Here is a 111,638-nt window from a genome sequence, read left to right on the forward strand (position 1 = left end):
GAACGACGTCGTCACGGCCCACCCCAACTCGCGCTAGCGTTTCATGACGAAGTGTCACAAACCTCGGCATCCATCGTCAAGCTGATGACGACACCATGTCATTAAAACCCTCCTCTCATCTCACGTACCCACGAAAGGCCAAGTCAAGAGGTCACCTCGCCGCCGCGCCCGAGAGCGATCAGGGCAAGGTTGCGCAGAGACGGGGAACCGGGGGTGAAATAGCCGCTGTGGCCGCCGGAGCCCGTCTCGAAGACATGCGCGGCGTACGCGCCGTCCATGGCGTCGGCGCCGAAGCCCAGCGGGCCCAGCCTGATCTTGGGCACGAACCGGATCCAGTCGTTGTCCGCGAGCCCCGTCCAGACGCGGACCTGCGGGGGGATTCGGGCGCCCGCCAAACCTGGGCTGCCGAAGACCGCCATGTCGGTGATCCGTAAGCCGGGCAGGGCCTTGGCGCAGACGACCGAGCCGTAGCTGTGGCACAGGAGAGACACCGGCGCGGGGGTGCGTCCGCGCAGTTCGGTGACCATGCGGCGCAGTTCGGCCGCTCCTGAGACGGCCGCCGCGTCGGTGAGCACGGCCAGGCTGACCGTGGGCGGGGCGTCGTAGCCGAGCCACGCCACCACCGCCAGCCGCTCTCGCGGGGCGAGCCTGGCCGCCTCGGCCAGCAACGCTCGCGCCGCGCCGCCGGGGCGTTCGGTGCCGACGTCGAACGTCTCCCGCGTCGTGTCGGCGCCCGGCACGACGACCGCCACCCGGTCGGCGGTGGCCAGGTCGCCATAGACCTTCACCAACCGCTCGGCGGGCCGACCCGGCAGGGCCAAGAACGCGCCGAGGGTGAGGATCGCTGCCAGGGCGAGGTTTCTGACCATGCCGGAGACGTTACGAAGAGGGTGCCGTCGTCGGCGTCACCGCAGGGTTTGAACTTCCGCGTCGTACCAAGGGTTGACGCCGGATGGGAGCGTCAACCTCCTGCTCGGCGTGCTGCCCGAGCTGGCTCAAGCCGCCGCCCGGCGGCACGATGGTGTTGTTCACCGGCAGCCTGGTGGAGGATCGCGGCATCTCGGACAAGGCCAGACGGCTCGCCGAGACCGTCGAAGACGACCTGGAGGAGTTCGCCGAGCGGATGCTGGGGGCGTTCGGGGTTCGCGAGGACGACGTCGTGCGGCGCGTCTTCCAACGTTCGGCGTGGTGACAGGCGGCCTAACGGTCGGCGTGGTGACAGGCGGCGTAGTGGTCGCCGACCGCCTCCAGCGCGGGTTCGACCTCGGCGCACCGCTCGGTCGCCTTCCAGCAGCGGGTGTGGAAGCGGCATCCGGGCGGCGGCGCGACGGGGCTCGGCGGGTCGCCCGCCAGCATGATCCGCGACCGGCCGCGCAGGTGCGGCTTCGGCACGGGCGCGGCCGACAACAACGCCATCGTGTACGGGTGCGCCGGCGCCCCGTACACCCCGGCCGCGGGCCCGACCTCGGCCAGCCGCCCGAGGTACATCACGCCGACCCGGTGCGACACGTGCCGCACCACGGCCAGGTCGTGGGCGATGAACACCAGCGCCACCCCGAGCGTGCGCTGCAGTTCGGCGAAGAGGTTGACCACCTGGGCCTGCACGGACATGTCCAGCGCCGACACCGGCTCGTCGCACACGATCACGTCGGGCTCGGTGGCCAGGGCGCGGGCGATGCCGATCCGCTGCCGCTGCCCGCCGGAGAACTCGTGCGGGAACCGGTTCATCCGGTCGGGGGACAGGCCCACCAGCTCCAGCAGCTCGCCTACCCGCTCCCGCATGGCGCGCGCGCCGGTGCACAGCCGGTGCACCCGCAGCGGCTCGGCGACGATGTCGTGCACGGTCATGCGCGGGTTCAGGGAGGTCAGCGGGTCCTGGAAGACCATCTGGACACGCCGCCTGATGTCGCGCGGCACGCCGCCGCGGGCGAAGAAGGGCCGGCCGCGGAAGGTGACCTCGCCCTGGTCGGGGCGTTCGAGGCCGACGAGCATGCGGGCCAGCGTGGACTTGCCGCAGCCCGACTCGCCGACGATGCCCAGGGTCTGGCCGGCGTGCAGTTCCAGGTCCACGCCCGCGACGGCGCGCACGGCCCCGCCCCTGGACAACATCCCGCCTCGGTAGGTCTTGTGCAGCCCCTCGGCGCGCAACACGGGCTGGTCAGACACGGGCGGCATCGAGCATCTCCTCAAAGTGGTGGCAGGCGGCGTAGCGGCCGGTGCCGGTCGGCAGCAGCGTCAGCGCCGGGCGTGTGGTCGAGCACACCTCGCTCGCCCGCGCGCAGCGCGGCGCGAAGGAGCACCCGGGCGGCACGGTCGCGGGGCTCGGCGGCGCCCCGGGGATGGCGCGCAGCGACTCGGCCGGGCTGTCCAGGTCGGGGATCGCGGCCAGCAGCGCGTCGGTGTAGGGGTGGGCGGGCAGGTCGTACAGCTCGCCGACCTCGCCGCTCTCCACGATCCGCCCGGCGTACATCACCGCCACCCGGTCGCTGACCTCGGCCGCCACCCCCAGGTCGTGGGTGATCAGCAGCACGGCGGTGCCCAGCTCACGCCGCAGCCGGTCGATGAGCGCCAGGATCTGCGCCTGTACGGTCACGTCCAGCGCGGTCGTCGGCTCGTCGGCGATGATCAGGTCGGGTTCGAGCGCCACGGCCATGGCCACGAGGATGCGCTGGCGCATCCCGCCGGAGAACTGGTGCGGATAGTCGTTGACGCGCCTGGCGGCGGCCGGGATGCCCACCAGGTCCAGCAGCTCGACCGCGCGGGCCCTGGCCTGCTTGCGCGAAGCGCCCCTGTGCACCCGGAACAGCTCGCCGACCTGGTCGCCGACGCTGAGCACCGGGTTGAGCGCCGACAGGGCGTCCTGGAAGACGAGCGTCATCGCGCTGCCGCGCAGCGCCCGGCGCTCCTCGGCGGACATCGCCGTCAGGTCACGGCCGCCGAGCCGGGCCGCCGCCGAGCGCACCCGGACGTTCGGGCCGTCGAGCAACCCCATGACGGCCTTGGCGGTGACGGATTTGCCCGATCCCGACTCGCCCAGCAGCGCCAACGTCTGGCCGCGTTCGATGGTCAGGTCCACGCCGCGCACTGCCGGGATCTCGCGTCCATGGGCGGTGAAGGTGACGTGGAGATCGCGGATGTCCAGGACGGGTGCCTCGCTCACCGCACCCCCTCCTCAGAAGTGACGAAACTTGGCGTTAACTCAGCTCAAGTTGCCGAAAAACAACTCCACTATTGCCTCTCACGCCCGATCCTGGCAAGCTTCCACGAAATCGGATGAAGGGGATTGCAAGTGCTGGAAGCCGCGAAGAGCTACAAGGGGTACCGTTCCTACGAGTACCTGGAAGCAGGCGTCGACTACCGCGAGTTCGACCTGGCGCCCGAGCTCGGCCGGGTTCCGGCGTACCAGGGGCCGGAACTCACCACCGAGCAGACCGAGCGCGTGCGCCGCCTGCTCACCGACAGCCTGGTCGTCTCGCTGCACGACCACCCGTCGATCTTCCCCGACGACATCGGCCAGACCGTCGACTACAACCGCACCGCCCGCCACCACACCGGCTACGCCGGCCTGGCCCGCTCCGGCATGACGGTCGTCTTCGACAACCTCATGGACGGCACCTGCTGCATCACCAGCCAGGCGGGCTGGAAGTGGAACGACGTGATCGCCGACATCGGCATGCGCCTGTCGGACCTGGCACACCAGGACTTCCTCATCAAGGTCGAGCGCCTGGCCGACGTGCGCCAGGCGCACGCGAGCGGCCGCATCGGACTGGTGCTCGCCCTGGAGGCGGCCACGATGATCGAGAACGAGGTCGACAGGATCGACATGCTGTACGGCTTCGGCGTCCGCCAGATGGGCATCGCCTACAGCGAGGCCAACACCCTGGGCAGCGGCCTGAAGGAGCGCGGCGACGGCGGCCTGACCCTGTTCGGCGAGAAGGCCGTACGCCGCATGAACAAACTCGGCATCGCCATCGACGTCTCCCACTCGGGCGACCAGACCTCACTCGACACGATCCGCCACTCCACCAAGCCGATCCTCATCACCCACGCGGGCGCCCGCTCGGTCTGGCCGACGAACCGGATGAAGCCCGACTCCGTCATCAAGGCGGCGGCCGAGCGCGGCGGCGTGATCGGCCTGGAGGCGGCCCCGCACACCACGCTCTCGCCCGACCACCCCCGCCACAGCCTGGAGTCGGTCATGGACCACTTCACCTACTGCGTGGACCTGGTCGGCATCGACCACGTCGCCTTCGGGCCCGACACGCTGTTCGGCGACCACGTGGGGCTGCACGACACCTTCGCCGAGCACCTGTCGCTCAACGAGGCGCACGCCGGCACCTCCTACGAGAAGGTCGCCTACGTGGACGGCCTGGAGAACCCGGCCGAGTGCTTCTGGAACATCATCGCCTGGCTCGTCGCCCACGACTACTCCGACGACGAGATCACCAAGGTCGTCGGCGGCAACGTCATGCGCGTGCTGGAAGAGGTCTGGTTCTGATGAGAGGTGTCATCCTGCTCACCGCGCTGGCCATCGCGACGGCGGCCTGCGCCCCGAGCGTGCCGGGCCAGTCGTCCTCCCAGAGCGCCGCGCCGGCCACCGCCGACCGCCTGACCATCGGCACGACCGCCGACGTGGTCAACTACAACCCGCTGGTCGGCAACAGCCGAACCGACTCGTGGGTCACCAACCTCATGTACCCGCACCTGACCCAGATGGACGAGGCCGGCAAGCGCGTCCCGTACCTGGCCACCGAGTGGTCCTACTCCGACGACGGCAAGTCCGCCACGGTGAAGCTGCGCGACGACATGAAGTGGTCCGACGGCAAGCCGGTCACCGCCGAGGACGTGGTGTTCTCGGTGACGACGGTGCAGAAGGAGAAGTTCGGCGTGGTCGCCGGGCTCATCACCGCCCTGGACAAGGCCGAGGCCGTCTCGCCGACCGAGGTCGAATTCTCCCTCAAGCGCCCCGACGGCACGTTCCTGGACAACGTCGGCTTCTGGCTGCCGGTCGTGCCCAAGCACGTCTTCGAGAAGGCGCCCAGCGTGCAGAAGTTCGCCAACGACGCCAACTGGGTGAGCGCGGGGCCGTTCAAACTCACCAAGGTCGAGCGCGGCCAGCGCTACATCATGCAGCGCGTGGACGACTTCGGCCCCGGCCGGCCGACCGTCAAGGAGATCGTCTTCCGGGTCTTCCCCGACGTGAACACCGAGGTCCTCGCGCTGCGCAACGGCGAGATCGACCTGATCGGCAACGTGCTGCCGCCCGCCACCGCGGCCGAGCTCAAGAGCGACCCGAAGGTCAAGCTGCAGCAGATCCCGTCGCTGGGCTGGGCGCACCTGCAGTACAACACCAAGCGCAAGCCGCTGGACGACGTCCGCGTCAGGAAGGCGCTCGCGCACGCCGTCGACTACGAGGCCATCAGGAACATCGCGCTCAAGGGCTACGCCAAGTCCACCAACTCCAGCGTGCTCACCCCCTCGCTGCCCGACTACGTCGACCCGTCCTCGCAGGAGTACGCCTTCGACCCGGAGCAGTCCAAGAAGCTGCTGGCCGAGGCCGGGGTGAGCAACCTCGGCCTGAGCATGATCTACGACCAGGCCGACCCGAACATCGCCCGCTGGGCCCCCATGGTCCGCGACTCGGCGAAGAAGGCCGGGATCACGATCACGCTGCAGGGCCTGGAGCGCAACACGTACGTGGACAAGTCGCTCAAACGTGACTTCGACATCTACGCCGGATCGTGGGCCGTCATGGACAACCCGCCCGCCAACCTCGGGCTGGCCTTCAAGACCGGCGGGTTCATCAACTACGCCCAGGTCACCGACTCCAAGCTGGACGACCTGATCGACCAGGCGCAGCGGGCGCTCAGCCCCGCCGAGGCCAAGCCGCCCATCCAGGAGGCCGCGCGGATCATCCACGACCAGGTCTACGACAACGTCCTGTACGTGGAGACGTTCAACATCGCGCACTCCACGAAGTGGACCGGGTTCAAGCCGATGCCCAGCGAACTGCTGTCCATCCTGAACCCGCTCTCCCTCGCCTCGGCCAAGCCGGCGGGCTGATCGCCATGCGGTTCATCGGCCTGCGGCTGGCCCGCGGAGTGCTCACCCTGTGGTTCGCGGTCACGGTCACCTTCTTCCTGGTCCGCCTGCTGCCCGGCGACCCCGTGATGGCCGTGGCCGACCCGAACATGACCGAGGAGCTGCGCCAGAAGCTCCTGGCCGACTTCGGCCTGGACCAGCCGCTCGGCGCGCAGTACGTCGACTACCTCGGCCAGCTCCTGCACGGCAACCTCGGCATGTCGTTCCGCCAGTCGATCCCCGTCACGACCGTGCTGATGGAGCGGCTGCCGTGGACGCTGATCCTGACGATCTCGGCCATGGTGGTGACGATCGCGCTGGGCATCCCGCTCGGCGTGCTCGCCGCCACCAAGGCCAAGGGGTGGCTGGACCGCCTGATCCAGATCACCGGCGTCACCGCGCAGTCGCTGTTCGTGCCGAGCGTCGGGATCTTCCTCATGTACGTCCTGGGCGTCTGGCTCGGCTGGTTCCCCATCGGCGGCGCGGTCGACCTCGACGCCACCGGCTTCGCCGCCACGCTCAGCATGCTGCACCACCTGGCGCTGCCGTGCCTGTCGCTGGTCCTCATCCAGCTCGGCGGCTACGTCCTGACCATGCGCACCACGCTCATCGACGCGCTCGGCGAGGACTACGTCGCGCTGGCCAAGGCCAAGGGCGTCCGGCCCGGGCGGGTCGTGTGGAAGCACGCCCTGCGCAACGCGCTGCTGCCGACCACCACCATCGCCGGGCTCCAGCTCGGCACCCTGGTCGGCGGCGCGGTACTGACCGAGACGATCTACGCCTACCCGGGCATCGGCCGCGCCATCTACGAGGCCGTCGGCCAGCTCGACTTCCCCGTCCTGCAGGGCGCGTTCGTGCTGCTCGCGGCGGCCGTCGTGGCCGCCAACCTGATCACGGACGTGGCCTACGGAATCCTCGACCCCAGGGTGCGCACCTCATGATCGCGGACGCCATCGAGCTCACGCCCAGGCAGCGGACCTGGAGCGCCTTCCGCCGCAACCCGCTCGGCCTGGCCAGCGGTGCCCTGCTGGCCCTGCTGGCGCTCGTCGCGCTCTTGGCGCCGCTGATCGCGCCCTTCCCCGAGGGGTACGGCACGGACACCTCCCAGCCGCCCTCGTCCGCCCACTGGTTCGGCACCGACGACATCGGGCAGGACGTGTTCGCCCAGGTCGTGTGGGGCACCCGGGTCAGCATGGCGGTCGGCGTCAGCGCCTCCGTGCTGGCCATCGTGATCGGCCTGCTCATCGGCGTCAGCGCCGCCTACTTCCGCCGCCTCGACACGCCGCTCGGCGTGCTGGTCGACCTGTCGCTGTCGTTGCCCGTGCTGCCGCTGATGATTCTGGTGGCGGCGCTGGCCGGGCCGAGCGTGCGCACGCTGGCCGTGGTCATCGCGCTGTTCAGCTGGCCCGAGGTGGCCCGCGTGGTCCGCTCGCAGGCGCTGGCGATCGTGCCCATGCCGTTCGTGTCGGCGGCCAAGGTCGTCGGCGGCTCGTCGTTGTGGATCGTGCGCAAGCACCTGCTGCCCGGCGTCATCCCCGTCGTCGGCGTGTCGGTCGTGCTGACCACCTCCCGCGCCGTGCTCGCCGAGGCGGGGCTGTCCTTCCTCGGCCTGGGCGACCCCAGCAGCTGGTCATGGGGGACGATCCTGCACAAGGCACAGCAGTCCGGCTCGCTGGCCTCCGCCTGGTGGACCACGCTCTTCCCGTCGCTGGCCATCCTGCTGCTCGTCCTGTCGACGACGCTGCTCTCCGTGGCCTACAACGACGCCCGTAACCACAGGAGCGACTCGTGATGTTCAGCCAGCGGCTTCCCGACGCCTTCTACGCCGGCGCACTCGACCGCGTACGCGCGCGGATGGCCGAGGAGGAGCTGTCGGCGCTGCTCCTCGACGACCCGCTCGACGTCGCCTACCTCACCGGATTCCACCACTTCCCGAACGAGCGTCCGGTCGCCTGCTGGCTGCCGCTCGACGACGACCCCGTCCTGCTCGTGCCGGACCTCGAACGCGAATACGCCCAGGACCAGCGGGCCCGTGCCGAGATCGTGGCCTATCCCGAGTTCCCCGGCCGCCGCTCGCCGTTCGCGGTGCTGGCCGAGCGCGTACGCCGGCCCGCGACCGCCGCGTACGCCCCCTCCACCAGCGTCGCCCGCGCCCGGGCCCTGGCCGAGGCGTTCCCCGGCACCCGCTGGAGCGCCTCCGAGGCCGTCGGCCGCGTCCGGCTGCGCAAGACGCCCGAGGAGATCACGCTGCACGAGGAGGCCGCGCGCATCGCCGACGCCATGCTGGAAGCCGGCGTCGAGCTGGTCAGGGCGGCCCTCGAAACCGGCGGCGAGCTGCCCGCAGAGACGGAGCTGGCCTCCCACGTCATCGCCCACGGCGCCCGCCTCATGTACGCCAAACACCGGGACGTCGTCGTGGTCCCCATGCTCACCGGCGGCCTCGTCTACGGCGGAGCCAACTCGGCCCAGCCGCACCGGCTGCCCGGCGGTGACCGGCTGCGGGCGGGGGAGACGTTCATGCTCTCGCTCGGCTGCGCCGTCGGGGGCCGGTTCGTCGAAAGCGAGCGCACGTTCGTCATCGGCGAGCCCACCACGCGGCAGGCCCGCTACTACGAGAGCGTCCGCGAGGCCCAAGAGGTCGGCACCGAGGCCCTGGTCGCGGGCCTGACCTGCGAGGAGGTCAACCGCCGCTGCCTGGCGGTGATCGAGGAGGCCGGGCTGGGCGCGCACATCCGCCACCGGCAGGGGCACGGCATCGGGCTCGGCTTCCACGAGCCGCCGTGGCTGTCCGACGGCGACGCCACCGAACTGGCCCCCGGCATGATCCTGTCCAGCGAGCCGGGCGTGTACGTGCCGGGGCACGCCGGCTACCGCATCTCCGACACCGTCCTGGTCACCGAGTCGGGGCCGCGCCGGCTGACGGCCTACCCGCGCGAACTCACCGACGTCATCATCTGAAAGGCACACACGTGTTCGTCGACATCAACGGCAACCCGCTGAACGTCGAGATCCTCGGCGACGGCGAGGAGACGATCATCGCCCACCACGGCGCCCCGGGGCTCGGCTCGCTCGCCGAACCCAAGGCCGGCTTCGGCCGGCTCGCCGACGCGTACCGGGTCGTCGTCTTCGACGCCAGAGGATCGGGCAGGAGCGGACAGAACGGGCCGTTCACGCACGAGCAGTGGGTCGCCGACGTCGAGGGCCTGCGCGAATGGCTCGGCGCCGAGCGCATCGTGATCGCCGGCGGCTCGTACGGCGGCTTCATCGCCATGGAGTACGCCGCCCGCCACCCCGCCCGCGTCAGCGCCGTCGTGCTGCGCGACACCTCGGCCGACAACGCCAACCAGGAACTGGCCACCCGCAACGCCGCCGCCTCGTCCCGGGTGCGGATCGACCCGGCCAAGCTGGAGCGCATCATGTCCGGCACCGTCCGCGACGACGCCGACCTGAAGGACTGCTGGCGGGAGATCCTGCCGCTCTACGACCACGACTACGACCCGGCCAAGGTCGAGCAGCGCGTGGCAGCCACCCCGTACCACTACCGCACCCACAACCACGCCTTCGCCGTGAACCAGCCCAACTACGACATCAAGCACCTGCTGCCCGGCATCACGGCCCCGGTCCTGGTGACCGTCGGAAGGCACGATTGGATCACGCCCGTCGAGTGCAGCCAGACCATCGCCCGCCTCATCCCCCGGGCGGAGCTGCGCGTTTTCGAGAAGTCCGGCCACTCGCCGCAGGTCGAGGAGGCCGAGCTGTGGGAGGCGACCGTCCGCGACTTCCTCGGCAAGGTGCGCGAGCGGCGCTGAACACGCGATGATGCCCCCGATGGAAGATCTCGACGACCTCGACAGGAAGATCCTCGCCGCGCTCCACGTGAACGGCAGGGCGAGCTGGACCGACATCGCCCAGTTGCTCGGCATCTCCACCACCACCGTGGCGCGGCGGGCCCAGCACCTGTTCGCCGCCGGCCTGGCCCGGGTGGCGGTGCTGCCGCACCTGGAGCACGACGGGCCCGTGCACGTGTTCATCGTCCGGCTGGCCTGCGCGCCCGGCAGCCAGCTCAAGGTCGCCGGGCTGCTGGCCAAGAACCCCGACATCCGCTACGTCTCCATCGTCACCGGCGGCTACGACATCGTCTTCGAGCTGGTCGCGCCCAAGGACCGCGACCTGTACTCGATTCTGGTGGAGTTCGTGCACGCCATCCCCGGCACCCAGCAGAGCGTCGCCGACCTGGTGCTGCACACCTACAAGACCAGCTACGACTGGAGCGTTCCGGTGGTGGGGGAGCAGGCGGTGCCGTTCGCGCTGAAGCCGCCCCTGCACACCTGCGAGCGCGCGCACCTCGACGACGTCGACCGCGCGGTGCTGGCCGCGATGCGCGAGGACGGGCGGGCCGGCTTCCAGTCGGTCGGCAACCGGCTGGGCATCAGCGAGAGCACGGCCAGGCGGCGCTTCGAGGCCATGGTGGAGCGCGGCTGCGCCACCGTGGCCACCTTCATCCCGGCCGCCGCGCTCGGCTACGAGGCCGAGTTGCTGTTCTGGCTGTCGGTCGAGCCCAGCATGCAGGACGGCGTCGCCGAACGGCTGGCGGGCGAGCGCGGCGTCCGGATGATCGCCTCCCTGCTGGGCCAGACGTCGCTGATCTGCGAGGTGATCGTGCCGACCACGGCCGACATCCACCACTTCACCTCACGAACGCTGGCCTCCGTGCCCGGCGTCCAGTCGTGGACGGCGGGCGTGCAGGTACTGACGGTCAAACGCGGCTTCCTCATGGTGCCGTGGGCGGAGAGCAGGATCGCCGAAGCGCTGGCCGGTCAACGCGTGTAACGGTGTTTGGCCCCCGGCGGGAAGTATTCGGGGTCGCCGGCCTCCCGCAGCCTGACGACCGGGGCCTGCTGGGCGGCCGGCACATAGTTGGCGAACTCGCTGTTCAGCCGCAGGAGCTGGGCCAGAACCGACGCGCCGACCGCCGAGGCCGTCTCGTCGGAGGGCTTCTCGCCCGGCATCAGCTCCACCGTCACCGTCAGCTGCCGGTCGCGCCGCTCGTCCTCGGCCACCTCCAGCACGAACTTGCCCGTCACCGCGCCGCTCACCTCCGGCTGCTCCAGGCCGACCGCGATGTTCTCCGGGTAGACGTTGGCCCCGTAGTAGGACACGGTGAAGTGGCTGCGCCCGAACACATAGACGAACGGCCGCTCCGGTCCCCGCGACTCGGGCTCGAAGCCGTGCTCGCGCACGAGGGCCAGCATGCGCTCGTAAGGGATCACGCCGCCCTCGTCGGCGATGTGGTAGCGGACCAGCGGGACGCCGTTGTCGCCCGAGAACAGCAGCGTGCCCTCGTGCTCCTCGAAGAAACGCACCCCTGGGTCGTACTGCAGCAGGCTCGGCAGCCGCGACTCTCCGAACAGCGCCCTGGCCGTGTCCGGGTGGGCCGACAGGAACCGGCGGATCTCGACCGACAGCGGAGTCTCGTTGCCCAGGACGCCCGCGTCGGCGGTGCCGTACAGGGAGGCGATGCCCCTGACCGGGTCGGCGATCCCGGCCCGCCGCGCCACCAGGGCCCGCCACTCCTCGCTGAACACCTCACCCGCCGTGACCAGCTTGACGTCCCAGTCGGCCCAGGGCAGGTCCTCGGTGTCGATGACGTTCTTCAGGAACGGCGGATAACCCAGCAGCACCACCTGGTCGAAGTACGGGGCCAGCTCAGGCAGCACGCGCCTGATCTCGCGCCGGTCGGTGCCCGGGGCCACCACCGTGATCGGGTAGCCGCGCTCGGCCAGGTGGCGGCAGCAGTTGACGGTGAACAGCCCGCCCACCCAGGTGCCGAGGGCGAAGCAGACGACGGCCAGGGTGCGCCGCTCGCGGGCGGCGAAGGAGTCGCGGAAGACCTCCTCGAAGCGGGCGGCGATGACGCGTTCGTCATCGGCCGAACGCGGCCAGAACGACGGCGTCCCTGTGGAGCCGGAGGAGACCGCGATCATGTCGCCGATCACGCCGTCGCGGCACAGGTCGGGGAGGGGGTGACGGCGGGTGTAGGTGTCCTTGGACGTCATCGGCACCCGCCCGAAATCCTTCAACGTCCTGATTTCAGCTGGATCGAGGTGATTTTCCGCCAGAAACGCCCTGTAGGCGGGCACGGTCGCCGCCACCTGATGAAAGAGCTCAACGGGTTCCACCAGCCGACTGTACGGCGATCACCCGCCGAACGCACCCGCTCGGACCCCGGAATCACCATGGGCTCTCAACGCCCAGGGCCACCAGGAGGGCGGAGACCTTCTCGTCCAGTTCGTGGCCCACCGCTGTGATGGCTGGGTCGTGGAAACTGGCGAAGAGCGTGCTGGGCTGGTCGATGACGAAGACGGCCTGGCCGGACACGTCGGCCTGGATGACCACGCGGAGAGGGGCGTAGAGCATCACCGACGGGTCGTGGCGGTACATGCGTTCGGCGATGACATGATTGCCCATCAGGTAGACCACGCACTCCCCGGTGGCTCCGGATGCGGCCATGAACGGTGATATGTCCAGGCTCTGGTAGCGCAGGAACTCGTGTGGCGCCTCCTGGCTCATGAGCCGGACCACGGCGTCCCAGGTGTCGAGCTTGAAGAAGCGGGCCGGGTCGACGGCGGGGACCATGTGCTCGAAGTTGCGGACCGCCTCGTCGTACGGCCGGTAGAGAGGGACGGTGCTCCGTCGGGCCGTGTATGTGCTGGTCGCCGCAGTGTTCGTCATGGTTGTGAGCGTTCCCTGACACGTCCGAGTCGCACCTGGTCGGCCTGCCCTGTTGGATCTGACCCGCCGCCTTGTCGGGTTCCGACGCGACACCCCCGCGCCTGACATTCTTCTGGTTTCCGGCATAGTTCCGTGCCCCCCGCTCGTCCTTGGTGGGTGACATCAAGAGGAGGACGGGTGGATCCAGGCTTTGAGGCGGCTCTGCGGCAGTTCGTCATCGACAGGTCGGGCGCGCTGTTCCGCACCGCTTACCTGCTGACCGGCGACAGGCACGCCGCCGAGGACCTCGTCCAGTCGGCCCTGGCGAAGACGGCCGCGCGGTGGCGCGGCCTGCGCGACCCCGAGGCCATCGAGGGATATGTCCGCCGCACCATGTACCACGAACAGGTGAGCTGGTGGCGCCGCCGGTCGCGGGTCGTGGAGGTGAGCACACAGGAGCGGCTCGACCGGGCCGACGACGGGCACGCCGAGGCGGCGGACCTGCGCGTGACCATGCGGGCGGCGCTGTCCCGGCTGACGCCCCGGCAGCGGACCATGCTCGTCCTGCGCTACTTCGAGGACAAGTCGGAGACCGAGATCGCGCGCCTGCTGGGCGTGCGGGTGGGCTCGGTCCGCAGCCAGATCTACCGATCGCTGGAGCGGCTGAAGACGTCCGCCCCCGAACTGAGCACTGTGAGGGAGTTCCGTTGAACGTTGAGAACCTGCTGCGTGAGACCCTCGCCGACATGGCGGACGAGCAGGTGCCGCCGCCCCCGGCCCGCTTCCTCGCGCACCGTCCTGCCAGCCGGAGGGGCACCGCCCTGGCGGCCGCGGTCACCGTCGTCGCCCTGGCGATGGGCGGCACGATCGCCGTCAAAACCCTCTCGCCCGAGGCGGGCCGGCCGCAGGCACCCGTGGCCGCGCGTCCCGAGCCGCAGCGGATGCACCAGGTGACCACCGATGGGGGATGGCGGGTCACCCGCCTGTTCGACAGCCTCTCCCGGGTGACCGGCCAGCCTGCGGACTCGTTCGCGCGGGCCGCCGAGGACGGCCGGGCACTGGGCCTGCCTCCGTACGCCAAGGGCAGGCTGGAGGGCTTCGCCTATCCCGGCACGTACAGGTTCGCCGACTCCGCCACCCCCGCCGAGATCCTGACCGGGATGGTGGCCCGCTTCCGTGAGACGGCGGACGAGCTCGGCCTGGCCTCCCGACGCGCCCCCAGGGACGTCGTCATCATCGCCAGCCTCGTCCAGGCCGAGTCGCCCACCGAGGCCGACATGCCGAAGGTGGCCCGCGTCATCCACAACCGCCTGGCCCGCGGCTTGCAGCTGAAACTCGACAGCCCCCTTCTCTACGGCCTCGGCAGGAACGGTGGCTCCATCACGTCTGAGGACACCATGCGGCGTTCGCCGTACAACACCTACCGCCATCGCGGCCTGCCTCCGGGGCCCATCTCCAACCCCGGTGAGGCCGCGCTCAAGGCCGCCCTCCACCCGGCCGAGGGCTCCTGGCTCTATTTCGTGCTCACCGACCAGAAGACCGGCACCTTGGGGTTCGCCACGTCCGACAAGGAGTACTCCGAGCTCATCAGGCGCGTGGCACGGACGCGGTTGTCCGGTTAGGGCGTCGCACTCACCCTCCCGGGCGCACCAGCCCCGTCTCGTACGCGAAGACGATCGCTTGGGCCCGGTCGCGCAACCTCAGCTTCATCAGCACCCGCCCGACATGTGTCTTGACCGTCTGCTCGGCCACGAACAGCTTCTCCGCGATCTCCTGGTTGGACAGCGCCTGGGCGACCAGCAGGAACACCTCCATCTCCCGCTCGGTCAGCTCGCCCAGGTCGTTCGGCCGCCGGTGGCCGGGCGAGCGGCCCCCGGGCAGCCGGGTGAACTCGGCGATCAGCCGCTTGGTGACGGTCGGGGCGAGCAGCGCCTCCCCGGCCGCGACCACCCGCACCGCCTCGGCGAGTTGCGTGGCGGAGGCGTCCTTGAGCAGGAACCCGCTGGCCCCCGCCCGCAACGCCGCGTAGACGTAGTCGTCGAGGTCGAACGTCGTCAGGATGAGCACCTTCGGCGCCGCCGCCCCGCCGCGGGACACCAGCTCCCCGGTCGCCTCCAGGCCGTTCATGACCGGCATGCGCACGTCCATGAGCACCACGTCGGGCCTCAGTTCCGCGGCCCGCTCGATCGCCTGCCGCCCGTCGGCCGCCTCGCCCACGACCTCGATGTCGGGCTGGGCGCTCAGGAACACCGTGAACCCCGTGCGCACCATCCCCTGGTCGTCGGCGATCAGAACTCGGATCATGACACACTCTCCTGGTCGGGGATGGGCAGCGTCGCGCGGATCTCGAAGCCCCCGTCGGAGCTCGGGCCGGCTTCCAGCGCGCCGCCGAGCAGTGCCGCCCGCTCACGCATCCCCACCAGCCCCTGACCGGCCCCCCGCGTCTCGGTGGCTCCGTTCGCCGGTCCGCCGGTCGGCGCGGTGCCGGGGCCGTTGGCGACCCACACCCTGATCGTGTCGCTGTCGCGTGAAATGTCCACCGCGACGGTCGCGCCGGGGGCGTGCCGCATCGCGTTGCTCAGCGACTCCTGCACGATCCGGTACGCCGACAGTCCCACGGCCGGAGGCAGCCCGTCGAGCTCGCCCGCCCGCCTGACCAGCACGGCCAGCCCGGCGGCGCGGGCGTTGGCGACCAGCTCGTCGATCCTGTCGAACCCGGGCTGCGGCGCGGTGTCGGTCCTGCCGTCCTGGTCGCGCAGCACGCCCAGAACGTTGCGCAGCTCCGCGATGGCCTCAAGCGACAGCCCGCGGATCTCCGCCAGCCCCGCCTCGAGCTGCGCCGGATCACCCGCCGCCTTCAACGGCACCGCCTCGGCCTGGATCGCGATCACCGACATGTGGTGCGCCACCACGTCGTGCAGCTCCCTGGCGATCCTGGCCCGCTCCGCCAGCGCCGCCTGCGCGCCCTCGGCCTCCCGCGTCCGCCGTTCCTCCCGGGCCAGCTTGGCCGTGGCGGTGCGGCGTGTCCGGACGTTGTAGCCGAACAGGACGACCACCGACACGATGACCGAGACGAGCGCCATCGAATTGGGGTGGACGATCCAGGCGGTCAGGACCGTGATGATCCAGACCGCCAGCGTGATCCGCCGATCGCAGCGGACGGCGACGGAGTACAGGACCAGCAGGTACATGACTACGACGGGAACGAGGTACGGGGGGCCGTTGCCACTGCGGCCGACCGTCACGGCCACCCAGATGGTGACCGGAGCCAGCACAGCCGCCACCCGCCATGCGGCCAGTGGCCACCGGTCGCGCAGCGCCACCGGCAGGCCCGCGGCCAGGGCGGTGAGATAGGCGAAACCCTCCCCGATCTGCCGGCTGCCCGCTTCGGCGTTCCAGTCGAGCACCATGCTCAGCGTCGTGCCGAACAACACATACGCCAGGATCAGCTCGGCGATCTGGACCAGGTTGATCGTCCCAAGCCACGGCAGCGCCACCGGTATCGACAGGCGCCGGGACGCGGGCGGCGTGTCAGCGTCCCCCTGGAACAACGCCAACTGGAACGGCCGGACGACGAGCGCCCCCACTTCCCGCATCCGCCCAAACCCACCACGGAGCCGGCCCCCCACTTCAGGGACGCTGACACGCCGGTGCGGGGCCGCATCGTCGGGCTTGTCCGACTGTGGTCCTGCGGTTTCGGCGGGCCCCGGCTCGCCGGGTGAGGCCGGGAGGGTCAAAAGGGGTGTGGTCTGGACCAAGAGGACGTCGGCGGGGGACTCGGGCGGGCTGGGGCGGCGTCCGGAGATCCGGCGGCCGAACCGGCGGATGCGCTGGACGGAGATCACCTGCTCAACCTTACGTTCGCCCGCCCACCCCGGCGTCACCCCAGGGTTTGATTCCCCATCACCTCCAGGTATCGCTTACATCATTACGATCGCCCTGAGCGAACATCGGCAAGCTTGGGAACAATGCCGGGCTCCGATGAATTGAGTCGGTATAACTCAACCCTTTGGAGTTCGCATGAGTGAGAGCTTGATCCTCCCGGTCCTGCCGCTGGACGACGAGGTCGTCCTGCCGGGCATGGTGGTTCCGCTGGACCTGTCCGACTCCGAGGTGCGTGCCGCCATCGAGGCCGCCCGTGCATCTGGTGGCAACAAGCCGCAGGTCCTCCTCGTTCCCCGGATCGACGGCCGTTACGGCGCGATCGGCGTCCAGGCCGTTGTCGAGCAGGTCGGGAGGCTGCCGGGCGGCGAGCCGGCCGCCGTGGTGCGCGGCGTCGACCGCGTCCGCGTGGGCACGGGCACGACCGGCCCCGGCGCCGCACTGTGGGTCGAGGCCGACACGATCGACGCCGTCCCCGCCGGTGAGCGCGCCCAGGAACTGGCCAAGGAGTACAAGGCCCTGGCCACCACGATCCTGCAGAAGCGCGGCGCCTGGCAGGTGGTCGACCAGGTCAGCCAGATCGACGACCCGTCGGTGCTGGCCGACAGCTCCGGCTACACCCCCTGGCTGACCACGGTGCAGAAGGTCGAGCTGCTGGAGGCGGCCGACCCCGCCGACCGGCTGGCCAAGCTGATCGAATGGTCCCGTGAGCACCTCGCCGAGCTCGACGTCGCCGAGACGATCCGCAAGGACGTGCAGGAGGGCATGGACAAGCAGCAGCGGGAGTTCCTGCTGCGCCAGCAGCTCGCCGCCGTCCGCAAGGAGCTCAAGGAACTCAACGGCGACACCGAGACGGAGGAAGAGGACTACCAGGCCCGCGTGGAGGCCGCCGACCTGCCCGAGAAGGTGCGCGAGGCCGCGCTCAAGGAGGTCGGCAAGCTGGAGCGCACCCCCGACCAGTCTCCCGAGACCGGCTGGATCCGCACCTGGCTCGACACGGTGCTCGACATCCCCTGGAACACCCGCACCGAGGACAACTACGACATCACCGGCGCGCGGGCCGTGCTCGACGCCGACCACACGGGCCTGAGCGACGTCAAGGACCGCATCATCGAGCACCTGGCCGTGCGCAAGCGCCGCCAGGACAAGGGCCTCGGCGTGGTGGGGGGCCGCCGCAGCGGCGCCGTGCTCGCCCTGGCGGGCCCTCCCGGAGTCGGCAAGACCTCGCTGGGCGAGTCCGTGGCGCGCGCGATGGGCCGCAAGTTCGTCCGCGTGGCGCTCGGCGGCGTCCGTGACGAGGCCGAGATCCGGGGTCACCGGCGCACGTACGTCGGCGCGCTGCCCGGCCGTGTCGTCCGCGCCATCCGCGAGGCCGGATCCATGAACCCGGTCGTCCTGCTCGACGAGATCGACAAGGTCGGCGCCGACTACCGAGGCGACCCCACGGCCGCCCTGCTGGAGGTGCTCGACCCGGCCCAGAACCACACGTTCCGCGACCACTACCTCGAGGTCGAGCTGGACCTGTCCGACGTGCTGTTCCTGGCCACGGCCAACGTCCTGGAGTCGATCCCCGGGCCGCTGCTCGACCGGATGGAGATCGTCACCCTCGACGGCTACACCGAGGACGAGAAGGTCGCCATCGCCCGCGACCACCTGCTGCCCAGGCAGCTTGAGCTGGCCGGGCTGACGGCCGAGGAGGTCGCGGTCGAGGACGACGCGCTGCGCAAGCTGGCCGCCGAGTACACCCGCGAGGCCGGCGTCCGCTCGCTGGAGCGGGCGGTCGCCCGGATCCTGCGCAAGGTGGCGGCCAAGGGCGAGCTGCCCGTCACGGTCGGCGAGGCCGGTCTGACCGACTACATCGGACGGCCGAGGTTCGTGCCGGAGTCGTCGCTGCCCGAGACCGCCCAGCGCACCTCGGTGCCGGGCGTGGCCACGGGCCTGGCGGTCACCGGGGCGGGGGGCGACGTGCTGTACGTGGAGGCGTCGCTGGCCGACCCGGAGACCGGCGAGACGGGGCTCACGCTGACCGGCCAGCTCGGCGAGGTGATGAAGGAGTCGGGCCGGATCGCCCTGTCCTACCTGCGCTCGCACGGCGCGGAGCTGGAGCTGCCGGTCACCGCGCTGAAGGACCGCTCGGTGCACGTCCACTTCCCCGCGGGCGCCGTGCCCAAGGACGGCCCCTCGGCCGGTGTGACGCTGACCACCGCGCTGGCCTCGCTCCTGTCCGGCCGCCTGGTCCGCAGCGACGTGGCCATGACCGGCGAGATCTCCCTGACCGGGCGGGTCCTGCCGATCGGCGGCGTCAAGCAGAAGCTGCTGGCCGCGCACCGCGCGGGCATCACCACCGTCCTCATCCCGGCCCGCAACGAGCCCGACCTGGACGACGTGCCCGAGGAGGTCAGGAACGAGCTGACCATCCACCCGGTCAGCGACGTGCGCGAGGTCCTCGACATCGCGCTGACCCCGGCCCAGGTCGCCTCCACGGTCGCCGCCTGACCACCGGACCACCCCGCCGCGACCCGGCGGGGCGGTCCCATTCCGTGACACAGATCACGAAACAGACCGGGAATAGGGGGATTCACACCACCGTTAGCAACGGCGTGAACGAGGCATACGCAAACGATTCGAGCGCCCCCACCGGCGCCGCGTGTTGTCGTATGGGGCGAATGCCGATCTGAGCCAGAAGTCCGCCCGTCCCCCTCGAAGGCCGTCATGATCGCACCTGGTTTCGTGCTGCGCAGGCTGTGTCACCTGCCCTTCCACCCCGGCACCCGCTAAGGCCCCCCGCTCCGCTGTCGTGATGTACGTTCGCGCGGCCCGGCGCCGGGCCGCTCTCAGCCGTGGGGACATTCCATGATCCAGGCATCAGGCCTGCGCAAACAGTACGGCCGCACCGTCGCGCTGGACGGCGTCGACCTGCATGTGCGCGAAGGCGAGATCTTCGGCGTGCTCGGCCAGAGCGGCGCCGGCAAGAGCACGCTCCTGCGCTGCGTCAACCTGCTCGAACGCCCCACCGAGGGCACCGTCACCGTCGCCGGGCAGGACCTGACCGCGCTGCGCAGCGCCGAACTGAACCGCGCCAGGCAGCGCATCGGCATGATCCACCAGCACTTCGCGCTGCTGTCCTCGCGCACGGTCGCGGGCAACGTCGCCTTCCCGCTGGAGGTCATGGGCGTGGCCAAGGCCGAGCGCGAACGCCGCGTCGGCGAACTGCTCGAACTGGTCGGGCTCGAAGGCCGGGGCAAGGACCGGCCGAACCAGCTCTCCGGCGGCCAGAAGCAGCGCGTCGGCATCGCCAGGGCGCTGGCGGGCTCACCGTCCGTCCTGCTGTCCGACGAGGCCACCTCGGCGCTCGACCCGGCCACCACCCAGTCGATCCTGGCGCTGCTCAAGCGGCTCAACACCGAGCTCGGCCTGACGATCCTGCTCATCACCCACGAGATGAACGTCGTCAAGAGCGTCTGCGACTCCGTCGCCATCATGGCCGAGGGGCGCATCGAGGAGTCCGGGACCATCGCCGACCTCATCAGGACCCCCGGCTCCCGCCTCACCAGGGAGATCTTCCCGCTGCCCGAGCCTGCCCCGGCGGGCTCGGTGACGCTGACGTTCACCGGCGACCCCCGGCAGCCGGTGGTCTCGGAGGTGGTCCGCAAGTTCGACGTGGACCTGAGCATCCTGGGCGGCTCCATCGAGGACCTCGCGGGCGGCTCCGTCGGCCGTCTGCGGGTCGCCCTGACCGGCGCCGACACCGGGGCGGCCCTGGCGTACCTGCGTGACACCGGCCTGATCGTGGAGGTGCCCAAGTGACCTGGGAAGAGATGGTGCCGCTGCTGTGGCCGGCGACGCTGGAGACCGCGCAGATGGTCGGCTGGTCGACGCTGTTCACCGCGCTGCTCGGGCTGCCGCTCGGCGTGGCGCTCGTGGTGTTCGACCGGGGCGGGCTGCTGCCGATCCCGGCGCTGAAGTCGGCGCTCGGGTTCGTGGTCAACATCGGGCGGTCGTTGCCGTTCATCGTGCTGATGATCGCGATCATCCCGTTCACCCGGCTCGTCGTCGGAACCACCATCGGGACCGCCGCGTTCGTGGTGCCGCTCACCGCCGGCGCGGTGCCGTTCTTCGCCCGGCTGGTCGAGACCGCGCTCAGGGAGGTCGGCGCGGACGTCGTGCAGGCCGCCCAGGCCATGGGCGCGAGCCGGGCCGCCATCGTCCGCAAGGTCCTGCTGCCCGAGGCCCTGCCCGGCCTGGTCGCGGGGCTGACCGTCACCGTCGTCGCGCTCATCGGCTACTCCGCCATGGCCGGCACGCTCGGCGGGGGCGGCCTGGGCGACCTGGCCGTCCGGTACGGCTACCAGCGGTTCGAGACGCTGCTGATGATCGTGACGGTCGTGCTGCTCATCGTCATCGTGCAACTCCTGCAGAGCCTGGGCGACTGGGTCGCTCGGCGCCTATCGCATAAGTAAGGAAAAATCATGAAAATCAGCCGCATTGTGGGTGCTGCCGCGCTGGCTCTGTCGCTCGCCGCATGTGGAATGTCGCAGTCCGCGACCGATACGGCCGAGTCCGCCGACTCCGTGCTGAAGGTGGGCGTCAGCCCCGTGCCGCACGGCGAGATCCTCGACTTCGTCAAGCAGAACCTGGCCCCGGCCGCCGGGCTCAAGCTGGAGGTCGTGGAGTTCACCGACTACGTGCAGCCCAACACGCAGCTCGACGAGGGCCGCCTGGGCGCGAACTATTTCCAGCACAAGCCCTACCTCGACGACTTCAACTCCTCCAAGGGCACGAAGTTGTCGTTCGTCACACCGGTCCACCTGGAGCCGCTGGGCCTGTACTCCAAGAAGATCACCGCTGCTTCCGCGCTGGCCTCCGGCGCCACCGTGGCCGTGCCCAACGACGCCACCAATCTCGGCCGCGCGCTCAAGCTGCTCGCCGACAACGGCCTGATCACCCTCAAGGACGGCGTGGGCACCGCCGCCACCGAACGCGACGTGACCCAGAACCCGAAGAACCTGCAGTTCAAGCCGCTCGAAGCGGCGCAGCTGCCGCGTTCGCTGGAGGACGTCGACGCCGCGGTGATCAACGGAAACTACGCCATCGAGGCCGGGCTCAAGCCCGCCTCGCAGGCGCTGGTGCTGGAGAAGACCGAGGGCAACCCGTACGTCAACGGCCTCGTCGTCCAGGCAGGCCACGAGAAGGACGCGAACATCGTCACCCTGGGCAAACTCCTGCAGGACCAGAAGGTCAAGGACTTCATCAAGCAGAAGTACCAGGGGTCGGTCATCCCCGGCGAATGACATGATCGGCCGGCACGCTGGCGTGCCGGCCGATCACCCGAATACTGTTCTAATATGCATCCGGGAGCCATCGCAGCAGTCACCCCCGACAAGCCCGCTGTGATCATGGCGGGCTCCGGACAGGTCGTCACCTACCGTGAGCTGGACGAGGAGTCGAACCGGCTGGCCCATCTCTTCCGCGCCGCCGGGCTGCGGCCGGGCGACCACGTGGCCTTCATGCTGGCCAACCACCCCCACTTCCTGACCGTGGCCTGGGCCGCCTACCGCTCCGGCCTGTACTTCACGCCGATCAGTTCGCGGCTGCAGACCGACGAACTTGCCTACATCGTCGCCAACTGCGGCGCCCGGGTCTTCCTGGCCAGCGCGGACCTGGCCGGCGTCGCCACCTCGATCACCGAAGCCACGCCCGGCGTCGAACTGCGGCTCATGCTGGGCGGCACGGCCGAAGGCTTCGTCTCCTACGAGGAGGCGGTCGCCGGCCACCCGGTCACCCCCGTCGAGGACGAGTGCCAGGGCCTGGACATGCTCTACTCCTCCGGCACCACCGGCCGCCCCAAGGGCGTCAAGCTGCCCGCGGCGCACGGGCCGCTGGAGGAGCCCGGCACGCTGTTCAGGCTCGTCCAGGCGCTGTTCGCGCCGTCGGCGGACAGCGTCTACCTCTCGCCCGCGCCCCTGTACCACGCCGCGCCGCTGCGCTACAGCCTGACCTTCCAGCAGATGGGGGCCACGGTGGTGGTGATGGAGCGCTTCGACCCGGAGACGTACCTGGAGGCGGTGGAGCGGTACCGGGTGACCCACTCGCAGCTCGTGCCGACGATGTTCATCAAACTTCTCAAACTCCCCGAGAAGACCCGGACGGCCTACGACCTGTCCTCGCTCACCTGCGCGATCCACGCCGCCGCCCCCTGCCCCGTCCCCGTCAAGGAGCAGATGATCGACTGGTGGGGCCCGATCATCCACGAGTACTACGCCGGCACCGAGGGCAACGGCTTCCTCTACGTCAACTCCCAGGACTGGCTCCTGCACAAGGGCACGGTCGGCCGCTCGCTGCTCGGCATCGTGCACATCTGCGACGAGGACGGCAACGACGTCCCGACGGGCGAGCACGGCACGATCTACTTCGAGAACGGCGGCCGTTTCGAGTACCACGGCGACCCCGGCAAGACCCGCTCGGCCCAGGACCCCAAAGGCCGGGGCTGGACCACGCTCGGCGACATCGGCCGTCTCGACGCCGACGGCTTCCTCTACCTCACCGACCGCCGCTCATACATGATCATCTCGGGTGGGGTGAACATCTACCCGCAGGAGGCCGAGAACGTGCTGTCGGTGCATCCGAAGGTGGCCGACGTGGCGGTGTTCGGGGTGCCGGACGAGGAGATGGGCGAGCAGGTCAAGGCCGTGGTCGAGCCGGTGTCCATGGCCGAGGCGGGGCCGGAGCTGGAGGCGGAGCTGATCGCGTACTGCCGCGAGCGCCTGGCCCACTACAAGTGCCCGAAATCGGTGGACTTCCGCGCGGGGCTGCCGCGCCACCCCACGGGCAAGCTCTACAAACGCCTGCTCAAGGAAGAATACTGGCCGACTGACGGCTGACTTTCGCCGCCGGCGTCTGCGCCGCATAGGCGGGTGTGTCGAGCGGGCGGATGAGCTCAAGAACGTCTGGCGGAAGCTACCCCTCCTGGCTGAGAAGAGCGCGCAAGCAGGGGAAGTAAGCGAGGAATCAGCACTTCGGCAGCTGCGGGCGAGGCGTCCCGCGAGGGTTACGGGGGTCGACGTGCCGATGGAGTTCCTCGTGCTCGCCGAGGCCGGGCGAAGCAATCCACGTGTCCGCTTTTGGACACGTCAACTCTGCATTTCTTGCCAACCTCGGAAGCCTTTGGAACGTCCCAACCCTCACCCTGCTCAAAGTCCAACAGAGAGGCTCCGATGACGCAGCCATACGGGCAAGACCCATACCGGCAGCAGCCACCCTCACAGCCCTACCCACCCCAGCACGGTTACGGCTACCAACCGTCCCAGCCCCCACAGCGGAAAAAGAGCAGCGCGCCGCTGATCCTCATCATCATCGGTGTCGTAGTGCTCGTACTCTTCGGTGGCTGCGCCGTGGTCGTTGTCGCGCTCGGCAGCAGCAGCGGCGGCGGCAGGTCCACCACGGCGGCCATCGATGACAACCAGGCCGAGCAGAAGCCAGTCGAAGAGCCAGCCGAGGCGCCAGTCGAAGAGCCGGCCAAGCAGACGAAGCAGGCCATCGGATCGAAGGTGCGCGACGGGAAGCTCGAGTTCACCGTCACCAAGATGGAAAGGCAGGCGCGGGTCGGTAACGACCTTCTTGGTACGGAGGCCCAGGGCGTGTTCCTGCTCGTGCACGTCACGGTCGAGAACATCGGCGACGAAGCCCAAGCCTTCACCAGCGCGGCGCAGAAGCTGCACGCGGACGGGAAAGAGTACGAGGCCGACTCGGGCGCCGCTATCTACCTGAAGAACTCCAAGAGCCTCTACGAGAAGATCAACCCCGGCAACAGCGTCCAAGGCGTGGTGCTCTTCGACATCCCCAAGGACCTGAAACCGGAAACGATCGAGCTGCACGACTCAATCTTCAGCGACGGCGTGAGGGTTAGCCTGTCATGATCGAAATGTGGTGCGAGCGCGACCTGCCAGTCCTTCCGGCAATCGTAATAGTCAAGGACGAACGTCCAGGTCAGACCTCGTAACCGGGATCATCGGCAGCGTGGTGACAGGTGCCGAACGCGATGAAGACGGCCCCGTCCCGCCTGTGATGGGGCCGTCTTGTGCGCGAGCTGCTTGAAGCGCCCCGTGCGAACGCTGGACATATAGTCCGATGTGGACAGCGCCAGGGACACGTCAGCCCCTCACCCCGGAGCCCTTTGATCGGCCTTACGTGCCGTGCCGCGCGACCCTGAACTCCTCGAGCACCGCGCGCCCAACACCCCCTCAGGAGTCGCCGACCGGCCCGTTGTAGACCAGCTTCGTCGACTCTGCGGGCACGACGATGTCGGCCACCTCCACCACGCGCTCCCCAGCGAAGTAGGATCGCTCGGCCACCATCACGATCGACCCGGCGCCTATGCCGAGTTGCTGCGCCTCCTCCCGGGTGGCAGTCCGAGCCCACACCTCCTCATCCCAGGCATCCACGTCGACGCCGACGACGGCCATGCGGTGGGTGACGCCCTTACCGGCGTGCGGGCCGCCCTCGGGGAACGCGATCGACGTCCCCTTGGTCAGCGAGAGCGGCTCCCAGCTGGTTGACAGCATCCACGGCTGTTCGTCATCGGCCGACGTGAACACGTACGCCGTCCGCATGACGTCATGCTGGTCGCCATCCGGAACGGCCAGGCCGAGCCGTTCCCGCACCTCCGGCGGTGCCTGCATCGTGTCCGACCGGTACGCCCAGGTGCCGTGACGGCCCTGCTCCTCCATTTGCTGAGCGAACGGACTCCCGGCCTGGCGTTCACGAAACCAGGAACGAACGAGGCTGCGGCGTTGGGGTCGCTGCCGGACGAACATGCCAGCGCCCGGCCGGGATACGAGCATGCCCTCTCGTACGAGCACCTCGGTCGCCTGGCGTACGACGCCCTCAGCTGCCCGGTACTCGTCGGCCAGCTCGTGACGGGCCGGTAGGCGCACGCCGGGAGCGAGGTCGCCGCGAACAATTTTCGCCCGCAGATCGGCAGCAATACGGGCGTACGACGGTTGATCCACGGGATACAGCTTGACGTGCCGGATATCCAGCCTGCAAGCTGGTCATCCGGCACGTTAGCCGGATATCCAGATTACTTTGGTGGTGACCCTGCACCGTGCCGACTTGGACCCAGGACTACCTCGCCTACCCCGGCAGCATCGACACCGCAGTCGCGTACGCGGACGCGATCGTCGGCGCACACATCCCCGGGCGCACGGACGACGCCCGCAAGGTCATGGCCGAGCTTTTCGCCGTCGCCCTCGCGCGGAGCGGCCCACTCAGCAGCCTGAACCTCACCACGATCTTCACGACAACCGGGCCGAAGATCGCGCTGCGGTTCGAGCTGTGCTTCCCCAACGACGTTGCGGGCGCGGATGCCGAGCTGGCCCACAAGACCCTGTCTGCGCTATCGGACACGTACGGTGAGCAACGTGATCGACAGGGCGGCCGGATGATCTACGCCGAACTGTGGGGTTGCGTTGAAGGGGATTCGCGCCATCGTCAAGGCCAAGATCATAGAAAGCAGTGATCATAGAAAGCAGTTCGGCTCTTGCCCCCGTTTGCTCCGCTGTACCGGCGACGGTTTCGATGGATGGGGCTGTTGGGCAGTGCCGTCACTGTGGCAACACGATCGTGTGCCTGCACATCCCGGGACTGGCTATCTGGGTGACGCCACTCGGCGAGCCGCCGCCGAGAAGGGGTGTGACGGTGTCGATCGAATGCCCTGCCCGGCCCATCGCAGGTGATAAGGGTTCGTTCCTGCGCCACGATCCGTCTCAGTGAAGCTTCCCGGCTCTCGCGTTGAGACCCACACCAACCTCCGCAGCCGGGATCCCCACCAGACCCCTTGGGACCGGGTCTGGTGAAGGGGGTCTCTGCTCGGCCGCCTGGGCGGAGACCCCCATCCACAGCAGCCGTTCCCCGGAGGGAGAGGAGCGCCACGAACCCCATCGTCGCCACTCCCTGGCTCCAGCGCCCCTGGGGCTTCGGCTGTCGTCCGGAGGAAGAAAGCCCTACCAGTCGAGTTCTTCTTCGTCTTCGACGGACTGTTCCGCATCGAACTGGAGCATGCCTGCACCGTTGAACGCACCCCTCGGCAGGCGTTCACCGTCCCAGCGGGAATGCTGTACCGGCCCGTCTTCCCGGTTCGCAGCGCCGTCCTGATAATCGAAAAGGCCGGTGTCAGCGAGGTTGCGTCGGACGGCAATCTGGGTGCTCAGCGCCGAGCACGCGCGTCTTGATTGGCAAGAGAGCAAGGCGCACTGATCGCGGGTGCCAGCAGCACCTCCAACCATGCCTACCCGATGGGCAGGACTGGATCCATCGGTCGGATGAGGGGGCTTCTCCGATCGCAGTCCCCGACCGGGTGCCTCGCGCGACCACACGTTAACGGAGCGACGGGGGCAGTTTCACCGGTTGTAAGCGATCATGTATCTCCGGCTGTGGTGAATGACCAGGTATAGGGCGTCATAACATTGCCCGAGCGGTCCTTGGCGCCGCTCACCTCGACTTGGTATACCGTCGAGGCGGCGAGTGGTGAGGTCGGCGTGAAGGTCCATTCGGCGTTGTCGCCCGCCGTTGTTCCCTGCACGGTCGCGTTTGATGAGTCCTTGACCGTGATTTGGACGTCGGACGCCCCCTCGTCGAAGCCAATCCTGACCGCGGTGTCCACCGGCACGTTGGTCTCGTCCTCGGCGGGGTCGCTGCCTTCCACCGTGGGCGGGTCGGTATCAGGGCCACCCGTGGTGAACGACCATCTATGCGGGCCGGGCATCACCTGGCCGGCCACATCCTGGGCGCCAATGGCTGTCACGCTGTAGTGGGTGTAGGCAGTCAGCGGCCTTTCCGGCAGGAATTGCGTTATCTTCTCATTCTCCTGCCTGGACACCCCGGCGACCGGCTCCCCACCGGGGCCCTCCAGTGCCATCTCGGCTCCGATGACTCGCTTGCTGAATACCACCCAAATCTCGGTGTTGGGCGGTACACCCCTCGCGTCCTCGTCCGGACCTGCAGCGACCACGGTCGGCGGATCGGTGCTCTCGTACTCTTTGAGCCAGTTGCCTGACTCTGGAGGCGTGTCGTCGTGCAGGTCGGTGGTGGAGACGCTGGATTTGGTGTTGAGCGCCTTCAACTCCTGCAGCAGCTGTTCCTCGGTGATGTCCTGCGGAGGGAGCATCTCCGGATAGCCGCGGGAGCGTTCGGGATCGTTCATGAACGCTTCCCACTCTTCGGCCGTCTGCGGCTCGGGTTCACCTTCGTAGTAGAAGCGCATCACCTCAGGCTTGGGCGCGGGCGTGTATTGGACCATGAGGGTGGGTGGGTGGCGGTAGCCCGGGTAGAGCTCGCCGCTGTTTTCGCTGGAGTAGTACTGCCGCCAGTTGATCGCCGCGGTCTCGGTGACGGCTCGCAGCACCACCCCGTGGTTGGGCACGTCCTGCTCGATCCAGGCGCGGGCCATGCCGGTGACCCGGTGCACCAGCTGCTCCTCCTTGGCGCACCAGCTGGCAGGGTCGGCCTCATAGTTGTAGCCGGCCTTGTTCCCTCCCTCCATGCTGCTGGAGACCGAGGGCTGGCTGGACCAGCTCAAGCTGCTCGTACTCCATGAAGAAGTGACGCGTGCGGCCGCGATGCCCGACCCGAGGTTTTCGCCGCACAGTTGGCCGTTGGGGCCGCCGGACTTGTAGTTCCACACCCACAGGTCCGCGTCGACGACGGTGGCGCCCTCGAGTGCCGGGTCCTCGGTGTTGAACTTCAGGTACACGCGGGCGATGTCGGCGCTGGTGGAGGTGGTGCCAGCGCGCAGCCAGCCAGCCGCAGCGTTGTTGGTGCCGGGGCTGTTCTTGCTCACCCAGGCATCGGTGGGTGTTCCGCCGCCAAACCAATCGTCGGCGGCGGCAATCGTCACCGGATAGGTCACCGCCGGGTCGGCCAGGAACTTCTCATCTGGGGTGAACACCAGCTTCGATGTCGTGCCGGAGGTCTCCACGCTCGCGGTGACCGGGGAGCTCTTGCCCTCCTCGGGGGAGGCTTCCATCTTGGCGTCCATCGCGGTCAGCACGATCGGCGCCGCGGCTGCCCTGCCCTTGGCGTCCTTGAGCTGCGGCAACCCTTGGGACGTCTTACCGAACGTGGTGCCTTCGGGCAGGGTGAGCGGCAGCCGTATGGTCACCGGGCCGGTCGGCCGTTGTCGGAAGACCACTTGGGAGATGAACCCGTCGGCCTGGGCCTGCACCACCAGGTCCGCGCCCAGTGCGACGGCGTTGGGATAGGTGACCGTGCTGCCGGAGATCTTCGGCTCCGGCAGCGCCTGGGTCACGTTCAGCCCGCTCTTGCCCTGCTTGCCGTCCGCCGACACCAACTGCTTGGTTCCGCGTCCGCCGAAGGTCAGCGGGGTCTTGACCCGCGTGGCCTGCAGTTTGCCGTCACGGGTGACGATGCGGGTGTCGATGGGCTCCCAGGCACCGCTGGCTGGGTTCTTGAGCTGGACGGGCCGGGTATACAGCTCGGCCCGCATGTTCTTGCCGTCCGGGTTAGCCCAGACCTTCATGGTCTCGGTGAACTGGGAAGGAACTTCAACGGGTTTGCCGGACTTGCTCGCCTTCTCCCAAGCGGTTTTGAGGGTCGGCTGCGAAGTAGCGGTCGGCGGTGATGTCGGTGTGGACGAGGGGGTGGGGGATGGCGCTGGGCCCTGGGCGATCGCGGGCGCGCTCACGAGCGAGAGCGGCAGCAGTAGTGCTGCGAGCAGGGCAGCGCGGTGGCGCGTCCGGGCGGATAAGCCGGACGCTGGTCGACGTGTGTTCACTCACAACCTTTCGGACAGAGGAGACAAAACGGGTTGATCGTCACATAAGAAACAAATAAAAGTAAAGATCATTTTCGTAGCGGGAAAGCTGCTGAGCGTAATGGGGCGTTCCATTAGGTGATGGAATTTCGTCCCTATCGAACGCACCGTCCCGGCACCTGCTGCCCGAAATCCGACTATTTCGCCGCCCTGCCTTCGGTTTCGGCCACCGGCTACCTGGTCGGCATCGTGGAATGGGCCTGTAGGCGTGATCTGGATGGGCACCTGGAAGAGGGTGAGCAGGCCCTGGGCGTGCATGCCGCCCTCAGTCACCAGGCCCCCACGCCCTCGGGCAGCACCCTGACCGTCTACGCCGAGCTCAGCGCCGTCGACGGCACACAGCTCATCTTCACCGTCCACGCCCACGACGACGCGGCCACTGTCTGCCAGGGAGCCCCACCACCGCACAGTCATCAACGCCGAGCGCTTCGCCGCACGACTCCGCACCCGAACCACTGCATCCCATCCCCCAAAGCTGGCTAATCCAGCTCAATCGCCCCTTCCGGACCGCCAGCGTAGGGAGACCGTGGCGTGCTTCTCCTTCTCGATCGAGGGATGGGCTCAAAACCGGTTAAAGTGGAGAACACCGATTGTGTGGCCCATCACCCGCATGCACGCCGCGACACGTTCCGTGTGGCTGCATGCCGGTGAATACGCCCTTCGGCCAGCGCCGATAAGCCGTCCGTGAAGCCTCTCATGAGCTTCTGATCAGCGGCTTAACCAGGTCTTACGTCGGTTTTGGCACCCTTGAACCATAGGGATTCGAGGGAGATGGACAGATGAACGCGAACGAGCCTCACGAGCAGCGCGCCGGTGGGTGGAGCCAGTTCGGCGACACCCCGCCTGCCGCCGGGGGCTTCCCCCGTCGGGAAACGCATCCCATGCCTCAGCCGCCCCCGCCTCCCGCACCGCCGAAGCAACCGGGGTTCTTCGCCGGGCGCAAGGTCATCGCCGGCCTCGCCCTGGCCGCCACGGCCGTCGGCGGCGGGATCGTGGGGGCCGCCGTCGCCACGTCGTTCCAGCCTGAGCCGGTTGCCAGTTCGGGCACGCCGAGCCCCGTCTTCAAGTCGGCCTCCAACCAGCTCACCGTCGCCGAGGTCGCGGCCAAGGTGCAGCCGACCGTCGTGATGGTCCAGGGGCAGACCGGTGAGGGCTCCGGCGTGGTGCTGTCGGAGGACGGGCTCATCCTCACCAACAACCACGTGGTCGTGGGCGCAGGCCAGGGCGGCGGCCAGATGACCGTCAAGTTCAGCGACGGCAAGACTGCCAAGGCCACCGTCGTCGGCACCGACCCGGCCACCGACCTCGCCGTCATCAGGGCGGAGGGCACCTCAGGGCTGACCGCGGCCACGCTCGGCGACAGCGACCTGCTCAAGGTCGGCGACCCCGTGCTCGCCATCGGAAGCCCGCTCGGCCTCGACGGATCCGTCACGGCCGGGATCGTCAGCGCGCTCGACCGCACGCTCACCGTCGGTGGCGAGCAGCGCCAGCAGGTTCCGCCGGGCTGGCCCCAGCCCGGGCAGGGCCAGGGCGGTGACGTCACGACGATCGGCGGCGCCATTCAGACCGACGCCGCCATCAACCCGGGCAACTCCGGTGGTGCGCTGGTGAACGCCGCGGGCGAGCTCGTCGGCATCAACACCGCGATCGCCTCCGACGCGGCGGGCGGCGGAGTCGGCTTCGCCATCCCGGTCAACACCGCCAAGCAGGTCTCCGAGCAGCTCATCGACAGCGGCAAGGTCAACCACGCCTTCCTCGGCGTGAGCGTCACGAACGCGACCGGCGACGTGCCCGGCGCCCTGGTCCGTGAGATCACGGCTGGAAGCCCGGCGGAGAAGGCGGGACTGCGTCAGGGCGACCTGATCACCAAGCTCGGTGACAAGACGGTTGACGGAGGAGATACTGTAGTTGGGCAGGTCAGAGGTTTCAAACCGGGCCAACAGGTCAAGATCACATATATGAGGGACGGTAAGACCAACGAGGTCACCGTGACCCTCATCGAAAAAGGATAACAGACCCCCTCCTGGACGGGTGTGCCGTCGAGATCGCTGCGGACTCGGCGGCACACCCCCCATTTGTCAGGAGAAACGCCGCCCCTCGTCACGGCGGTAGGCCCAGGCGGCCGCGACCGCCGCCACGACCGTCCAGCAGGCCAGCGCCACCAGCGCCACCGGGTCAGGGGAGTGGCCGGCGGTGACCGCCCAGAGCAGTTCGGCGGCGCCCCTGGCGGGCGTGTAAGGCGAGACGACCTCGATGAAGCCGGGCATGATCTGCGGCGGCAGCAGCAGCCCGCCCAGGATCGCCATCGGGAAGAACAGCACCTGAGACACCGCGATCGCGGCCTTCGAGCTCAGCATCAGCCCGATGAACAGCGCCATCAGCATGAACGGGATCCCGCCCACCATCAGCACGCCCAGCCCCAGCAGCAACTGGAGCGGCGTGATCGTCGCCTCGGTCAGCAGCGCCGCGACCACCAGCACGGGGATGACCGAGGTGAGCATGGTCGCGAGCGTCACCAGGATCCGCCCGGTGAAACGGGGGAGCGGGCCGGCGGGGAGCGTGCGCAGGTAGGGGTTCCACGGCTGCTCGCGGTCGAGTGCCACGGTGATGCTGAGCCCGATCAGCGCGCTCGACATGGCGCCGAAGAACGTCAGCGACCCGGTGCTCATCGTGGCGATCACGGGGTCGTCCCCCGAGAACGGCACCACGAACGCCAGCATCGTGACGGCCGGGATCAACGCGCTGGCCACGATGCTGATCGGCACCCTGAGCTGCTCGATCATCAGGTAGCGGGCGTGGGCCATGACCAGGCTAGACATGCGCGGACTCCTTCGAGGTCAGGGCCAGGAAGGCCTCCTCCAGCGTGCTCGGCCTGATCTCCAGACCGGAGAAGGGCGTGCCGCTGCGCACCAGCTCGACGACCAGCCGGTCGGGGTCGGTGGTCACCAGGTCGACGCGGCCGTCCCTACGTTCGGAGGTCACCACGCCGGGCAACTCGGGCAGGGAATCGGCGATGAGGGAGACCCGCCGCACGCCCACGACGTCGCGTATCGCGCGTACCGTGTCGTCGGCCAGCACCCGGCCCTGCCCCACCACGACCGCCCGCTCGGCCAGCGCCTCGATCTCCTCCAGGTAGTGGCTGGTCAGCAGCACGGTGCCGCCGCCCTCATGGAAGGACCTGACGCCGTCCCACAGCGCGCGCCTGGCCTCGACGTCCAGGCCGGTCGTGGGCTCGTCGAGGAAGACCACGCGCGGATTGCCGGCGAATGCCAGCGCCACCGCCAGCCGCCGCCTCTGCCCGCCGGACAGACCGCCGACCTGTCGCTTGACCAGGTCGCTCAGCCCGAACCTGGCCAGCAGTTCGCCCTTGTCGGCCCTGTCGGGGAAGTGCGCGGAGACGAAGTCGACGATCTCGCCGACCCGTAACGTCTCGGGCAGCCCCGTCTCCTGCGGGGTCACGCCGATGCCGCGCCGGACGGCCGGATCCGTGGGCGAGCCGCCGAGCAGCTCGATCGTGCCGGACGTCGGGCGGCGCAGCCCCACGAACAGATTGATCAGGGTGGACTTGCCCGCCCCGTTCGGGCCGAGCAGGCCAACCAGCTCGCCCGCCCGGATGTCGAGCGAGATGCGATCGAGGGCCAGGACGTCGCCATAGCGGCGGCTGGCCTCCATCGCTCTGGCCAGAACCGTCATTGAACTCCTCCAGCGTTGTCGAGCAGGGCGCGAATGGCCTTGGTGTAGTCGTCGAAGGCCAGCCGCCCGCGTTTGGTGAGCGCCACGAACGTGACGGGCGTGCGGCCCTTGTGGGTCTTGTTGATCCGGACGTATCCGGCGTCCTCGAGCTTGGTCAGGTGCACCGACAGGTTGCCCGCCGTCATGCCGAGCAGGTCCTTCAGCGGCCCGAACGCCATCTCGTCGCCGTCGCCGAGCACGTTGAGCGCGGCCACCACGCGCAGCCTGGCCTGCGCGTGGATCACCGGATCGAGATCGGGCGGCGCCTTGTCCGCGCTCACGCGCCGCGCCTGAGCCACAGGCCCGCCGCGACGAAGCCGCCGCCCAGCAGCGTCGCGGTCAGCAGCGCGTGCCAGCCGGGGCCGAGCAGCACGCCCAGCGCGTTCACGGCCGCCGCCCAGGCGCCGGTGAAGAACATCGGCCAGTTCAGCCAGATCGCGCCGCCGGCCATGTGCAGCACCGCCACCACCAGCAGGGACACGCCCGCCCACATCAGCCCGCTCTCGTCGGGAGGCAGGATCGTGCTCAGCCTGACGCAGATGACGGCCATCACCAGCATCCCGGCGAACCACGCGTAGCCAAACATCGCGCCCCTGGCCGAGGTGTCGCCCCGGATCAGCCGGTTCATCCGCACGATCCCGAAAGCTGCCAGCGCCCCCGCGACGAGTTGGCAGCTCATGAGCACGGCCAGCGCCTGCATCTGGGAGATCGGCGCGTACGGCCGGCCATCAAGGCCGTAGTGCAGGAAGAACGCGGTGAAGCCGAGGAACCAGGAGACACCCCACGGCACGTACAGCAGGAGCGGGTCGCCCTTGAGCGATTTCACGGTCGCGACGCTCTGCTCCTCGATGACGCGCAGCATCTCCTCGGGGCTCGCCGCACGATCGTCGTCTCGCATCGCAAACTCCTCGCAATCTCAAACTGGTTTGTATTTTAAACCTGATTGCGAAGCCAACTCAAATTGGTACCCCGGGTTCGCGCTTACCTCCTGGTCAGGACCTCGGACTCCCACAGGTCGCGGTAGTAGCCGGGCACGGCGACGAGCTCGTCGTGGCGCCCCCGCTGCGCGATCCTGCCCTCCTCCAGCACGATGACCTCGTCCACCAGCTCAAGCCCCTTGAGCCGGTGGGTCACCAGGAGGGTCGTGCGGTCCCTGGTCACGTCGAGCAGGTCGGCCATCAGCCGGTCGGCGGTCTCCTCGTCCAGTGCCTCGGCGGGCTCGTCGAGCAGCAGCACCGGCGGGTCGTACAGCAGCGCCCTGGCCAGGGCCAGCCGCTGGAGCTGCCCGCCGGAGACGGTCCTGCCGTCCTCGCCCAGCTCGGCGTCCCAGCCGGTCCGCCCGACCCAGTCCTCCAGGCGCGCGTCGCGGACGGCGCGGGCCAGCTCCTCCTCACCGGCCTCCGGGCCTGCCAGGCGGAGGTTGTCGCGCAGGGTGGTGCGGAAGATGTAGGGGTCCTGGGTGAGGCCCGTCATCAGGGTCCGTACGTCGTCGCCGTCCAGGTCGCGAAGATCGACGCCGTTGATCCGGATATTTCCGGACTCCGGCTCGACCAGTCGCATCAGCGCGGCCAGCAACGTGCTCTTGCCCGCACCGCTCGGGCCGACGATCGCGACCCGCCTGCCGGGGGCGAGCCGCAGCGACACCCCGTCCAGCGCCGCAGCCCCGGCCGTGTGGCACACCACCAGATCGTCGATCTCGACGGTCAGCGGCGCCTCGGGGCGCGGCGCGGGCGCGGCCGGCTCGGCGACCGCAGGACCGGCCGAACGCACCTCGCGCAGCCGCCTGATCGCGGCCATGATGCCCGCCATGCGCTCACCCGCCGCCGCCAGCGGCAACACCGGCTCGAACGCCACCAGGGACGTCAGCGCGAGCACCGCCGTGCCCACCGAACCGACCCCCGACCCCTGGGCCAGCAGGACGACCGCCGCCACCGTCAACCCCTGCACCAGCGTGCCCCCGGCCAAGGCGGCGGCATGCACGCGGGCCTGGCGGCGTTCGAGCGCGGCCAGGGACTCATCGGCCGCCAGCGCCTTGGCCAGGGCCTCCCGGTCGGCTCCGTACGCGGCCAGGTCGGCCGAGCCGTGCACCAGATCGGCCACCCGGCCCGCCAGCGCCGCCCGCGCCGGGGCGATCCTGGCCGACCAGCGTCGGGCCGCGGCGGCCGTACCGGCGGGCAGCGCCACCCCGGCCAGCACCAGCCCGGCCACCAGCACCAGCGCCGCCACCGGCAGCACGGCCAGCCCCACCACGACGGCCGCCAGTCCGGCCAAAGCCGCGGCGGCGGCCGGCAGGAGGCAGCGGACGAGCAGGTCCTGCACGGCCTCGGTGTCGTCCACCATGCGGCTGAGCAGGTCGGCGCCGCCGTGACGGGGCGGCTGGGGCGGGATGAGGGCCCGGTAGAGGCGTTCGCGGGTGTCGGCCTGGGCGCGCAGCGCCACGTCATGGCCGGTCAGCCGCTCCGCATAACGGAAGACGCCCTTGCCGGTGGCGAACGCCCTGGTGGCCACGATCGCCAGGCTCAGCGCGGCCAGCGAGGGCTGCTCGGCGGCCCTGGTGATGAGCCAGGCCGCCGCGGCGATCAGGCCGAGCCCGGCCAGGTCGGCCGCCGCCCCGGCCAGCACCGCCCAGACCAGGCGGGGTCCCATGGGCCGCTTCACCGCTCGCTCCCTTCCTGCCGCCCCACCACGACCTCCCGGCCCCCTGGATCTGACGCGGGAGCGCTGGGGCGGAGGGTGTCGGAGATGACGCGGCCCTCGTGGATGCGGATGATGCGGCCGGCCAGGTCGATCATGGCGGGCCGATGGGCGACGATGACGGCGGTGCGGCCGTGGGCCAGGTCGGCGGTGCCGGATACCACGGCGGCCTCGCTGCGTCCGTCCAGGCGGGCCGTGGGCTCGTCCAGCAGCAGGACCGAGGCGGACGGGCGGCAGAAGGCGCGGGCCAGGGCGATGCGCTGGCGCTGACCGGCGGACAGGTTGGTCCCGCGCTCACCCAGCACCGTGTCGTACCCCTGGGGGAGACCCGCCACGAAGTCGGCGTGGGCCGCCGAGGCCGCCTGCCTGACCTCTTCCGGAGAGGCGCCGGGCGCTCCGAGCCGGATGTTGTCGGCCACGGACGCGGCGAACAGGTGCGGCCGCTGTGCCACGAACGCCAGCCGGGCCCGCCAGCTCCCGAGGTCCATCTCGCGCAGGTCGGCGCCGTCCACGAGGACGCGGCCCTCGGAGGGTTCGACGAAGCCGAGGATGAGGTGGAGCAGCGTGCTCTTGCCGCCGCCGCTCTCGCCGACCAGGGCCACCCGTTCGCCCGGCCCGATGGTGAGTGAGACGTTCTCCAGCGCCGCCACCTCCCGGCCCGGGTAGCGGACGGTGACGTTCTCCAGCCTGATCTCCGGCGCTCCCGCCGACGAACCGGCGGCTGATGCGACACCGGCCCCCGCAGCGGCCCCCGCGGCCGTCCCGGCAGGAGGCGCGGTGGCCGACGTCGTGTCCTGGCGTGCCCGATCGTCGGTGGCGCCGTCCAGGACGGTGAAGGCGGCGTCGGCGGCGGCGACGCCCTCCATCGAGGCGTGGAAGCGCGTCCCCATGGCCCGCAGCGGCAGGTACGCCTCCGGCGCCAGCAGCAGCACCAGCAGCGCGGTCGTCAGATCCAGCGAGCCCCCGAGCAGCCGCAGCCCGATGGGCACCGCCACCAGCGCCAGCGACAACGACGCGCACAACTCCAGCACCAGCGACGACAGGAACGCCACCCGCAACGTCCGCATCGTGGCGCCGCGGTGCGCGTCGGCGACCTGGCGGATGACGTTCGCCTGGTAGCGGGCCCGTCCGAACGCCCGCAGCGTCGGCAGCCCGCGCACCACGTCCAGGAAGTGGCCCCCGAGCCGCGACAAAGCCAGGAACTGGCGTTCGGTGACGACCTTGGTCGTCATGCCGACCAGCGCGCCGAAGATGGGGATCAGCGGCAGCGTGACCAGGACGATGACCGCGCTGGCCAGGTCGGCGGCGAACAGCCGGACGAGCACCGCGACGGGCACCACCGCGGCCACCGCGATCGACGGCAGGTAGCCGGTCAGGTAGGCGTCGAGCCGGTCCAGGCCGCGCCCGGCGAGCGTGACCAGCTCGCCGGAGCGGTGCTCGGTGAGCCGTCCTGGGCCGAGCTCGCGCAGCCGTTCCAGCAGCCGGTGCCGCAGCGCCGACTTCACCCCGGTGGCGGTGCGCCCAGCGAAGACGCCCTGCGTCCAGGCCAGCAGCGCCCGGACGAACACCACCGCCACCAGCCCCGCCAGGGCGACGGCGGTGAAGCGGCCGGACAGCACCCCGGCCAGCAGCTCGGCCTGAACGAGCACGAGCAGCCCCGCCAGCACGGCCGCCGCCATGGTGACGGCCAGATGGCGGCGAACCGACCGCTCGGCCCGCATGAGCCGTAGGAGATCCTTATGCACGTGCCCTCAGAAGAACGACGGGAGCCGGAAGGCGTCCTTCCCCGGACGGAAAGTGCGCCATACCCATATTTGCGCGCCAAGCATGATGGGTGCGACGGGCAGGACGATGACACTGAGCACATTCAGCGCGGCGGGGGAGGCGGTGTGCTCCAGCAGGTAGGGCATCGCGGCCCCCAGCAGCCCCAGGGGTGGCACGGCGGCCATGAACGCCGACAGCAGCAGCGCCCACCCCGACCGCTCGGCCCCGAACTCGCCGGGCGCCCGCCAGGCCAGGAACGTCCACCCGTGGAAGGCGAACAGCAGGGTCACGGCCACGCCGAGCAGCACGCCGACGGGGTTCACGGGTGAGGATCCTGTGGCGGTCGCGTACAGGGCCATGCCCCAGCCGAACGAGAGCCCCAGAGACCCGAACGCGATCATCGCGTCCCAGAACCCGCGCCAGCCGCGCCCGTCGAGCCTGCGCCTGAACCACAGCCCCGCGTCCCGCAGCACCCAGCTCAGCAGCATGGCCACCACCAGCGGATACAGCTCGAACAGCACCTCGCCTTCGAGCATCGGGTACACCCCGAACAGCGTTCCTGCGACGGCCACCAGCCACACCTCGTTGGCCAGCACGTATGGCGCCATGGCCGCCACCATGCGGTCGCGGCCCTCCCGCGTCCTGCCGACCACCGGCAGCAGCAGCCCCACACCCAGATCGAACCCCTCAAGGGCGAAATATCCGGTCAGCAGCGCCGCGAAGATGACGAACCAGATCAGTTCCATGTGTCACGACTCCTAGTAGCTCAGCGCGGGCGAGCGCGTCTGCGCGTCGGAGGCCCCGAGCGCCAGGTCGCTCGGCCCGCGCCGGATCACCTTGGCGATGAGGACGTAGTCGACGACGGCCAGCAGCCCGAGCACGGCGACGAACCCGATCAGCGAGGACGTGATCATGCCCGAGGTCAGCCCGGGGGACATGGCGTCGGCCACGGTGAGCTGCTTGTAGATCATCCACGGTTGCCGTCCGATCTCGCGGACCATCCAGCCCATGATCGACAGGATGAACGGCAGCGGCGTCATGGCGATCAGCAGCGGATGCGTCCAGCGCAGGCGCCACAGCACCCCGACCATCGGCAACATCACGAGCAGCACGACCAGGCCGAGGAGCTGGCCGATCTCGATCATGATCGCCAGCGGGAGCGCCAAGCCGAGGTTCCCATCGAACTTGCCGGTGTCGATGACGCCGAACTGCGCGTACCCGAAGCCCATCGTGACGAAGATCCCGATGGCCGCCACGATCACGCCCATGCGCATCGACCGGGTGAAGAACTCGACCTCGGTCGTACGGCGCCGCAGCTGGTACGCGCTGGCGCCCACCAGCACCATGCCCCCGGTGAACAGCCCCGCCCCGATCACGTGCGGGAAGGCGAAGATCAGCGACTTGTTCGTGAGCAGGGCGCCGAAATCGACCAGCTCCAGGCGGCCGTTCCTGGCGACGTGGCCGACCGGGTTCTGCAGGAAGGAGTTGGCGACCATGATGAAGAACGCGCTCGCGTACGCCGTCAGCGTCACCAGCCAGATGCAGGCCAGATGCGCCCACTTGGGCAGCCGCCCCCAGCCGAAGATCCACAGCCCCAGGAATGTGGATTCCAGGAAGAAGGCCACCAGTGTCTCCATGGCCAGCGGCGCGCCGAACACGTCCCCGGCGTAATGGGACAACCCACTCCACGACAGCCCGAACTGGAACTCCATCACCAGCCCGGTGACGATGCCCAGCGCGTAGTTGATGACGTAGATCTGCCCCCAGAACCGGGTCATCCGCTCGTGCAGCGGGTTCCCTGTGCGGGTCCAGCGGGTGTGCATGATCGCCACAAGCGGCGCCAGCCCGAGCGTGAGCACGACGAACAGGAAATGCAGGCTGCTCGTCACCGCGAACTGCGTGCGCGCCAGTTCGAGAACATCCATCACGACTCCGTTGTTGGACTACCTATATATAGCCAGCCTACATGTAGGCTGGCTACACGCGATGCGGGTGTCTAGGATCTAGGCATGAATCCAGACGCGCTGCGCGGGCACATGGACGCGCTGCTGCTCTCGGTGCTCGAAGCGGGGCCGCTGCACGGCTACGCGATCATCGAGGCGCTGCAGCAGCGCAGCGGAGGCGCGCTGAGCGTGCCGACCGGCACCGTCTACCCGGCCCTGCGCAGGCTGGAGCGCATCGGCTTCCTGTCCAGCGAGTGGGTGACCGTGGGCGGTCGCAAACGCCGCACCTACCGGCTGACGGATTCGGGCAGGAAACAACTCGAAGGCGAGCGCTCGGCCTGGCGCGAGTTCGCCAGCGTGATCGGCAGCGTGCTGAGCACGGAGGCCACCAAGGCCGACTGACCCCCTCCGCGGCCCCGTCCTGGAGCCTGATCAGGCGCGTACGGCGGTTTCGGGGACGGACGCCCTGGTGGCACGCAGGCAGCCGACCGCGCAGTAGATCTGCATCCCCCACATGGCCGAGGTCACCAGGTTGGCCAGCAGGGCAGGCAGCCAGGTCAGCGTGTTGGGGTTGTCGACGCCGTAGGCGAGCAGCATCCCCAGCCCGACGGTGATCGGCAGCGTGGTCCAGACGAGCACCCCGAGGGACCTGGTCACCAGCCGGGGCCGGCGGATCCACCGGGCGCCCCGGCTCAGCGCGAACAGCATGAGCCCGCCGTACAGCGCCGTGCCGAGCTGGACGATGTCGAGCAGCCGGGAGACGGGGGAGAACCACGCCGGCTGGTGGATCCAGACGTCGTCGTCGGCCGGATACATGCGCCACAAGACCGACCACATGGCCACCGTGATCGGCAGGCTGACGAGCATCAGCACACCCAGCCGCCGCCCCGAGGAGGCGGTCAGCTCGGTCTGGTAGCCGGGCGCGATCTCGCTGACCCGTCCGAACGAGGCGACCGCCGTCCGCTCCGCCTCCATCCGGTCCAGCCCCTCGGCCTCCAGCGCGTCGGCGGTGTCGGTGAGGCTGTCGCGCGCTTCGACGACCATGTCGCGCTTGGGCCGATGGGGGCCGGCCAAGGTGCGGTCGAGCTCGGTGACGTAGTCGTCGATCAGCATGGCCCAAGTTTACGAGCGCCGATCTGCCGATTCATCAGGGAAGTCCCCGATGTGGAAGAGGGGGTTTTGCGTAGGAAAAAACCTACGTATAGTGGCTGACATGCTGATTTCCAAGATCATCGCCGTAACTGTGCCCGTCGCCGACCAGGAGCGCGCGCTGGCCTTCTACACCGGCGTGCTCGACTTCGAGGTACGCACCGACAACCCGTTCCCCATGGGCCGCTGGCTCACCGTCGCCCCCAAGGGCGCCGAGACCACGCTGCTGCTGGCCTCCTGGTTCCCCGGCATGGCGCCGATCGGCGGCATGGTGGTGGCCGCGCCCGACCTCGACGCGCTGGCCGCCCGCCTGCGCGGGCACGAGGTCGCCTTCCAAGGGCCGAGCGACGAACCGTGGGGCCGGCAACTGCTGTTCCAGGACCCGTTCGGCAACGGGTACGTGGTCAGCCAGGCATGACGGCCGACCACGTGTTCGCGGCGCTGGCCAGCCCGGCCAGGCGCGAACTGCTGCGGCTGCTGCGCGAGGAGGGCGCACAGCCCGCCGGACAACTGGCCGAACGGTTCGACATGAGCCGACCCAGCGTCTCGGAGCATCTCAAAGTGCTCAGGGACGCGGGGCTGGTGGCCGAGACCCGCAGGGGCAGAGAACGCCACTACCGGCTGGACGCCACGCCGCTCCTGGAGATCCGCGACTGGCTCACGCCGTACGAACGGTTCTGGCGGGAACGCCTCGCCGACCTGACGACCCTGCTCGACGAGATGGAAGACGACGACGATGCCCCACGATGAAGACCCGCGCGCGATCAGGATCGACCAGTTCATCGCGCACCCGCCCGCGAAGGTGTGGCGGGCGCTCACCGAACCCGACCTGGTCGCCCGCTGGCTCATGCCCAACGACTTCAAACCCGAGATCGGACACCGCTTCACCTTCACCACCACCCCCAAGAAGGCCGTCGGTTTCGACGGGATCGTCTACTGCGAGGTGCTGGAGGTGGAGCGGGAGAAACTGCTGAAGATCAGTTGGACTGACCGCAAGCGGGCCGACTGGACGGTCACCTGGCGCCTGGAGCCCGAAGGCAAGGGCACCAGGCTCTTCCTCGACCACGAAGGCTTCGACCCGGACGACGAGGTGCAACAGCTCTCGCGGCGGATCATGGGCGGTGGCTGGCCCTCCATCTTCACCGCCATCGGCACCCTCGTCGCCGAACTCTGAAATCCCCGCCCCGTCCGGCTCGGCCCCCGCCCCCCGTACGACGAGGGGTGCCGGGCAGGGGTTAGCGGTCGGGGTGGGAGGTGGCCGTCCACAACATCGCAGCCGCACTGACCGCCGCCAGCGCGGCGAACCAACTGGCCGCCCGGTTCATCCGCAGCCCGTACCCGAACAGCAGCCAGCACAGCGTCAGCCACCACCGGTGCCCGGCTCTGCGGCGCATCTCCATGGCCGCGATCGCGAAGTCGGCGGAGGTGGCCCGGTCGCTGGGGCGGAGTCCCGCGTACAGGGTGGCCAGCCGGTCGGGCGTGGCGGCCGGGTCGCCGGGCCCGGTCCAGCCGTACTCGTCGGCCAGCGCGCTGCGGCGGGAGAACCACCGCAAGGGCCAGCGCAGGCTCATCCGCACGCCGCGCGGCGTCAGCGCGAACGTGCAGTCCTTCACCCGCACCCCCGAGGGATGGACGAGCCCGGCGAACCGGCACGTCGACAGGTCGAGGCCATGCAGCGTCAGATTGGCGGCCTCGACCCGCCGCAACGAGGTCAGCGCGGAGGCGCCCCGCCCGCTCACGGTGGCGGGGCCGCGCAGCACTGCGCCCTCCAGGTCGGCCTGCGAGTCGGTGAGCCGCAGGGTGGTCGTGCCGGCCACCTCGACTCCGCGCAGGTCCACGCCGCACCGGGCGACCGCCACGTCGAGCAGTCCGTCGGCGCGCGCCCTGGCCGCCGACAGGCGTCCGGTGGCCGACAGGTAGGCGTCGGCGACGAAGTGGGCGGCCTCGAACCCGGCGTGCCCGGTGACCTTGCGAAAGGAGAGCGTACGGCCGAAGCGCGCCCCCCTGAAGGCGGCCCCGTCGCCGATGCGGGCGCCGTCGAAGGTCGCGTAGCCGTCGAACCTGGCCCGCTCGCACGACAGCCCGTGCCCGAAGACGGCCTGGCTGAACAGCGCGTCGCGGGACATCACCGCCCGATCCAGCGAGACGTGCCCGCGTACGGTGACGCCGTGCAGGGACAGTTCGCGGACGAACCGGGCTCCGGCCAGTGACACGTTGCCCTCGAAGCGGGCGCCGAAGAAGGAGGCCAGCCGGTCGAACCTGGCGTCGTCGAGCGAGACGTCGCCCGCGAACGTCACGCCCGACAGCCTGACGTCGCCGGTGAACCTGACCCGGTCCAGCCGGGCCCGGCCGGGTTTGCCGTCCATGGCCTGCAGCACCCTGGACAGCAGGTCGCTGCTCACGGTCGTGCCCCGCAGGTCGAGCAGGCGGCCGGGGGCGAGGTGGTCGAGCGCCTCGGGGAGTTGTTCGGGTGACAGGTGTGCCAGGCAGAAGCCGGACGGCCGGCTTGCGATTCCGGTGCAGGCAGCCGAATACGCGCAGGTGACCCAGTCCATGCACTGGTCATACCCGCCGGGGCCCGTGTCAAGGTTCGATGTTTTAATGTTCTATCCACTTTTAAGCGGAAATATGCGGGCAAAATTGCCACCGCGAGTCCCTTTAAGAGCTGCCAAGGTTGGCTATCGGGCAGCCGGTTACCGGTCGGGCGACCGAGTACAAGGGAAGGCAAGTGAACTGGACACGCTGGCCGAGGAGTTGGCCAAGCAGCTGCAGGAGGTCCAGGCCGAGCGGGAGGAGCTGCTGATCGCCGAGCAGGACCGGGCCGCGGCGGAGGCCGCCGCGGCCGTCGCCCTGACTCCCGCCTGGGTGGCAGGGCGGGCGGTCCTGCTGATCCCGCACCGCAGGATGACCAAGCTCGCCGACCGCGGCTGGCTGCGCAAGCGAGGCGACGGGCGGTTCACCGCACGCTCCTGGTAGCAGCGGCATAGAACCTGGAACGCTTCAGATGCCACCCACCGTGTGGTGCCTGCTCAGATCTGGTTCGTGCCACCGTCGACGTAGATGTTCGCGCCGACGACGTAGCTGCTCTGTTCCGAGGCCAGGAAGGCCACGACTGCGGCGGCCTCCTCAGGCTGACCCATGCGGCCCTTGGCCACGGTCGCGGCGACATTCTCCTTGACGGCCCGGGCGGTCTCCTCGTCGCCGAAAGTGGCGGTGCCCCCGGGAGTCTCGATCCATGCCGGCGAGACCACGTTGACCCGGATGCCACGGTCCTTGAGCTCGTTGGACCACGTCCGCGCGAAGGACCGGACGGCCGCCTTCGACGCCGCGTACGCGCCGAACGCCTCTACTCCACGGTCGCCGGCCGTCGAACCGACCAGGACGATCGAGGCTCCGTCGTTGAGCAGCGGCAGCGCCTTCTGCACGGTGAACAGCGTGCCTCGGACGTTGACCGCGAAGGTCTGGTCGAAGTGCTCCTCGGTGGTCTGTTCCAGCGTCACGAACGCACCGACCGCCGCGTTCGCCACGAGCACGTCCAAACCCTTGCCTCGCGCCTGGACCGCCTCGTAGAGCCGGTCCAGGTCCTCCGGCTTCGAGATGTCGCCGACGACCGCGGTGGCCCGGTCTTCTCCGATGGTCTTGACGGCGGCCTCCAGTTCGGACGCGCGTCGGCCGGTGACGAACACGTACGCGCCCTCGTCCGCCAGCCGTACGGCGGTGGCCAGACCGATACCGGTGCTGCCTCCGGTGACCACCGACGTCTTGCCTTCCAGCTGTCCCATGTGGGTGTCTCCATCACTCTCTCGATATCGATCTGTTCGACATCGATACTGCGGGAGATCGGGGATACTATCCATGATGCAGAGTCCGGCATTCTTTACGTATCGTCCAGGAGGTGTCGTCGGTGCTCGGATTTCGGGATCCAGTGGCTGACGCGATCGGCCTGCTCCGGCCCCGCACGGTGGTCGGGCCCAGTCTCCGGGCCGCGGGAGAGTGGGCTTTGCGCTTCGACACGTTCTTGCACGTGCGGGTCGGGGGCCTCGTGCGCGGCACGTGCTGGTTGATCCTCGAAGGGCACGAGCCGGTGCTCCTGCAGGAGGGTGACACCTTCATGCTGGGCAACCCACCGCCTTACGTGCTGGCCAGCACGCTCGACGCAAGCCCGCGCCCTGCGGAGCCGGTGTGGGCGGGTGCCGAAGACGGGTTCGTGCGGATCGGCCCGGAGTCCGAGGAGGACCTCTACCTCTGTGTCGGGCACATCGCGTTCGACGACAGGAACGCGGCCCTCCTGACCGATCTTCTGCCGCCGCTCGTGATCGTCCGCGTGGCCGATCCTCATGGCAGGCGGCTCGCGCAGTTGATCGATCTCCTGGCCACCGAGGTCGGGGTCGCCGCCGCAGGCGGCCCGCTGGTGCAGAACCACCTCGCACAGATCCTGCTCGTGCACATGCTGCGTGCTCACGCCGGTCAGACGGACCGGCCCACCGGCTGGCTGGGCGCCCTGAACGAGGACGGCATCGGTGCCGCCCTGCGTGCCGTGCACGCGGACGTGGCCCACTCCTGGAGCCTCAAGGAGCTCGCCGAGATCAGCCACATGTCGCGTTCCGCGTTCGCCCAGGCCTTCAAGAGCCACGTCGGGGTCCCGCCGTTGGAGTACCTGATCCAATGGCGCATGAGCCTCGCGCGCGACGCCCTCGCCCGCGACACTCTGTCGATCTCCGAGCTCGCACGGGCCACGGGCTACCTGTCCGAGAGCGCGTTCAGCACCGCGTTCCGCCGCGTGGTCGGCTCATCGCCCGCACAGTTCCGGAACCAGGCACGGCAGCCACCGCGCTCGGCCGCGAACGGAAGCTGAAGGAGGCGTCCTGTTCTCAGCTGCGCCGCTCACGCTGGCGACGAAGAGACTCACGCTCACGCCCGTACCGGTATCGACGCGACCAGGGGGCATTCCATGAATCAGCGGTTGCCGGCCACCTCCTCCACCGCAAGCCGGCACTGAGCCGCCCCATCCGCGCACGCCCAGAATTTCCCGCGAGCCCGTCCGCCCGCTCCGGTTCGATTCTCGCTACCAGGCCGCATGTAATCGCGACTGCGGACGTAATCAAAATACGCGCATACCTCATCTATGGTCGCACCCTTGGGGAACCCTCTTAGACATTCAAGAATCTCGTCCCGCCTGCTCTTACCCATTCCGGCCCTCTTTCCTATACGGCTATCTCAAGAGGATGCCGCCGCGTCCTGCCAGCGCATCCACGAACCACCGAGGTCCCAGCCATCACGCAAGGTGTGGGGGGCAGTGATGGCTGGGACCCCACCCCGGCGAGTCCGACAGGCGGCAGCAGGACATCAGCCAGAGCCATCCCCAGACGCCTCCCGGACCTCACTCCGGGCAGCCATTGGCCACACGTCTGGAGGCTCTTATAAGCGCCTCGAATTTACGGCTGCGGCTCATCATCAGGCCACGGTGGTCTCCAGCGAACCCGCACACGCGCCCACGAACTTGGACCTTTGGCGATAATCTCGTCTTTTCGCCGGTGCCACTCCGGATGAGAGTTCAGGTAATTGTCGATCACCTCTCGCCCCTTCGGGCTACTCTGCGCCGCATCCCACGACCCGTACCAGAGCCAGAGGCAATCGAACACGTAATCCGGTGACGGCAAATTCCCCCGTGGCCGACCCACTATCAACGAGACCGGCTCTCCGCTTACGCCGCCCGCCGTCACTGGGACCCCGTTGGAACGACCCCGTGAATGGCCAGGTACCGATCCCGGTAAAGCCGTTCGATCCGCCGCGCCGCCGTCTCCACCGCCGTAGCCGTGCATGAGGTGTACCGCCACTTTCCGGGAACGCTCGTATCGTCCAGACACCAGCGGAAGCGCCAACCCTCCGTCGAGTACTCACACCAGATCGCCAACCGCACCGACCAGATCCCCACCAGCGCTATCCCCTCGCACGCTGAGATCTGGGACTGGATACCGAGACGACGCAGCTGGTCCGCCATTTGATGGGCCAGACGTTCCGCCGGGCACGATGCGCTTGCAGCCGCCGTCTTTGCAGGCCGCCGATGCCACAGAAGCTCTGCATCATGCGGTCCCTCTTGCCTCCCCACAGGGCTGACGTGCGTCATATCAGGATTTTTGACGCGGTTTGAACACCTCTCGCAGGGATTCCCCGTTGCCGGATTGGCTCTATCCTGTGCCATAGGTCAGGACCTCGATTCCTGATCCAGGGAGCCGTACGGCGTGCTAGCGCCTGCGGCTCCCGCTCTTTGGGATTGCCTACGCGCCGACCGTCTCGAATTCCAGACTCCCTATCCATCTCATGGCGGGTATCTCACCTTGAGATGTAGTCTTGTGGCGCCCACTCTCGCCAGGAGCCCGTCATGCCAAAGTTGCTGCTCACTCCGATCGAGATTCCGCTCCGTGCCTGGCGTCAACCAGAGGTCCGCGAAGCTCTCAGCCGTCGCGATATTCGCGCTCTGCTGCTTCTTGCCAGCCAGTACGGCGCCACTCAATCACGCCTTTCCGCTGCTACCGGTATGCTCCAAGGCCGAGTCAGCGAGATTATGCGCGGAACCCGACAAGTAACCGCCTTTGACGTATTTGAACGCGTAGCGGAAGGTCTGGCTATGCCAGACGAGGCGCGAATCTTGTTCGGCTTGGCGCCCCGTCACCCCACAGGGCTAGACCATCTCGGACCAGTAGGGCGCGCGGAGATACATCACGTCTTCCCATCTCAGTCCGCCGCATCCGAGGACATTCGCACGGCCGCTAAGGAAGCCGACCGCATCGACGTATTGGCCGTTCGCGGGCTCGGCCTCTTCGGCCTGAAAGACTCACTGCTCCGGCATCATCTGCTCAACAGCAAGCACGCGCGCACTCTCCGGATCCTGCTGCTACATCCCGAGAGCGAAGCAGCACACCAGAGAGCAAAAGAGATCGACGAGTCCCACCAATCCTTCGCAGCGGGGATCAGGCTTGCCGAAGATCGCCTCAAAGAACTCGCCGACCAAGCGCCATCGCTCACTATCGAGGTCTACCGTTACACGATACTTCCGGTCTGGCGCCTCATCGCTCTGGACGACATCTACTACGTCTCCGCGTTCGGTGATGTGTGGGAGGGACACGAGTCGGCCGTCTACAAGGTCGCACCGACGCCCCACGGTGCGCTTCACCGAGGGTACCGCCGGATGTTCGACCAACTACGGGCCAGCGCCCAGCGGATGATTTGACAGAGGAGCCATGTCCATAGAAGCCGAATTGAAGGCCCATGTCAGATTCCCCGCCCAGGTCCGCGAACTCCTCTGCCAACGAGCGCCCGAAGAGGCCACCACCTACACAGACACCTACTACGACCGACCGGACGAATCCCTCACAGCATCCGGACGAGAGTTGCGTGTGCGCACCATCACCGGCCCCCACGCTGCCCGCACGCGGCTCACTTACAAAGATCAAGCCGTAGACCCTGCCAGCGGATCGAAGCCTGAGTACGAGACCCATGCCGAAGACCCTGCGATCCTGGACGCGATCTTCCTAGGTCTCGGCTACCACCATCTGATCTCGTTCCAGAAACACTGCCTCAACTACGCCTACACCGCGCACAAATATGACCTGATCACCACGCTGGCGACCGTCCCCGAGCTTGACGGCACCTTCATCGAGATCGAAACGCAGGTGGATGCGCCCGCCGATCTTCCCCACGCCCTCGTCGCCATCCGCACCGAACTAGCGCACCTTGGCATCTCCAGCGAGGATCTCACAACTGAGCTCTATACCGCCGCCGTAGCAAAGCGTCGAGGGCAACGCCACTAGCCTCGGCCTGGATAGGCGATGCCGGATCATTTGCCGCTCATCCGACCACGATCCCCTGGTCATCGGCCCGTCCCTGAGGGGCGGCCGTTGATCTTCCGCGGGCGTGGCGCTCGGCTGGTGGGCGCGCCTGCCTCTGGAGCATGGAATTCTGGTGATGGGTACGTGGTTGACACGGATGCGCTGCAGCGACGGCCCATTCCAACTCCAACGACGAACGAGGAGCCACTTGTGGCGACCATCGAAGTAACCGAGAAGAACTTCAACGACATCGCCGACAAGGGCATCGTGCTGCTCGACTTCTGGGCCGAATGGTGCCCGCCGTGCAAGAAGTTCGGGCCGATCTTCGAGAAGGCTTCGGAGAATCACGAGGACATCACGTTCGGCAAGATTGACACCGATGCTGAGCAGGGGCTCGCGCAGGGGTTCGACATCACCTCGATCCCCACGCTCATGGCGATCCGCGACGGCATCGTGGTCTTCTCCCAGGCCGGCGCCATCCCGGGGCCCGCCCTGGAGGACCTGATCGGGCAGGTGAAGGCTCTTGACATGGACGCCATCAGGGCCGAGCTCAGCGAGGAGCTGAAGAACGCCCAGCAGAACTGACTTCTGCCGAGGGCCCTGTCCACCCGGCGGGGCCCTCGGGCGTTTCGGGTGTGGTCAGGGTTTGCGGCCGACGCCTACGTATCCGAAGGTGATGCTGTTGTCCGGCGCGTCCGGGTTGTCGGGACGCCAGCCGTTCGGAACCGTCAGGCCGGGTTCGGCCAGTTCGTAGCCGTCGAAGAAGCGCAGGATCTCCTCCGGCGTCCTGATGTTGAGCGAGGCCCGGGCCTTGCGGTAGATCTCCAGGGCTTGGGGCGTGTCGTCGGGCGTGGTGTCCACGGCGTGGCTGATCACCAGGTGGCTGCCGGGCGCGCTGATCTCCCGGAGTTTGCCCACCAGCCGGTAGGCCTGCTCGTCGGGCAGGAAGTGCAGGATCGCCAGCATGAGGAAGGCCACGGGCTGGTCGAAGTCCACCATGCCGCCCAGTTTGTCCAGGAGCGCGTCCGTTTCGCGCACGTCGGCCTGGAGGAAGTCGACGTTCTCCTTCCTGGCCAGCAGCGCCCTGCCGTGCACGCACACCACGGGGTCGTGGTCCACGTAGACCACACGCGCCTCGGGGGCGATCTCGTGTGTGTTGCCCTGGGTCGGCAGCCCCGCGCCGAGGTCGATGATCTGCTGGACGCCCACGCTCGCGACGTGCCGTACGGCCCGGCGCAGGAAGGCCCGGTTGGAACGGGCGCCCCCCTTGGTGTCGGGGAACGTCTTCAGGATCTGCTCCGCGGCCTCCCTGTCGGCCGCGAAATTGTCCTTGCCGTCGAGGTAGTAGTCATACATACGCGCGACGTTCGGGACGTTAGGGTCGACCCCCTCCGGGGCATTGTCCACGTTTTTCTCCAAAATTCGCCCAGTATCGGGGCGATCATAGCTCCAGGACCCGGGTATCCGATGGGATTCCGCTTGGTAGTGAGACACAGATCACCCCGAAGGGCGCGACGGGCCGGAGAGACCCCGGCCCGTGCGGTGGAGAAGGGTCAGCTCCGGTAGAGCTCGGCGACCCGGAAGGCCAGGTCGAGCGACTGGCCGCGGTTGAGGCGCGGGTCGCAGGCCGTCTCGTAGCGGGTCGCGAGGTCGGTCTCGACGATCTCGTGGCCGCCGCCGACGCATTCGGTCACGTCGTCACCGGTGAACTCGATGTGGATGCCCCCGGGGTGCGTGCCGAGCGCCCGGTGCACCTCGAAGAAGCCGGCCACCTCGTCGAGGACGTCGTCGAGGCGGCGCGTCTTGTGCCCGCTGGGCGCCTCGAAGGTGTTGCCGTGCATCGGGTCGCAGATCCAGGCCACCTGGGCTCCGGTCGCGGTGACCTCCTTGACCAGCGCGGGCAGGTGCTCGCGGATCTTGGAGGCCCCCATGCGGGTGATGAACGTGAGCCGTCCCGCCTCGTTGCGCGGGTTGAGCCGCTCGACGAGCGAGAGCGCCTCCTGGGGCGTGGTCGTGGGCCCGAGCTTGACCCCGATCGGATTGCGGATCTTGGCGAAGAACTCGACGTGGGCCCCGTCGAGCTGGCGGGTGCGCTCGCCGATCCAGACCATGTGCGCCGAAACGTCGTAGGGCAGGCCTGTGCGGGAGTCGATGCGGGTGAGCGCGCGGTCGTAGTCGAGGATCAGCGCCTCGTGCGAGGAGTAGAACTCGACGGTGTGGAATTCCTCGGGGTCGGCGCCGCAGGCCCGCATGAACGCCAGCGCCTGGTCGATCTCCCTGGCCAGGTGCTCGTAGCGGCGCCCGGCCGGCGACTCGGCCACGAAGTCCTGGTTCCAGGCGTGCACCTGGCGCAGGTCGGCGTAGCCGCCCTTGGTGAAGGCGCGCGCGAGGTTGAGCGTCACGGCCGAGGAGTGGTATGCCTTGAGCAGCCGCCACGGGTCGGGCCTGCGCGCTTCGGCGGTGAACTCGAACCCGTTGACCATGTCGCCCCGGTAGGCGGGAAGCTCGACGCCGTCGCGGGTCTCGGTGTTCTTCGAGCGCGGCTTGGCGAACTGGCCGGCCACCCGGCCGATCTTCACGACCGGCACCCGGCCCGCGTAGGTCAGCACGATCGCCATCTGCAGCAGCGTCTTGAGCTTCTGACGCACGTTGTCGGCGGTGGCGCCGGAGAAGGTCTCGGCGCAGTCGCCGCCCTGCAGGACGAACGCCTGGCCGCGGGCGACGGCGGCCAGCTGCTCCTTGAGCTGGTCGCATTCGCCGGCGAAGACGAGCGGGGGCAGGCCGCCGAGCTCGGCGACGCCCTCGCCGAGCTCGGCGCGGTCCGGCCAGTCGGGCTGCTGCGCCGCGGGGAGGTCCCGCCAGGAATCGAGATCCACGAGATTGCTGCTCACGAGATAAGAGGGTATTCCACTGAGCCTGCCGGACCGACCCTCTTGTCCACGTTTTGACATCGATGGTCCCAGGAGGTGGTCAGGCCTTCGGGGACCGTACGTGCTCGGGCCGTACCCCCAGCCCGATGAAACGCCGCGTCAGCCGGTTGAGCAGCGGCACCCGCGTCACGTCACGCGGCAGCACGGACGGGTCGAAGCGGCGTGTCAGCGCCCTGCTGATCACCTGGTCCTGGACGAACCGCTGGGCGGTCTGGGTGATCACGGCCGGCGGCATCCGCCGTCGCTGCACCTGGTGGAGCAGGGATTCGGGGATCGGCGCGCCGGACCTGAGCGGCCCGGCCAACAGGTTGGCGGCGGCGACCGCGTCCTGCACGGCCAGGTTGATGCCCACGCCGAACACCGGCGACATGGCGTGCGCGGCGTCGCCGACGCACAGCAGGCCGGGACGGTGCCAGCGGCGCAGCCGGTTCAGGGCGACGGTGAGGACGCTGACGTCGTCGTAGCTGCTGATCTGCCCGGCTCTGTCGGCGATCCAGGGCAGCAGCGCCGCCACGGGCTCGCGCAGGGCGTCAATGCCGCCGCTCACCAGCTCGTCGTAGCCGCCCTTGGGGATCAGGTACGCGAGCTGCCAGTAGGCGTCCCTGTTGATCGCGACCATCATGTGGCCGCTGGAGATGCGCAGGAACAGGTCCTCGCGGTCGGTTTCGTGCCGGGGCAGCCGGAACCACACCACGTCCATGGGCGCGCCCAGCTCCTTGGGCGCCAGCCCGGCCCGTTCGCGCAGCACCGAGCGCCGCCCGTCGGCCGCCACGGTCAGATCGGCCCTGATCTCGTGCTCGCCCGACTCGTCGCGGTAGCGCAGGCCGCGTACGGCGCCGCCCTCGCGGATCAGGTCGTAGGCCTCGGCGTTCATCTTCAGCTGGAACCCCGGATAGCCGGAGGCGGCCGAGACGACGAGCTTGAGGAAGTCCCATTGCGGGACGAAGGCAATGTAGTCATACCTGCCAGGCAGCCCCCGCAGGCTCGCCAGCCTGATCTCCCGGGCGTCGGTGACCATCGTCATCCCGTACGCCTTGTAGTGCGGCAGTTTCAGGAACTTCTCGGCCAGACCGAGTTCGTCGAGCACCTGCAGCGTGGACGGATGGATGGTGTCCCCGCGGAAATCGCGCAGGAAGTCACCGTGCTTCTCCAGCAGGGTCACCTCGATGCCCGCCCTGGCCAGCAGCAGCGCCAGCACGGCTCCAGCCGGGCCGCCGCCCGCGATCACACATCGCATAATTCATCACCCAGTGAGATTGTGGCCCACATCATCGGAAATGAGCAAGCCCCACAGCCATCCGCTATGCCCGAGCCGCCGAAGTACATGCGTGAGCCGCTTCTCACCCAGGGAGTGGACGATGAACGACGACCTCCACACCCTCGTCGGCGCCTACGCCGTGCACGCACTGCCGTACGCCGAGTGGGTGCTGTTCGAGGAGCATCTGTTCGCCTGCCCGGGGTGCGGGGCCGAGGTCAGGCGGCTGCGGGAGACGGTGGCCAGGCTGGCCGAGACGGTGGCCGAGCCGCCGCCCGCCGCGCTGCGCGAGCGGCTGCTCAGCGCCGCCTACCGGTCCCGCACACCGGACGACGGCCCGACCGTGCCGCTGCGCCGCCGGCGATCGAAGGTCATGGCCGGGCTGGCCGCGGTGTGCGCGGCGGCGGCGGTCGCGCTCGGTGTGATCGCCGTGGACGCCCGCCGCGACCTCGCCGACCTGACCGCCAGGAACGACGAGATGATCGCCGTGCTGGCCGCGCCCGACGCCGAGACCGTCCGCCGGCCCGTCGCCTCAGGCGGCACCGGCACCGTGGTGATCTCGCGGTCGAAGGGCCGCATGGTGTTCGCCTCGTCCGGGCTGGCCGAGCTGCCCGACGCGCAGGGATACGAGCTGTGGCTGATGGGCCCCGACGGGCCGCGTCCCGCCGGGATGCTCGAGCGCGCCGACGACGGCCTGACCAGGCCCGTGCTCCTGTCGCCGCGCGAACGCGACGACCACGTGGCGGTCACGGTCGAGCCGGCCCGCGGCTCCAGGGAGCCGACGACGCGGCCCGTCCTGCTGGCGGAGCTGCCCCGGGTGTGAAGGCGGGGGATGGACGGCCGGGCGAGTCCGGCCGATCATGCCTGTCATGCGTACCTTTGCGGCCCTGGTGCTGGCCGCCGCCGCGTTACACGTGTCCCCAGCCGCCGCCGAGCCGGGCGCCGCCACCGTGGCGCCCGTCCAGGTCACGGGCGCCCCGGAGAAGAGGTTCAACCTGATCCTCCTGGGCGACGGCTACACCGAGGCCGAGCAGGCAAAATTCAGATCCGACGCCGAGCGGCACCTGAACGTCATGTGGTCGATCGAGCCGTTCAAGTCCTACCGCAACTACATCAACGTCTACCGCGTGGACATCGTCTCGGGCGAGTCGGGCATCAGCTGCGACCCGGGCCTGGACGCGCCGAAGAGGACCACGCCCCTCAGCATGGGCTTCTGGGGCCGCTGCAACCCGGCCAGCGTCCAGCGCCTGATCACCATGGACAACGCCGCCGCCACCCGCTACGCGGACCTGGTCACCGGCACCACGAGCGGCAACAGGCAGATCCTCGCCCTGGGCAACAGCGGCACGTACGGCGGCGCGGGCGGCTCCTACGCCACCGCCTCTGGCAGCAACAGCATGTCGGCCCTGATCAGCCCGCACGAGCTGGGCCACTCCCTGGGCGGCCTGCAGGACGAGTACGACTACTACCAGCGCGGCGTCCCCGGCGGCGCCTACACCGGCGGCGAGCCGTCCAGCGCGCACCACACGCTCCTGACCGAGCAGCAGCTGCGCGACCAGCGCAGGAAATGGTGGCGCTGGCTGGGGGAGCCGAGCGAGTCGGGCGGCCCGATCGCCCGCTACGAGGGCGGCCTGTACTACACCAGCGGCGTGTGGCGGCCGAGCGCCCACTCGATGATGAAGACCCTCGGCTACTACTTCGACCAGGTCAGCCGCGAGGTCATGGTCCAGCGCATCACCGCCAAGACCACGCTCATCCAGGACGCCACGCCAGAGCGGCAGCCCGTCGGCGCCGACCGCGTGCTCTGGGTCGAGCCCATGCGCCCCGTCAGCCACTCCCTCACCACCACCTGGACCGTGGACGGCCGCGCCCTGCCGGGCGACCGTGACACCCTCGACCTGCGCACGCTCGGCCTCACCCCGGGAAGGCACACGGTCACGGCCACGGTGTCCGACCCGACCGAGTTCGTCAGGGACCCGGCGATCAGGACGGCCATGGCCAGGAGCCGCACCTGGACGGTGGACACCACGCTGACCACCCCGCCCGACGGCATCGCGCCCGCCATCGTCTCCGCCACACCGTCCGGCCGGCCCCTCGGCCGCCGCGACGTCGTCTACGTCGAGACCACCCACCCGGCCGCCGCCGTCCCCGAGGTCACCTGGACGATCGACGGCGAAGCGGCCGGCAAGGGCGCCGACCTGGACCTGAGCACGCTGGACCTGACCCCCGGCACGCACCGGCTCACCGCCGCCCTCGCGGGCCGCGAGCTCACCTGGCAGGTCGACGCCGGCAAGCCGCTCACCACGTATGAGCTGTCGGAGCCCCTCGCCCGCTCCGGCGACACCTACGTCTACAACGGCCCGTTCTCCATGAAACTCACCGGCGCCGACGACCACGACGGCTACGTGGTCTCGGAGTCCAGAGTGGACGGCGACGGCTGGTTCAACTACTTCGGCTGGCCCACCTCCTCCGAACTGCCGTGGGCGTTCAGCGAGCAGGGCACGGTCATCGACTCCCTCGTCTACGGCAAGCTGCCGCGCGGCCGGCACACGATCGAGTACCGCTCCGTCGACGCCGCCGGCAACCACGGCGACCCCAAGAGCTTCACCGTCACCACGATCGCGCCGCCGCCCGCCTGCACCCGCACGATCACCGGCGCCCACCGTGGCCCGCTCACCGTGTCCGACGGCGTCACCTGCCTGAACGACGCCCAGGTCACCGGCGCGGTCACGGTCGGCAAGGGCGCCTCGCTGGTGGCCACCGGCGGCCGGGTCACCGGCACGCTGACCGCCTCGGAGCCGCAGGCACTGCACCTGCTCAAGACGTCCGTCACCGGCGCGCTCAGCGTCAGCGGCGCCAAGGCGCTGACCGTCGTGGGCGCCGACCTGCGCGGCGCCGCGCTGCTGGCCGGCAACACGGCGCCGATCCTGTCGGGCACCACCGTCAGGGGCGCGCTCGCGTGCACCGGCAACCGGCCCGCGCCGGTGGACCTCGGCGTGCCCAACAAGGGCGCGGGCGCCTGCGTCGGGCCGCTACCCCAGGGGTCGAGCCACGGCGCCTACGAGGCGGTCCAGCACCTCGCCCAGTGAGGCGATCGACCGATCACGGACCCTGGCGTACTCCGACTCCGGATACTGCCGGGGTCCGTTCTCCACCAGCAGGATCAGATACAGGTAGGCGCGGTAGAGATCGAGCCGCACCCGCGCGGAAGGGGTCAGCTCCAGCGGCGTCACCTCGCGGTAGCCCGCCAGCAGCGGATCGTCCTCCTCCAGCTCCCCGAAGAGCGTCGGCGTCACGAACTCCGCCAGCGGATCGCCCCAGAAGGCCCGCTCGTGGTCGATGATCGCCTGGATCCGCGGCGTGCCGCTCAGATCGAGGAAGACGTTGCCCGCCCACACGTCGAAGTGGACCAGCCGCGGGGACGTCACCTCTTCCAGCACCGGCGCCGCCGCCTCGAACACCGCCATGATCTGCGCGGGCGGACGTGGCAGCGGCGTCGGGTAGCGCTCGGTGTCGCCGAGCAGCGCCGCTGCCATCGCCAGGAACGCCTCCCGCCAGGTGCCGCCGACGATCCCGGCGTGCGGGTAGCCGAACACCTCGCCGGTCACCGCGTTGAACCTGGCCAGATGGCGGCCCAGCTCTCTGCGCAGCACGCCGCCGTCCTCGGGTTTGACGTCGTTCCACGACACCCCGTCGAGCGCGCTCAGCATCAGGTAGTCGCCGCCCAGCACCGGGTCGTCGAAACCGGCCCGCAGCAGCGTGGCCACCGGCACGCCCGCCTTGCCCGCCAGCTCGTAGGCGGCGGCCTCCATGCGCAGCAGGTTGCGTTCGTAGCTGAGCTGCTCCAGGTCGGGCGGCGGCGCCAGCTTGAGCACCACCTCGCGCCCGTCGTCGAGCCGCAGCCGCCACACCGCGTTGGCGAAGCCGTCGGTCAGCTCGGTCGCCGCCGCCACGCCCGCGCCCAGCGCCCGCCGGGCCAGCGCGTCGAGCTCGGCGTCGGATAAGCGGCGCTTGGTCCTGCTGTCCACGAGGAGGTCCTTTCACCCGGGCCCGGTCAGGCCGACTCTCTGCGCACCAGATGCGTGTCGAGGATCACGACGGGCTGGCGCAGCTTCTCGCCGTTGATCCGGGCCACGAGCAACTGCGCCATCTGCCGGCCCATGGCCTCGGTCGGCTGGTGGACGGTGGTCAGCGGCGGCTCGGCGTGCAGCGCCGCCTTGGAGTCGTCGAACCCGATCACGGCCACGTCGCCGGGGATCGCCCGCCCCTCGGCCTTGAGCACGCGCATCGCGCCCAGGGCCATCGGGTCGGAGGCGGCGAAGACCGCGTCGAGATCGGGGTGCGCCTCCAGCAGTTCGGCCATCGCGGTCGCGCCGCTGTGCTCGGAGAAGTCACCGTAGGCCACCAGCTCCGGCAGGCCCGAGGGCAGCAGCGCGTCACGGTAGCCGGCCAGCCGGTCGACGCCCACGCCCATGTCCTGGGAGCCGGCGATCGTGGCGATCCGGTCGCGGCCGAGGCTCAGCAGGTGTTTGACCGCCTGCCGGGCGCCCGCCCGGTTGTCCATGTCGACGTAGCTGTAGGGGTCGAGGCCCACGGGCCGGCCGCCGAGCACGGTCGGCACACCCATCTCCTCCAGCCTGCCCGGCAGCGGATCGGCGCCGTGCAGCGACAGCAGCAGCACGCCGTCGACGTGCTGCCCCGTCAGGTAGTTCTCGAGCCGCTCGTGCTCCTCCGGCGTGCGCGCCATCGCGAGGATGAGCTGCAGGCCCGTCTCCGCCAGCGCCGAGCCGATGCCGCGGATCGTGCCCGCGAAGTACGGCTCGTCGAAGACGCGGAACTGCGACTCCGACACCACCAGCGCGACCGTGTCCGTGCGGCGCGTCACCAGCGCGCGCGCCGCACGGTTGGGTACGTAGCCCAGCTCGCGGATGGCCAGCTCCACGGCCTCGCGGGCCTTGGCGCTGACGTTCGGCGAGCCGTTGATGACTCTCGACACCGTGCCCCGGCCTACGCCGGCCCGGGCAGCGACTGCCTCAAGAGTCGGTCGGTTCATGGCGCCTATTCTGCCGGATGATCTCCGAGTACCAGAGCGCACTGTCCTTGAGCAGCCGTTCCTGTGTCTCGAAGTCCACATGAACCAGACCGAACCGCTTGCCGTAACCCCACGCCCACTCGAAGTTGTCCATCAGCGACCAGGCGAAGTAACCCTCCAGCGGCACGCCCGCCTCGATGGCCCGCTTGCAGGCGCCCAGGTGCGCCTCCACGTACGCCTGCCGCTCCCGGTCGTGCACCCGGCCGCCGTCGAGGTGATCGTCGAAGGCGGCGCCGTTCTCGGAGACCACCATCGGGATCGGCGGGTAGTCCCTGGCCACCCTGGTCAGCACCTCGACCAGGCCGCCCTCGTCGATCTCCCAGCCCATCGCCGTCACCGGATGCCCGGCGTTGACGAACGACACGTGCTCGCTGCCCACCCACGGAGAACCCGTGTCCGTGGGGGCGGCCGCCGCCGACGCCTTGCCGCCCGGCGCTCCCGAGACCGTGAAGCGGCTGTAGTAGTTGACGAGCAGCACGTCGATGGGGGCGTTGATGATCTTCATGTCGTCGCCGTCGATGAAGTCGATCTCGAAGGGCAGGTCCCGCAGCACGTCCTCCGGGTAGCGGCCGGTCAGCAGCGCGTCCAGGAAGAAGCGGTTCTGCAGGCCGTCGATGCGCCGGGCCGCGTCCAGGTCCTCGGCGCTGTCGCCGGCCGGGGTGATCGCGTACAGGTTCACGCAGCCGCCGACCCGGCGGGCGTCCATCGCCCGCACGGCCAGGCCGTGCGCCAGGTTGAGGTGATGCGCGCCCCTGATCGCGTTCTGCGGCTCGCGCCTGCCGGGGGCGTGCTCGCCCGAAGCGTAACCGAGGAACGCGGCGCACCACGGCTCGTTGACGGTGCTGAAGGTGTGCACATGATCCTTCAGCGCATCGTGCACGGCCGCCGCGTAGTCGGCGAAGCGGTAGGCCGTGTCCCGGTTGGGCCAGCCGCCCTCGTCCTCCAGCGCCTGGGGCAGGTCCCAGTGGTAGAGGGTCAGCCAGGGGTCGATGGCGTGCAGACGCAGCTCGTCGGTGAGCCGCTTGTAGAAGTCCAGCCCCTTCTGGTTGATCCTGCCGGAGCCGGTCGGCTGGATGCGGGGCCAGGACACCGAGAACCGGTAGGCCGACAGGCCCAGCTCCGCCATGATCCGGACGTCGTCCCTGAAGCGGTGATAGTGGTCGATGGCCACGTCCGCGTGGTGCCCGTTCAGAACCCGGCCCGGCGTCTTGGTGAAGGTGTCCCAGATGGAGACGCCGCGCCCGTCCTCGGCCACGGCCCCTTCGATCTGGTACGCCGAGGTCGCCGCGCCCCACGAGAAGCCCGCAGGGAAGCGCAGCTCGGCACGCGTCTGTTCCTCTTGTGTCGTCACGCCTTGACCGCACCTTCCATGAGTCCGCCGACGATCTGGCGGCCGAATGCGACGAATACTGCGATGAGCGGGATGATGGACAGCGCCGTGCCCGCGAAGATCAGCGAATACTCCGTGGAGAACCTCGCGTTCAGCGAGGTGATCGCGATCTGCACGGTCGGGTTGTCCGGGGTCAGCACGATCAGCGGCCACATGAAGTCGTTCCACATGAGCATGAAGGTGTTGATGCCGAGCACGGCCATCCCGGGCCGCACGGCGGGCAGCACGACGTTCCACCAGATGCGCAGCGTGGCGGCGCCGTCGACGCGAGCGGCCTCGACCAGCTCCATCGGCACGGCCTGCCGGGTGTACTGCGTCATCAGGAACACGCCGAACCCGTTGAGCAGGTACGGCAGGATGACCGCCTTGAGAGTGCCCGTCCACTCCAGGCTCACCATGAGGCGGTACAGCGGCACCACGCCCATCTGCTGCAGCGGCACCGCCATCGTCAGCAGCACCAGCACCAGCAGCACGTTGCGGCCCTTGAAGTTCAGGTTCGCGAAGGCGAAGCCGGCCAGCGTCGAGATGACGACCACGGAGACGGTGACGACGGTCGCCACGATGAACGAGTTCGTCAGGCCCAGCAGGAACTTGGCGTCGGGGTTGTTCAGCACCGCGACGATGTTCTGGCCCAGGTTGCCGCCGGGCAGCAACTTCGGCGGCGTCGAGACCGCGTCGGAGTTGGTGCGCGAGGCGATCACCAGCATCCAGTACAGCGGGAACGCCGACAGGAAGATGGCCACCGCCAGCATGACCCTGGTCAGGATCGTCGGAGACCAGTGGTTCACTTGGTGCCCCCGATCCGGCGCACGAACAGGAAGTTGATCGCCGCCCCGATGAGGATGAGCAGGAACAGCAGCCAGGCGGCCGCGGCGGCGTAGCCGTAGTCGAACTCGCGGAAGCCCTGCTTGACGATGAACATGGCCACCGTCTGGAACTGGCCCTGCGAGCCGCCGTCGACGTTGCCGCCGTAGAACGTGGTCGGCTCGGAGAACAGCGTCAGCCCGCCGATCGTGGAGTTGAGCACCACGAAGATCATGGTCGGGCGCAACATCGGCAGCGTGATCTGCCAGAACTGCCGGCGCTGCGAGGCGCCGTCGATCGCCGCCGCCTCGTACAGATCGCGCGGGATCGTCTGCATGCCGGCCAGGAAGATGATCGCGTTGTAGCCGGTCCAGCGCCAGTCGACCATGGTGGCGATCGCGATCCACGACGGCACCCGCTCGGCGCGCCAGTTGGTGTTGTCCACGCCGAACCAGCCCAGGATCCAGTTGACCAGGCCCCAGTCACGGGCGAACAACTGCGTGAACACCACCGCGACCGCGACCACCGAGGTGACCAGCGGCAGCAGCACGCTCATCCGGATCGCCAGGCGGAACCTGAAACGCTTGTTCAGCGCGTTGGCCAGGAACAGCGCCAGCAACATCTGGGGGACGGTCGCGATGACGAACATGGCCACCGTGTTCACCACGGCGTTCCAGAAGTCCTCGTCGGCCAGCAGCGCGGCGTAGTTGCCCCACCCGGCCCACTCCGTGGTGCCGGCCAGGTCGTAGTCGTAGAGCGAGTAGTACAGCGTGAAGGCCAACGGGAAGAGCCCGAAGGCGGCGAACAGGATGAAGTAGGGGGACACCAGGGCGTACGGCATCGCCTTGACGTCCATGCGGGAACGCCATTGACGGCCGGGCGGCGGAAGGGTGTCGAGGCTCATAGCAGACCTTTCGGCGGCAACATGCCCGGCCCGCCGCCGGCGGGCCGGGCGGGAGATCAGCCCGCGGCCTTCACCGCGTCGTCGACCAGCTGCTGCCAGGCCTTGTCATAGGGGACGGAGCCGTCGTCCATGCCCTGGACGACCGACTCGATGGCGTTCTTGACCTGAGCGTGCTTCACACCCAGGAACACCGGCTGCAGGCTGGAGGCCGACTTGGCGAAGACCTCGCCGATGGGGGCGTTGTTGAAGAACTCGTTCTTGGCGCCCTGCACGGCCGGGTCCTGCTGCGCCTTGGTGTTGCTCGGCATGTTGCCGAAGTCGGTGAAGATGCTCGCCTCGGTCTGCGCCTGCGTCAGGTAGTCGGCGACCATGGCCGCTTCCTTCGGGTGCTTGGACTGCTTGGGCACCGCCAGCCAGGAGCCGCCCCAGTTGCCGCCCCCGCCGGGCACCGAGGCGACGTCCCACTTGCCCTTGCCGCCGTCGCCGGCGTTGCCGCTGACCACGCCGAGCATCCAGGACGGACAGCCGAGCGTGGCGAAGGCGCCCTTCTGGGTGCCCGCCGCCCACTCGTCGGTGAAGTTGCGCAGCTTGGCGGTCAGGCCCTGCCGGCTCATCTTCGTGGCGAAGTCGAAGGCCGTCTTCACCGCCGGGTTCTTGTCGACGATGAGGTTGTTCTGCTGGTCGAAGTAGGAGACGTTGCCGTTCTTGGCCGCCTCCTGGTAGAGGACCACCTGGTAGAGCGTGTTCGTGCCGTCGGAGAACTTGGTGTCCTTGACCTTCCCCTGGAACTGCTGGCCGACCTTCATGAACGCGTCCCAGGTCGGCCACAGCGCGCCGACCTTGTCGCGCTCGGTCGGCAGCCCGGCCTTCTTGAACAGGTCCGTGCGGTAGCAGATGCTCATGCCGCCGATGTCGGTGCCCAAACCGAACAGCTTGCCGTCAGCGGTGACACCGTTCTCCCACTTCCAGGCAGGGAAGTCGGCTTTGCGTGACTCAAGGCCGTGCTCCTTCAGATCGGCCCACCACTCCGGATGCGCCTTGGCCAGGCCCATGCCGCCCTCGTCGATGCCGACCACGTCGCCCGCGCCGTTGCCGGCCTGCAGCCACTGGATCATCTGCGGCCAGTACTGCTGCTCGAACTGGTCCGTCAGGTGTTCTTCCTTGATCTGGATGTCCTTGTGCTCGGCGTTCCACTTGGCGATGGCGTTCTTGTAGCCGAAGTTCGTGCCGCCGCCGAAGGTCTGCACACGGATCGTCACCGGTTCGGCCGCCGCCGAGGAGGCGGGAGCGCTGGACTGCGGGGTGCTGCCCGAACCGCACGACGCGACGGTCAGCGCCGCCGCGGCCAGGGCCGAGGCCGCGGCAAGACCGCCGCGACGCCTGCTGATCATCATGGTGGACCCCTTCTCGGGTGTGAATGTTGGGGGAGTGCACCGCGGCGCGCGCTCCGCCGCGGTGGGAGTCTTTGGGAGCGCTCCCACAAAGGGTGCACTTACCCGTCCAGCACGTCAATCCACCGAAACGTAACCGTTACCTATGGTGCTATTTGTCGCTCCCGTAACGGATTTGTATCGATAAACCTCTCAAAAGCCTGATTGGGAGCGCTCCCACCACAAGAGACATCTTATGTGTCGCATTAAGGGCATGTCACCCGCACAGACGGCTTTTTCCCGTGGTAACCAGGGCTGTCACGTGGCCGAGGACGGACTACGTCAGTTCAGGCGGGCGATCAGCAACTCCACGCCGTCGAGGATGCATCGCAGGCCGAAGTCGAATGCCTGGTCCTTGCCGGTCGGAGCGGCCAGGGCGGTGGCCAGGGTGGGGAACCGGTCTTCGCGGCCGGCCAGCAGCGCGCCTATGGTGTCGCTCATCGCCTGCTCGGGGGCTCCGGCGGGTGCCGCCGCCACCTGCTGCGCGATCATCCGGACGTGCCCGGTGAGGGTGGCGGCCGTGTCGAGGATCTCGGGGCCGGCCAGTCCGGTGCCGGTCAGCGCCGCGGTGGCCGCTTCCATCCAGCCGAGTTCGTTGGGCCCGATCGCGCGCGCTCCGACAGTGGCCTCCAGCGTCCACGGATGCGCCTGGAACCGGTCGAACATCTGCCGCGCCCACGTGTCGAGCTTGGAGCGCCAGCCGGTGGCCGCGTCCAGGCGTGGCGGTTGGCCGAGCGCGAGATCGATCATCAGTGCGACCAGTTCGACCTTGCCGGGCACGTAACGGTACAGGGCCATCTTCGTGACGCCCAGCCGCTCGGCGACCTGGTGCATCGTCACGGCCGCGAGTCCGTCGGCGTCGGCGATCTCGATGCCGGCGGCCGCGATCGTGTCCACGCTCAGCGTCGGTTTCGGCCCGCGCTTCGGCGCGGTGCGCTCTCCCCAAAGCAGCGTGATCGCCGTCTTCCCGGCTGCCATCGGCACTCCCTTGCGTCCAGGCAAAAACTGTGTCTATCGTACACTGTGTCCAAGGGAAACAGTTTTTGAGATGGAGAGCTGACGTGAACACTTCAGAACCGAGCGGCCCGCGCGTCCTGATCTCGGGGGCGAGCATCGCCGGGCCGTCGTTGGCCTACTGGCTGGACCGCCACGGCTTCGAGGTGACCGTCGTCGAGCGGGCGCCGAAGGTCCGGCCCGGCGGGCAGGCGATCGACGTACGCGGCCCGGCCCTGGAGGTGGCCGAGCGGATGGGGATCCTGGGAGAGCTGCGCGCCAGGAGCGTCGGGATGCGGGGCATGTCCGTGGTGGACGGCGACGGCGCCGAGCTGTACCGCAGCACCGAACGCACGGTGAGCGGCGGCGACCTGGGCAGCCCCGACATCGAGATCCTCCGCGACGACCTGGCGGAGATCATCGTCGCCGCCGGGGGAGAGGCGATCGAGTACCTCTTCGACGACTCCATCGCCTCGCTCGAACAGGACGAGGACGAGGTCCGGGTCACCTTCGAGCGCGGCCCGCGCCGCTCCTACGACCTCGTGGTCGGGGCCGACGGGCTGCACTCCCACACCCGGCGCCTGGTCTTCGGCCCGACCGAGCAGTTCATCCGGCACCTGGGGACCTGCATGGCGGTCTGCACGGTCCCCAACTTCCTGGGCCTGGACCACTGGCAGGTCATGCACCAGATGCCGGGCGGCGGGATGCGCGGCGCCATGGTGATGAGCGTGCGCGACGGCACGCAAGCCCGCGCCTACCTGATGTTCGACCCCGCCGAGCCGATCACCTGCGACCACCGCGACATCCACGGGCAGAAGAACCTCGTGGCCAGGGAACTGGCAGGAGACAGTTGGCAGATGCCGCGCCTGCTGGAACTGATGCGCTCGGCTCCCGACTTCCACTTCGACTCGGCCTCCCAGATCCACATGGACTCCTGGTCCAAGGGCCGGGTCGTGCTGCTGGGCGATGCCGGCTACTGCGGCTCCCCGTTGTCGGGTCAGGGCACCACCATGGCCATGGTCGGCGCCTACGTCCTGGCAGGCGAGCTCAAGGCCGCCGACGGCGACCACACCACGGCCTTCACCGCCTACGACAAGGAGCTACGCGACTACGTCCGCGCCAACCAGGAGGTCGCGATCACCAACATGAGCCTGCGCCGCGCCCAACTCGAGCAGGAGGCCGGCGGCTCGTCGGCCGCCGCCGACGCCCTGGCCGAGGCGGACGCCGCGACATTCGCCGAAGTCGTCACCTCCTACACGGTCAAGGACTACTGACCACACCTCACACCGGCGGGAGGGGGCTCAGCAGGCGGCGGCGCGTTCCTCCAGGAGGGCGCGTTCGCGGCTGTTGCGGGTCATCGCCGCCGCCCGCTCGAACTCGGCGCGGGCCTCCTCCAGCCGTCCCAGCTTGAACAGCAGGTCGCCGCGCACACTCGGCAGCAGGTGGTAGCCCTTGAGCGACGGCTCGTCCACGATCTGGTCGAGGAGCTGGAGCCCGGCCGCGGGGCCGTACGCCATCGACAGCGCAACCGACCGGTTCAGCTCGACGATGGGGGAGCGGGACAGCTTGGCCAGCGACTCGTACAGGCCCGCGATACGCACCCAATCGGTGTCGTCCGGGTCCAGCGCGCGGGCGTGGCAGGCGGCGATGGCCGCCTGCAGGGCGTACGGGCCGGGAGTGCCACCGAGCTGCTCGGCCCGGTCGAGCGCGGCCAGGCCGCGGCCGATGAGGAGGCGGTCCCAGCGGGCGCGGTTCTGCTCCAGGAGCAGGATCGGCTCGCCCGACGGGCCCACCCTGGCCGCCGACCTGGACGCGTGCAACTCCATGAGCGCGACCAGGCCGTGCACCTCGGGCTCCTTCGGCATCAGGCCCGCCAGCACGCGGCCCAGCCTGAGCGCGTCCTCGCACAGCGCGGGCCGCATCCAGTCGTCGCCGGCCGTCGCCGAGTAACCCTCGTTGAAGACGAGGTAGATGACCTCCAGCACGGACGCCAGCCGCTCCGCCAGCTCGGCGCCCTGCGGCACCTCGAACGGGATGCGCCCGTCGGCCAGGGTGCGCTTGGCCCGGACGATCCGCTGCGCCACCGTCGGCTCCGACACCAGGAACGCCCGCGCGATCTCGTCGGTGGTCAGCCCGCCGAGCACACGCAGCGTCAACGCCACCCGCGCCTCCATGGACAACGCCGGATGGCAGGCCGTGAACACCAGCCGCAGCAGGTCGTCCTCGATCTCGTCGACCTCAGGCGGCTCCTCCTCGTTCTCGAGCCGGTGGCCGAGCTCGACGAGGTTGTGCGCCAGGCGCTCGTTCCTGCGGATCATGTCGATGGCGCGGCGCTTGCTCACCGTCATCAACCAGGCGCCCGGGTTGCGCGGAACCCCCGACTCGGGCCACTGCTCCAGGGCGGCGACCAGCGCGTCCTGCGCCAGCTCCTCGGCCAGGCCGACGTCGCGCACCAGCCCGGCGAGCCCGGCGATGAGCCGGGCCGCCTCGATCCGCCATACCGCCTCGATCGCACGGTGTGTGTCGGAAGTCATCACCGGCCCATGACAACAGCACGACATCCGCCCTGGCAACTCGGGGGGTGACGACTTGTGGCTGTTCGATGCCCTGCATGCGGCAGTGACCTCGCGAAACTTCGGCACGTGTTCGCCGGCGACGATCCCGCCCCGAGGCAATGCTCGTCGCTCTGATCGGCCTGGTCGGTGCGTTGATTTGGTACGGCAGATCTGCCACGGACGGTGCGGCAAATCTGCCGCCGCCCCTTCGGCAGATCTGCCATACATAGTGCGGCAAATCTGCCACGCGGCGGGGCGGGCGCGCTTATCCTGAGCTTGTGGATATCGATGAGCTGACCCTCTTCCCTCGGCGCGCGGAAAGCATGGCGGTCGAGGCGCTCGCCGACACCCGTGTGGTGGTGATCAATGGTGCTCGGCAGGTCGGCAAGAGCACGCTGGCTCAGTCAATTGTGCGAAGGACGCCAGGGGCACGCGAGATATATTTGGATCAGGCGGCCGTACGTGCTGCAGCACGGCGCGATCCCGACGGGATCGTGCACCATGATGGGCTCCTTCTCATCGATGAGATCCAGCGTGTGCCCGACCTGCTGCTCTCGATCAAGCGCGAAGTAGATGCCGATCCACGGCCTGGGCGCTTTCTGCTGACGGGCTCTGCCCGGCTGCTTGACCTCCGAGATCTTCCGGACGCCCTTCCCGGCCGATCGGAGACAATCGAACTGTGGCCACTGTCTCAGGGGGAGATCGAGCGGAGTGCCGACGAATTCATCGACGCGGCGTTCCGAAGCGGTCCTGATCTCAAGATTGCGAGATCTCCGTTGCGCCGGGCCGACTATCTGGACCGGGCGCTTAGGGGCGGCTATCCAGAGGCGGTCCACCGCCCTGCATATCGGAGGAGGGCACGCTTCTTCGAGTCCTACATCTCCGATTTGATCAATCGGGACGTGAAGCAGGTGTCCGACATCGAGCGCCCCGCCGACATGCGACGCCTGCTCAACGTCCTTTGCGGGCGGATGGGCGGACTGGCGGTGATCGACAACATCGGCCGCGACCTCGGACTGCCTCGCAATACTGTGAAGCGATACCTCGACCTGCTCGACCTTGTTTACGTCATCAGGCGGATTCCGGCTTGGTCGTCCAACGCGACCACGCGCGCCGTCGCGACGCCCAAGCTTCTCGTGGTCGACTCCGGGCTGGGAGCGCACCTCGCCGGTCTCACCCCGGCCCGGACGACCGACGTAACGGCGCCCATCGGGCCGCTGCTGGAGAATTTCGCCCTCGGCGAGCTGGCCCGTCAGTTGACGTGGTCGGAGGAACCTGTGCGCCTCTACCACTACCGCGACCGCGACAACGTCGAAGTGGACGGCATCCTGGAACGGGCCTCCGGCGAAGTCGTCGGGATCGAAGTGAAGGCGGCGGAGACCGTTCGCGCCGATGACTTCAGGGGGCTCCAGCACCTGGCCCGTAAACTCGGTGACCGTCTCATCGCCGGATTCGTCCTCTACGCGGGTCAGGAAGCGCTCCCTTTCGGCGACCGAATGCGCGCCCTCCCGCTGTCCGCGCTATGGGAGGCGACCACAGATTCCTGATCGGCCTTCCACCAGTACGGCCCCTTGAACCTCGCGCACATTCAAGGGCCGTGGGTCTGGCCGGCCACGTCAGAAAGGTCGTCTGTCCTGGACAAACGTGCCGGGAGGGCGCCGGTCGCGTCAGGATGCGGGGTCGACGCCGAGGCGGTCGCGCAGTGCCTCCTCGCGCTTTCTGGCCTCGGGCGTCATCGAGTCATCGGGCAGGTCCGAGGCGTCGAACACCTGCCACACGTCCAGCCCGATCCCGTCGTGACCGGGCGGGACCGGCAGCCGCAGGGCCCACTCGATGGCCTCTTCCCGCGACTTCACCTGGATCAGCCAGAACCCGGCGATCAGCTCCTTGGCCTCTGCGAACGGCCCGTCGATGACGCTCGCCTTGCCGCCGCTGTAGGCGATCTGGGCCCCGTGCGAGCTCGGGTAGAGCCCTTCGGCCGCCAGCAGCACTCCCGCCTTGGCCAGCGACTCGTTGTATGCCTGCATGTTGTCGACGAGCTCCTGGCTGGGCAGCGCTCCGGCCTCGGTCTCCGGGCTGGCCTTGCCCACGATCATGAATTTCATCGGTTTTCCCTTCGGCTCCGTTCGTCTGTCTCGCCAACGCGTCGAACGACCGGCCGCCGGATCGACATATCTCCGGAAATCTAACGCACAGAATATAGATCTACTTTGTAAAGGCCCTCGCCCCAGAGCCGATGAGCTGCGGTCGCCCCGCGCGCCCGGCGGATTTCTTCCTGGAGTGGTGAACCACAAGGGCTTCCCGCTGCTACGAACATGGCGATGAAGGGGATCGATCCGGATGTGCGCACTCTGTCCAGGGTGTCCGACGGCGACACGGGTGCGCTGAGCGACCTGTACGAGCGCTACGCCGAGCCGCTGTTCGCCTTCCTGCTCCGCCTGGCCGGCGACAGGGGGACGGCCGAGGAGATCCTCCAGGACACGCTGCTGGCCGTGTGGCGTTCCGCCGGGTCGTTCCAGGGGCGGTCGAGCGTGAGCACGTGGCTGTTCGGGATCGCGCGCAGGCAGGCGCACAACCGGTTACGCGGCACACCGCCGCCGGCCGCCGCCGAGCCGTATGAGCGGGCCGACGGGCTGCCGGGGCCGGAGGAGCTGGCCGTCGGCGGCGACTTCCTGGAGGCGGCGCTGTCGCGGCTGCCGCCGGCGCAGCGGGACGTCGTGGTGCTGCACTTCCTGGAGGATCGCTCACACCAGGAGGTCGCCGCGATGCTGGGGATCCCCGTCGGCACGGTGAAGAGCCGCCTGCACCTGGCGCGGACGCGGCTCAGGGAGGTGCTGAGGTGACCGATCTGCGGGCTCAGGGACGCGCTGAAGTGACCGATCTGCGGGCTCGCGGAGACGCTGAGATGGACGATCTGGTGGGCTGAAGGAGGTGCTGGGATGAACGATCGGCCGGAGCCGCCGCCCGCGGAGCGGATCATTCGGGAGGTGCTGGCCGCGTCGGCGGCCGAGGGCGGGCTGGGCGACGTGCGGGCCCACGCGGTGCCGGCGCCGCAGCGGGCGTGGCAGCTGCTGCTGACGGAGGCGCGGCTGCTGCATCCGGGGGTGTGGGCGGCGTCCTTCGCGGTCATGGCGGCGTGCGCCGGGTTCAGCGTGTTCAGGGGGATGTTTCCCCAGACGCTGCTCGGGCTGGCGGCGCCGCTGGTCGCGGGGATCGGCGTGGCGGGGCTGTATGGGCCGGAGCGCGACAGGGCGTTCGAGGTGGTCGCCGCGACGCCGACCTCGCCGCGCGTGCTGCTGCTCGCGCGGGCGACGCTGGTCCTCGGATACGACTTGGCGCTGGCGCTGCTGGCCTCAGGGTTGCTGGCGGTGTCCGGGATATCGCTGCTCGGGCTGACCGAGTTGGTGGCGCTCTGGCTGGGGCCGATGGCGCTGCTGGCCGGGCTGAGCCTGCTGTTGTCGGTGTGCTGGAATCCCGGAGGGGCGATCGGGGTGGCGCTGGCGGCCTGGAGCCTGTCCGCGCTGGCGGTCACGGACATTCCGGTGCCGCCCGCGTACCGGCTCGTCTGGACAAGCGGGCCGTGGACGCTCGCGCTGGCCGCGCTGCTGGGAGCGGCCGCGATCGTGCTCGCGGGCCGGGGTGAACCCATCCGGCGCTCGGGCGCTACTCACCCGTCGTGAAACCCGTGGATCTCTGGCGGCACGGGGCACGGCGCGCCGGGCTGTGCGCGCTCATGGTGCCGGCGGTGCTGATGGTGAGCGGGTGGTGGACGTTCGCCTACAGCGGCGTGGTGGGCCAACTCGTCTGGCCGGCACCGATGGTGTGCCTGGCGGCACTGGGCTTCCTCGGATCGGTGGCCCTGCGCGGCACGGCGGCGTGGTGGCTGCTGGGGGGCGCCGAGTGATCGCCACGTTCCGGTACGCGTTCGGCATGCAGGTGCGCCGCCGGTCGTTGTGGATCATGTACGGCCTGGCCTTCGCGGTCACCGCGGCCATGCCGCCGTTCTGGACGCTGGATATGGGCTACGACGATGGACAGGAGCCGTGGCAGGGGATGGCCACCGCGGCGCGGCTCCTGACGAGCCTGCTGCCCCTCGTCTACGGTTGCATGCTGGCCGACCGGCCGGTACGCGATCGGGTGCTGCGAGTGGAGCCGATCCTGGCCGCGACTCCGACGAACTCCACGGCGCGCCTGATGGGCGCGTACGCGGGCGCGTGCGCGGCCACGGCGGTGCCGTTCGCGGTGGCCTACTTCGGGCGGGCGCTGCTCTTCGTGGTCATGGAGGGGCAGCCGTCGGCGCTGTGGTGGGCGACGCTGAACTTCACGGCCTCGATCGTGCCGGGGCTGGCCTTCCTGGGCGCGCTGGCGTTCGCGGGGCCGCTGCTGGTGCCGCCGATGGTCTTCCGGGTGCTGTTCGTCGCGTACTGGTTCTGGGGCAACCTCATCCCCAAGGGAATGATGCCGACCATCTCGCAAACGATCTTCGACGCGACCGGTGACTACGTCAGAAATGGGCTGCTGGCTCCGCCCACGGTCGACTACGGTCCCGGCCCGCCCGCCGTGTTCGACTTCCTGCGCCCCGCGTCCTCCCCGGGCACCGCCGTTTTGTGGATCGGCGTGATGATCGCGCTCTCGGCGGTCATGCTGTTCCTCCTCTGTCTCCACGCCTCCAGAAGCGAGTCCTGACATGCGCATCGACGTCTCCGGCCTGACCAAGATCTACAAGGGCGGCGTCCGCGCGCTGGACGGCCTGACCCTGGAGATCCCGACCGGCATGTACGGCCTGCTGGGCTCGAACGGCGCGGGCAAGACCACGTTCATGCGCATCCTGGCCGGGCTGCTGAAGCCGACCTCGGGCCGGGTGGTCATCGGCGGCCACGACCTGGCGACCGCCGACGGTCGGCTGGCCGTGCAGCGGACGCTCGGCTACCTGCCCCAGGACCTCGGTGTTTACCCGGACCTGACCGCGCGGCGGTTCCTGGACTACATCGCGCTGCTCAAGGGGCTGCACGAGCGCTCGGCGCGACGGCGCAGGATCAGCGAACTGCTGGAGGTGGTGGCGCTGTCGGAGGTGGCCGACCGCAAGCTGAAGGGGTTCTCCGGGGGGATGTTGCGGCGGGTCGGCATCGCGCAGGCGCTGCTGGCCGATCCGCGGCTGCTGGTCGTGGACGAGCCGACGACCGGGCTCGATCCGGAGGAGCGGATCCGGTTCCGGATGTTGCTGTCGAGGCTGGCGGGAGATCGTACGGTCCTGCTGAGCACGCACATCGTGGACGACGTGGCGCAGACGTGCCAGTCGCTGGCGGTGCTGGCGAAGGGACGGCTGGCGTTCCGGGGGACGGTGAGCGAGCTGCTCGCCCGCGCCGACGGCCGGGTGTGGACGGTCACCACGCCGGGGGCGGCGCCGGCCGCCGGGCGGGTCGTGTCGATGCTGCCGGAGGGGGCGGGCATGCGTTACCGCGTGGTGGCCGCCACGCCCCCGGCCCCGGACGCCCTGCCCGCGGAGCCGACCCTGGAGGACGGCTACCTGGCCCTCATGGACGGCACCACCCGCTGACCCGCCCGGCCCGGAAGGTCGCGGCCCGGCCCGGAAGGACGTCCATGGTTGGATATTTCCGGATACGAAAGAGCGCGCGCCCCGTGCGGGGGACGCGCGCTCGTTCCGTCAGCCGACCGCGGGAGGTCAGGCGCGGTACTCGGGGTAGCCGTAGCCGACGACCTGCCACTTCGGACGGACCCGCTCCTCGACCTTGCCGTTGCCGGTGTTGCCCTCGACCGTGGAGATGGTGCCGTTCTTGTTGTCCTTCTCGACGAATCCGACGTGCTGGATGTCGTCGAGGCTCTTGCTGCCGCTCCAGGAGAAGAACACCACGGCGCCGGGCTTGGGCGCGTCGCCGAAGCGGTGGTTGCCGGCGAACCACTTGGCGTGGGCGACGGTCCAGGCGTCCCAGCCGATCTGCGGGCGGGCGCCGGTCTGGTCGCCGACCCAGGAGATGAACATCGAGCACCAGGCGGCATTCAGGTACCCGGCGCGGCTGCCGCCGTCACGGGCGATGGTCTCGGCGGCCCGCTCCGAGGCGGCGTACCACTTCTGGTACGGGGTGCCGCCGCCGTAGGCGTTCTCCGAGGTGCCGACCTGGGCCTTGGCGAGCGCCAGAACCTGGTCGGCGGTGACGTTGATCTTGGTTTCCGACTTGGCGCCTGCCTCGTGGGCGGCGAGGGCGGTGTCGGGGTGCCGGGCGCCGGTGGCCGCGGCTACGCCGGTGGCAGAGTCCGCGTCGGCCGTCACAGCGTGTCCGACCAGGGCGGAGGCGGCGATGGTCGCGCCGATCGCGGCGCGAGCGATGTTGCTCTTCGAGACGTTGAACAGATGCTTGGCCATCGAGGGGGTTACTCCTTGCTTCCATGCCGCTTACCGGGTTAGCTGACGGGTTCGGGCGTGGAAGCTGCCCTACGGCACCGGAGTGCCGATTCACCCCAAAGGACATGGGTCCCCGGTTCCGCCCAGGGGCGGATTCAGCGGTCACAGGACGATCCTGCGATGTGTCACGCGATGGTTGGACATTGCCGGACAAACCGGACATTTATCACGAGATGCCCACAAAGTAATACATGAGGCAAGAGGATTACAAGTCCATAAAGCCCAGCTCAGGCAAGTTGCCTGCGCGCCTCGGCCAGCAGCTCCATCATGGCAAGGGATTCATCCAGCGGCATGATCGAGCTTTCCGTCCGGCCGTCGGCAGTCGCGTCACGGACCTCGCGGAGCTCCCCGGCGTATCCGTTGTCGGCCGGATCGAGCACATGCTCCTCCGGCTCCATGGACGGCCCGGTGAGGAGAATCCGCTGCGGGGCCCAGAACGGGGCCAGAATGTCCGCGCGCATCTCGGTACCCACAACACTGGCATCGTTGGGGTAATTCCCGAGCAACGAGGTTTCCACCAGAGCCTTCCTGCCGCCCGGGTAGAGCAGCACCCCGCCCGCCTCCGCATCCACCCCGTTGGGCGCCAAAGCCCCGGTGACCCGCAGGCCGGAGGGCATGCCCAGGAGGAGCTGGGCCAGGCCGAACGGGTAGATCCCCAGGTCCAGCAGGGCCCCGCCGCCCAGCTCGGGCGCCCACAGCCGGTGCACGGGATCGTAGGGACGGGCGAAGCCGAAACTGGCATGGATCGAGCGGATCTCCCCGAAACGCGGATCGGCCGCCACCATCTGAATGAGCGGATTGAACCGCATCCACATGGCTTCCATCAGGAACACGCCCGCCTCGCGCGCCAGGCGCACCATCTTCTCCGCGTCGTCCACGGTGGCGGCCAGCGGCTTCTCGCACAACACGGCCTTGCCCGCGGCGATGGCCGCCTCGGCGACCTGCAGGTGCTGGGCGTGCGGGGTCGCCACGTAGATCGCGTCCACGGCCGGATCGGCGCACAGCCGCTCATAGGAGTCGTACGCCGACTCAGCGCCCAGCCTCGCCGCCAGGTCCTGCGCCCGGCCCAGGTTCCTGGAGCCGACGGCAGCCACCCGCATGCCCGGCTCCGCCACGATGGCCGCGCCCACGGTCCGCGCGATGGTGCCTGTCGCCGCTATTCCCCACGTGAAATCCCGCACCAGGGAGATCGTAGCCCCATCAGGTCATGTTGAACGTCTCGGGGTCGGGCCCGGTGCGCAGTCCCTTGTTCATCGCGCCGATGGCGGCCAGGTCCTCGTGGTCGAGGACGAAGTCGAACACGTCGAAGTTCTCGGCGATCCGCGCCGGCGTCACGGACTTGGGAATGACGACGTTGCCGAGCTGCAGGTGCCAGCGGAGCACGATCTGCGCGGGCGTCTTGCCGTGCTTGTCCGACAGCACCGCCAGCGCCGGGTCCGCCAGCAGCCCCTTGCCGTGCCCGAGCGGGCTCCACGCCTCGGTCAGGATGCCGTTGGCCTCGTGGAAGCGCCGCATCTCCCGCTGCTGCAGGTACGGATGGAGCTCGATCTGGTTGATGGACGGTGTGATGTCGGTCTCATCCATCAGTCTGATCAGGGCCGGGACGGTGAAGTTCGCGGTGCCGATGGCCTTGGCCCGCCCGCTTCGGTAGATCTTCTCCAGCGCCTTCCACGCCCGCACGTACTTGTCCTGCTGCGGCACGGGCCAGTGGATGAGGAAAAGATCTATGTAATCGAGGCCCAGCCTGGACAGGCTCTCCTCGAAGGCGGCCTCCGCGCGGTCGTGGTCGGCGTTCCACAGCTTGGTCGTGACGAACAGTTTGTGACGAGGCCGCTCCGCGGCGCGCACGGCCCGTCCGACGCCCTCCTCGTTGCCGTAGGCGGCGGCCGTGTCCACGTGCCGGTAACCCACCGTCAGTGCGGTCCGTACGGCCTGTTCCGTCTCGTCGGCGGGGATCTGCCAGACTCCGTAGCCGAGCTGCGGGATCTGCACGCCATCGGTGTTGAGCAACAGCGAATTCATACCTTCCATTGTTCACGCAGCGTTTCTGAGGGCGTAAGGCGGCGGGGCTAGCTTGAAGCGGTCATGAACGGGCCATCACCTGGCTGGGAGGGCAACGAGTGGTCGAACAGGCGTCGGCCTGGGTGGAGTCCCCGCTCCAGATGCTGTGCGCCGTCGAGGCTCACCATGCCGGACTGCTGGGACCCGAGACGACCGTCGTGCCGCGCGCGGGCCTGCGGCCGCTGAAGGCCACCCGCCGCGAGCTGCGCTCGCTCGGGCTGCCCGACGGGCTTGAGCTGGCCGAACCGCGCGAGCGCATGCCCCGGAGCGTGCAGGCCGTCGGAGACGCGTTCTCCGGCAAGGTGCAGCTGCGCTGGCTGATCTCCAGCCCCGGCCGCATCGTCATCGTGGACGACGGGCTGGCCACGATCCGGCTGCTGGAACTGCTGGCCGCCGGGCCGTTCCGGCCGCTGCTGCGCGCCCGCGCCACACCGGCCAAGGCGCGCGCCGCGCTGGGCGTGGCCGCCGCGCTGCGGCTGCGCCTGAGCAAGGTGTCGGTCTTCACCGCCCTGCAGGTCAGCCAGGAGCTCGAGGACGCCGTGCGCCGCGTCGGCGTCGACCTCGTCCGCCACGACTTCGCCTGGCTGCGCGCCCAGCCGCCCAGCGCCGAGGGCCCCTCCGAGCGCACGGTCGTCCTGGGCACCTCCCTCGTGCGCAACGGCCTGGTGCACCGCGACCGCTACCTGCGCTGGCTGACCGACCTGGCCGCCCGGGAGCCGCTGGCCTACTACCCGCACCGCCGCGAGGACCCCGTGGACGTGGCGCTGATCCGGGAACAGCCCGGCATCACCGTCCACGACGCGGGCGTGCCCGCCGAGCTGACCCTGCGCGGCCTCGACGCCGGCCGGCGCGTGATCAGCCTCCCCTCCACCGCGATCACCTCGCTGCGGGTGCTGCTCAGCCCGCGCGGTGTCGCCGTCGAGCCCGTGGACGTTCCCGATGACTGGTGGACAAGCAGGGCGGCTCCCGCCCTTCGCTCGCATCTGACTGGAGTATCCGGTTGAAAGTGTTGGCCGTCGCCGACTCCGACTCGTACTTGAAGTGGGCGTCCTGCCTGCTCGGCGACCTGCCAGAAGGTTGCGTGACCGACCTGGTGGTGGTGCGCACCCCGATCGCGCCCTCGCCCGAGCAGATCGCCGCCGCCGTCGGCGACCGGGAGCCGCCGCCGGTGATGTCGGCCCGCTCGGTGCGGCGGGCGGCCGAGCGCACGCAGCCCGACGTGATCCTCCTGGCCTGCACGGGCCCGGTCGTGGACGTGCTGGTGGCCGACGTGTTCGCGGGCCTGAAGCCGCGGCCGGTGTTCGTCAGCGGGCTGCCGGGCATCTCGGTGCCGGCGACCGAGAAGGCGTGGCTGTTCCGCAGCGGATGCGACCTGTTTGTGGTGCACAGCGAGCGTGAGGTGGAGGAGTTCTCCCGCATCGCCTCCGAACTCGGCGGGGGAGGGAAGGTCGGCCTGGCCAGGCTGCCGTTCCTGCGCCCGAAGGCCGTCTCCCACGGCGGGAACCGGGTCGTCTTCGCCACCCAGGCCAAGGTGCCGCGCGAGCGCGAACAGCGCGAGCGCATCCTGCTGTCGCTGGCCGACCTGGCCCGCCGCCGGCCCGACCTCGACGTGGTGGTCAAGCTGCGGGCCCTGGAGGACGAGCGGCAGACGCACAACGAACGCCACCACTTCCAGCGGCTGTGGCGGGAGATGGGGGAGCCGGGCAGGCTCGCCTTCGAGGCCGGGTCGATGCACGACCAGCTCGCACGGGCGGCCGGGTTCGTCACCGTCAGCTCGACGGCGGCGCTGGAGGCGATCGCGCTGGACGTGCCGTCGCTGGTGCTGAGCGACTTCGGCGTGAGCGCCGAGATGATCAACCTGGTGTTCGAGGGCAGCGACCTGCTGGGCACCCTGGACGACCTCGCCGAGGGCGACTTCCGCGCGGCGTCGGCCGTCTGGTGCGCGGCCAACTACTTCCACCCGGTGGAACGCAACGACTGGGCGGCGCTGATGGCGGGGCTGGTGCGCGACCGGCCGGGGACGCCCGCCAAATCCCTGCTCGACGGGCCGGAACACGTGGCCGCCCGGCGGCGGGCCCGGCTCCGGGTCGAGGTCCACCCGTCGATGCTGCGCGCGGGCTACCGCGCCAAACGCCGCATGCGCCGCTACCTCAAAGCTTTGGGCTGACACCTGAACGGCCGGCCACCCCTGCGGGGGTGACCGGCCGTTCAGGTGGTGGCGCCGGAGAAGTCGGGACGCTTGGGGCGGAGGGTGCCCTCGGGGTGGCCGAGGGCACGGGGTCAGATGGCGGAGCGGATTTTGCGGCGGAGCCGGGTCAGGGCGGTCGGCTTGTCGATGAAGCCCAGCGTCTCCAGGCGCTTGCGCTTGAAGTAGCGCCGATCGAAGGTGATGCTGTCAGGCCGCAGGTCCGGATACGTGTCGGCCTGCATGCAGTAGCCCACCGCCCGCACCAGCTCGGGCAGATCCTCCGACGGCGGCCGTTCGATCACACCCTCGGCCGTCAGGCGGGGCAGGTGCGCGTCGACGATGGTGACCGGGATCCTGTTGCTGTTCTCGTACGGCGTCAGCCGCTCCAGCACCACGTCGGTGCCGTAGGAGGCGACCTGGAGCCCGAAATAGCGCTGGGCGGTCACCAGCCCGGTGGAGAAGCAGCCCACGACCAGCTCGGGCCGCAGCGCCGCGAAGCACACCTCGGCCGGGACGCTCTCCCCGGCCACCGACAGTTTGACGCCGAGCCGCTCGGCGCAGGCCCGCAGGAGCTGGGCGTGCCGGCGCCCGGCGGCCGGGTGGGGTTTGAAGACGACGTCGGTGAGACCGCGGGCGGCCAGCGCCTTGAGCATCGTCTCGTGCAGTCCCGCCTCCTCCTCCGGCGTGAGGATCTCCAGGGCCGACATGTACTGGCCGAGGATGACGGCCCGGCCGGCGAGCATGTCGGGGGCGGTGGCGGTGACCTGGTCCACGACCGACAGGAATCGTTCGTCGGGCAGGACGGCGGGCGCGACGCCGTACTCGCTGAGCAGCAGCGGCGTCAGGCCGGGCACCAGGTCGAGGTGGAGCAGGCGTTCGATGCGGCGGAAGATCTCGGCGGGCAGCGGGTCGCGGGTCGGCCCGTAGCTCATCAGGCCGTCGGAGTAGACGGTGATCGGGCAGTCGCGCACCAGCCCGGCGATCGTCCGCGCCGGCGGCACCGCGATCGATTCGAGCACCAGCTCCTCGACGCCGTCCAGCTCCAGGTGGGAGCGGATCAGGCGCTCCATCATCGGCACCTCGATGACGCGCGCCCGCCAGTCGGAGGGGTGCAGCGGGGCGATGATCTCGTTCCACGAGTGCACCCGCTCGAAGCGGGAGCGCAGCACGGCGAAGCCGGGCGTCTGGTCGAGTGGCGTGGCCACCTCGGGGATGGCCGCGTTGTTCGACACGATGAGGACCCGGCGGCCCTCGCCGAAGCGGCCGTCGTCGATGGCGGCTGCCAGCGACATCGCCCCGAACAGCGTCGAGGCGTAGAAGACCTTCACCTAGGACTCCTCCCGGTCGCGGCGGACCCGGACGTGCGGGCTGGGGGGCAGGTCGGGCACCAGGGTCCGCAGTGCGGCCTCGCGCTCGACGGACATCCGCGCCACCGAATCGGAGACCAGCTCCGGGGGCAGGGCGCGCACCATCTGCGCGCCGCGCTCCTCGAAGCGGGAGCGCAGCGCGGGGGTGAACCGGTCGCCGATCTCCAGGTGGTGGGCCAGCAGCGCGCAGAAGTTGCGCACCGCCTTGGGCATGAACTCCGGTTCCAGATCCTTGAACACCAGTTCGAAGGCATCGAAGAAGTGAAGCTGGCGCTCGTCGCCGACCTGGGTCAGCGACCCTGACACCATGCGCCGGTAGAACACCCCGGCCAGCGACACCGCCGCGAACGTGGCGGCCTCGCGGTGCAGCCGCCAGATCCACGGCCGGTCCTCGGCGGTGTGCAGCGACCCGGGAAAGTGCAGCAGGTCGCGCAGGGAACGCCGGTAGATCCCGGCCCAGGCGTACGGGTAGTCGACCATGGTCCGCACGCCGGCGGGCAGGATGCCCTCGCGCGGGTCGAGCACCGCGCCCCGCCGCGCCAGCGGGGCGCGGTGAACGACCCGTTTTCGGCCCTCGACCTGCACGTGGTCGGTGCGGACGAAGTCGCAGCCGAGCCCGTCGATGGCCTCGACGAGCTGCGTGAGGTAGCCGGGGGCGAGCCAGTCGTCGCCGTCCATGAAGGTCACGTATCGGCCGGACGCGGCCGACAGGCCCGTGTTGCGCGCGTCGGCCAGCCCCACGGGGGCGGGGTTGCGCAACACGGTCAGCCCGGGGAGATCACCGGCGAAATCGTCGATGATGTCCCCTGTGGCGTCCACGGACCCGTCGTTGACGACGATGAACTCGAAGTCGTGCCGTGCGTTGCGGCGCAGTGAGCTGAGCGCGTCGGCGATGAAGCGCTCGCCGTCCCGCACGGGCACGACGACCGAGAGAGTGATCAAGGGGGGTCTCCTGGTGCGGACTCGGTCAGACGGTCACCCGGCGCAGGCGGGCCTTGGGGGCCTCCTCGCCGGGGAAGACACGCTTGACGCCGTCGCCCATGGCCTGCTCGATGATCCGGATGTCGCGTACCAGGTGCTCCAGCCCGGCCGGCTCCAGGGAGGCGGCGTGGTCGGAGCCCCACATGGTCCGGTCGAGCGTGATGTGCCGCTCCACGCAGACCGCGCCGAGCGTCACCGCGGCCAGCGAGATCTGCAGGCCGCGCTCGTGGCCGGAGTAGCCGACAGGGATGCCGTACCGCTCCTTGAGCGTCGTGATCGTGCGCAGGTTCGCCTCCTCGGGAGGCAAGGGGTAGGTGGACGTCGAGTGCATCATGATCAGCCTATCGGTGCCGAGGATCTCCACGGCCTGGTCGATCTCCGACAGCGTCGACATCCCGGTCGAGAGGATGAGCGGCTTGCCGGTCGCGGCCAGGGCGCGCAGCAGCTCGTGGTCGGCGACGCTGGCCGAGGCGATCTTGTGGACGAGGACGTCCATCTCCTCCAGGAACTCCACGGAGGGCACATCCCACGGCGAGGCGAACCACTGCAGGCCGCGCTCGTCGCAGTATTTCGCGATCTGCCGGTACTCGTCGTAGCCGAACTCGGTCCGCTCCTTGTACTCCAGGTAGGTCATCTCGCCCCACGGCGTCTGCCTGATCTGGCCCTTCTGCTCCTCGGGCACGCAGATCGCGGGGGTGCGCTTCTGGAACTTGACCGCCTGGCAGCCGGCGTCGGCCGCCACGTCGATGAGCCGGCGGGCGATGTCGAGGTCGCCGTTGTGGTTGATGCCGATCTCGCCGATCATGTAAACGGGCTCGCCGTCGCCGACCAGCACGTCGCCGATCGCGACCGGGCCCAGCCTCGGGCGCTCCTTGCCCTCGGCGACCGTGAGCTGCGGGCGGGCGGCCACGACGCGGTCGCACAGCTCGCGCACCGCACCTGACCCGCCGGGCCTGGTCAGCACCACGCGGGCGGCGGCGCGCACGCGGGGGTGGGCGTCGGGGGTGGCGATCGGCCAGCCGACCTCGCCCATCGGGCCCAGGTCGTTGACGTCGTTGCCGACGTAGGCCACGCGGGCCGGGTCGAGGCCCTCGATGGCCAGCCAGTCGCGCAGCACGGTCCGCTTCTCGGCGATGCCCTGCAGCACGGGCACGCCCAGCTTGCGGGCGCGGGCGGCCACGACCGGGTTGTGCTCGGTGGACATGATCAGGACCTTGACGCCGGAGCGGCGCAGCAGCGACACGCCCATCCCGTCGGAGCGGCTGACCAGCACCATCTCGCGGCCGTCGGAGTCGACGTAGGCGCGGTCGTCGGTGTGCACGCCGTCGAAGTCGGTGATGACGGCGTCCACGTCGATGGGCTCGGGCCGGTCGATGAACGGGGCCAGCGCGCGCACCAGCTCCAGGTCCTCGGGGGCGTCGATCTCGATGGCGTGCTTGGTCGGCACCGGCTGGACGGCCGTCGTGCCGAAGAAGCGGTGGCCGTGCTCGCGCAGGCCGGAGGCGCGCATGACGTAGAAGGCGCCGTTCTCGCGGAACTGCGGCTCGCGGTCCTGGCGGCGCTGGCGTACGGCCGGGTCGTGGTTGATCCCGCCGCCGGCGGCCGTCCAGAGGAACTCGTGCGTGGGCAGCCCCGACACGACCGAGTCGGCCTCGCCGTCGAGCACCTTGCGCACGGCGGCCGACAGGTCCTCGGGGTCGATGAACGCGCTCGTGCACTGCACGAGCACGACCACCTCGGGCTCCTCGCCGAGGCTGTCGAGCGCGTGCAGCACGGCGGACTCGCTGGAGGCCGTCGAGCCGCTCAGCTCGGCGGGACGGTCCACGACGAGCGCCCCCGCCTGCCTGGCGGTTTCGGCGATCTCCGCGTGGTCGGTGCTGACCACGACCTGGTCCACGAGCTCGGCCCGCAGGCAGGCCCGCACCGCGCGGGTGACGAGCGGGACGCCCCCGACCAGGGCGAGGTTCTTCAGGGGTACGCCCGCCGAACCTCCGCGGGCGGGAACAATGGCCAGGACTCGCAAGATGTGTCTCCTAAGTGCATCGGATGCACCCAGAAGCTAGAGGGCCGGATTGAACAGCCAGCGTCACCACCATTAACTTTCCATGGGGATCCGGTAGAGCAACTCTGGCCGGCCCACTCCGCCGTACCTCGGCACGCGGTCGGCCACACCCAGCTCGACCAGGTATTCCAGGTAGCGGCGGGCCGTCACCCGCGACACTCCGATCGCGTCCGCCACACCCTGCGCCGCCATGCCCTCGGGTCTGCCGCGCAGCTCGGCCGCGATGGTGTCGAGGGTGTCGCGGGCCATGCCTTTGGGCAGCTCCGAGCTGCCCCGCAGGGTGCCCAGGACGCGGTCCACGTCGCTCTGGCCGACCGCCAGGCCCGCCTCCTCCTTGAACCGGGCGTAACGCGTGAGCTTTTCGGCGAGTGTCGCGTAGGTGAACGGCTTGAGCAGGTACTGGGAGATTCCGAGCGACACCGCTGAACGGACCATGGCCAGGTCGCGCGCGGAGGTGACCGCGATCACGTCGCACATCAGCCCGCCCGCGCGCACCGCCCTGCACACCTCCAGCCCGTGCATGTCGGGCAGGTAGAGGTCGAGCAGGATGAGGTCCACGGGCCGCCTGCGCAGGAAGCGCAGCGCCTCCCCGCCGGAGCGCACCACGCCGGCCACCTCGAAGCCGGGGACGCGGTCGACGTAGATGCGGTTGGCCTCGGCGGTGATCTCCTCGTCCTCGACGACGAGGACAGAGATCGTCGTCGCGATCATCGCACCGGCTCCCTTGTGGGCAGCCGGACGGTGAACACCGAGCCGGCCACGTCGATGGCGCCGCCCAGCCGCCGCACCGCCTGCCCCACCAGGGCCAGCCCGAGCCCGTGCCCGTCGCCCTTGGTCGTCCAGCCCTTGGCGAAGGCCGCCGGGTCGTTCAGCCCCGGGCCGTCGTCGGCCACCTGGATCGTCACTCCTTCGGGGTCGGCGGCCAGGCGCACCTCGACGCGGCCGGCGGCGTCGATCGCGTTGTCGATCAGGTTGCCCACGATCGTGACCAGCTCGCGCGGGTCGAGGCCCAGGTCGTCGAGCTCGCTGTCCTGGCTGATCACCAGCTCGACGCCGCGTTCTGCCGCCTCGGCGCTCTTGCCCAGCAGCAGCGCGGCCAGCACCGGCTCGCGCACCGCGCCGACCACCCGGTCGGTCAGCTCCTGCGCGGCCCGCAGCTCGGCCGTGCCGAGGGCCACGGCCTGCTCGGTGCGGCCCAGCTCCACCAGCGTGATGACGGTGTGCAGGCGGTTGGCGGCCTCGTGCGCGGCCGAGCGCAGCGAGTCGGCGAAGCCGCGCTCGGCGTCGAGCTGCCCGGCCAGGGCCTGCAGCTCGGTGTGGTCGCGTACGGTCACCACGGTGCCGAGCTTGCTGGCGGCGCTGTTGACCGCGAGCACCCGCTCGCCGACCAGGTGGATGCGTTCGTCGTCGTCGGCCAGCACGTCGGCCAGGCCCAGCTCGGCCACGTGCCGGCCCTCGGCGTCGGCGGGCAGGCCGAGCAGCGACCTGGCGGCGTCGTTGCACAGCGTCAGCGTGCCGTCCGTGCCGACGAGCAGCAGGCCCTCCCTGACGGCGTGCAGGACCGCGTCGTGGTGGGCGTGGATGCGGCCCAGCTCCACCGGGCCCAGGCCGTGGGTCTGGCGGCGCAGCCGCGCCGTGACCAGCCATGTCCCGGCCGCGCCCACGGACAGCGCGAGCGCGACGACCAGGCCGCCCCAGGCGACCTGGTCGCGCAGCATGGCGCTGATCTTCTCGATCGTGATGCCCGCGCTGACCAGCCCCCGGACCCTGCCGCCGTCCATGACGGGGGTGACCGCCCGCTCGGAGGGGCCGAGCGTGCCCGTGTAGGTCTCGGTGAACGTCCTGCCCGCCAGCGCGTCGCCGGTGTGCCCGAGGAAACGGCGGCCGATCTCGGCGGGGTTGGGGTGGGTGTAGCGGGTGCCGTCCGGTTTCATGATGGTGATGAAGTCGACGCCGGTCTGGAGGCGTACCTGCTCGGCGAACGGCTGCAGCCGCGCGGTAGGGTTGGGGTCGCCCAGCGCGTCCAGCACGTCGGGCGAGGCCGCCACGCTCACCGCGACCGCCTTGGCCTTGCCGCGCGCCTCGTGGGTGAGCAGGTCGTGCGCCTGCACCAGCGAGAGCACCGCGCCGCCCGCCACCGCGACGGCGAGCACGAGCAGTTGCAGGACCAGCATCTGTCCTGCCAGGCTCCAGCGCCGCATCTGTCATCTCTCCTGTGAACGAAACTTACTCAATGGTGACCTGCGTCACTGTGAGCCGCATAGTGGGGCACCCAGAAGGTAATTCCAATAACCGCTGGAGACCGCCCATGCGCGATCGAACTCGATATCTCTACCTGGCCGTGATCGTGGCGGTGCTGCTCGGGATCCTGGTCGGCTTCATCTGGCCTGACCTGGGCAAAGAGCTGAAACCGCTCGGCACCGGATTCGTCGCACTGATCAAGATGGTGATCGGTCCGATCATCTTCTGCACGATCGTGCTCGGTGTCGGCTCGGTCAGCCAAGCGGCCAAGGTCGGCAAGGTCGGTGGCCTGGCGCTCGGCTATTTCATCGCCATGTCCACTGTAGCCCTGCTCATCGGCCTGCTGGTCGGCAACGTGATCCACCCGGGCGAGGGGCTGCAGATCACCGACACCGCACGTCAGGCGGCCGAGGCGGAGGCGGCCAAGGGCGCCGAGAGCGGCACGGTCGACTTCATCCTCGGCATCATCCCCGAGACGCTGCTGTCCTCGCTGACCGCCGGCTCGGTGCTGCAGGCGCTGCTGGTCGCGCTGCTGGTCGGGTTCGCGCTGCAGGCGATGGGCGCCAAGGGCGCGCCGATCCTGCGCGGTGTGGAGCACATGCAGCGGCTGGTCTTCCGCATCCTCGCCATGATCATGTGGGCCGCGCCGGTGGGCGCGTTCGGCGCGATCGCCGCCGTCGTGGGCGCCACCGGGATCGAGGCGCTCAAGAGCCTGGGCATCATCATGCTGGCCTTCTACATCACCTGCCTGCTCTTCGTCGGCCTCGTGCTCGGCCCCATGTTGTGGCTGATCGCCCGGATCAACCTGTGGTCGCTGCTGCGCTACCTGGGCAGGGAGTTCCTGCTGATCCTGTCCACCTCCTCCTCGGAGACGGCGCTGCCGCGGCTCATCGCCAAGATGGAGCACCTGGGCGTGAGCAGGACCGTGGCCGGCATCACGGTCCCGACCGGCTACTCGTTCAACCTCGACGGCACCGCGATCTACCTGACCATGGCCACGCTGTTCATCGCCACGGCCACGGGCGCGCCGCTGGAGTTCGGCGAGCAGGTCGCGCTGCTGGCCTTCATGATGATCGCCTCCAAGGGCGCGGCGGGCGTGACGGGCGCCGGGCTGGCCACGCTGGCCGGCGGTCTGCAGGCGCACCGGCCGGAACTGGTCGACGGCGTCGGCCTCATCGTGGGCATCGACCGGTTCATGTCCGAGGCGAGGGCGCTGACGAACTTCGCGGGCAACGCCGTGGCCACCGTGCTCGTCGGCACCTGGACGCGCGAGTTCGACCGGGAGCGCGCCGAACAGGTGCTCGCCGGTCGTGCGCCGTTCGACGAGTCCACGCTCCTGGACGACGAGAACGAGAAGCCCGAGCCGGAGGCCAAGGAGATGACGCCGGTCTAGGGCTTGCGCCCGATGCCCGCGTAGGCCATGCGGGCCATCTCATCGTCGATGAACAGCGGGGTGCCGGGGTCGATGAACGGCCAGACGAGATGCGGCCCCAGCCCCGTGGCCAGGCCCGGCGGGATGAGTTCGAAGTCGCCGAAGAAGGCGCCGATCTCCTTGCCGGGCCTGGGCGTGAACGCCACGTTGGCCTTGCGGTAGAAGTCGACGACCCGGTCGATCTTCTGGCTCCCCACGTCGTTGGTCGAATGTGAGATCGCCAGATAGCTGCCGGAGACGAGCGCGTCGCGGTAGCCGGCCACCGTCTCCTGCGGGTTGTCGTCATCGGAGATGAGATGCAGGATGAACATCATCAACACGGCCACCGGGCGGTCGAAGTCCAGCAACGCGCGCACCTCGGGATCCGCCAGGACCTCCCCGGGTCTGCGCACGTCCCCCAGCACCATGGCCACCCGGTTCGGATCGGCCAGCAACGCCCTGCCATGCGTGGCCACCACCGGGTCGTTGTCCACATAGACCACGCGGGCCTCAGGGGCGAAACGGTGGGCCACCTCGTGCACGTTCTCCTGCGCGGGCAGACCGGAACCGAGATCGAGAAACTGGGTGATGCCCTGCTCGCACAGGTACTGCACCACACGGCCGATCAACGCCCGGTTCTCCCTGGTGCCGATGCGGACCTCCGGCATCGCCTTCAGCACCATGTCGGCAAGATCCCGATCGGCCTGGAAATTGTCCTTGCCGCCAAGGAAGTAGTCGTACATGCGCGCCGCGTTGGGAATGTGGGGGTCTACGCCCTGCGGCGCCTGTTCCATCATGTATGACATGATCCACTAACGGACTGGCCGAAATCTAGAAAAAGAGCGATTAAACGGCCGGGATACGTAGGACGAATCTGGCGCCGCCCTGGTAGTCCTCCACGCGGATCTGGCCGCGGTGGGCCATCGCCACGTCCCGCGCGATGGCCAGGCCGAGGCCGGTGCCGCCCGCGTCGCGGCTGCGCGCGGCGTCCAGGCGGGTGAAGCGCTCGAAGATGCGCTCGCGGTCCTGCGGGGCGATCTCGACGCCGTCGTTCTCGACCGCCAGCACCGCCAAGCCGTCCTCCTCGGAGACCGAGACGTGGACCTGGTGCTCGGCGTGCCGCTGGGCGTTGTCCAGGAGATTGGTCAGGACCCTGGTGAGCTGGAGTCGTACGCCCTCGACCAGCACCCCCTCGGCCAGGTCCACCTCCACGGGAACCTTGTCGCTGCGCACGGCCAGCTCCTGCAGGACCAGGTCGGACAGGTCGATCACCTCCTTTGCCGTGTCCACCCGGGAGCCGATCCTGGCCAGCAGCAGCAGGTCCGTGATGATGGCCTCCAGCCGGTCGGTGTCGCGCAGGGCGCTGTCCACCAGCGACTCCAGGTCGGTGTCCTCCGGATAGAGCTGGGCGCTCTCAAGCTGGGCGCGCAGCCCCGCGATCGGGGTGCGCAGCTCGTGGGAGGCGTCGGAGGCGAACTGGCGCTGTTGCAGCGCGGAACGCTCCAGCCTGGCCAGCGTGCCGTTGACGGATCTGGCGAGCGTGGCCACCTCGTCCTCGCCCGGCGGCTGGGTGACCCGGCGGCTCAGGTCGCTGGCGTGCACGGCGTCCAGTTCGGCCCGCATGCACGCCACCGGCCGCAGCGCCCGCCCCGTCACCAGCCACGTGGCCCAGCCCGTCAGCGCGATCAGCACCCCGATTTGCCCGAACACGATGGCGTCCAGCGTGCGCGAGGCCAGCAGCTCGGGTGTGCTGCGGCCGGCGTAGACGATGGGGGAGTCGGCGAACACGCTCACCCTGACCGCCGACAGGTGCACGCACTCCGTGGGCAGGCAGTTGGTGGTGCTGATGACACGGTTGCCGGGCGTCGGGCGCACGTCGCTGAGCGGCGGCAGGTTCCTGGCCGCGTCGCTGGTGGCCAGCACCTGGCCGTTGGGACCGACGACCTGGATCAGGTCGACCGACGGGTTCGGCACCGGGATGGAGGCGCCCATGGGCAGGGCGCCTCCGCGCATCTCGTAGGCGATGCGTTCGGCCGTGTCCGTGGTGTCCTTGAAGACGGTGGCCTCCATCAGCGACCGCGACAACAACAGCCCGGTCAAGCCCACGGGGATGAGCACGAGGGCAGCGATGGCCGTCGCGATGAGGGTGACGCGTCCCCGAAGGGACCTGGCCCACCAGGGTGCCACCCTCTGAAGTTACCGAGCGTAATTCCCGGCATAAGCCGCGTTAAAGGAAAGATTCCCCCAACCCGTCAGCGCTGGATCCAGACCGTGGTGTCCGGAGGAATCGCCCCGTCGGCAGCCAGAGGACCGCTGGCGATCAGCACCTCGCCGGGCAGATCCAGCCGCGCCGGCTGCTCGCCCGTGTTGAGCACCACCACCAGACCGGGGTCACGCTCGATGGCCAGCACGTCCTTGGGGGAGTCGAGCCAGGTGAGCGTGCCGCCGCCGAGCGCCGGGTGCCGTTTGCGGATGCCGAGCGCGGCCCGATAGAGGTTCAGGGTGGAGCCGGGGTCGTCCCGCTGCGCCTCGGCCGACAGCGCCGCCCACTCCGCGGGGATCGGCAGCCACGGGTCGCGCCAGCCCAGGCCGTCGGAGCTCGTCCACGGGATCGGCACCCGGCAGCCGTCGCGGCTCTCGCCCCGGCGCAGGAACGCCGGGTCCTGGCGCAGCTCGTCCGGCAGGTCGAGCACCTCGGGCAGGCCCAGCTCCTCGCCGTTGTAGAGGTAGGCAGAGCCGGGCAGGGCCAGCATGAGCAGCGTGGCCGCCCTGGCGCGGGCCAGGCCGCCGTGCCGGGTGACGTGGCGGGGCTTGTCGTGGTTGGACAGCACCCACGTGGTCGGCGCGCCCACCAGCTCGGCCTCCCGCAGCGACTTCTCGATCACCGTGCGGAAGGATTTGGCGTGGAAGTCCGCCATCATGAACTCGAAATTGAACGCCTGGTGCAACTCGTCGGGCCCGACGTAACGGGCCAGCCGCTCCGGTGACGACACCCACGCCTCGGCCACCGCCATCCGGCCGCCGGGGTAGGAGTCGAGAATCGGCCGCCACTCGCGGTAGATGTCGTGCACGCCGTCCTGGTCGAAGTAGGGCACCTGCTCGTCGCCGAGCATCTCGGCCTGCGGGCCGTCCTTCTGGCCTGCGTCGGGCAGGCCGTCGGCCTTGATCATGCCGTGCGCCACGTCGATCCTGAAACCGTCCACGCCCCTGTCGAGCCAGAAGCGCAGGATGTCGCGGAACTCGGCGCGTACGTCGGGGTTCTCCCAGTTGAGGTCGGGCTGCTCGGGCGCGAACAGGTGCAGGTACCACTGCCCGTCCTCGACCTGCGTCCAGGCGGGACCGCCGAAGATCGACTCCCAGTCGTTGGGCTCGTCGCGGAACACGTAGCGGTCGCGCAGCCCGGCCCGGAACCACGGGTGCTGGTCGGAGGAGTGGTTCGGCACCAGGTCCACGATGACCCTGATGCCCCGGCCGTGGGCGTCGGCGACGAGCGCGTCGAAGTCGGCGAGTGTGCCGAACATGGGGTCGACGTCGCGGTAGTCGGCCACGTCGTAGCCGCCGTCGGCCATCGGGGAGGTGTAGAAAGGGCTCAGCCAGATGGCGTCCACGCCCAGCTCCGCGAGGTAGTCCAGGCGGGCGCGCACGCCCTTCAGGTCGCCCGTCCCGTCGCCGTCGGCGTCGGCGAAGCTCCTGGGATACACCTGGTACACGACCGCGTCCCGCCACCAGTCGTCGTTGCCGAGCATGGCCGTCCTTCCCCGAGGTGATTCGAGCTGTGGGATGAGGTTCTTGTGAAGGATGTCGTGATCGCCCGAACCAGGTCAAGCGAAACTTTCGGAAAGTTGCAGATGTCACGACGGGCGAATTGAATCCCCTTTCGTAAGTTCTTGCAGTGGTCTGTTGATCTCATCGGTCTTCACGATGACGTGACCTGGCGAGTGTCGCACTCCGTATCCGGTACATCACGCTGCGAACACGCTACGGTGGGAATCCCCCCAGTCCAAACCTCCGACCAGACAGTGGTGTGCTCCTATGAGGGTGCTCTCCGCGGCCGTCGTGGCCGCCCTTCTGCCTGCCCTGCCCTACGACGCCCTGGCCGCCGCGGGCACGGCCTACTACGTCGACTCCAAGACGGGCGACGACGGGGCGGCGGGCACCAGCGCCGCCACCGCCTGGAAGTCGCTCGCCAGGGTCAACGCCGCCGACCTCAAACCCGGCGACACCGTCAACATCAGGCGCGGAAGCAGATTCAAGGGCAGCCTCACCCTCACCGCCAGTGGCACCGCCGCCAGGCCCATCGTCGTCAGGCCGTACGGCACCGGCACCCTCGCCAAGATCAGCGGCATGCGCGCCGACTGCGTCGTGATCAGGGGCAGCCACCTGCGCGTCAGCGGCCTGTGGGCCTCCCGCTGCCGCTGGGCCGGCTTCCTGGTCTTCGGCGACCACAACGAGCTGTCCGCCGTCGCGGCCGACCACAACGTCGCCGGCGTGCACATCACGGCCTCCGGCTCGCACAACACCATCCGCGACAGCGTCCTGAACGACAACGACCGCATGAGCGTCAACGACGCCGGCGGCGACAACGACTCTGGCGCCTTCGGCGTGCTCCTCAACGGCGACGACAACCTGGTGGCCGGCAACGTCATCACCGGCAGCTATGCCAAGAGCGCCGACTACGGCGCCGACGGGGCCGCCGTCGAGATCTTCAACGGCGACCGCAACCTGATCATCCACAACACCGCCCGCGACAACGAGACGTTCACCGAGCTCGGGGCCAGGAAGGGCCGCACCGCCACTGGCAACGTCCTGGCCTTCAACGTCGTCTCCTCCGCTCTCGGCCGCGGCTCCTTCCTCGTCACTCGCGGCCCCCGCCACCCCGTCGGCCCCGTCAGGGGCACGATCGCCGTGCACAACACGGTCTCGCTGCCGGCCAGGAAGACCATCGGCTGGTCCTGCCACGACGGTTGCTCGCCGTCGATCCTGAAGCTGCGCAACAACGTGATCGCCGTCGGAGGGGAGGCCGGCTGGGAGGACGGCCAGGGGGCCGACGAGGACGGCAGCGTCTATCTGGGGCGGACGAACCATTTCAAACTCGGGCCCAACTCCGTCGTGGCCGACCCCAAGTTCGTCTCCCGTACGGACCTGCGCCTCCGGCCCGGGTCCCGGGCCATCGGCCGCGGGCTCAGGCTCGGGCCCGAGTGGTTCGGCGGAAGAATGATCACCCAGGACGCGGCGGGCGAATCCGTCGGGGGCGCACCGGACGCGGGAGCCTACCAGCGGTGAGCTCAAAACATCAGCGCGGGTAAATATGCCGCGACTATAAGCTTGCTGCCCATGGAGGAGACGCGGCGGGAGCGCAAGAAACGGCAGACCAAGGAGTTGCTCGTCGCGACGGCGCTCAGGTTGTTCGCCGAACAGGGATACGAGGAGACGACCGTCGCCCAGATCGCCTCAGTGGCCGACGTGGCGACCAAGACGTTCTTCAACTACTTCCCGAGCAAGGAGGACGTGCTCTTCGCCGAGATCGACGGCTACATGGACGTGGTGGCCGACGTGGTCGCCGCCCGCCGGCCGTCCGACACCGTGGCTGACGTGCTGCTGCGGACCTGCGAACAGGTCATCGTCCACTACCTCACCGCCAGCCCGATGGCCGACGACGAGCTGGCCGAGGTCTGCGCGCGTCTGGTCGCCACCGTGCCCGCCGTGCGGGCCAAGGCGCTGCACCGGATGTTCGACATGCAGCGCACGATCGCCCACACCCTGCTGGAGGCCTTCCCCGGCCGGCTCGACCCCGTCAGCGCGGCGGCGGCCACCGGAGCCTTGGTCGGCGCCGTCCAGGGGGCCGGGATGGCCGTCCGCGAGCAGGGATTGTCGAAGGAGGAGGCCACGGAGGCGGTGGCGCGCAGCGCCGAGATCGTCATGCGAGGGTTGCGAGCGCTTTAGAGTGACGACGTGGTCCCTGACGTTCGCCAGCCGCTTGTGAGACAGCTCGCCGAGTCCGACGCCCCCCGCCACTACTGGCACATGGGCGACGAGGACGGGCGGGCGTGGTTGTTCGAGAGCGTCGAAGGCGACGGGGAACACTGGGCGGTCAGACAGGTCGAGGTCGGCGCCGATCGCCTCGCCCGCCGCTACTGGTGGCGGCGCCTGCAGGACGAGTACGGGTTCCTCACCGACCAGCCGCTGGAGATCTGGGAGCTGACCGAGATCACCGAGGCTGCGTTCGAGGCCGTCTGGGAAGCCGCCGGCTGAGCCGCTTCAGGGCCGGCGGGGCCTGGCTCACCCTCCTGGCCGTCCACCTCATCCGCCGGTCTAACGGTTCGTCAGCCCTGCGATGATCAGGTCGATGGCGGTGTCGAAGGTGCGGTCCATCTCCTCGGGGTCGTTCGTCAGGTGGCACTCGGTCTCGGCGACGATGAAGCCGGTGACGAACGCGTGCAGCACGTCCCCCGTGCGCCGCAACTCCGGCTCCGGCACCCCGGCCAGCCGCAGGATGCGGTAGAGCGTCGTCCAGAGGGGGAAGCTCCGGTCCCGGATGAGCTCGGGACGGCTGTGCGCGTACGCCCACATGGCCCGGTGCTGCTGCGCGTGCCTCCTGTAGGCCAGCGCCATCGCCCTGAGCTGGTCCTGCCAGGGGGAGCCGTCGTCCTGCGGCAGGGGCATGCGCAGCGCCGCCGTGGCGCAGATCATCGCCAGCAGCGCCTCCTTGCTCTCCACGTGGTGGTAGAGCGACATCGGGTTCACGTTCAGCTCCGCGGCGAGCTTGCGCATGGACATCGCGTCGGGGCCGCCCTCGTCCATGAGCCGGGTCGCGGTGGCGGAGATCTCGTCGATCGTCAAAGGCGCACCCCTGCGCGCGCTCACTCCCATACGCCGTATGGTAGCGTCCGCCATACGGTGTATGGTTACGTAACAGGGAGCACTTATGGCGCGGATCCCCGCCCCGCAGGGCCTGCCCATCCTGGGCAACATGCTGCAGATTCCCTCTCACTCGCCGGTGGAGCACTTCGTCCAGGTCGCCTCCCGGTTCGAGGGGGGCATCTTCCGCCTTGAGATCGCCGGCCGCACGATCGTGATGGTCTACGACCCCGATCTGGTCGCCGAGGTGTGCGACGAGAGCCGCTTCATCAAGCGCATCAACCCGCCGCTGTCGATCGTGCGTGAGTTCGGCGGCGACGGGCTGTTCACGGCCGAGCTCGACGAGCCGGTGTGGGGGCACGCCCACCGCATCCTGATGCCCGCCTTCAGCCAGCGCTCGATGAAGGCGTACTACCCCCAGATGCTCGAGGTCGCCGAGCAGCTCATCGAGTCGTGGGCGGGTCGCCAGGGGGAGGACCTGCCCGTCGCCGACGACATGACCAGGCTGACGCTGGACACGATCTCACTGACCGGGTTCGGCTTCCCCTTCAACTCCTTCGACTCGCCGGAGCTGCACCCGTTCCTGCAGGCGATGGGCGGCGCGCTGACCGAGGCCATGCTGCGCAACGGGCAGCTTCCGTTCGTCACCAAGCTGCGGCGCAAGCAGGAGGAGGCCTACCAGCGTGACATCGCGACCATGCAGGGGCTGGTCGACGACGTGATCAGGCAGCGCAGGAACGGGGCCGCCACCGGCGCCAAGGACCTGCTCGGCCTGATGCTGGAGGCCTCCGATCCGCGGAGCGGCGCCCGGCTGTCCGACGAGAACATCCGCAACCAGGTGCTCACCTTCCTGATCGCCGGCCACGAGACCACCAGCGGGCTGCTGTCGTTCGCGCTGTACAACCTGTTACGCGAGCCGCACGTCCTGGCCCGCGCCTACGAGGAGGTGGACCGGCTGCTGCCGGGCGACGAGCCGCCCACCTACGAGCAGATCATGAAGCTCGACGTCATCCCCCGCATCCTGGAGGAGACGCTGCGGTTCTGGTCGCCGATCCCGATCTTCGCCGTGAGCGCGAACGAGGCCACCACGCTCGGCGGCTACGAACTGGCCGAACACCAGTCGGTCGCGGTCCTGCTGCCGACGCTGCACCGCAACCCCAAGGCGTGGGAGCGGCCCGACGAGTTCGACATCGACCGCTGGTTGCCGGAGAACAAGAAGAACCACCATCCCGGCGCCTACAAGCCGTTCGGCAACGGCGAGCGGGCCTGCATCGGCCGCCAGTTCGCGCTGACCGAGGCCAAGCTGGCACTGGCGATGGTGCTGCGCCGCTTCGCGATCTCCGACCCGAACGTCTACCGCATGAAGATCAAGCAGATGCTGACGCTCAAGCCGGACGGGTTCACGCTCCGGGTGCGCGAGCGCCGCGCCCACGAGCGCAGCGTCGTCGTGGCGCAGGCCGAGCAGGAGAACGAGCAGCAGGAGATCGCCGTCACCGGCGTGCCGCTCACCGTCGCCTACGGCTCCAACCTCGGCACCAGCGCCGACATCGCCGAGCGCCTGGCCGAGCGGGCCGGGCGGGCCGGGTTCGCCACCACGCTCACCACTCTGGACGAGCTGACGCCCCCGGACGAGGGCCTGCTCGTCGTGGTCGCCTCCTCCTACAACGGCAAGGCCCCCGACAACGCCCAGCGCTTCGACGCCCTGGAGCGGCTGCCCGACCTGTCGGGAGTGCGGCTGGCCGTGCTCGGCTGCGGGAACACGCAGTGGCCGACCTACCAGGACTTCCCCAGGCGAGCCCACGACAAGCTCACGGCCGCCGGCGCCGTGCCGCTGATCGAGCGTGGCGAGGCCGACACCGACGGCGACTTCGACGGCGACGTCTCCGCCTGGACCGCCACGCTGTGGGCCGCGCTGGCCGAGCAGTACAGCGCCTGCGCCGACAGCGCCGGGCCCCGCTACGAGATGGAGGTGCTCACCGAGGCCGAGATCAGGCCGTCGGTCGTCTCCGAGCGCGCCTTCCCGCTGACCGTCGTCTCCAACGAGGAGCTGACCGGCGACCCCGAGGGCCTGTGGGACTTCTCGGTCGAGGCGCCGCGCCCCGGCGTGCGCTCGATCACGGCCAGGCTGCCGGAGGGCGTCACGTACTCGGCGGGCGACCACGTGGCCGTCTTCGCCAAGAACGATCCCGAGCTGGTGGAGTGGGCGCTGCGCTGCCTGCGCCTCCCCAGGGAGCAGGTCGTGCGGCTGCGCGCCGCCGGGGCCACCCACCTGCCCGTGGACACGCCGGTCACGGCGGGCCTGCTGCTGACCGAGTTCGCCGAGCTGCAGGAGGTCGCCACCAGGTCCGACCTGGAGGCGCTGGCCGCCCACACCGCCTGCCCGTGGACCACGGGCCAGCTCGCCGAGCTGACCGCCGGCTACGCCGAGGAGATCCTCGCCAAGCGCGTCTCCACGCTGGCGCTGCTGGAGCGTTTCCCCGCGATCGAGCTGCCGCTGCCGGTGTTCCTGGAGCTGGCCGGGCCGATCAAGCCGCGCTACTATTCGGTCTCCTCCTCGCCGCTGGCCGATCCGTCGCTGGTGCGGCTCACCGTCGGCCTCGTCGAGGGCCCCGCCTGGTCGGGCAGCGGCACCTATCAGGGCATGTGCTCGGCGTACCTGGCGGGGCTGGCGGAGGGCGAGGTCTTCTACGGCTACGTCCGCGTCCCCGCGCCGCCGTTCCGGCTGCCGGACGACCCGGCCACGCCCGTGATCCTCGTCGGGCCGGGCACCGGGTTCGCGCCGCTGCGCGGCTTCCTGGAGGAGCGCGCGCTGGCGGGGGCGGGCGGGCGCGCCGAGGTGTTCACCGGCTGCCGCCACCCCGAGCACGACTACCTGTACAGGGACGAGGTGGCGGCCTGGGACGAGCGGGACGGGGTGCGGGTGCACGCCGCGTACTCCGCCGTACCGGGGCACCCGTACCGGTTCGTTCAGGACGCCGTCGCCGCGCACGCCGACGAGGTGTGGGAGCTGCTCACTCAGGGTGCCCACGTGTACGTCTGCGGCGACGGTCTGCGGATGGCGCCCGCGGTGCGGCAGGCTCTGCTGGACATCCACCTTGATCGCACCGGTGAGGACGGCGCCGCCTGGCTCGCCGGGCTGGAGGCCGGCGGACGCTACCAGCAGGACGTCTTCGCGTGATCGGGGACCGCCGGGCCCCGATCATCGGGGCCCGGCCGTCCGGGAACGCTGCGCATTAGGGCGGACCTGGGAAAACCGTTGTCGACATTCCAGACTTAACCCTGCATTCTGGGATATAAGCGCAGCATGCGCGACATATCCGTGGAACATGCTCGAAACGTTTCCACGGCACTGTGAGAGCCTCTGGAAAGGAGGCGGCAATGCTGCTGCGACTGAGGGTGTCGCTGCCGGACCGGCCGGGCGGGCTGGGCCAGGTCGCGAAGGCGCTGGGGGCGCTGGGCGCGGACATCCTGCAGGTCACGGTGCTCGAACGCGAGGCGGGAAGGGCCGTGGACGACTTCACCGTCTCCTGGCCCGGCCAGATAAGCGCGGCCGAGGCACGCGAGCGGCTGTCCGCCATGCCCGGAGTACGGATCGAGGGCGTCTGGGCGACCAAGGAGGTGCCGGGCTCGGCGCCCGACTACGACCTGCTCATGCACGTCGCCTCGGAACCCGCGCGCGGGTTCGCCACGCTGGTGGACGCCCTGCCCTCGCTCTGCGGCGCGGAGTGGTCGCTGGCCCTGGCCGACGGGGCCGTACGGCACGCCTCGCTGGCCGCGCCCGCCGAGTTCCACCTGGCCGAGCCGCCGCCCAGGGCCGTCGTCGTGGACGCCGACGAGCTGCGGCTGATGCTGCTGCCAGTACTGGCCCAGGGGCTGCACGTGATCGTGGCCCGCGCGGAGGGGCCCGTGTTCCACCGCGCCGAGGTCGAACGCGCCGCCCGCATCGTGGACGTGGTCGCCAAGCTCGCCGCCCGCGCCTAGCGGACCGAATGTCCTTCTACTAACGTGGGCTTCCTGAGCAGCGAGAATCAGGAGCCGCCCCGGTGGATTTCGAGCTGACCGACGAGCAGAAGACCTTCCGCGAGACCCTGCGCGCGTTCGTGGACAAGGAGATCGTGCCGGTCGCCACGGAGTGGGAGCACTCCGGCAGGTATCCGACCGAGATCATCGACAAGATGAAGCGGATGGGGCTGTTCGGGCTGTCCGTCCCCGAGGAGTACGGCGGCATGGGGGCCGACATGGTCTCATTCGCGCTGGTCTTCGAGGAGATCGCGCGCGGCTGGATGGGCGTGGCGGGCACGATCGGGTCCCACTCGCTGGCCTGCTGGATGATCGCCCGCCACGGCACGCAGGAGCAGAAGAACCTCTACCTGAAAGACCTGGCCACCGGCGCGCGCAGGACCGCGATCGCCCTCACGGAACCGGCCGCCGGCACGGACCTGCAGGGCATCCAGACCCGCGCCGTGCGCGACGGCGACCACTACGTGGTGAGCGGCACCAAGACGTGGATCACCAACGCCCGCCACGCCGACCCGCTGCCCGTGCTGGTCAAGACCTCGATCACCGAGCCCGCGCACAAGGGCATGTCGGTGCTGCTCGTCGACCCCGCCTCGGAGGGCTTCAGCGTCAGTCGCGACCTGCCCAAACTCGGCTACAAGGGCACCGAGACCTGCGAGGTCGTCCTCGACGGGGTGCGCGTGCCGGTGTCCTGCCTGCTGGGCGGCCTCGAAGGGCGCGGCATGCAGCAGGTGCTCGGCGGCCTGGAACTGGGCCGCCTCAACATCGCCGCCCGCGCCGTCGGCGTCGCGCAGGCCGCCTTCGACGCAGCCCTCTCCTACGCCAGGCAACGCACGGCCTTCGGGCAGCCGATCGCCGACTTCCAGGCCATCCAGCTCAAGCTCGCCGACCTGGCCACCGAGATCCAGGCCGCCCGGCTGCTGACGTATTGGGCCGCCTCCCAGGCCGACGGCGGCAAGCGGGTGGACATGGAGGCCGGCATGGCCAAGTACTTCGCCTCCGAGGTGGCGCTGAAGGCGTCCCTGGAGGCGATGCGCATCCACGGCGGCTACGGCTACTCCCAGGAGTTCGTGGTCGAACGGCTCTACCGCGACGCGCCGCTGATGGCGATCGGCGAGGGCACCAACGACGTCCAGCGCCTGGTCATCGCCAGGGCGCTCGTCTCGGGCAAGGGCAGGGTCGGCTGGTGACCCGGAACCGGGCGCCTCAGTCGTGGCGGGGCCGGCCCGAGACCTCGTGGCCGGCGTGGAACAGCGCCTCGGCGATGAGCGTGCGGACATGGGAGTCGCGCGCCCGGTAGAGCACGCGGCGGCCGTCCCTTCGCGTGTCCACCAGCCCGGCCAGCCTGAGCTTGGCCAGGTGCTGCGACACCGACGGGCGCGCGGCCCCGATGGCCTGGGCCAGCGAGTTCACATCCTGCTCAGCCGATGACAACAGCCACATCAGCCTGAGCCGGGTGCCGTCGCTCAGCAGACGGAATGCGTGCACGGCCGCGTCGACCTGCGCGGGAGTGGGTTGCTCCTGCGACGGGATGGCACCTGAGGCGTTGTCGCGTGCGTACATGGCTACATAGCCTGGTCAGGCGGGAGGGATTGCGCAAGCCGGCCTCGCGCCACCTGAATGTTGTCTGCCAGTCGTGGCGTTCCAGGCATCAGCCGGTCTCACATGGGTAGGTTCGTGCGAGTGTCCGCCGCCCCCGACGCCCTGCCCGCCATGTCCGCTCCAGCCCACCCTGCCAGGCTCGGCTGGCTGGACGCCCTGCGGGGCATCGGGGCCATGGCCGTGGTGGCCGAGCACCTGCTGCCGTGGTTCCTGCCGGACCTGCGTCCCTACTGGTTCAGCCTCGGCGTCTACGGCATCTTGGTGTTCTTCCTGGTCAGCGGCTACATCATCCCCGCCTCCCTGGAACGCCACGGCGACGTGCGCGCCTTCTGGGTCGGCCGCTTCTTCCGCCTGTACCCGCTCTACCTGAGCGTCATCGTCGCGATGCTCGCCCTGGCGTGGTGGGTGCCCGTGCGCGAAGCCGTGCCGCGCGACGGGAGCGCGGTGGCGGCGCACGCGACCATGCTGCTCGACGTCGTCAGCGTCGGCGGCGTGGCCGACACGATGTGGACGCTGTCGTACGAGATGGTCTTCTACCTGCTGGTCACCGCGCTGTTCCTGGTCGGATGGCACGGTCGCAGCGCGGCGCTGTCGATGGGTTTCGCGGCGGGCGCCGTGCTCGTGGGGCTGGCCGTGCCGGGGGCCATGCTGGTGGGCGGCTGGCCGGTGTACGTCTCGACCGTGGTGTTCGTGGCCGGGCTGGCGTGCGTGGTGTCGGGACGGCTGCGTACGACGGCCGGGTGCGCGCTCGGCCTCATGGCGATGGTGCTGCTGGTGGTGAGCGGCCGGGTGCCGTGGCTGGGCGTGGCCGTGCTGGCCGTGATGTTCGCGGGGACGGCGATCCACCGGTGGGAACGCGGCCAGGGCCCGCTGTGGCCGGTGGCGGTCACGGCGGCGCTGGTCGGGGTCTCGCCGCTGTGGGCGATCGCGAGCGGCTGGTGGTGGGTGCAGGCCGACGTGTGGCTGACCACCATCGCGCTGGCCGCGGCCACGTTCGCGGGCGGGATGGCGCTGCGCGGGCGGCGAGTGCCCAGGGTGCTGACCTGGCTCGGGCTGATCAGCTACTCGCTCTACCTGGTGCACCACCCGCTGCTGAAGTACTTCGTGGAGATCAGCGGTGACCTGCGGCAGCGGGATCTGCCCTACCAGCTGCTCATGGCCGTGCCGGCGCTGGCGGCCGTGGTGGGCCTGAGCGCCCTGACCTACAGGTACGTCGAGAAGCCGATGCAGGATTTGGGCCGCAGGCTGTCACACCGTCGCGCCGGCGGGCTCCAGAGCCAGGGCGATCTCGGGGTGGCGCGACAGAACCCGTGCCACCACCGGGTCCTCGGCCAGGAGGAAGGCCAGGTGCCTGACGGCGTGCGCGACCACGTTGGCCAGGTCGACACTGCCGGGTGAAGGCGTGGCGGGCGCCTGGCCGCGGGCGATCTCCAGCACGGGAACCTCGATCGCGGGCAGCCACGGGGCAGGGTCGGGGCAGACGGCATAGGTCAGCACGACCCGGCCCTGCGGCTCGTAACGCCAGCTCGTCGAATGCACGACCGTTCCGGGATCGGCGGCCGGCACCCCGCTGAGCCGCCGTGCCGCCTCGTCGGGGCTTTCGCCGGCCTCGGGCCGGGTGGTGGCATGGCGGTATGACCAGCGATCGTCGGTGCCCACCCGAAGCATGAGCGTCTCAACCGAAACCACGTGTCTCCCCAGTCCCGCCGATACCTTACTGCCACTCATATGCAACTACGTTACAGGTGCATATGGGCTCCCACTCTTGAACCCGACGGCGGGCCCGGCTGTAGTCGAGGGCATGCGAGAGAGAGGCCGACAGCCATGCCCGGTTTGCTGGTGCTGATGGGGTCGGGCGAGACGAGCCCGACCATGGTCGAGATCCACCGCGCGGCGGCGCGAAAACTGCGCGCGGGAGCCCGTGCCGTGCTGCTCGACACCCCCTACGCCTTCCAGGAGAACCACGCCGACATCTCCGCCCGCGCCCGCCGGTACTTCGCGCGCAGCGTCGGCCTGGAGGTCGAGGTGGCGGCGGCGGGCATCACCGGCGCCGACTGGGTCTTCTCCGGCCCCGGCAGCCCCACCTACGCCCTCGACCGGTGGGCCGGCTCCGGCGTCGACGGCGACCTGCGCGCCCGCGTCCGCACCCGCCAGGGGGTGACCGTGCTGGCCTCGGCGGCGGCCTGCACGGCCGGTCTGGCCACCGTGCCCGTCTACGAGATCTACAAAGTGGGGGCGGAGCCGCACTGGCGCGACGGCCTCGACCTGCTTGAGCCGCTGGGCCTGCGAGCCGTGCTGATCCCCCATTTCGACAACGCCGAGGGCGGCACCCACGACACCCGCTACTGCTACCTCGGCGAACGCCGGCTCTCACGCATGGAGCGCGAACTGCCGCCGGGCACCGCCGTGCTCGGCCTCGACGAGCACACGGCCCTGATCATCGACCTCGGCGACGAGTCGGTACGCGTGGCGGGCCGGGGCGGCCTCACCGTCCGCCTGCCCGGTTCGGCCACGGTCCTGCCGACGGGCACGCGCACCGACGTCGCCGGGCTGCGCCGCCTGGCAGAAGGAGGCGAAGCCGGGCCCGCCGCCGCCGCGCCGCCCTCGGCGCCCGCCGCCGAGCCCGCCGTCACCCTGGAAGAGTCGATCCGGGCATGCGAAGAGCAGTTCAAGGCCGCCGTCGCCAAACCCGACATGGTGGCCGCCGCCCAGACCGTCCTCGACCTGGAGGCCGAGATCGTCAAATGGGCCGCCGACACCGAGGAGGACACCGGGGGAGTGGAGCAGGGCAGGGAGCTCGTGCGGCTGCTGATCGCCCGGCTCGGCGAACTCGCCTCGACCGCCGCCCTGCGCTCCCTGGTGGAGCCGCTGCTCACCCTCCGGGCCACGCTCCGGCAGGAGGGCCGCTACGAACTCGCGGACGCGCTGCGCGAAGCGATGCTCAGGGGCGGCGTCGCGGTCGAGGACACCCCGGACGGCTCCCGCTGGACCACCGCCCCGTGATCCATTCCGTACGAGCGACAGGCAAAGACAGGGTAACGTAGCCCTGTCACTTAACGTGTTCATTCGACTACGCTTGGCCTTGTATTGCCGTGCGTGCAAGACTCGGACCATGGAAGGCGATGAGGATATGACTGCCGTGCCGGAAGATGGCTGGCTGACTGCTCATCCGCCGCCCAGGCGTGCCAGGCTTTTCGCGCTGCCTGGCAAGGATGGCTACACCGTTGAGGACTGGCTCAGGCTGCCCGAAACCGGGGAGCGGATCGAGTTGATCGACGGGAGTTTCCTGGTGAGTCCCATGCCCGCGTATGATCACGCGCTCTGCGCCGGGCGGCTGCGGCAGATTCTGCTCGATGCCGCGCCGGAGGAGTTCGAGGTGGTTGAGACGGGGAACCTCCGCGTGGGTGATGACGGGCTGATCCCCGACGTGGTGGTCGGGGACGCTGCGGCGATACTCGCCGGCCCGGTTGCGCTCGCCGCATCCGAGGTCGTGTGCGTGGCCGAAGTCGTCAGTCCCGGCAAGGGCAATCGGGAGCGCGACTACACCGTCAAACCGCCCAGATACGCCGCCGCCGGGATTCCCGTCTTCATCCGGGTCGACCTGGAAGGTGATGACACCCCCCATGTCGAGGTGTTCCACCTGGGGGAGCAGGGATATGAGCTCGTCGTGGAGGCGAAGGTGGGCACAGTCGTCACGCTTGAACAGCCCTTCCCCGTGTCCTTCGACCCGGCAGTCCTGACTGGCCCGCGTCGCAGGTAGTCCCCGGAACGCGGTTCACGAAGCGTCGTAACGGTGGCGCGCCACTGAAGGGCTCAGAAAGCGTCTCCCTGGAGGGCCCTCGGCCAGGTGCGGCGGGTGGGGCAACCACGGCTTGCCGTACAAGAAGGAAGGTTTGAAAAGGAGAGGCGTCACCGGCGGGGCGGGTCGATGCGGGCGCCGTCGGGGGTGAAGATCATCAGGCGGGCGAGGTCGACGCCCACTTTGGCGGCGTCGCCTGTTCGCCACACGGGGCGGTTGCCGAGGCGGATGATCAGGTCGGAGCGGCGATGCACTCCGCTGCTCGGGTGCTGTCCCACCTGCTCCTGCTCCTGCGGCTCCTGATGCCGGGCGGGGAACAGTCGCCGCACCAGCCCCGATAACCTGCCGGAGCCGGTCTTGTCGCCGCCTGCCCGCCCGCGCTGATCCGGCGGCTCAGGAACGGGCACGGCCGGTATCCCGCACGACAGGTACGCCAGCCACTCGTGCCCGTGGTACTCCAGCGTCCGCACCCGTCCGTAGAACGAGGGTCCCTCGTACGATTCCGGCACCGGCGCGAGCCCGTCCGGCCGCACCCCCACCAGGACCTGCCCGCCTGTGTGCTGTGAGATGGCGTACGCTCTGGGATCGCTCCACGGCAGCGTGAGCCGGTGCGGGCCGAAGTCGAGCAGCACGTACTCGTTCTGCGGCGTCCTGACGCCCGCCGCCAACAGGTTCAACTGCTGGGAGTTGAGGAACGCCGCCACGAACGCGGTGGCTGGATCGTTGTAAATCTGGGCCGGAGTGCCGAAGTCCTGCAGAACCCCGCGATTCAGGATCGCGATCCTGTCGGCCAGCGTCAGCGCCTCGACCTGGTCGTGCGTGACGTAGATCGTGGTGACGCCGAGCGATCTGACCAGGGCCGAGATCTCCATGCGCAACTCGGTGCGCATTCCGGCGTCGAGGTTCGACAGCGGCTCGTCCATCAGGAACAACTTGGGCTGCCGCACGATCGCCCGGCCCATGGCCACCCGCTGCCGCTGGCCGCCCGACAGCGTCCCCGGGCGGCGGTCGAGCGTCTCGTCGATGTGCAGCGCCCTGGACAGCTCGGTGACGCGCTCGCGCACCAGGTTCGGGTCGGACTTGGCGATCTCCAGGGGGAATGCGATGTTCCCGCGCACGGTCCTGTGGGGGTAGAGCGCGCCGTTCTGGAAGACCATGGCGACGTCGCGGTCGCGCGGGGCCAGGTGGTTGGCGAGCTGGCCGTCCAGCCAGAGTTCGCCTTCGGTGATCTCCTCCAGGCCCGCGACCATGCGAAGCAGCGTGGACTTGCCGCAACCGGAGGGACCGAGGAGGACGAGGAACTCGCCGTCCTCGGCCCGCAGGCTCAACCGGTCGACTGCGAGGTAGTCACCCGGATACACCTTGGTCACTTTGTCGAGTACGACCGAGCTCATGGGCTCACACCTTGCGCGCGTGTCACCTGTGACGAGGCTGATTGAAGAGGTAGTACATCGCGCCTTAACGGTGCATGTCCACCCTTGACATAAATAATCTCGTGTTTGGGTGTTTCGGGCGGGAGTTTTGAGCATCCATGCGCCGAAATTTCCGGATCTGGGGTTGCTGGAAATGCTTGCGTAAACTTACGGCAAGGGTTTTCATGGTCTCGGACGTTCAGGGGGAGACTATGACCGCGTGGTGGCAGGGCGGGGCGATCTACCAGGTGTACGTGCGCAGCTTCGCCGACGGTGACGGTGACGGCGTCGGCGACCTGATCGGCGTTCGCGATCGCCTCCCGTACCTGGCAGAACTGGGCGTCGACGCCATCTGGCTGACGCCCTTCTACCCCTCGCCGATGGCCGACTTCGGCTACGACGTCGCCGACTACCGAGACGTCGACCCGCTGTTCGGCTCCCTCTCTGACGCCAAGGCGCTCATCGACGAGGCGCACGGCCACGGGCTGCGGGTGATCGTCGACGTCGTCCCGAACCACACCTCCTCGGCCCACCCCTGGTTCCAGCAGGCGCTGCGCGGCGAGAAGCGCGAGCGCTACATCTTCCGCGACGCCCCCAACGACTGGGAGTCGATCTTCGGCGGCCCGGCGTGGACGCAGGTCGAGGACGGCCAGTGGTACCTGCACCTGTTCGACTCCACACAGCCGGACCTCAACTGGGACGACGCCGACGTGCGCGGGGAGTTCGAGTCGATCCTGCGGTTCTGGCTCGACCTGGGCGTGGACGGCTTCAGGATCGACGTGGCGCACGGCATGGTCAAGCCGCCCGGCCTGCCCGACATCGGCCGCGGGAACCAGGCCACGATGGTCGGCCGCGAGCCGGTGCCGTTCTTCGACAACGACGGCGTCCACGAGATCCACCGCGCATGGCGGCGGCTGCTCGACTCCTACCCGGGCGAGCGCATCGCCGTGGCCGAGGCGTGGGCGCCGACCCCCGAGCGGCTGGCCAGATACGTGCGCCCCGACGAACTGCACCAGGCGTTCAACTTCCACTACCTGTTCGCCCCGTGGGAGGCCGCCGAGCTGCGGGCGGTCATCGACTCCTCGCTCGCCACGGCCGGCTCCGTGGGCGCGCCCAGCACGTGGGTGCTGTCGAACCACGACGTCAAGCGGCACCTCACCCGCTACGGCAGCCTGGCCAGGGCGCGCGCCGCGGCCCTGCTGACGTTCGCGCTGCCCGGCTCGGTCTACGTCTACCAGGGCGAGGAACTGGGCCTGCCCGAGGTGCTCGACCTGCCGCCCGAGGTGTGCCGCGACCCGCAGCGGCTGCGCGACCCCGACAGCGGCCGCGACGGCTGCCGCGTCCCCCTGCCCTGGACGCGCGAGTCCGGCTGGCAGGACCCGTGGTTGCCGATCCCGGCGGAGTGGGCCGAGCTGAGCGTCGAGGCCCAGCACGGCGTCCCCGGCTCCACGCTGGAGCTCTACCGTGCGGCGCTGCGGCTGCGGCGGGAGATTTCCGGCGAGCTCACCTGGCATGAATCGCCAGAAGGCACGCTGCTGTTCTCCAGGGGAGGTTTTGTCTGTGCCGTTAATCTCACAGAAACACCCGTGGACTTCGGCGTCGAAGGAGATCTCCTGATCGCCTCCGATGTGCCAGGAGCAGCGGATTCGGCGGCCTGGTGGAAAGTAAAGTGTGAGGCATGAATGGTCACGCTCGCCTAGCCGACATCGCCGCCCAGGCCGGGGTGAGTGAGGCCACGGTCAGCAGGGTGCTCAACGGCAAGCCGGGAGTGTCGGCCGCCACCCGGCAGTCGGTGATGGCCGCGCTCGACCTCATGGGCTACGAACGCCCGCCCCGGCTCAGGCAGCGCAGCAACGGCCTGGTCGGCCTGGTGACGCCCGAGCTGGACAACCCGATCTTCCCCGCGTTCGCGCAGGCCATCGAGAAGGCGCTGACCCAGCACGGCTACACGCCGGTCCTGTGCACCCAGCTTCCCGGTGGCGCGCCGGAGGACGAGTTCACCGAACTGCTCGTCGATCGCGGCGTGAGCGGCATCGTGTTCGTCTCGGGGCTGCACGCCGACACCACCGCGCGCATGGACCGCTACACCCGCCTGACCGACCGCGGGCTGCCGATCGTGCTGGTCGACGGCTTCAACGAGCACGTCGACGCCCCCTTCATCTCGCCCGACGACCGCCTGGCCGCGCGGCTGGCCGTGCAGCACCTGGTCGACCTCGGCCACGAGCGCATCGGCATGGCTTTGGGCCCGCGCAGGTTCGTGCCGGTGATCAGGAAGATCGAGGGCTACAAGCAGGCCATGGCCGAGCTGCTCGGCGTCTCCGACGCCGACGAACTGGTCGCCCACTCGCTGTTCTCCGTCGAGGGCGGACAGGCCGCCGCCGCCCAGCTCCTCCTGCGCGGCTGCACCGGCATCGTCTGCGCCAGCGACCTGATGGCGCTGGGCGCGATCCGCGCCTGCAGGCAGCAAGGGTTGTCGGTGCCGGGAGAGGTGTCCGTGGTGGGGTTCGACGACTCGCCGCTGATCGCGTTCACCGACCCGCCGCTGACGACCGTACGCAAGCCGATCGGCGCGATGGCCTCGGCCGCCGTCCAGACGCTGCTCGAAGAGGTCAACGGCGCGCCCGCCAAACACGTCGAGCTGATCTTCCAGCCAGAACTGGTCGTCCGCGGCTCCACGGGCTCCGGCCCGCTGGTGAACCGGTGAGGCGGGACATGCGGCCCCGGGCGTTCCGGTCCGTTGGTGAATGGGTGAGGTGGGGCATGCCGGTGTGCGGTTTCATGGTGGATCGGTGAAGCGGGACGTTCTCGTTCTCGGCGGTGCCGGGGTCGACACGACGGTGTACGTGCCGCGCCTGCCGCTGCCCTATCAGGACACCTACCAGGTGCCCCCGATCATGGACCGGATCGGCAGCACCGGCGCGGGCGTGACGCTCGGCTGCCACGCGCTCGGCCTCGCCGTCGCCTTCGCCGACCTGATCGGCGACGACCCGCAGGGCGCGCTGATCCGCCACGCGCTGCGCGACGTCGAGTGCCGCTTCGGGCCGGCCGCGGCGGGCACCCGGCGCAGCATCCTGCTCGTCGGCTCCGACGACGGGCGCCGCACCTCCTTCTACGACGCCAAGGTCACCCCCGGCGAGCGCCTGCCCCGCGAGCTGTATTCGGACGTGCGCCCCAGACACCTCCACCTGTCGATCATGGACTTCTGCCGCCACGCCTACGACGACTTCGACGGCGTGCCGATCTCCACCGACCTGCACGACTGGGACGGCGTCAACGACTACCACAAAGACTTCGCCTACCGCTCCGACCTGGTGTTCCTGTCGGCCGCCGCGCTACGCGACCCGGCCGCCGCGATGCGCGGCATCCTTGATCGGGGCCGCGCCCACACGGTCGTCTGCACCCTCGGCGCCGACGGCTGCCTCGTCCTGACCCGCGAGCCCCTGACCCGCGAGCCCCTGACCCGCGAGCCCCAGCCCCACGAGTACGGCCTGCGCGCCTTTCCCGCCGCACCGCTGCCAGGCCCCATGGCCGACAGCAACGGCGCCGGTGACGCGTTCGTCTCCGGTTTCCTGTATGGGACGTTGACCGGCCGGCCCCTGGAGGAGTGCGCCAGGCTGGCGGCCGTCGCCGGCGCGCACGCCTGCACGGTCCCCGGCACCCACGAGTCCCCGATCACCGAGTCCGCGCTGCCGGCGTCGTGAGCCTCACGTGCTCGCCGGGTGCGGCTGGTCCAGCTCCCGCCAGGTACGGCTGAGGAACGGCGGCACGGAGGCGAGCAGGTAGACGCCGGTGAACGCGTAGAGCGTGATCGACAGGTCGGTCACCTCGGTCAGCGAGCCCGCCAGCAGCCCGCCCATGGGCATGCCCGCGTACGTGGTGGCCGTCAGGGTGCTGAGCACCCGCGCGCGCAGCCGTACCGGGATCCGGTCGAACTGCAGCACGCCGAGAATGGGGTTGATGGCGCCGGCCGCGAAGCCGGACAGCGCCGTGACGGCGAGCGCCACCGGGATCGGCGCGCCCAGCGCCAGCACCAGCACGCGCGGCGCCCCGGCGAGGAAGAAACACCAACCGTAGGTCAGTCTGCGGGGTAATCGCGCGGCGGCGGTGCCGTAGGCGATGGTCCCTGCCACCGCGCCCGCCCCCAGCACGCCGGTGAGCAGCCCGAACGCGCGCGGGTCGCCGGCCACGTCGCGCGCGTAGAGCGCGAGCAGCACCTGCGTGACGCCCGTGTCGAGCATGTTGACGACCACGATCATCGACGTGGCGCTCAGCTGCAGCCGGTCGCGCCACAGGAACCTCAGCCCGTCGCGCAGGTCGCTGAGGTATCCGCCGGAGTCCCTCGGCCCGCCGCCGGCCCACGGGACGCCGCCCGCGATCAGGGCCGCCGAGCACAGGAACGTGGCCCCGTCCACGAACAGCAGAGCGCTCGGCCCGATCCAGAGGATCAGCAGCCCGGCCATCGGCGCGCCCACCATCGTGGCGCCGCGGCTGACGCCGTCGTAGGCGGCCGTCGCGCGCACGATCCGCACCCCGCCGAGCGCGGACAGGTCGGGCAGCATCGCCTTGCGCGCGGTCTCTCCCGGGGTGGCGGCCAGCCAGCGCACGAACAGCAGCACCAGTAGCAGCGGATACGACAGCCCCGTCGTCAGGACCAGCGCGGGGACGGCCAGCACGACCAGGCCGCTGATGAGGTCGGACAGCACGCTCGCCCAGCGGAACCCCAGCCAGTCCACGAGCGTCCCGCCGAAGGCGGCGGAGACGACGATCGGAAAGGTGGTCGCGAACGCGGCCACGCCCGTCAGCCCGGCGCTGTGCGTGGTCTCCAGGACGAACCACGGGATGGCCAGCATGGACAGGACGTTTCCCGTGACGGAAAGGGCGTTGGCGGCCAGCAACGTGATGAATGGACGCCTCACTCGACAATGCCCCCGGCAACGGTTCCCGCTTCAGCGTTCCCTACGTGTGGCCCGTGGTCAATCCGCTAGGCTGCCGCATAAATCATGATTTGATAGCACGAATATGCGCTAGCAAAGGACGCAGATGTACCGCTGGGAGATCGTCCAGGCCGTCACCGAGCAGCGCGTGTTCGGCATCGTCAGGACCGCGGGGCCCGATGAGGCGGTGGCCGCCGCGCAGGCCGTGCTGGACGCCGGGCTGAAGGCCGTGGAGGTCGCCCTCACCACGCCGCGCGCGCTCACCGCCGTCGCCCGCCTCACCGAGCAGCGGCCAGAAGCGCTCGTCGGCGCCGGCACCGTCCTCGACGCCGCCTCGGCCAGGGCCGCCGTCGAGGCCGGCGCGCGCTTCCTCGTCTCACCCAACCTGCACCCCGAGGTGATCCGCGCCGGCCACCGCCACGGCGTGCCGGTCTTCCCCGGCGTCTCCACCCCGACCGAGATCGTGCGGGCGCTGGAAGAAGGCGCGGACGCGGTCAAGATCTTCCCCGCGTCGGCCGTGTCGCCGTCCTGGCTGCGTGACGTACGGGCCGCGCTGCCGCAGACCCCCGCGATCCCCACCGGCGGCGTGAGCATCGACAACGCGCCGGACTGGATCGCTGCCGGGGCCGTCGCCTGCGGCATGGGCTCGGCCCTGACCTCCGGCGGCGCCCAGGCGGCGGGCGAACGGGTCGCCGCGCTGCTCGCCAGACTCGCCCGGGCCCGCTGAGAGCGTGGAGCTGCAGGGGCTGCACGGGCAGGTGGTCGACGCCCTCGGTCGCTCGCTCGCGGCCGAGGAACTCCGCGCGGGCCAGGTGCTGCGCCTGGAAGACGTCCAGGAACGGTACGGCGTCTCGCGCACGGTCGCCCGCGAGGCCGTCCGCGTGCTGGAGTCCAAACGGGTGGTCACCAGCCGCCCGAGGGTCGGCCTCACCGTGCGCCCGATGAGCGCCTGGAACCTCTACGACCCCCAGGTGATCCGCTGGCGGCTCGCCTCGCCCGCCCGCGACGTGCAGCTCCGCGAGCTGGCCGAGCTCCGGGCCGCCGTCGAACCGGCCGCCGCCGCGCTGGCCGCCGAGCTCGCCACGCCCGCCGAACGCCGTGAACTGCTCGCCCACGCCCTGACCATGGCCGACGCGGCGCGGGACGGCGACCGGCCCGCCTTCGTCGCCGCCGACACCGCCTTCCACCGGGCGCTGCTCACCGCGTCCGGCAACGGCATGTTCGCCCAGCTCGCCGAGGCGACCGAGGAGTTGCTCGTGGCCAGGCGGGACCTGCTGCTCCTGCCGGAACAGCCGGAGACGGCCGCCGTCCGCCGGCACCTCGACGTCGCGGAAGCCGTCGCCGCAGGACGGGCAGCGGAGGCGGCCCAGGCCGTGGCCTCAATCGTGCGGGCGGCCCGCGACGAGGTCGAACGCCTCCTCGCCTGCGCCCTCGTCCCTTCCACCTCCACTTCCTCGAAGGAGAGTTCATGACCGTCGCGGTTCACGTCGGCCCCGAACCCGTGCCCGTGCTCATCGACGCCGTACGCCGCGCGGGCGGCCAGATCGTGCCGCTGGACGAGGCCGAGGCCATCGTCTACTTCGGCAGCAACGCCCCAGACGAGCTGCGGTCCATGCTCCACGACCGCATCCGCTGGGTGCAGCTCCCGAACGCAGGCGTCGAACGCTGGGCCGACGCCGGCGTCTTCACCGAACATCCCGTCTTCACCGCGGCCGCCGGCTCGTACGGGGTGGCCGTCGCCGAGCACGCGCTCGCCCTGATGCTCACGGCCGCGCGCGGGCTGCACCGGCTGGCCAGGGCCACGACCTGGGGGCCCAACGTCTCCAGGGAGTTCGCCGGCTCGACGGTCGCCATCGTCGGCTGCGGCGGCATCGGGCGTGCGCTGATCCGCATGCTGGAACCGTTCGGCTGCACGATCGTGGCGGTCACCGACAGCGGTGAGGTGCCTGGCGCTGCCCGGGTGCTTGCGCGTGCCCGCTACCGGGAGGCGCTGCCCGACGCCGACTACGTCGTCGTCTCGGCGCCCGCCACGCCGGGGACCAGGGGGATGTTCGGGGCGCGGGAGTTCGAGCTCATGCGTGAGGAGGCGTGGCTGGTGAACGTCGCCAGGGGCGGCCTCGTCGTGACCGACGACCTGGTGGCGGCGCTGCGCGCGGACCACATCGGCGGGGCGGCGCTCGACGTCACCGACCCCGAGCCGCTGCCGGACGACCATCCGCTGTGGAAGCTGGACAACGTCCTGATCACGCCGCACTGCGCGAACCCGCGCCCGGCGTACTGGCGCGGGCTGGCCGACCGCGTCACCGACAACGTGCGGCGCTTCGAGGCCGGGGAACCGCTGGAGGGCCGGGTCTCCGCGTCCCAGGGCTTCTGAGGGACGCGTTCGGCCCCTCCTCGGGCTTTTGAGGGGCCGCGCCCCGCCCCGGGCTGAGGGCCGCGCCCCGTCCCCGGGCTTTTGAGGGCCGCGATCAGAGGGGTGTGCGCGCGCCCGCCGGTGGCCGGGGCCGTCCGGGCGAAGCGCGCCTCATCACAGCGTGAGCCGGGCTCCCTGGCTCAACCCCGAGTCGTGGACCTCCAGCCCCTGCGGGTCGAGGTCCTTCGGGAGCTCGAACACCAGCGTGCCGGTGAACGACGCCCCCGACTCGATGCGGACCGGCGAGATCTCCTCGCCGCCCTTGTCGAGCAGCCGGGTGCCGCCGTGCGCGTCGTCGTCCTCGTCGATGAGCTTCTGCTGGCCGGGGTAGAGCACCCTGGCGTCAGGGCCGAGGTTGTTGACGCGGACCCCGACCTGGCACGTGCGCTTGGGGGCGGACTTTTCGGGTTTCTGGCACTTCACGCCCGTCACGGCGAAGCGCAGCCGGCCGTCCTGCACCGGTCCGTCCTCGCCGAAGGCGGCGGAGGAGCGGAACAACCAGGCCACGGCCACCATCAGCACCAGGAACAGCACGACCGCGATGACCAGGGCCATCAGGCAGCCCGTGAGCACGCCCCGCTTGGGCTTGGCGCGCGGGTAGCCCGGCAGCGGCCCCGGACCGGTGGTCGAGTGGTGCGGCAGCGGCCCCTGCCCCGTCTGGTGGGGGAGCGGGACATGCCCGAGCGGCCCGGTGCGGTCAGGGTGCGGCGGTTGCGGCCCGCGCACGCCTCCCGGCACGGGCCCGGTGCGCTCGACATGCGGCACGGGCCCCGAGCGCTCGGCCCGCGGCGGCTGCTGCGGCCCCCGGCCCACGCCGGGAGTGGGGCCGGTGCGCTCGGCGGGCGGCGGCTGCGGAATGCGCCCGGACACCTCCGGATGGGCCCGACCGGGCTCCGGATGACCGCGGCCGGGCTCCGGGTGGCGGTGGCCTCGGCCGCTTCCCGGCGTCGGACCCGTGCGTTCGGCCGGCGGCGGCTGCGGTGCCCGGCCCACGCCGGGAGTGGGGCCGGTGCGTTCGGCGGGTGGCGGCTGCTGCGGCCCTCGGCCGGCGCCCGGGGTCGGGCCCGTGCGTTCGGCGGGTGGTGGCTGCTGTGGGCCGGGGATCGGCCCGGGAGCGGCGGGGCGGGGCGGGGGTGCGGCGTGTCCCGTGCCCGGCATGGCGCCGGCGCGGTTGTGCGGCATCAGCGGCTGGAACTCCGAGGCGTTCCACTCGTTGGTCAGGTGTTTGGTGGCCGCGAGCTGCGCCGCCGGCTCGTCGGCCGCCTCCACGAGCTCGAGAAGCAACTGCTTGGCCGCGGGCCTCCGGTCGGGGTCGGGGTGGATGGCCGCCGCCACCAGCCGATCGAGCGGCGCGGGCAGCCCCCGCAGGTCGGGCGGAGCGGTGCGGGCACGGGCGGCCATGACGTAGGCGTCGCCCTCGCCGAACGGATGCCCGCCCAGCCCCGCGTACGCGATCAGTGACCCCCACGCGAACACGTCGCCCGCCGGGCTGGTGCGCCCCTCGAAGACCTGCTCGGGAGCGATCCAGCCGGGCGTGCCCATGACCATGCCCGCGTTGGTGTGCCGTGAGCTGACGTGCGTCGAGCGCGCCAGACCGAAGTCGATCACCCGGGGCCCGGCCAGCGTCAGCATCACGTTGGCCGGCTTGAGGTCGCGGTGCACCAGCCCCGCCGCGTGGATCGCGGTCAGCGCCGCGGCCACGCCGACCGCCGCGGAGTGCAGCACGGACGGCGACAACGCCCCGTGCTCGATCAGGTGGTCTTCCAGGGAGATGCCGTCGATGTACTCGGTGACCAGGTAGAGGACGCCGCCGTCCTCGCCGTGGTCGAGCACCCGCGCCGTGCAGAACGAGGCGACCTTGCGCGCGTTGGACACCTCTTCGTGGAAGCGCGCCCGGTAGACCG

General features: G+C 69.8%; 103 protein-coding genes, 1 pseudogene and 1 riboswitch (2 of these 105 running past the window's edge). Of the genes and pseudogenes, 55 read left to right on the forward strand and 49 right to left on the reverse strand.

Annotated features, from left to right (window positions below; genetic code table 11):
- Together ACFOY2_RS15875 and ACFOY2_RS15880 are read right to left on the reverse strand one after the other, a co-directional pair.
- Positions 1–15, reverse strand: the beginning of a protein-coding gene (locus ACFOY2_RS15875; RefSeq protein ID WP_379528779.1) for a biliverdin-producing heme oxygenase. 627 nt of this gene lie to the left of the window's left edge; 15 of the gene's 642 nt are visible here — the first part of the coding sequence; the start codon lies at positions 13–15; its stop codon lies off the left edge, out of view.
- A gap of 128 nt (positions 16–143) precedes the next feature.
- Positions 144–869 carry an alpha/beta hydrolase gene (locus ACFOY2_RS15880; RefSeq protein ID WP_379528780.1) on the reverse strand — a complete coding sequence of 242 codons (726 nt, stop codon included), beginning with the start codon at positions 867–869 and terminating at the stop codon, positions 144–146.
- 83 nt (positions 870–952) lie between these two features.
- Here ACFOY2_RS15880 and ACFOY2_RS15885 point away from each other — a divergent pair, with 83 nt between their 5' ends.
- Entirely contained in the window at positions 953–1,192 is a 240-nt protein-coding gene (locus tag ACFOY2_RS15885) for a hypothetical protein (RefSeq protein WP_379528781.1), read from the forward strand.
- An 8-nt stretch (positions 1,193–1,200) separates the two neighbouring features.
- Here the strand turns inward: ACFOY2_RS15885 and ACFOY2_RS15890 are convergent, their stop codons facing one another.
- Together ACFOY2_RS15890 and ACFOY2_RS15895 are read right to left on the reverse strand one after the other, a co-directional pair.
- On the reverse strand, positions 1,201–2,175 hold the full coding sequence (locus ACFOY2_RS15890) for an ABC transporter ATP-binding protein (RefSeq protein ID WP_379528782.1): 975 nt from the start codon (positions 2,173–2,175) through the stop codon (positions 1,201–1,203).
- A complete protein-coding gene (locus ACFOY2_RS15895; RefSeq protein ID WP_379528783.1) occupies positions 2,159–3,160 on the reverse strand; it encodes an ABC transporter ATP-binding protein in 1,002 nt (333 codons plus the stop codon). The genes ACFOY2_RS15890 and ACFOY2_RS15895 overlap by 17 nt, the downstream gene beginning before the upstream one ends.
- A 129-nt stretch (positions 3,161–3,289) precedes the next feature.
- Between ACFOY2_RS15895 and ACFOY2_RS15900 the strand changes: the two genes are divergently transcribed.
- Genes ACFOY2_RS15900 through ACFOY2_RS15930 form a run of 7 tightly spaced genes read left to right on the forward strand, consistent with a single transcriptional unit; the run spans position 3,290 to position 10,911 of the window.
- On the forward strand, positions 3,290–4,498 hold the full coding sequence (locus ACFOY2_RS15900; protein ID WP_379528784.1) for a dipeptidase: 1,209 nt from the start codon (positions 3,290–3,292) through the stop codon (positions 4,496–4,498).
- On the forward strand, positions 4,498–6,063 hold the full coding sequence (locus tag ACFOY2_RS15905; protein ID WP_379528785.1) for an ABC transporter substrate-binding protein: 1,566 nt from the start codon (positions 4,498–4,500) through the stop codon (positions 6,061–6,063). The genes ACFOY2_RS15900 and ACFOY2_RS15905 overlap by 1 nt, the downstream gene beginning before the upstream one ends.
- A 5-nt stretch (positions 6,064–6,068) precedes the next feature.
- On the forward strand, positions 6,069–7,022 hold the full coding sequence (locus ACFOY2_RS15910) for an ABC transporter permease (protein WP_379528786.1): 954 nt from the start codon (positions 6,069–6,071) through the stop codon (positions 7,020–7,022).
- Entirely contained in the window at positions 7,019–7,873 is an 855-nt protein-coding gene (locus tag ACFOY2_RS15915) for an ABC transporter permease (protein ID WP_379528787.1), read from the forward strand. Before ACFOY2_RS15910 ends, ACFOY2_RS15915 begins: the two co-directional genes overlap by 4 nt.
- Complete coding sequence (locus tag ACFOY2_RS15920; RefSeq protein WP_379529012.1) at positions 7,873–9,039, forward strand: M24 family metallopeptidase; 1,167 nt, start codon at positions 7,873–7,875, stop codon at positions 9,037–9,039. Before ACFOY2_RS15915 ends, ACFOY2_RS15920 begins: the two co-directional genes overlap by 1 nt.
- 11 nt (positions 9,040–9,050) lie before the next feature.
- Positions 9,051–9,890, forward strand: coding sequence for an alpha/beta fold hydrolase (locus ACFOY2_RS15925; protein WP_379528788.1), 840 nt, complete (start codon positions 9,051–9,053; stop codon positions 9,888–9,890).
- Between the two features lie 19 nt (positions 9,891–9,909).
- On the forward strand, positions 9,910–10,911 hold the full coding sequence (locus tag ACFOY2_RS15930; protein WP_379528789.1) for an Lrp/AsnC family transcriptional regulator: 1,002 nt from the start codon (positions 9,910–9,912) through the stop codon (positions 10,909–10,911).
- Here the strand turns inward: ACFOY2_RS15930 and ACFOY2_RS15935 are convergent.
- Together ACFOY2_RS15935 and ACFOY2_RS15940 are read right to left on the reverse strand one after the other, a co-directional pair.
- Positions 10,899–12,260, reverse strand: coding sequence for a phenylacetate--CoA ligase family protein (locus ACFOY2_RS15935; protein WP_379528790.1), 1,362 nt, complete (start codon positions 12,258–12,260; stop codon positions 10,899–10,901). The genes ACFOY2_RS15930 and ACFOY2_RS15935 overlap by 13 nt on opposite strands.
- Before the next feature lie 52 nt (positions 12,261–12,312).
- Entirely contained in the window at positions 12,313–12,813 is a 501-nt protein-coding gene (locus ACFOY2_RS15940) for a DUF302 domain-containing protein (protein ID WP_379528791.1), read from the reverse strand.
- A gap of 177 nt (positions 12,814–12,990) precedes the next feature.
- On the opposite strand from ACFOY2_RS15940, the gene ACFOY2_RS15945 reads away from it, so the two are divergent.
- Both ACFOY2_RS15945 and mltG read left to right on the forward strand, forming a co-directional pair.
- Complete coding sequence (locus ACFOY2_RS15945; protein WP_379528792.1) at positions 12,991–13,503, forward strand: SigE family RNA polymerase sigma factor; 513 nt, start codon at positions 12,991–12,993, stop codon at positions 13,501–13,503.
- Complete coding sequence (gene mltG / locus ACFOY2_RS15950) at positions 13,500–14,414, forward strand: endolytic transglycosylase MltG (RefSeq protein ID WP_379528793.1); 915 nt, start codon at positions 13,500–13,502, stop codon at positions 14,412–14,414. The genes ACFOY2_RS15945 and mltG overlap by 4 nt, the downstream gene beginning before the upstream one ends.
- A 10-nt stretch (positions 14,415–14,424) precedes the next feature.
- On the opposite strand, the gene ACFOY2_RS15955 is transcribed toward mltG, so the two are convergent.
- Together ACFOY2_RS15955 and ACFOY2_RS15960 are read right to left on the reverse strand one after the other, a co-directional pair.
- On the reverse strand, positions 14,425–15,096 hold the full coding sequence (locus ACFOY2_RS15955; protein WP_379528794.1) for a response regulator: 672 nt from the start codon (positions 15,094–15,096) through the stop codon (positions 14,425–14,427).
- On the reverse strand, positions 15,093–16,637 hold the full coding sequence (locus tag ACFOY2_RS15960; protein ID WP_379528795.1) for a sensor histidine kinase: 1,545 nt from the start codon (positions 16,635–16,637) through the stop codon (positions 15,093–15,095). Before ACFOY2_RS15960 ends, ACFOY2_RS15955 begins: the two co-directional genes overlap by 4 nt.
- A 175-nt stretch (positions 16,638–16,812) precedes the next feature.
- Between ACFOY2_RS15960 and lon the strand changes: the two genes are divergently transcribed.
- From lon to ACFOY2_RS15990, 6 genes are all read left to right on the forward strand, one after another.
- Positions 16,813–19,170 carry an endopeptidase La gene (gene lon / locus ACFOY2_RS15965; RefSeq protein ID WP_379528796.1) on the forward strand — a complete coding sequence of 786 codons (2,358 nt, stop codon included), beginning with the start codon at positions 16,813–16,815 and terminating at the stop codon, positions 19,168–19,170.
- A gap of 357 nt (positions 19,171–19,527) precedes the next feature.
- On the forward strand, positions 19,528–20,481 hold the full coding sequence (locus ACFOY2_RS15970; RefSeq protein ID WP_379528797.1) for a methionine ABC transporter ATP-binding protein: 954 nt from the start codon (positions 19,528–19,530) through the stop codon (positions 20,479–20,481).
- A complete protein-coding gene (locus tag ACFOY2_RS15975; protein WP_379528798.1) occupies positions 20,478–21,134 on the forward strand; it encodes a methionine ABC transporter permease in 657 nt (218 codons plus the stop codon). The genes ACFOY2_RS15970 and ACFOY2_RS15975 overlap by 4 nt, the downstream gene beginning before the upstream one ends.
- A gap of 9 nt (positions 21,135–21,143) precedes the next feature.
- Complete coding sequence (locus ACFOY2_RS15980; RefSeq protein ID WP_379528799.1) at positions 21,144–21,965, forward strand: MetQ/NlpA family ABC transporter substrate-binding protein; 822 nt, start codon at positions 21,144–21,146, stop codon at positions 21,963–21,965.
- Between the two features lie 54 nt (positions 21,966–22,019).
- On the forward strand, positions 22,020–23,555 hold the full coding sequence (locus tag ACFOY2_RS15985) for an AMP-binding protein (RefSeq protein ID WP_379528800.1): 1,536 nt from the start codon (positions 22,020–22,022) through the stop codon (positions 23,553–23,555).
- A gap of 333 nt (positions 23,556–23,888) precedes the next feature.
- Complete coding sequence (locus tag ACFOY2_RS15990; RefSeq protein ID WP_379528801.1) at positions 23,889–24,590, forward strand: DUF4352 domain-containing protein; 702 nt, start codon at positions 23,889–23,891, stop codon at positions 24,588–24,590.
- 324 nt (positions 24,591–24,914) lie between these two features.
- Here ACFOY2_RS15990 and ACFOY2_RS15995 read toward each other — a convergent pair whose 3' ends face one another.
- Complete coding sequence (locus ACFOY2_RS15995) at positions 24,915–25,682, reverse strand: GntR family transcriptional regulator (protein WP_379528802.1); 768 nt, start codon at positions 25,680–25,682, stop codon at positions 24,915–24,917.
- A gap of 95 nt (positions 25,683–25,777) precedes the next feature.
- Between ACFOY2_RS15995 and ACFOY2_RS16000 the strand changes: the two genes are divergently transcribed.
- Positions 25,778–26,191: a hypothetical protein gene (locus ACFOY2_RS16000; RefSeq protein ID WP_379528803.1), complete on the forward strand. Its 414-nt coding sequence runs from the start codon at positions 25,778–25,780 to the stop codon at positions 26,189–26,191.
- An 897-nt stretch (positions 26,192–27,088) separates the two neighbouring features.
- Here ACFOY2_RS16000 and ACFOY2_RS16005 read toward each other — a convergent pair.
- Positions 27,089–29,209: an Ig-like domain-containing protein gene (locus tag ACFOY2_RS16005; RefSeq protein WP_379528804.1), complete on the reverse strand. Its 2,121-nt coding sequence runs from the start codon at positions 29,207–29,209 to the stop codon at positions 27,089–27,091.
- A gap of 375 nt (positions 29,210–29,584) precedes the next feature.
- Here ACFOY2_RS16005 and ACFOY2_RS16010 point away from each other — a divergent pair, with 375 nt between their 5' ends.
- Positions 29,585–29,986 carry a thioesterase family protein gene (locus ACFOY2_RS16010; protein ID WP_379528805.1) on the forward strand — a complete coding sequence of 134 codons (402 nt, stop codon included), beginning with the start codon at positions 29,585–29,587 and terminating at the stop codon, positions 29,984–29,986.
- Positions 29,987–30,282: 296 nt separating this feature from the next.
- The gene (locus tag ACFOY2_RS16015; RefSeq protein ID WP_379528806.1) at positions 30,283–31,515 is read left to right on the forward strand and encodes a S1C family serine protease; all 1,233 of its coding nucleotides are present in this window, start codon (positions 30,283–30,285) and stop codon (positions 31,513–31,515) included.
- Between the two features lie 66 nt (positions 31,516–31,581).
- Here the strand turns inward: ACFOY2_RS16015 and ACFOY2_RS16020 are convergent, their stop codons facing one another.
- The 8 genes from ACFOY2_RS16020 to ACFOY2_RS16055 all read right to left on the reverse strand — a co-directional run bounded on the left by ACFOY2_RS16020 (position 31,582) and on the right by ACFOY2_RS16055 (position 39,618).
- Positions 31,582–32,322 carry an ABC transporter permease gene (locus ACFOY2_RS16020; RefSeq protein ID WP_379528807.1) on the reverse strand — a complete coding sequence of 247 codons (741 nt, stop codon included), beginning with the start codon at positions 32,320–32,322 and terminating at the stop codon, positions 31,582–31,584.
- Positions 32,315–33,196: an ABC transporter ATP-binding protein gene (locus ACFOY2_RS16025; protein WP_379528808.1), complete on the reverse strand. Its 882-nt coding sequence runs from the start codon at positions 33,194–33,196 to the stop codon at positions 32,315–32,317. Before ACFOY2_RS16025 ends, ACFOY2_RS16020 begins: the two co-directional genes overlap by 8 nt.
- Positions 33,193–33,516: a winged helix-turn-helix domain-containing protein gene (locus tag ACFOY2_RS16030; RefSeq protein WP_379528809.1), complete on the reverse strand. Its 324-nt coding sequence runs from the start codon at positions 33,514–33,516 to the stop codon at positions 33,193–33,195. The genes ACFOY2_RS16025 and ACFOY2_RS16030 overlap by 4 nt, the downstream gene beginning before the upstream one ends.
- Positions 33,513–34,133: a hypothetical protein gene (locus ACFOY2_RS16035; RefSeq protein ID WP_379528810.1), complete on the reverse strand. Its 621-nt coding sequence runs from the start codon at positions 34,131–34,133 to the stop codon at positions 33,513–33,515. The genes ACFOY2_RS16030 and ACFOY2_RS16035 overlap by 4 nt, the downstream gene beginning before the upstream one ends.
- An 83-nt stretch (positions 34,134–34,216) precedes the next feature.
- The gene (gene cydC, locus ACFOY2_RS16040; RefSeq protein ID WP_379528811.1) at positions 34,217–35,893 is read right to left on the reverse strand and encodes a thiol reductant ABC exporter subunit CydC; all 1,677 of its coding nucleotides are present in this window, start codon (positions 35,891–35,893) and stop codon (positions 34,217–34,219) included.
- The gene (gene cydD / locus ACFOY2_RS16045; protein WP_379528812.1) at positions 35,890–37,674 is read right to left on the reverse strand and encodes a thiol reductant ABC exporter subunit CydD; all 1,785 of its coding nucleotides are present in this window, start codon (positions 37,672–37,674) and stop codon (positions 35,890–35,892) included. The genes cydC and cydD overlap by 4 nt, the downstream gene beginning before the upstream one ends.
- Before the next feature lie 6 nt (positions 37,675–37,680).
- Complete coding sequence (locus ACFOY2_RS16050; protein ID WP_379528813.1) at positions 37,681–38,439, reverse strand: cytochrome d ubiquinol oxidase subunit II; 759 nt, start codon at positions 38,437–38,439, stop codon at positions 37,681–37,683.
- A gap of 12 nt (positions 38,440–38,451) precedes the next feature.
- Positions 38,452–39,618 (reverse strand): cytochrome ubiquinol oxidase subunit I, encoded by a 1,167-nt coding sequence (locus ACFOY2_RS16055; RefSeq protein ID WP_379528814.1) that lies wholly within the window; start codon positions 39,616–39,618, stop codon positions 38,452–38,454.
- Between the two features lie 84 nt (positions 39,619–39,702).
- Here ACFOY2_RS16055 and ACFOY2_RS16060 point away from each other — a divergent pair, with 84 nt between their 5' ends.
- The gene (locus ACFOY2_RS16060; protein ID WP_379528815.1) at positions 39,703–40,038 is read left to right on the forward strand and encodes a helix-turn-helix transcriptional regulator; all 336 of its coding nucleotides are present in this window, start codon (positions 39,703–39,705) and stop codon (positions 40,036–40,038) included.
- Between the two features lie 30 nt (positions 40,039–40,068).
- Here the strand turns inward: ACFOY2_RS16060 and ACFOY2_RS16065 are convergent, their stop codons facing one another.
- Positions 40,069–40,749, reverse strand: coding sequence for a permease prefix domain 1-containing protein (locus tag ACFOY2_RS16065; RefSeq protein WP_379528816.1), 681 nt, complete (start codon positions 40,747–40,749; stop codon positions 40,069–40,071).
- A 100-nt stretch (positions 40,750–40,849) separates the two neighbouring features.
- Here ACFOY2_RS16065 and ACFOY2_RS16070 point away from each other — a divergent pair, with 100 nt between their 5' ends.
- Genes ACFOY2_RS16070 through ACFOY2_RS16080 form a run of 3 tightly spaced genes read left to right on the forward strand, consistent with a single transcriptional unit; the run spans position 40,850 to position 41,959 of the window.
- A complete protein-coding gene (locus ACFOY2_RS16070) occupies positions 40,850–41,203 on the forward strand; it encodes a VOC family protein (RefSeq protein WP_379528817.1) in 354 nt (117 codons plus the stop codon).
- The gene (locus ACFOY2_RS16075) at positions 41,200–41,535 is read left to right on the forward strand and encodes an ArsR/SmtB family transcription factor (protein ID WP_379528818.1); all 336 of its coding nucleotides are present in this window, start codon (positions 41,200–41,202) and stop codon (positions 41,533–41,535) included. Before ACFOY2_RS16070 ends, ACFOY2_RS16075 begins: the two co-directional genes overlap by 4 nt.
- On the forward strand, positions 41,522–41,959 hold the full coding sequence (locus ACFOY2_RS16080) for an SRPBCC family protein (RefSeq protein ID WP_379528819.1): 438 nt from the start codon (positions 41,522–41,524) through the stop codon (positions 41,957–41,959). Before ACFOY2_RS16075 ends, ACFOY2_RS16080 begins: the two co-directional genes overlap by 14 nt.
- A 61-nt stretch (positions 41,960–42,020) precedes the next feature.
- Here the strand turns inward: ACFOY2_RS16080 and ACFOY2_RS16085 are convergent, their stop codons facing one another.
- Positions 42,021–43,340: a pentapeptide repeat-containing protein gene (locus ACFOY2_RS16085; protein WP_379528820.1), complete on the reverse strand. Its 1,320-nt coding sequence runs from the start codon at positions 43,338–43,340 to the stop codon at positions 42,021–42,023.
- A 199-nt stretch (positions 43,341–43,539) separates the two neighbouring features.
- Here ACFOY2_RS16085 and ACFOY2_RS16090 point away from each other — a divergent pair, with 199 nt between their 5' ends.
- Positions 43,540–43,761 (forward strand): hypothetical protein, encoded by a 222-nt coding sequence (locus tag ACFOY2_RS16090; RefSeq protein WP_379528821.1) that lies wholly within the window; start codon positions 43,540–43,542, stop codon positions 43,759–43,761.
- 53 nt (positions 43,762–43,814) lie between these two features.
- Here ACFOY2_RS16090 and ACFOY2_RS16095 read toward each other — a convergent pair whose 3' ends face one another.
- Positions 43,815–44,567, reverse strand: coding sequence for an SDR family NAD(P)-dependent oxidoreductase (locus ACFOY2_RS16095; RefSeq protein WP_379528822.1), 753 nt, complete (start codon positions 44,565–44,567; stop codon positions 43,815–43,817).
- Positions 44,568–44,710: 143 nt separating this feature from the next.
- Between ACFOY2_RS16095 and ACFOY2_RS16100 the strand changes: the two genes are divergently transcribed.
- The 4 genes from ACFOY2_RS16100 to ACFOY2_RS16115 all read left to right on the forward strand — a co-directional run bounded on the left by ACFOY2_RS16100 (position 44,711) and on the right by ACFOY2_RS16115 (position 49,199).
- On the forward strand, positions 44,711–45,640 hold the full coding sequence (locus ACFOY2_RS16100) for an AraC family transcriptional regulator (RefSeq protein WP_379528823.1): 930 nt from the start codon (positions 44,711–44,713) through the stop codon (positions 45,638–45,640).
- 1,527 nt (positions 45,641–47,167) lie between these two features.
- The gene (locus tag ACFOY2_RS16105) at positions 47,168–48,016 is read left to right on the forward strand and encodes a hypothetical protein (RefSeq protein ID WP_379528824.1); all 849 of its coding nucleotides are present in this window, start codon (positions 47,168–47,170) and stop codon (positions 48,014–48,016) included.
- Positions 48,017–48,026: 10 nt separating this feature from the next.
- A complete protein-coding gene (locus ACFOY2_RS16110) occupies positions 48,027–48,596 on the forward strand; it encodes a class IV adenylate cyclase (RefSeq protein WP_379528825.1) in 570 nt (189 codons plus the stop codon).
- Between the two features lie 228 nt (positions 48,597–48,824).
- Positions 48,825–49,199, forward strand: coding sequence for a thioredoxin family protein (locus ACFOY2_RS16115; protein WP_379528826.1), 375 nt, complete (start codon positions 48,825–48,827; stop codon positions 49,197–49,199).
- 54 nt (positions 49,200–49,253) lie between these two features.
- On the opposite strand, the gene ACFOY2_RS16120 is transcribed toward ACFOY2_RS16115, so the two are convergent.
- The 3 genes from ACFOY2_RS16120 to ACFOY2_RS16130 form a co-directional block, all read right to left on the reverse strand.
- A complete protein-coding gene (locus ACFOY2_RS16120) occupies positions 49,254–50,021 on the reverse strand; it encodes an SAM-dependent methyltransferase (protein WP_379528827.1) in 768 nt (255 codons plus the stop codon).
- 146 nt (positions 50,022–50,167) lie between these two features.
- Positions 50,168–51,505: a class II 3-deoxy-7-phosphoheptulonate synthase gene (locus ACFOY2_RS16125; protein ID WP_379528828.1), complete on the reverse strand. Its 1,338-nt coding sequence runs from the start codon at positions 51,503–51,505 to the stop codon at positions 50,168–50,170.
- A 79-nt stretch (positions 51,506–51,584) separates the two neighbouring features.
- Positions 51,585–52,781: an FAD-dependent oxidoreductase gene (locus ACFOY2_RS16130; RefSeq protein WP_379528829.1), complete on the reverse strand. Its 1,197-nt coding sequence runs from the start codon at positions 52,779–52,781 to the stop codon at positions 51,585–51,587.
- A 121-nt stretch (positions 52,782–52,902) separates the two neighbouring features.
- On the opposite strand from ACFOY2_RS16130, the gene ACFOY2_RS16135 reads away from it, so the two are divergent.
- Complete coding sequence (locus ACFOY2_RS16135; protein WP_379528830.1) at positions 52,903–53,622, forward strand: anti-sigma factor; 720 nt, start codon at positions 52,903–52,905, stop codon at positions 53,620–53,622.
- Between the two features lie 46 nt (positions 53,623–53,668).
- Complete coding sequence (locus ACFOY2_RS16140; RefSeq protein ID WP_379528831.1) at positions 53,669–55,888, forward strand: M64 family metallopeptidase; 2,220 nt, start codon at positions 53,669–53,671, stop codon at positions 55,886–55,888.
- Here the strand turns inward: ACFOY2_RS16140 and ACFOY2_RS16145 are convergent.
- The 7 genes from ACFOY2_RS16145 to ACFOY2_RS16175 form a co-directional block, all read right to left on the reverse strand.
- Entirely contained in the window at positions 55,832–56,827 is a 996-nt protein-coding gene (locus ACFOY2_RS16145) for a phosphotransferase family protein (RefSeq protein ID WP_379528832.1), read from the reverse strand. The genes ACFOY2_RS16140 and ACFOY2_RS16145 overlap by 57 nt on opposite strands.
- 26 nt (positions 56,828–56,853) lie before the next feature.
- Positions 56,854–57,852 carry a LacI family DNA-binding transcriptional regulator gene (locus ACFOY2_RS16150; protein ID WP_379528833.1) on the reverse strand — a complete coding sequence of 333 codons (999 nt, stop codon included), beginning with the start codon at positions 57,850–57,852 and terminating at the stop codon, positions 56,854–56,856.
- Positions 57,833–59,242 (reverse strand): GH1 family beta-glucosidase, encoded by a 1,410-nt coding sequence (locus tag ACFOY2_RS16155; RefSeq protein ID WP_379528834.1) that lies wholly within the window; start codon positions 59,240–59,242, stop codon positions 57,833–57,835. The genes ACFOY2_RS16150 and ACFOY2_RS16155 overlap by 20 nt, the downstream gene beginning before the upstream one ends.
- Positions 59,239–60,069, reverse strand: coding sequence for a carbohydrate ABC transporter permease (locus ACFOY2_RS16160; RefSeq protein WP_379528835.1), 831 nt, complete (start codon positions 60,067–60,069; stop codon positions 59,239–59,241). Before ACFOY2_RS16160 ends, ACFOY2_RS16155 begins: the two co-directional genes overlap by 4 nt.
- On the reverse strand, positions 60,066–60,989 hold the full coding sequence (locus ACFOY2_RS16165; protein WP_379528836.1) for a carbohydrate ABC transporter permease: 924 nt from the start codon (positions 60,987–60,989) through the stop codon (positions 60,066–60,068). The genes ACFOY2_RS16160 and ACFOY2_RS16165 overlap by 4 nt, the downstream gene beginning before the upstream one ends.
- Before the next feature lie 56 nt (positions 60,990–61,045).
- On the reverse strand, positions 61,046–62,383 hold the full coding sequence (locus ACFOY2_RS16170; protein ID WP_379528837.1) for an ABC transporter substrate-binding protein: 1,338 nt from the start codon (positions 62,381–62,383) through the stop codon (positions 61,046–61,048).
- Positions 62,384–62,701: 318 nt separating this feature from the next.
- Positions 62,702–63,397: a TetR/AcrR family transcriptional regulator gene (locus tag ACFOY2_RS16175; protein WP_379528838.1), complete on the reverse strand. Its 696-nt coding sequence runs from the start codon at positions 63,395–63,397 to the stop codon at positions 62,702–62,704.
- A gap of 83 nt (positions 63,398–63,480) precedes the next feature.
- On the opposite strand from ACFOY2_RS16175, the gene ACFOY2_RS16180 reads away from it, so the two are divergent.
- Positions 63,481–64,686, forward strand: coding sequence for an FAD-dependent monooxygenase (locus tag ACFOY2_RS16180; protein ID WP_379528839.1), 1,206 nt, complete (start codon positions 63,481–63,483; stop codon positions 64,684–64,686).
- Positions 64,687–64,713: 27 nt separating this feature from the next.
- Here the strand turns inward: ACFOY2_RS16180 and ACFOY2_RS16185 are convergent, their stop codons facing one another.
- The gene (locus ACFOY2_RS16185; RefSeq protein WP_379528840.1) at positions 64,714–65,946 is read right to left on the reverse strand and encodes an RNA polymerase sigma factor; all 1,233 of its coding nucleotides are present in this window, start codon (positions 65,944–65,946) and stop codon (positions 64,714–64,716) included.
- Positions 65,947–66,290: 344 nt separating this feature from the next.
- Between ACFOY2_RS16185 and ACFOY2_RS16190 the strand changes: the two are divergent.
- Positions 66,291–67,328, forward strand: a pseudogene (locus ACFOY2_RS16190) (ATP-binding protein); the annotation flags it as partial.
- 306 nt (positions 67,329–67,634) lie between these two features.
- On the opposite strand, the gene ACFOY2_RS16195 reads toward ACFOY2_RS16190, so the two are convergent.
- Positions 67,635–68,072, reverse strand: coding sequence for a YciI family protein (locus ACFOY2_RS16195; RefSeq protein WP_379528841.1), 438 nt, complete (start codon positions 68,070–68,072; stop codon positions 67,635–67,637).
- A 216-nt stretch (positions 68,073–68,288) separates the two neighbouring features.
- Between ACFOY2_RS16195 and ACFOY2_RS16200 the strand changes: the two genes are divergently transcribed.
- The 5 genes from ACFOY2_RS16200 (at position 68,289) to ACFOY2_RS16220 (ending at position 71,524) form a co-directional block, all read left to right on the forward strand.
- A complete protein-coding gene (locus ACFOY2_RS16200) occupies positions 68,289–68,810 on the forward strand; it encodes an RNA polymerase sigma factor (protein WP_379528842.1) in 522 nt (173 codons plus the stop codon).
- 96 nt (positions 68,811–68,906) lie between these two features.
- The gene (locus ACFOY2_RS16205) at positions 68,907–69,647 is read left to right on the forward strand and encodes a hypothetical protein (protein WP_379528843.1); all 741 of its coding nucleotides are present in this window, start codon (positions 68,907–68,909) and stop codon (positions 69,645–69,647) included.
- The gene (locus ACFOY2_RS16210; protein ID WP_379528844.1) at positions 69,644–69,871 is read left to right on the forward strand and encodes a hypothetical protein; all 228 of its coding nucleotides are present in this window, start codon (positions 69,644–69,646) and stop codon (positions 69,869–69,871) included. The genes ACFOY2_RS16205 and ACFOY2_RS16210 overlap by 4 nt, the downstream gene beginning before the upstream one ends.
- A complete protein-coding gene (locus ACFOY2_RS16215) occupies positions 69,868–70,653 on the forward strand; it encodes a hypothetical protein (protein ID WP_379528845.1) in 786 nt (261 codons plus the stop codon). Before ACFOY2_RS16210 ends, ACFOY2_RS16215 begins: the two co-directional genes overlap by 4 nt.
- Position 70,654: 1 nt before the next feature.
- The gene (locus ACFOY2_RS16220; protein ID WP_379528846.1) at positions 70,655–71,524 is read left to right on the forward strand and encodes an ABC transporter ATP-binding protein; all 870 of its coding nucleotides are present in this window, start codon (positions 70,655–70,657) and stop codon (positions 71,522–71,524) included.
- A gap of 126 nt (positions 71,525–71,650) precedes the next feature.
- On the opposite strand, the gene ACFOY2_RS16225 is transcribed toward ACFOY2_RS16220, so the two are convergent.
- The 3 genes from ACFOY2_RS16225 to ACFOY2_RS16235 form a co-directional block, all read right to left on the reverse strand.
- A complete protein-coding gene (locus ACFOY2_RS16225; RefSeq protein WP_379528847.1) occupies positions 71,651–72,349 on the reverse strand; it encodes a CHAP domain-containing protein in 699 nt (232 codons plus the stop codon).
- A gap of 12 nt (positions 72,350–72,361) precedes the next feature.
- Positions 72,362–72,499, reverse strand: a riboswitch (cyclic di-AMP (ydaO/yuaA leader).
- Positions 72,500–72,615: 116 nt separating this feature from the next.
- Complete coding sequence (locus ACFOY2_RS16230) at positions 72,616–73,569, reverse strand: Gfo/Idh/MocA family protein (protein WP_379528848.1); 954 nt, start codon at positions 73,567–73,569, stop codon at positions 72,616–72,618.
- A 19-nt stretch (positions 73,570–73,588) separates the two neighbouring features.
- Complete coding sequence (locus ACFOY2_RS16235; RefSeq protein WP_379528849.1) at positions 73,589–74,410, reverse strand: aldo/keto reductase; 822 nt, start codon at positions 74,408–74,410, stop codon at positions 73,589–73,591.
- A 98-nt stretch (positions 74,411–74,508) separates the two neighbouring features.
- On the opposite strand from ACFOY2_RS16235, the gene ACFOY2_RS16240 reads away from it, so the two are divergent.
- Together ACFOY2_RS16240 and ACFOY2_RS16245 are read left to right on the forward strand one after the other, a co-directional pair.
- Positions 74,509–75,453, forward strand: a complete 945-nt coding sequence (locus ACFOY2_RS16240) for a hypothetical protein (RefSeq protein ID WP_379528850.1) — start codon at positions 74,509–74,511, stop codon at positions 75,451–75,453.
- A gap of 2 nt (positions 75,454–75,455) precedes the next feature.
- The gene (locus ACFOY2_RS16245; protein ID WP_379529013.1) at positions 75,456–76,616 is read left to right on the forward strand and encodes a DUF6716 putative glycosyltransferase; all 1,161 of its coding nucleotides are present in this window, start codon (positions 75,456–75,458) and stop codon (positions 76,614–76,616) included.
- 113 nt (positions 76,617–76,729) lie between these two features.
- Here the strand turns inward: ACFOY2_RS16245 and ACFOY2_RS16250 are convergent, their stop codons facing one another.
- The 5 genes from ACFOY2_RS16250 to ACFOY2_RS16270 form a co-directional block, all read right to left on the reverse strand.
- Entirely contained in the window at positions 76,730–77,965 is a 1,236-nt protein-coding gene (locus tag ACFOY2_RS16250; protein WP_379528851.1) for a polysialyltransferase family glycosyltransferase, read from the reverse strand.
- Positions 77,966–78,946 carry a glycosyltransferase family 2 protein gene (locus ACFOY2_RS16255; protein WP_357810017.1) on the reverse strand — a complete coding sequence of 327 codons (981 nt, stop codon included), beginning with the start codon at positions 78,944–78,946 and terminating at the stop codon, positions 77,966–77,968.
- A gap of 25 nt (positions 78,947–78,971) precedes the next feature.
- A complete protein-coding gene (locus ACFOY2_RS16260) occupies positions 78,972–81,008 on the reverse strand; it encodes an N-acetylneuraminate synthase family protein (RefSeq protein ID WP_379528852.1) in 2,037 nt (678 codons plus the stop codon).
- A 72-nt stretch (positions 81,009–81,080) separates the two neighbouring features.
- Positions 81,081–81,758 (reverse strand): response regulator, encoded by a 678-nt coding sequence (locus ACFOY2_RS16265; protein WP_379528853.1) that lies wholly within the window; start codon positions 81,756–81,758, stop codon positions 81,081–81,083.
- Positions 81,755–83,248, reverse strand: coding sequence for a sensor histidine kinase (locus ACFOY2_RS16270; RefSeq protein ID WP_379528854.1), 1,494 nt, complete (start codon positions 83,246–83,248; stop codon positions 81,755–81,757). The genes ACFOY2_RS16265 and ACFOY2_RS16270 overlap by 4 nt, the downstream gene beginning before the upstream one ends.
- 107 nt (positions 83,249–83,355) lie before the next feature.
- Between ACFOY2_RS16270 and ACFOY2_RS16275 the strand changes: the two genes are divergently transcribed.
- Positions 83,356–84,681, forward strand: coding sequence for a cation:dicarboxylate symporter family transporter (locus ACFOY2_RS16275; protein ID WP_379528855.1), 1,326 nt, complete (start codon positions 83,356–83,358; stop codon positions 84,679–84,681).
- Here ACFOY2_RS16275 and ACFOY2_RS16280 read toward each other — a convergent pair.
- The 3 genes from ACFOY2_RS16280 to ACFOY2_RS16290 all read right to left on the reverse strand — a co-directional run bounded on the left by ACFOY2_RS16280 (position 84,678) and on the right by ACFOY2_RS16290 (position 88,445).
- Positions 84,678–85,496, reverse strand: a complete 819-nt coding sequence (locus ACFOY2_RS16280) for an SAM-dependent methyltransferase (RefSeq protein ID WP_379528856.1) — start codon at positions 85,494–85,496, stop codon at positions 84,678–84,680. The two genes, ACFOY2_RS16275 and ACFOY2_RS16280, sit on opposite strands and share 4 nt — an antisense overlap.
- Positions 85,497–85,545: 49 nt before the next feature.
- Positions 85,546–86,886 (reverse strand): sensor histidine kinase, encoded by a 1,341-nt coding sequence (locus ACFOY2_RS16285; RefSeq protein WP_379528857.1) that lies wholly within the window; start codon positions 86,884–86,886, stop codon positions 85,546–85,548.
- A 65-nt stretch (positions 86,887–86,951) separates the two neighbouring features.
- Positions 86,952–88,445, reverse strand: a complete 1,494-nt coding sequence (locus tag ACFOY2_RS16290) for a glycoside hydrolase family 13 protein (RefSeq protein WP_379528858.1) — start codon at positions 88,443–88,445, stop codon at positions 86,952–86,954.
- Positions 88,446–88,731: 286 nt separating this feature from the next.
- Between ACFOY2_RS16290 and ACFOY2_RS16295 the strand changes: the two genes are divergently transcribed.
- Genes ACFOY2_RS16295 through ACFOY2_RS16305 form a run of 3 tightly spaced genes read left to right on the forward strand, consistent with a single transcriptional unit; the run spans position 88,732 to position 90,951 of the window.
- Entirely contained in the window at positions 88,732–89,982 is a 1,251-nt protein-coding gene (locus ACFOY2_RS16295) for a hypothetical protein (protein ID WP_379528859.1), read from the forward strand.
- 51 nt (positions 89,983–90,033) lie between these two features.
- Positions 90,034–90,642, forward strand: coding sequence for a TetR family transcriptional regulator (locus ACFOY2_RS16300; protein WP_379528860.1), 609 nt, complete (start codon positions 90,034–90,036; stop codon positions 90,640–90,642).
- Positions 90,643–90,651: 9 nt separating this feature from the next.
- A complete protein-coding gene (locus tag ACFOY2_RS16305; protein WP_379528861.1) occupies positions 90,652–90,951 on the forward strand; it encodes a hypothetical protein in 300 nt (99 codons plus the stop codon).
- A gap of 60 nt (positions 90,952–91,011) precedes the next feature.
- Here the strand turns inward: ACFOY2_RS16305 and ACFOY2_RS16310 are convergent, their stop codons facing one another.
- On the reverse strand, positions 91,012–91,569 hold the full coding sequence (locus ACFOY2_RS16310; protein ID WP_379528862.1) for a TetR/AcrR family transcriptional regulator: 558 nt from the start codon (positions 91,567–91,569) through the stop codon (positions 91,012–91,014).
- Between the two features lie 55 nt (positions 91,570–91,624).
- On the opposite strand from ACFOY2_RS16310, the gene ACFOY2_RS16315 reads away from it, so the two are divergent.
- From ACFOY2_RS16315 to ACFOY2_RS16325, 3 genes are all read left to right on the forward strand, one after another.
- Positions 91,625–94,735, forward strand: coding sequence for a bifunctional cytochrome P450/NADPH--P450 reductase (locus ACFOY2_RS16315; RefSeq protein ID WP_379528863.1), 3,111 nt, complete (start codon positions 91,625–91,627; stop codon positions 94,733–94,735).
- Positions 94,736–94,935: 200 nt separating this feature from the next.
- Positions 94,936–95,538 carry an ACT domain-containing protein gene (locus tag ACFOY2_RS16320; RefSeq protein ID WP_379528864.1) on the forward strand — a complete coding sequence of 201 codons (603 nt, stop codon included), beginning with the start codon at positions 94,936–94,938 and terminating at the stop codon, positions 95,536–95,538.
- Between the two features lie 62 nt (positions 95,539–95,600).
- Entirely contained in the window at positions 95,601–96,764 is a 1,164-nt protein-coding gene (locus ACFOY2_RS16325) for an acyl-CoA dehydrogenase family protein (protein WP_379528865.1), read from the forward strand.
- A gap of 16 nt (positions 96,765–96,780) precedes the next feature.
- On the opposite strand, the gene ACFOY2_RS16330 is transcribed toward ACFOY2_RS16325, so the two are convergent.
- Positions 96,781–97,137, reverse strand: a complete 357-nt coding sequence (locus tag ACFOY2_RS16330; protein ID WP_379528866.1) for an ArsR/SmtB family transcription factor — start codon at positions 97,135–97,137, stop codon at positions 96,781–96,783.
- Between the two features lie 102 nt (positions 97,138–97,239).
- Between ACFOY2_RS16330 and ACFOY2_RS16335 the strand changes: the two genes are divergently transcribed.
- From ACFOY2_RS16335 to ACFOY2_RS16345, 3 genes are all read left to right on the forward strand, one after another.
- Positions 97,240–98,574 (forward strand): acyltransferase family protein, encoded by a 1,335-nt coding sequence (locus ACFOY2_RS16335; RefSeq protein WP_379528867.1) that lies wholly within the window; start codon positions 97,240–97,242, stop codon positions 98,572–98,574.
- A gap of 426 nt (positions 98,575–99,000) precedes the next feature.
- The gene (locus tag ACFOY2_RS16340; RefSeq protein ID WP_379528868.1) at positions 99,001–100,179 is read left to right on the forward strand and encodes a hypothetical protein; all 1,179 of its coding nucleotides are present in this window, start codon (positions 99,001–99,003) and stop codon (positions 100,177–100,179) included.
- A 109-nt stretch (positions 100,180–100,288) separates the two neighbouring features.
- Entirely contained in the window at positions 100,289–100,936 is a 648-nt protein-coding gene (locus ACFOY2_RS16345) for a Uma2 family endonuclease (RefSeq protein WP_379528869.1), read from the forward strand.
- Positions 100,937–101,085: 149 nt separating this feature from the next.
- Here ACFOY2_RS16345 and ACFOY2_RS16350 read toward each other — a convergent pair whose 3' ends face one another.
- On the reverse strand, positions 101,086–102,369 hold the full coding sequence (locus ACFOY2_RS16350; RefSeq protein WP_379528870.1) for an ABC transporter ATP-binding protein: 1,284 nt from the start codon (positions 102,367–102,369) through the stop codon (positions 101,086–101,088).
- Positions 102,370–102,599: 230 nt separating this feature from the next.
- Here ACFOY2_RS16350 and ACFOY2_RS16355 point away from each other — a divergent pair, with 230 nt between their 5' ends.
- From ACFOY2_RS16355 to ACFOY2_RS16365, 3 genes are all read left to right on the forward strand, one after another.
- Complete coding sequence (locus ACFOY2_RS16355; RefSeq protein WP_379528871.1) at positions 102,600–104,069, forward strand: glycoside hydrolase family 13 protein; 1,470 nt, start codon at positions 102,600–102,602, stop codon at positions 104,067–104,069.
- The gene (locus ACFOY2_RS16360) at positions 104,066–105,091 is read left to right on the forward strand and encodes a LacI family DNA-binding transcriptional regulator (protein ID WP_379528872.1); all 1,026 of its coding nucleotides are present in this window, start codon (positions 104,066–104,068) and stop codon (positions 105,089–105,091) included. The genes ACFOY2_RS16355 and ACFOY2_RS16360 overlap by 4 nt, the downstream gene beginning before the upstream one ends.
- Positions 105,092–105,176: 85 nt before the next feature.
- Positions 105,177–106,088, forward strand: a complete 912-nt coding sequence (locus ACFOY2_RS16365; RefSeq protein WP_379528873.1) for a carbohydrate kinase family protein — start codon at positions 105,177–105,179, stop codon at positions 106,086–106,088.
- A 3-nt stretch (positions 106,089–106,091) separates the two neighbouring features.
- Here the strand turns inward: ACFOY2_RS16365 and ACFOY2_RS16370 are convergent, their stop codons facing one another.
- Entirely contained in the window at positions 106,092–107,303 is a 1,212-nt protein-coding gene (locus ACFOY2_RS16370; protein ID WP_379528874.1) for an MFS transporter, read from the reverse strand.
- A gap of 124 nt (positions 107,304–107,427) precedes the next feature.
- Between ACFOY2_RS16370 and ACFOY2_RS16375 the strand changes: the two genes are divergently transcribed.
- From ACFOY2_RS16375 to ACFOY2_RS16385, 3 genes are read left to right on the forward strand one after another with little or no spacing between them, the layout of a single operon-like run.
- Positions 107,428–108,048, forward strand: a complete 621-nt coding sequence (locus ACFOY2_RS16375) for a bifunctional 4-hydroxy-2-oxoglutarate aldolase/2-dehydro-3-deoxy-phosphogluconate aldolase (protein ID WP_357809949.1) — start codon at positions 107,428–107,430, stop codon at positions 108,046–108,048.
- A gap of 4 nt (positions 108,049–108,052) precedes the next feature.
- Positions 108,053–108,793 carry a FadR/GntR family transcriptional regulator gene (locus ACFOY2_RS16380; RefSeq protein WP_379528875.1) on the forward strand — a complete coding sequence of 247 codons (741 nt, stop codon included), beginning with the start codon at positions 108,053–108,055 and terminating at the stop codon, positions 108,791–108,793.
- A complete protein-coding gene (locus ACFOY2_RS16385) occupies positions 108,790–109,695 on the forward strand; it encodes a D-isomer specific 2-hydroxyacid dehydrogenase family protein (RefSeq protein ID WP_379528876.1) in 906 nt (301 codons plus the stop codon). The genes ACFOY2_RS16380 and ACFOY2_RS16385 overlap by 4 nt, the downstream gene beginning before the upstream one ends.
- A gap of 153 nt (positions 109,696–109,848) precedes the next feature.
- Here the strand turns inward: ACFOY2_RS16385 and ACFOY2_RS16390 are convergent, their stop codons facing one another.
- Positions 109,849–111,638, reverse strand: partial view of a protein kinase domain-containing protein gene (locus tag ACFOY2_RS16390; RefSeq protein ID WP_379528877.1) — the 3' portion only. The gene runs 172 nt beyond the window's last position; only the last 1,790 of its 1,962 coding nucleotides appear in the window; its start codon lies off the right edge, out of view — the gene reads right to left on this strand; the stop codon is at positions 109,849–109,851.

The organism is Nonomuraea purpurea (assembly GCF_042650645.1).
Classification (GTDB): Bacteria; Actinomycetota; Actinomycetes; order Streptosporangiales; family Streptosporangiaceae; genus Nonomuraea; species Nonomuraea purpurea.

What these genes read in the sequence shown, in the direction of transcription:
- ACFOY2_RS15880 (WP_379528780.1), bottom strand. Translation starts at nt 869, where the DNA reads ATGGTCAGAAACCTCGCCCTGGCAGCGATCCTCACCCTCGGCGCGTTC.
- ACFOY2_RS15885 (WP_379528781.1), top strand. Translation starts at nt 953, where the DNA reads ATGGGAGCGTCAACCTCCTGCTCGGCGTGCTGCCCGAGCTGGCTCAAG.
- ACFOY2_RS15890 (WP_379528782.1), bottom strand. Translation starts at nt 2,175, where the DNA reads ATGCCGCCCGTGTCTGACCAGCCCGTGTTGCGCGCCGAGGGGCTGCAC.
- ACFOY2_RS15905 (WP_379528785.1), top strand. Translation starts at nt 4,498, where the DNA reads ATGAGAGGTGTCATCCTGCTCACCGCGCTGGCCATCGCGACGGCGGCC.
- ACFOY2_RS15910 (WP_379528786.1), top strand. Translation starts at nt 6,069, where the DNA reads ATGCGGTTCATCGGCCTGCGGCTGGCCCGCGGAGTGCTCACCCTGTGG.
- ACFOY2_RS15915 (WP_379528787.1), top strand. Translation starts at nt 7,019, where the DNA reads ATGATCGCGGACGCCATCGAGCTCACGCCCAGGCAGCGGACCTGGAGC.
- ACFOY2_RS15920 (WP_379529012.1), top strand. Translation starts at nt 7,873, where the DNA reads ATGTTCAGCCAGCGGCTTCCCGACGCCTTCTACGCCGGCGCACTCGAC.
- ACFOY2_RS15930 (WP_379528789.1), top strand. Translation starts at nt 9,910, where the DNA reads ATGGAAGATCTCGACGACCTCGACAGGAAGATCCTCGCCGCGCTCCAC.
- ACFOY2_RS15940 (WP_379528791.1), bottom strand. Translation starts at nt 12,813, where the DNA reads ATGACGAACACTGCGGCGACCAGCACATACACGGCCCGACGGAGCACC.
- ACFOY2_RS15955 (WP_379528794.1), bottom strand. Translation starts at nt 15,096, where the DNA reads ATGATCCGAGTTCTGATCGCCGACGACCAGGGGATGGTGCGCACGGGG.
- lon (WP_379528796.1), top strand. Translation starts at nt 16,813, where the DNA reads ATGAGTGAGAGCTTGATCCTCCCGGTCCTGCCGCTGGACGACGAGGTC.
- ACFOY2_RS15970 (WP_379528797.1), top strand. Translation starts at nt 19,528, where the DNA reads ATGATCCAGGCATCAGGCCTGCGCAAACAGTACGGCCGCACCGTCGCG.
- ACFOY2_RS15980 (WP_379528799.1), top strand. Translation starts at nt 21,144, where the DNA reads ATGAAAATCAGCCGCATTGTGGGTGCTGCCGCGCTGGCTCTGTCGCTC.
- ACFOY2_RS15985 (WP_379528800.1), top strand. Translation starts at nt 22,020, where the DNA reads ATGCATCCGGGAGCCATCGCAGCAGTCACCCCCGACAAGCCCGCTGTG.
- ACFOY2_RS15990 (WP_379528801.1), top strand. Translation starts at nt 23,889, where the DNA reads ATGACGCAGCCATACGGGCAAGACCCATACCGGCAGCAGCCACCCTCA.
- ACFOY2_RS16005 (WP_379528804.1), bottom strand. Translation starts at nt 29,209, where the DNA reads ATGAAGGTCTGGGCTAACCCGGACGGCAAGAACATGCGGGCCGAGCTG.
- ACFOY2_RS16010 (WP_379528805.1), top strand. Translation starts at nt 29,585, where the DNA reads ATGGAATTTCGTCCCTATCGAACGCACCGTCCCGGCACCTGCTGCCCG.
- ACFOY2_RS16015 (WP_379528806.1), top strand. Translation starts at nt 30,283, where the DNA reads ATGAACGCGAACGAGCCTCACGAGCAGCGCGCCGGTGGGTGGAGCCAG.
- ACFOY2_RS16020 (WP_379528807.1), bottom strand. Translation starts at nt 32,322, where the DNA reads ATGTCTAGCCTGGTCATGGCCCACGCCCGCTACCTGATGATCGAGCAG.
- ACFOY2_RS16025 (WP_379528808.1), bottom strand. Translation starts at nt 33,196, where the DNA reads ATGACGGTTCTGGCCAGAGCGATGGAGGCCAGCCGCCGCTATGGCGAC.
- ACFOY2_RS16035 (WP_379528810.1), bottom strand. Translation starts at nt 34,133, where the DNA reads ATGCGAGACGACGATCGTGCGGCGAGCCCCGAGGAGATGCTGCGCGTC.
- ACFOY2_RS16050 (WP_379528813.1), bottom strand. Translation starts at nt 38,439, where the DNA reads ATGGAACTGATCTGGTTCGTCATCTTCGCGGCGCTGCTGACCGGATAT.
- ACFOY2_RS16055 (WP_379528814.1), bottom strand. Translation starts at nt 39,618, where the DNA reads ATGGATGTTCTCGAACTGGCGCGCACGCAGTTCGCGGTGACGAGCAGC.
- ACFOY2_RS16060 (WP_379528815.1), top strand. Translation starts at nt 39,703, where the DNA reads ATGAATCCAGACGCGCTGCGCGGGCACATGGACGCGCTGCTGCTCTCG.
- ACFOY2_RS16065 (WP_379528816.1), bottom strand. Translation starts at nt 40,749, where the DNA reads ATGCTGATCGACGACTACGTCACCGAGCTCGACCGCACCTTGGCCGGC.
- ACFOY2_RS16070 (WP_379528817.1), top strand. Translation starts at nt 40,850, where the DNA reads ATGCTGATTTCCAAGATCATCGCCGTAACTGTGCCCGTCGCCGACCAG.
- ACFOY2_RS16075 (WP_379528818.1), top strand. Translation starts at nt 41,200, where the DNA reads ATGACGGCCGACCACGTGTTCGCGGCGCTGGCCAGCCCGGCCAGGCGC.
- ACFOY2_RS16080 (WP_379528819.1), top strand. Translation starts at nt 41,522, where the DNA reads ATGCCCCACGATGAAGACCCGCGCGCGATCAGGATCGACCAGTTCATC.
- ACFOY2_RS16085 (WP_379528820.1), bottom strand. Translation starts at nt 43,340, where the DNA reads ATGGACTGGGTCACCTGCGCGTATTCGGCTGCCTGCACCGGAATCGCA.
- ACFOY2_RS16095 (WP_379528822.1), bottom strand. Translation starts at nt 44,567, where the DNA reads ATGGGACAGCTGGAAGGCAAGACGTCGGTGGTCACCGGAGGCAGCACC.
- ACFOY2_RS16105 (WP_379528824.1), top strand. Translation starts at nt 47,168, where the DNA reads ATGCCAAAGTTGCTGCTCACTCCGATCGAGATTCCGCTCCGTGCCTGG.
- ACFOY2_RS16110 (WP_379528825.1), top strand. Translation starts at nt 48,027, where the DNA reads ATGTCCATAGAAGCCGAATTGAAGGCCCATGTCAGATTCCCCGCCCAG.
- ACFOY2_RS16130 (WP_379528829.1), bottom strand. Translation starts at nt 52,781, where the DNA reads ATGCGATGTGTGATCGCGGGCGGCGGCCCGGCTGGAGCCGTGCTGGCG.
- ACFOY2_RS16135 (WP_379528830.1), top strand. Translation starts at nt 52,903, where the DNA reads ATGAACGACGACCTCCACACCCTCGTCGGCGCCTACGCCGTGCACGCA.
- ACFOY2_RS16140 (WP_379528831.1), top strand. Translation starts at nt 53,669, where the DNA reads ATGCGTACCTTTGCGGCCCTGGTGCTGGCCGCCGCCGCGTTACACGTG.
- ACFOY2_RS16150 (WP_379528833.1), bottom strand. Translation starts at nt 57,852, where the DNA reads ATGAACCGACCGACTCTTGAGGCAGTCGCTGCCCGGGCCGGCGTAGGC.
- ACFOY2_RS16165 (WP_379528836.1), bottom strand. Translation starts at nt 60,989, where the DNA reads ATGAGCCTCGACACCCTTCCGCCGCCCGGCCGTCAATGGCGTTCCCGC.
- ACFOY2_RS16170 (WP_379528837.1), bottom strand. Translation starts at nt 62,383, where the DNA reads ATGATGATCAGCAGGCGTCGCGGCGGTCTTGCCGCGGCCTCGGCCCTG.
- ACFOY2_RS16175 (WP_379528838.1), bottom strand. Translation starts at nt 63,397, where the DNA reads ATGGCAGCCGGGAAGACGGCGATCACGCTGCTTTGGGGAGAGCGCACC.
- ACFOY2_RS16185 (WP_379528840.1), bottom strand. Translation starts at nt 65,946, where the DNA reads ATGACTTCCGACACACACCGTGCGATCGAGGCGGTATGGCGGATCGAG.
- ACFOY2_RS16195 (WP_379528841.1), bottom strand. Translation starts at nt 68,072, where the DNA reads ATGAAATTCATGATCGTGGGCAAGGCCAGCCCGGAGACCGAGGCCGGA.
- ACFOY2_RS16200 (WP_379528842.1), top strand. Translation starts at nt 68,289, where the DNA reads ATGAAGGGGATCGATCCGGATGTGCGCACTCTGTCCAGGGTGTCCGAC.
- ACFOY2_RS16205 (WP_379528843.1), top strand. Translation starts at nt 68,907, where the DNA reads ATGAACGATCGGCCGGAGCCGCCGCCCGCGGAGCGGATCATTCGGGAG.
- ACFOY2_RS16220 (WP_379528846.1), top strand. Translation starts at nt 70,655, where the DNA reads ATGCGCATCGACGTCTCCGGCCTGACCAAGATCTACAAGGGCGGCGTC.
- ACFOY2_RS16225 (WP_379528847.1), bottom strand. Translation starts at nt 72,349, where the DNA reads ATGGCCAAGCATCTGTTCAACGTCTCGAAGAGCAACATCGCTCGCGCC.
- ACFOY2_RS16235 (WP_379528849.1), bottom strand. Translation starts at nt 74,410, where the DNA reads ATGAATTCGCTGTTGCTCAACACCGATGGCGTGCAGATCCCGCAGCTC.
- ACFOY2_RS16265 (WP_379528853.1), bottom strand. Translation starts at nt 81,758, where the DNA reads ATGATCGCGACGACGATCTCTGTCCTCGTCGTCGAGGACGAGGAGATC.
- ACFOY2_RS16270 (WP_379528854.1), bottom strand. Translation starts at nt 83,248, where the DNA reads ATGCGGCGCTGGAGCCTGGCAGGACAGATGCTGGTCCTGCAACTGCTC.
- ACFOY2_RS16275 (WP_379528855.1), top strand. Translation starts at nt 83,356, where the DNA reads ATGCGCGATCGAACTCGATATCTCTACCTGGCCGTGATCGTGGCGGTG.
- ACFOY2_RS16280 (WP_379528856.1), bottom strand. Translation starts at nt 85,496, where the DNA reads ATGATGGAACAGGCGCCGCAGGGCGTAGACCCCCACATTCCCAACGCG.
- ACFOY2_RS16290 (WP_379528858.1), bottom strand. Translation starts at nt 88,445, where the DNA reads ATGCTCGGCAACGACGACTGGTGGCGGGACGCGGTCGTGTACCAGGTG.
- ACFOY2_RS16295 (WP_379528859.1), top strand. Translation starts at nt 88,732, where the DNA reads ATGAGGGTGCTCTCCGCGGCCGTCGTGGCCGCCCTTCTGCCTGCCCTG.
- ACFOY2_RS16300 (WP_379528860.1), top strand. Translation starts at nt 90,034, where the DNA reads ATGGAGGAGACGCGGCGGGAGCGCAAGAAACGGCAGACCAAGGAGTTG.
- ACFOY2_RS16310 (WP_379528862.1), bottom strand. Translation starts at nt 91,569, where the DNA reads ATGGGAGTGAGCGCGCGCAGGGGTGCGCCTTTGACGATCGACGAGATC.
- ACFOY2_RS16315 (WP_379528863.1), top strand. Translation starts at nt 91,625, where the DNA reads ATGGCGCGGATCCCCGCCCCGCAGGGCCTGCCCATCCTGGGCAACATG.
- ACFOY2_RS16320 (WP_379528864.1), top strand. Translation starts at nt 94,936, where the DNA reads ATGCTGCTGCGACTGAGGGTGTCGCTGCCGGACCGGCCGGGCGGGCTG.
- ACFOY2_RS16330 (WP_379528866.1), bottom strand. Translation starts at nt 97,137, where the DNA reads ATGTACGCACGCGACAACGCCTCAGGTGCCATCCCGTCGCAGGAGCAA.
- ACFOY2_RS16335 (WP_379528867.1), top strand. Translation starts at nt 97,240, where the DNA reads ATGGGTAGGTTCGTGCGAGTGTCCGCCGCCCCCGACGCCCTGCCCGCC.
- ACFOY2_RS16340 (WP_379528868.1), top strand. Translation starts at nt 99,001, where the DNA reads ATGCCCGGTTTGCTGGTGCTGATGGGGTCGGGCGAGACGAGCCCGACC.
- ACFOY2_RS16345 (WP_379528869.1), top strand. Translation starts at nt 100,289, where the DNA reads ATGGAAGGCGATGAGGATATGACTGCCGTGCCGGAAGATGGCTGGCTG.
- ACFOY2_RS16350 (WP_379528870.1), bottom strand. Translation starts at nt 102,369, where the DNA reads ATGAGCTCGGTCGTACTCGACAAAGTGACCAAGGTGTATCCGGGTGAC.
- ACFOY2_RS16355 (WP_379528871.1), top strand. Translation starts at nt 102,600, where the DNA reads ATGACCGCGTGGTGGCAGGGCGGGGCGATCTACCAGGTGTACGTGCGC.
- ACFOY2_RS16360 (WP_379528872.1), top strand. Translation starts at nt 104,066, where the DNA reads ATGAATGGTCACGCTCGCCTAGCCGACATCGCCGCCCAGGCCGGGGTG.
- ACFOY2_RS16375 (WP_357809949.1), top strand. Translation starts at nt 107,428, where the DNA reads ATGTACCGCTGGGAGATCGTCCAGGCCGTCACCGAGCAGCGCGTGTTC.
- ACFOY2_RS16385 (WP_379528876.1), top strand. Translation starts at nt 108,790, where the DNA reads ATGACCGTCGCGGTTCACGTCGGCCCCGAACCCGTGCCCGTGCTCATC.